The organism is Antarcticirhabdus aurantiaca (assembly GCF_009765365.1).
GTDB classification, from domain to species: Bacteria; Pseudomonadota; Alphaproteobacteria; order Rhizobiales; family Rhizobiaceae; genus Antarcticirhabdus; species Antarcticirhabdus aurantiaca.
The window spans coordinates 1-111366 of sequence record NZ_VTOM01000005.1; the positions used below are offsets into that span (position 1 = coordinate 1).

The 111366-nt window shown below is 69.7% G+C and carries 108 protein-coding genes, 2 tRNA genes and 1 pseudogene (1 of these 111 only partly in view); 52 read left to right on the forward strand and 59 right to left on the reverse strand.

Annotated features, from left to right (window positions below; genetic code table 11):
* Positions 1-98: 98 nt before the first annotated feature.
* Together FZN60_RS07065 and FZN60_RS07070 are read right to left on the reverse strand one after the other, a co-directional pair.
* Complete coding sequence (locus tag FZN60_RS07065; protein WP_158872565.1) at positions 99-473, reverse strand: hypothetical protein; 375 nt, start codon at positions 471-473, stop codon at positions 99-101.
* Positions 474-760: 287 nt separating this feature from the next.
* Positions 761-1771, reverse strand: a complete 1011-nt coding sequence (locus FZN60_RS07070; RefSeq protein WP_158872567.1) for a hypothetical protein — start codon at positions 1769-1771, stop codon at positions 761-763.
* A gap of 575 nt (positions 1772-2346) precedes the next feature.
* Between FZN60_RS07070 and FZN60_RS07075 the strand changes: the two genes are divergently transcribed.
* Together FZN60_RS07075 and FZN60_RS07080 are read left to right on the forward strand one after the other, a co-directional pair.
* Positions 2347-2727: a DUF3768 domain-containing protein gene (locus FZN60_RS07075; RefSeq protein WP_199266509.1), complete on the forward strand. Its 381-nt coding sequence runs from the start codon at positions 2347-2349 to the stop codon at positions 2725-2727.
* 114 nt (positions 2728-2841) lie between these two features.
* Positions 2842-3414, forward strand: a complete 573-nt coding sequence (locus FZN60_RS07080) for a hypothetical protein (protein ID WP_158872569.1) — start codon at positions 2842-2844, stop codon at positions 3412-3414.
* A gap of 408 nt (positions 3415-3822) precedes the next feature.
* Here FZN60_RS07080 and FZN60_RS07085 read toward each other — a convergent pair whose 3' ends face one another.
* From FZN60_RS07085 to FZN60_RS07160, 16 genes and pseudogenes are all read right to left on the reverse strand, one after another.
* Entirely contained in the window at positions 3823-4977 is a 1155-nt protein-coding gene (locus FZN60_RS07085; protein WP_158872571.1) for a phosphorylase family protein, read from the reverse strand.
* Positions 4955-5434, reverse strand: coding sequence for a response regulator (locus tag FZN60_RS07090; RefSeq protein WP_158872573.1), 480 nt, complete (start codon positions 5432-5434; stop codon positions 4955-4957). The genes FZN60_RS07085 and FZN60_RS07090 overlap by 23 nt, the downstream gene beginning before the upstream one ends.
* Complete coding sequence (locus FZN60_RS07095) at positions 5431-8346, reverse strand: hypothetical protein (protein WP_158872575.1); 2916 nt, start codon at positions 8344-8346, stop codon at positions 5431-5433. The genes FZN60_RS07090 and FZN60_RS07095 overlap by 4 nt, the downstream gene beginning before the upstream one ends.
* A gap of 358 nt (positions 8347-8704) precedes the next feature.
* Complete coding sequence (locus tag FZN60_RS07100) at positions 8705-10489, reverse strand: site-specific integrase (RefSeq protein WP_158872577.1); 1785 nt, start codon at positions 10487-10489, stop codon at positions 8705-8707.
* 97 nt (positions 10490-10586) lie between these two features.
* Positions 10587-10663 (reverse strand) — tRNA-Arg (locus FZN60_RS07105).
* A 313-nt stretch (positions 10664-10976) separates the two neighbouring features.
* Positions 10977-11831, reverse strand: a complete 855-nt coding sequence (locus tag FZN60_RS07110; RefSeq protein WP_158872579.1) for an ABC transporter permease subunit — start codon at positions 11829-11831, stop codon at positions 10977-10979.
* Entirely contained in the window at positions 11828-12622 is a 795-nt protein-coding gene (locus FZN60_RS07115) for a taurine ABC transporter ATP-binding protein (protein ID WP_158872581.1), read from the reverse strand. Before FZN60_RS07115 ends, FZN60_RS07110 begins: the two co-directional genes overlap by 4 nt.
* A 111-nt stretch (positions 12623-12733) precedes the next feature.
* Positions 12734-13743, reverse strand: a pseudogene (gene tauA / locus FZN60_RS07120) (taurine ABC transporter substrate-binding protein).
* A 143-nt stretch (positions 13744-13886) separates the two neighbouring features.
* Positions 13887-15134, reverse strand: a complete 1248-nt coding sequence (locus FZN60_RS07125; protein ID WP_158872583.1) for a YeeE/YedE family protein — start codon at positions 15132-15134, stop codon at positions 13887-13889.
* Positions 15135-15232: 98 nt separating this feature from the next.
* Entirely contained in the window at positions 15233-16159 is a 927-nt protein-coding gene (locus FZN60_RS07130; RefSeq protein WP_199266510.1) for a sulfurtransferase, read from the reverse strand.
* A 526-nt stretch (positions 16160-16685) separates the two neighbouring features.
* Complete coding sequence (locus FZN60_RS07135; protein ID WP_158872587.1) at positions 16686-19457, reverse strand: RICIN domain-containing protein; 2772 nt, start codon at positions 19455-19457, stop codon at positions 16686-16688.
* Between the two features lie 45 nt (positions 19458-19502).
* Complete coding sequence (locus tag FZN60_RS07140) at positions 19503-20111, reverse strand: SCO family protein (RefSeq protein ID WP_158872589.1); 609 nt, start codon at positions 20109-20111, stop codon at positions 19503-19505.
* Positions 20112-20316: 205 nt separating this feature from the next.
* Complete coding sequence (locus FZN60_RS07145) at positions 20317-21141, reverse strand: hypothetical protein (RefSeq protein ID WP_158872591.1); 825 nt, start codon at positions 21139-21141, stop codon at positions 20317-20319.
* A gap of 105 nt (positions 21142-21246) precedes the next feature.
* Positions 21247-21756 carry a hypothetical protein gene (locus FZN60_RS07150; protein WP_158872593.1) on the reverse strand — a complete coding sequence of 170 codons (510 nt, stop codon included), beginning with the start codon at positions 21754-21756 and terminating at the stop codon, positions 21247-21249.
* The gene (gene gspM, locus FZN60_RS07155; protein ID WP_158872595.1) at positions 21753-22316 is read right to left on the reverse strand and encodes a type II secretion system protein GspM; all 564 of its coding nucleotides are present in this window, start codon (positions 22314-22316) and stop codon (positions 21753-21755) included. The genes FZN60_RS07150 and gspM overlap by 4 nt, the downstream gene beginning before the upstream one ends.
* Positions 22316-23410 (reverse strand): hypothetical protein, encoded by a 1095-nt coding sequence (locus FZN60_RS07160; protein WP_158872597.1) that lies wholly within the window; start codon positions 23408-23410, stop codon positions 22316-22318. Before FZN60_RS07160 ends, gspM begins: the two co-directional genes overlap by 1 nt.
* A 110-nt stretch (positions 23411-23520) precedes the next feature.
* Between FZN60_RS07160 and FZN60_RS07165 the strand changes: the two genes are divergently transcribed.
* The 7 genes from FZN60_RS07165 (at position 23521) to FZN60_RS07195 (ending at position 31383) form a co-directional block, all read left to right on the forward strand.
* A complete protein-coding gene (locus FZN60_RS07165) occupies positions 23521-25329 on the forward strand; it encodes a GspE/PulE family protein (RefSeq protein WP_158872599.1) in 1809 nt (602 codons plus the stop codon).
* Positions 25326-26573 carry a type II secretion system F family protein gene (locus tag FZN60_RS07170; protein ID WP_158872601.1) on the forward strand — a complete coding sequence of 416 codons (1248 nt, stop codon included), beginning with the start codon at positions 25326-25328 and terminating at the stop codon, positions 26571-26573. Before FZN60_RS07165 ends, FZN60_RS07170 begins: the two co-directional genes overlap by 4 nt.
* Positions 26570-27019, forward strand: a complete 450-nt coding sequence (locus FZN60_RS07175) for a prepilin-type N-terminal cleavage/methylation domain-containing protein (RefSeq protein ID WP_158872603.1) — start codon at positions 26570-26572, stop codon at positions 27017-27019. The genes FZN60_RS07170 and FZN60_RS07175 overlap by 4 nt, the downstream gene beginning before the upstream one ends.
* A complete protein-coding gene (locus tag FZN60_RS07180; protein WP_158872605.1) occupies positions 27016-27450 on the forward strand; it encodes a type IV pilus modification PilV family protein in 435 nt (144 codons plus the stop codon). The genes FZN60_RS07175 and FZN60_RS07180 overlap by 4 nt, the downstream gene beginning before the upstream one ends.
* Positions 27447-28079, forward strand: coding sequence for a hypothetical protein (locus tag FZN60_RS07185; RefSeq protein ID WP_158872607.1), 633 nt, complete (start codon positions 27447-27449; stop codon positions 28077-28079). The genes FZN60_RS07180 and FZN60_RS07185 overlap by 4 nt, the downstream gene beginning before the upstream one ends.
* Positions 28080-28192: 113 nt before the next feature.
* Positions 28193-30310 (forward strand): type II secretion system secretin GspD, encoded by a 2118-nt coding sequence (gspD, locus tag FZN60_RS07190; RefSeq protein WP_158872609.1) that lies wholly within the window; start codon positions 28193-28195, stop codon positions 30308-30310.
* Positions 30311-30372: 62 nt separating this feature from the next.
* On the forward strand, positions 30373-31383 hold the full coding sequence (locus FZN60_RS07195; protein ID WP_158872611.1) for a type II secretion system protein GspK: 1011 nt from the start codon (positions 30373-30375) through the stop codon (positions 31381-31383).
* Here FZN60_RS07195 and FZN60_RS07200 read toward each other — a convergent pair.
* Complete coding sequence (locus FZN60_RS07200) at positions 31371-31874, reverse strand: prepilin peptidase (protein ID WP_158872613.1); 504 nt, start codon at positions 31872-31874, stop codon at positions 31371-31373. The genes FZN60_RS07195 and FZN60_RS07200 overlap by 13 nt on opposite strands.
* A gap of 144 nt (positions 31875-32018) precedes the next feature.
* On the opposite strand from FZN60_RS07200, the gene gspG reads away from it, so the two are divergent.
* Together gspG and FZN60_RS07210 are read left to right on the forward strand one after the other, a co-directional pair.
* Positions 32019-32489, forward strand: a complete 471-nt coding sequence (gene gspG, locus FZN60_RS07205; protein ID WP_158872615.1) for a type II secretion system major pseudopilin GspG — start codon at positions 32019-32021, stop codon at positions 32487-32489.
* 134 nt (positions 32490-32623) lie between these two features.
* On the forward strand, positions 32624-33199 hold the full coding sequence (locus FZN60_RS07210; RefSeq protein ID WP_199266511.1) for an exopolysaccharide biosynthesis protein: 576 nt from the start codon (positions 32624-32626) through the stop codon (positions 33197-33199).
* A gap of 31 nt (positions 33200-33230) precedes the next feature.
* Here the strand turns inward: FZN60_RS07210 and FZN60_RS07215 are convergent, their stop codons facing one another.
* Both FZN60_RS07215 and FZN60_RS07220 read right to left on the reverse strand, forming a co-directional pair.
* The gene (locus tag FZN60_RS07215; protein ID WP_158872619.1) at positions 33231-33494 is read right to left on the reverse strand and encodes a hypothetical protein; all 264 of its coding nucleotides are present in this window, start codon (positions 33492-33494) and stop codon (positions 33231-33233) included.
* A 167-nt stretch (positions 33495-33661) separates the two neighbouring features.
* Positions 33662-33877 carry a hypothetical protein gene (locus tag FZN60_RS07220; RefSeq protein WP_158872621.1) on the reverse strand — a complete coding sequence of 72 codons (216 nt, stop codon included), beginning with the start codon at positions 33875-33877 and terminating at the stop codon, positions 33662-33664.
* A gap of 219 nt (positions 33878-34096) precedes the next feature.
* On the opposite strand from FZN60_RS07220, the gene FZN60_RS07225 reads away from it, so the two are divergent.
* The 12 genes from FZN60_RS07225 (at position 34097) to FZN60_RS07280 (ending at position 49247) form a co-directional block, all read left to right on the forward strand.
* Positions 34097-34588, forward strand: a complete 492-nt coding sequence (locus tag FZN60_RS07225; RefSeq protein ID WP_246726630.1) for a hypothetical protein — start codon at positions 34097-34099, stop codon at positions 34586-34588.
* A 60-nt stretch (positions 34589-34648) separates the two neighbouring features.
* A complete protein-coding gene (locus FZN60_RS07230) occupies positions 34649-35026 on the forward strand; it encodes a hypothetical protein (RefSeq protein WP_158872623.1) in 378 nt (125 codons plus the stop codon).
* Between the two features lie 102 nt (positions 35027-35128).
* Positions 35129-35797, forward strand: a complete 669-nt coding sequence (locus FZN60_RS07235; RefSeq protein ID WP_158872625.1) for a response regulator — start codon at positions 35129-35131, stop codon at positions 35795-35797.
* Positions 35794-37149 carry a sensor histidine kinase gene (locus tag FZN60_RS07240; protein WP_158872627.1) on the forward strand — a complete coding sequence of 452 codons (1356 nt, stop codon included), beginning with the start codon at positions 35794-35796 and terminating at the stop codon, positions 37147-37149. Before FZN60_RS07235 ends, FZN60_RS07240 begins: the two co-directional genes overlap by 4 nt.
* Before the next feature lie 298 nt (positions 37150-37447).
* Complete coding sequence (locus FZN60_RS07245) at positions 37448-38473, forward strand: HlyD family secretion protein (RefSeq protein WP_158872629.1); 1026 nt, start codon at positions 37448-37450, stop codon at positions 38471-38473.
* A complete protein-coding gene (gene rbbA, locus FZN60_RS07250; protein WP_158872631.1) occupies positions 38470-41247 on the forward strand; it encodes a ribosome-associated ATPase/putative transporter RbbA in 2778 nt (925 codons plus the stop codon). Before FZN60_RS07245 ends, rbbA begins: the two co-directional genes overlap by 4 nt.
* Position 41248: 1 nt before the next feature.
* Entirely contained in the window at positions 41249-42424 is a 1176-nt protein-coding gene (locus tag FZN60_RS07255) for an ABC transporter permease (protein WP_158872633.1), read from the forward strand.
* Between the two features lie 203 nt (positions 42425-42627).
* A complete protein-coding gene (locus FZN60_RS07260; RefSeq protein WP_158872635.1) occupies positions 42628-43617 on the forward strand; it encodes an ABC transporter substrate-binding protein in 990 nt (329 codons plus the stop codon).
* 41 nt (positions 43618-43658) lie between these two features.
* On the forward strand, positions 43659-44519 hold the full coding sequence (locus tag FZN60_RS07265) for an ABC transporter permease (protein WP_158872637.1): 861 nt from the start codon (positions 43659-43661) through the stop codon (positions 44517-44519).
* The gene (locus FZN60_RS07270; RefSeq protein ID WP_158872639.1) at positions 44516-45244 is read left to right on the forward strand and encodes an ABC transporter ATP-binding protein; all 729 of its coding nucleotides are present in this window, start codon (positions 44516-44518) and stop codon (positions 45242-45244) included. Before FZN60_RS07265 ends, FZN60_RS07270 begins: the two co-directional genes overlap by 4 nt.
* Positions 45245-45258: 14 nt before the next feature.
* Positions 45259-46596 (forward strand): LLM class flavin-dependent oxidoreductase, encoded by a 1338-nt coding sequence (locus FZN60_RS07275; protein ID WP_158872641.1) that lies wholly within the window; start codon positions 45259-45261, stop codon positions 46594-46596.
* Positions 46597-46781: 185 nt separating this feature from the next.
* Positions 46782-49247 carry a PAS domain-containing hybrid sensor histidine kinase/response regulator family protein gene (locus tag FZN60_RS07280; protein ID WP_158872643.1) on the forward strand — a complete coding sequence of 822 codons (2466 nt, stop codon included), beginning with the start codon at positions 46782-46784 and terminating at the stop codon, positions 49245-49247.
* Positions 49248-49301: 54 nt separating this feature from the next.
* Here the strand turns inward: FZN60_RS07280 and FZN60_RS07285 are convergent, their stop codons facing one another.
* The 3 genes from FZN60_RS07285 to FZN60_RS07295 all read right to left on the reverse strand — a co-directional run bounded on the left by FZN60_RS07285 (position 49302) and on the right by FZN60_RS07295 (position 52283).
* On the reverse strand, positions 49302-51287 hold the full coding sequence (locus FZN60_RS07285; RefSeq protein WP_158872645.1) for a hybrid sensor histidine kinase/response regulator: 1986 nt from the start codon (positions 51285-51287) through the stop codon (positions 49302-49304).
* 190 nt (positions 51288-51477) lie between these two features.
* Positions 51478-52008: an AAA family ATPase gene (locus FZN60_RS07290; protein WP_158872647.1), complete on the reverse strand. Its 531-nt coding sequence runs from the start codon at positions 52006-52008 to the stop codon at positions 51478-51480.
* A complete protein-coding gene (locus FZN60_RS07295; protein ID WP_158872649.1) occupies positions 52005-52283 on the reverse strand; it encodes a hypothetical protein in 279 nt (92 codons plus the stop codon). The genes FZN60_RS07290 and FZN60_RS07295 overlap by 4 nt, the downstream gene beginning before the upstream one ends.
* A gap of 174 nt (positions 52284-52457) precedes the next feature.
* On the opposite strand from FZN60_RS07295, the gene FZN60_RS07300 reads away from it, so the two are divergent.
* The gene (locus tag FZN60_RS07300) at positions 52458-52760 is read left to right on the forward strand and encodes a hypothetical protein (RefSeq protein ID WP_158872651.1); all 303 of its coding nucleotides are present in this window, start codon (positions 52458-52460) and stop codon (positions 52758-52760) included.
* A 671-nt stretch (positions 52761-53431) separates the two neighbouring features.
* Here FZN60_RS07300 and FZN60_RS07305 read toward each other — a convergent pair.
* Positions 53432-54334, reverse strand: a complete 903-nt coding sequence (locus FZN60_RS07305) for an ADP-ribosylglycohydrolase family protein (RefSeq protein WP_158872653.1) — start codon at positions 54332-54334, stop codon at positions 53432-53434.
* A gap of 148 nt (positions 54335-54482) precedes the next feature.
* On the opposite strand from FZN60_RS07305, the gene FZN60_RS07310 reads away from it, so the two are divergent.
* The 4 genes from FZN60_RS07310 (at position 54483) to fabF (ending at position 58004) form a co-directional block, all read left to right on the forward strand.
* Positions 54483-55010, forward strand: a complete 528-nt coding sequence (locus tag FZN60_RS07310) for a hypothetical protein (RefSeq protein ID WP_158872655.1) — start codon at positions 54483-54485, stop codon at positions 55008-55010.
* A 31-nt stretch (positions 55011-55041) separates the two neighbouring features.
* Positions 55042-55419, forward strand: coding sequence for a hypothetical protein (locus FZN60_RS07315; RefSeq protein ID WP_158872657.1), 378 nt, complete (start codon positions 55042-55044; stop codon positions 55417-55419).
* 254 nt (positions 55420-55673) lie between these two features.
* The gene (locus FZN60_RS07320; protein WP_246726631.1) at positions 55674-56660 is read left to right on the forward strand and encodes a fatty acid desaturase; all 987 of its coding nucleotides are present in this window, start codon (positions 55674-55676) and stop codon (positions 56658-56660) included.
* A gap of 63 nt (positions 56661-56723) precedes the next feature.
* Positions 56724-58004 carry a beta-ketoacyl-ACP synthase II gene (fabF, locus tag FZN60_RS07325; RefSeq protein ID WP_158872661.1) on the forward strand — a complete coding sequence of 427 codons (1281 nt, stop codon included), beginning with the start codon at positions 56724-56726 and terminating at the stop codon, positions 58002-58004.
* 52 nt (positions 58005-58056) lie between these two features.
* On the opposite strand, the gene FZN60_RS07330 is transcribed toward fabF, so the two are convergent.
* On the reverse strand, positions 58057-59286 hold the full coding sequence (locus FZN60_RS07330; RefSeq protein WP_158872663.1) for an MFS transporter: 1230 nt from the start codon (positions 59284-59286) through the stop codon (positions 58057-58059).
* Between the two features lie 351 nt (positions 59287-59637).
* On the opposite strand from FZN60_RS07330, the gene FZN60_RS07335 reads away from it, so the two are divergent.
* Entirely contained in the window at positions 59638-60846 is a 1209-nt protein-coding gene (locus FZN60_RS07335; protein WP_158872665.1) for an MFS transporter, read from the forward strand.
* 143 nt (positions 60847-60989) lie between these two features.
* Here FZN60_RS07335 and FZN60_RS07340 read toward each other — a convergent pair whose 3' ends face one another.
* The 7 genes from FZN60_RS07340 to FZN60_RS07370 form a co-directional block, all read right to left on the reverse strand.
* Positions 60990-61139, reverse strand: coding sequence for a hypothetical protein (locus FZN60_RS07340; protein WP_158872667.1), 150 nt, complete (start codon positions 61137-61139; stop codon positions 60990-60992).
* Between the two features lie 183 nt (positions 61140-61322).
* Positions 61323-62576 carry a PAN domain-containing protein gene (locus FZN60_RS07345; protein WP_158872669.1) on the reverse strand — a complete coding sequence of 418 codons (1254 nt, stop codon included), beginning with the start codon at positions 62574-62576 and terminating at the stop codon, positions 61323-61325.
* A gap of 18 nt (positions 62577-62594) precedes the next feature.
* The gene (locus tag FZN60_RS28605; protein WP_199266512.1) at positions 62595-62915 is read right to left on the reverse strand and encodes a hypothetical protein; all 321 of its coding nucleotides are present in this window, start codon (positions 62913-62915) and stop codon (positions 62595-62597) included.
* Between the two features lie 172 nt (positions 62916-63087).
* A complete protein-coding gene (locus FZN60_RS07355; protein WP_246726633.1) occupies positions 63088-63510 on the reverse strand; it encodes a hypothetical protein in 423 nt (140 codons plus the stop codon).
* A gap of 227 nt (positions 63511-63737) precedes the next feature.
* A complete protein-coding gene (locus tag FZN60_RS07360; RefSeq protein ID WP_158872671.1) occupies positions 63738-64544 on the reverse strand; it encodes an LssY C-terminal domain-containing protein in 807 nt (268 codons plus the stop codon).
* Positions 64545-64771: 227 nt separating this feature from the next.
* Positions 64772-67168, reverse strand: coding sequence for a GAF domain-containing protein (locus FZN60_RS07365; RefSeq protein WP_246726656.1), 2397 nt, complete (start codon positions 67166-67168; stop codon positions 64772-64774).
* 783 nt (positions 67169-67951) lie between these two features.
* Positions 67952-68027, reverse strand: a tRNA-Ala gene (locus FZN60_RS07370).
* Between the two features lie 180 nt (positions 68028-68207).
* Between FZN60_RS07370 and FZN60_RS07375 the strand changes: the two genes are divergently transcribed.
* Both FZN60_RS07375 and FZN60_RS07380 read left to right on the forward strand, forming a co-directional pair.
* Positions 68208-68510 (forward strand): YggT family protein, encoded by a 303-nt coding sequence (locus tag FZN60_RS07375; RefSeq protein ID WP_158872675.1) that lies wholly within the window; start codon positions 68208-68210, stop codon positions 68508-68510.
* On the forward strand, positions 68507-68857 hold the full coding sequence (locus FZN60_RS07380) for a DUF167 domain-containing protein (protein ID WP_246726635.1): 351 nt from the start codon (positions 68507-68509) through the stop codon (positions 68855-68857). The genes FZN60_RS07375 and FZN60_RS07380 overlap by 4 nt, the downstream gene beginning before the upstream one ends.
* A 93-nt stretch (positions 68858-68950) precedes the next feature.
* Here the strand turns inward: FZN60_RS07380 and FZN60_RS07385 are convergent, their stop codons facing one another.
* The 4 genes from FZN60_RS07385 to FZN60_RS07400 form a co-directional block, all read right to left on the reverse strand.
* On the reverse strand, positions 68951-69100 hold the full coding sequence (locus FZN60_RS07385) for a DUF1127 domain-containing protein (RefSeq protein WP_158872677.1): 150 nt from the start codon (positions 69098-69100) through the stop codon (positions 68951-68953).
* A 265-nt stretch (positions 69101-69365) separates the two neighbouring features.
* Positions 69366-69947 (reverse strand): inorganic diphosphatase, encoded by a 582-nt coding sequence (ppa, locus tag FZN60_RS07390; RefSeq protein WP_158872679.1) that lies wholly within the window; start codon positions 69945-69947, stop codon positions 69366-69368.
* Positions 69948-70033: 86 nt separating this feature from the next.
* Positions 70034-70540 carry a GNAT family N-acetyltransferase gene (locus FZN60_RS07395; protein WP_158872681.1) on the reverse strand — a complete coding sequence of 169 codons (507 nt, stop codon included), beginning with the start codon at positions 70538-70540 and terminating at the stop codon, positions 70034-70036.
* 84 nt (positions 70541-70624) lie between these two features.
* A complete protein-coding gene (locus FZN60_RS07400) occupies positions 70625-71008 on the reverse strand; it encodes a PH domain-containing protein (RefSeq protein ID WP_158872683.1) in 384 nt (127 codons plus the stop codon).
* Between the two features lie 117 nt (positions 71009-71125).
* Here FZN60_RS07400 and FZN60_RS07405 point away from each other — a divergent pair, with 117 nt between their 5' ends.
* The 3 genes from FZN60_RS07405 to FZN60_RS07415 all read left to right on the forward strand — a co-directional run bounded on the left by FZN60_RS07405 (position 71126) and on the right by FZN60_RS07415 (position 73471).
* Positions 71126-71677, forward strand: a complete 552-nt coding sequence (locus FZN60_RS07405; protein WP_422570312.1) for a GbsR/MarR family transcriptional regulator — start codon at positions 71126-71128, stop codon at positions 71675-71677.
* Positions 71678-71738: 61 nt separating this feature from the next.
* Positions 71739-72992 carry an SDR family oxidoreductase gene (locus tag FZN60_RS07410; protein WP_158872685.1) on the forward strand — a complete coding sequence of 418 codons (1254 nt, stop codon included), beginning with the start codon at positions 71739-71741 and terminating at the stop codon, positions 72990-72992.
* Positions 72993-72997: 5 nt separating this feature from the next.
* Entirely contained in the window at positions 72998-73471 is a 474-nt protein-coding gene (locus FZN60_RS07415) for a DUF2269 family protein (protein ID WP_158872687.1), read from the forward strand.
* On the opposite strand, the gene FZN60_RS07420 is transcribed toward FZN60_RS07415, so the two are convergent.
* Positions 73468-74571 carry a helix-turn-helix domain-containing protein gene (locus tag FZN60_RS07420; protein ID WP_158872689.1) on the reverse strand — a complete coding sequence of 368 codons (1104 nt, stop codon included), beginning with the start codon at positions 74569-74571 and terminating at the stop codon, positions 73468-73470. The genes FZN60_RS07415 and FZN60_RS07420 overlap by 4 nt on opposite strands.
* A gap of 132 nt (positions 74572-74703) precedes the next feature.
* On the opposite strand from FZN60_RS07420, the gene FZN60_RS07425 reads away from it, so the two are divergent.
* Entirely contained in the window at positions 74704-75426 is a 723-nt protein-coding gene (locus FZN60_RS07425) for a hypothetical protein (protein WP_158872691.1), read from the forward strand.
* Between the two features lie 86 nt (positions 75427-75512).
* Here the strand turns inward: FZN60_RS07425 and typA are convergent, their stop codons facing one another.
* Both typA and FZN60_RS07435 read right to left on the reverse strand, forming a co-directional pair.
* On the reverse strand, positions 75513-77342 hold the full coding sequence (gene typA, locus FZN60_RS07430; RefSeq protein WP_158872693.1) for a translational GTPase TypA: 1830 nt from the start codon (positions 77340-77342) through the stop codon (positions 75513-75515).
* A 215-nt stretch (positions 77343-77557) separates the two neighbouring features.
* Positions 77558-79579, reverse strand: coding sequence for a M3 family metallopeptidase (locus tag FZN60_RS07435; protein WP_158872695.1), 2022 nt, complete (start codon positions 79577-79579; stop codon positions 77558-77560).
* A gap of 238 nt (positions 79580-79817) precedes the next feature.
* On the opposite strand from FZN60_RS07435, the gene FZN60_RS07440 reads away from it, so the two are divergent.
* Positions 79818-80279 carry a MarR family winged helix-turn-helix transcriptional regulator gene (locus tag FZN60_RS07440; RefSeq protein ID WP_158872697.1) on the forward strand — a complete coding sequence of 154 codons (462 nt, stop codon included), beginning with the start codon at positions 79818-79820 and terminating at the stop codon, positions 80277-80279.
* 16 nt (positions 80280-80295) lie between these two features.
* On the opposite strand, the gene FZN60_RS07445 is transcribed toward FZN60_RS07440, so the two are convergent.
* Positions 80296-81327 carry an LLM class flavin-dependent oxidoreductase gene (locus tag FZN60_RS07445; protein WP_158872699.1) on the reverse strand — a complete coding sequence of 344 codons (1032 nt, stop codon included), beginning with the start codon at positions 81325-81327 and terminating at the stop codon, positions 80296-80298.
* A gap of 275 nt (positions 81328-81602) precedes the next feature.
* Between FZN60_RS07445 and FZN60_RS07450 the strand changes: the two genes are divergently transcribed.
* The 3 genes from FZN60_RS07450 to FZN60_RS07460 all read left to right on the forward strand — a co-directional run bounded on the left by FZN60_RS07450 (position 81603) and on the right by FZN60_RS07460 (position 84841).
* Entirely contained in the window at positions 81603-82244 is a 642-nt protein-coding gene (locus tag FZN60_RS07450; RefSeq protein ID WP_158872701.1) for a LysE family transporter, read from the forward strand.
* A gap of 111 nt (positions 82245-82355) precedes the next feature.
* Positions 82356-83525, forward strand: a complete 1170-nt coding sequence (locus FZN60_RS07455; protein ID WP_158872703.1) for a helix-turn-helix transcriptional regulator — start codon at positions 82356-82358, stop codon at positions 83523-83525.
* A 68-nt stretch (positions 83526-83593) separates the two neighbouring features.
* The gene (locus FZN60_RS07460) at positions 83594-84841 is read left to right on the forward strand and encodes a metallochaperone AztD (RefSeq protein ID WP_158872705.1); all 1248 of its coding nucleotides are present in this window, start codon (positions 83594-83596) and stop codon (positions 84839-84841) included.
* A 51-nt stretch (positions 84842-84892) separates the two neighbouring features.
* Here the strand turns inward: FZN60_RS07460 and FZN60_RS07465 are convergent, their stop codons facing one another.
* The gene (locus FZN60_RS07465) at positions 84893-86116 is read right to left on the reverse strand and encodes an argininosuccinate synthase (protein WP_158872707.1); all 1224 of its coding nucleotides are present in this window, start codon (positions 86114-86116) and stop codon (positions 84893-84895) included.
* Positions 86117-86357: 241 nt separating this feature from the next.
* Between FZN60_RS07465 and FZN60_RS29400 the strand changes: the two genes are divergently transcribed.
* Complete coding sequence (locus FZN60_RS29400) at positions 86358-87452, forward strand: BON domain-containing protein (protein ID WP_158872709.1); 1095 nt, start codon at positions 86358-86360, stop codon at positions 87450-87452.
* Positions 87453-87591: 139 nt separating this feature from the next.
* Positions 87592-88209 carry a cysteine hydrolase family protein gene (locus FZN60_RS07475; RefSeq protein WP_158872711.1) on the forward strand — a complete coding sequence of 206 codons (618 nt, stop codon included), beginning with the start codon at positions 87592-87594 and terminating at the stop codon, positions 88207-88209.
* 808 nt (positions 88210-89017) lie between these two features.
* On the opposite strand, the gene FZN60_RS07480 is transcribed toward FZN60_RS07475, so the two are convergent.
* From FZN60_RS07480 to FZN60_RS07525, 10 genes are all read right to left on the reverse strand, one after another.
* Positions 89018-91075, reverse strand: a complete 2058-nt coding sequence (locus FZN60_RS07480; protein WP_158872713.1) for an NAD(+) synthase — start codon at positions 91073-91075, stop codon at positions 89018-89020.
* A gap of 32 nt (positions 91076-91107) precedes the next feature.
* Positions 91108-91590: a DUF421 domain-containing protein gene (locus tag FZN60_RS07485; RefSeq protein WP_158872715.1), complete on the reverse strand. Its 483-nt coding sequence runs from the start codon at positions 91588-91590 to the stop codon at positions 91108-91110.
* Positions 91591-91611: 21 nt separating this feature from the next.
* Positions 91612-92166 carry a hypothetical protein gene (locus tag FZN60_RS07490; RefSeq protein WP_158872717.1) on the reverse strand — a complete coding sequence of 185 codons (555 nt, stop codon included), beginning with the start codon at positions 92164-92166 and terminating at the stop codon, positions 91612-91614.
* A 179-nt stretch (positions 92167-92345) separates the two neighbouring features.
* Positions 92346-92729 carry a DUF305 domain-containing protein gene (locus tag FZN60_RS07495; RefSeq protein ID WP_158872719.1) on the reverse strand — a complete coding sequence of 128 codons (384 nt, stop codon included), beginning with the start codon at positions 92727-92729 and terminating at the stop codon, positions 92346-92348.
* Between the two features lie 14 nt (positions 92730-92743).
* Complete coding sequence (locus tag FZN60_RS07500) at positions 92744-93076, reverse strand: four-helix bundle copper-binding protein (RefSeq protein WP_158872721.1); 333 nt, start codon at positions 93074-93076, stop codon at positions 92744-92746.
* Positions 93077-93168: 92 nt separating this feature from the next.
* Positions 93169-93531: a hypothetical protein gene (locus FZN60_RS07505; protein ID WP_158872723.1), complete on the reverse strand. Its 363-nt coding sequence runs from the start codon at positions 93529-93531 to the stop codon at positions 93169-93171.
* 37 nt (positions 93532-93568) lie between these two features.
* A complete protein-coding gene (locus FZN60_RS07510) occupies positions 93569-94309 on the reverse strand; it encodes a DUF4336 domain-containing protein (protein WP_158872725.1) in 741 nt (246 codons plus the stop codon).
* A 15-nt stretch (positions 94310-94324) separates the two neighbouring features.
* Positions 94325-95197, reverse strand: coding sequence for an SDR family oxidoreductase (locus FZN60_RS07515; RefSeq protein ID WP_158872727.1), 873 nt, complete (start codon positions 95195-95197; stop codon positions 94325-94327).
* A 273-nt stretch (positions 95198-95470) separates the two neighbouring features.
* A complete protein-coding gene (gene rpsT / locus FZN60_RS07520; RefSeq protein WP_158872729.1) occupies positions 95471-95755 on the reverse strand; it encodes a 30S ribosomal protein S20 in 285 nt (94 codons plus the stop codon).
* Positions 95756-95914: 159 nt separating this feature from the next.
* Positions 95915-96781 (reverse strand): LysR family transcriptional regulator, encoded by an 867-nt coding sequence (locus FZN60_RS07525; RefSeq protein WP_158872731.1) that lies wholly within the window; start codon positions 96779-96781, stop codon positions 95915-95917.
* Positions 96782-96900: 119 nt separating this feature from the next.
* Here FZN60_RS07525 and FZN60_RS07530 point away from each other — a divergent pair, with 119 nt between their 5' ends.
* Positions 96901-97143 carry a hypothetical protein gene (locus FZN60_RS07530; RefSeq protein WP_158872733.1) on the forward strand — a complete coding sequence of 81 codons (243 nt, stop codon included), beginning with the start codon at positions 96901-96903 and terminating at the stop codon, positions 97141-97143.
* On the opposite strand, the gene FZN60_RS07535 is transcribed toward FZN60_RS07530, so the two are convergent.
* Complete coding sequence (locus FZN60_RS07535; protein ID WP_158872735.1) at positions 97115-97456, reverse strand: hypothetical protein; 342 nt, start codon at positions 97454-97456, stop codon at positions 97115-97117. The two genes, FZN60_RS07530 and FZN60_RS07535, sit on opposite strands and share 29 nt — an antisense overlap.
* A complete protein-coding gene (mutM, locus tag FZN60_RS07540; RefSeq protein ID WP_158872737.1) occupies positions 97453-98355 on the reverse strand; it encodes a bifunctional DNA-formamidopyrimidine glycosylase/DNA-(apurinic or apyrimidinic site) lyase in 903 nt (300 codons plus the stop codon). The genes FZN60_RS07535 and mutM overlap by 4 nt, the downstream gene beginning before the upstream one ends.
* Before the next feature lie 120 nt (positions 98356-98475).
* On the opposite strand from mutM, the gene ubiE reads away from it, so the two are divergent.
* From ubiE to FZN60_RS07580, 8 genes are all read left to right on the forward strand, one after another.
* Positions 98476-99255: a bifunctional demethylmenaquinone methyltransferase/2-methoxy-6-polyprenyl-1,4-benzoquinol methylase UbiE gene (gene ubiE / locus FZN60_RS07545; protein ID WP_158872739.1), complete on the forward strand. Its 780-nt coding sequence runs from the start codon at positions 98476-98478 to the stop codon at positions 99253-99255.
* A gap of 18 nt (positions 99256-99273) precedes the next feature.
* Complete coding sequence (gene ubiB / locus FZN60_RS07550) at positions 99274-100875, forward strand: 2-polyprenylphenol 6-hydroxylase (RefSeq protein WP_158872741.1); 1602 nt, start codon at positions 99274-99276, stop codon at positions 100873-100875.
* Between the two features lie 63 nt (positions 100876-100938).
* Complete coding sequence (locus FZN60_RS07555; RefSeq protein ID WP_158872743.1) at positions 100939-101202, forward strand: FitA-like ribbon-helix-helix domain-containing protein; 264 nt, start codon at positions 100939-100941, stop codon at positions 101200-101202.
* Positions 101199-101600 carry a type II toxin-antitoxin system VapC family toxin gene (locus FZN60_RS07560; RefSeq protein WP_199266513.1) on the forward strand — a complete coding sequence of 134 codons (402 nt, stop codon included), beginning with the start codon at positions 101199-101201 and terminating at the stop codon, positions 101598-101600. The genes FZN60_RS07555 and FZN60_RS07560 overlap by 4 nt, the downstream gene beginning before the upstream one ends.
* Positions 101597-102823, forward strand: coding sequence for a bifunctional phosphopantothenoylcysteine decarboxylase/phosphopantothenate--cysteine ligase CoaBC (coaBC, locus tag FZN60_RS07565; RefSeq protein ID WP_158872745.1), 1227 nt, complete (start codon positions 101597-101599; stop codon positions 102821-102823). Before FZN60_RS07560 ends, coaBC begins: the two co-directional genes overlap by 4 nt.
* Complete coding sequence (gene dut, locus FZN60_RS07570) at positions 102820-103293, forward strand: dUTP diphosphatase (protein ID WP_158872747.1); 474 nt, start codon at positions 102820-102822, stop codon at positions 103291-103293. The genes coaBC and dut overlap by 4 nt, the downstream gene beginning before the upstream one ends.
* A 47-nt stretch (positions 103294-103340) precedes the next feature.
* Positions 103341-103529: a hypothetical protein gene (locus FZN60_RS07575; protein WP_158872749.1), complete on the forward strand. Its 189-nt coding sequence runs from the start codon at positions 103341-103343 to the stop codon at positions 103527-103529.
* A gap of 63 nt (positions 103530-103592) precedes the next feature.
* Entirely contained in the window at positions 103593-104252 is a 660-nt protein-coding gene (locus FZN60_RS07580; protein ID WP_158872751.1) for a glutathione S-transferase family protein, read from the forward strand.
* A gap of 6 nt (positions 104253-104258) precedes the next feature.
* On the opposite strand, the gene FZN60_RS07585 is transcribed toward FZN60_RS07580, so the two are convergent.
* Positions 104259-104906, reverse strand: coding sequence for a LysE family translocator (locus FZN60_RS07585; protein WP_158872753.1), 648 nt, complete (start codon positions 104904-104906; stop codon positions 104259-104261).
* Between the two features lie 671 nt (positions 104907-105577).
* Between FZN60_RS07585 and FZN60_RS07590 the strand changes: the two genes are divergently transcribed.
* On the forward strand, positions 105578-106012 hold the full coding sequence (locus FZN60_RS07590) for a rhodanese-like domain-containing protein (protein ID WP_158872755.1): 435 nt from the start codon (positions 105578-105580) through the stop codon (positions 106010-106012).
* Positions 106013-106104: 92 nt separating this feature from the next.
* Positions 106105-107631: a chromosomal replication initiator protein DnaA gene (gene dnaA / locus FZN60_RS07595; RefSeq protein WP_158872758.1), complete on the forward strand. Its 1527-nt coding sequence runs from the start codon at positions 106105-106107 to the stop codon at positions 107629-107631.
* Between the two features lie 81 nt (positions 107632-107712).
* Here dnaA and FZN60_RS07600 read toward each other — a convergent pair whose 3' ends face one another.
* The 4 genes in view from FZN60_RS07600 to cysD are tightly spaced (at most 59 nt apart) and all read right to left on the reverse strand, a layout consistent with a single transcriptional unit that may run on beyond the window.
* Positions 107713-108630, reverse strand: a complete 918-nt coding sequence (locus FZN60_RS07600; protein WP_158872760.1) for an SHOCT domain-containing protein — start codon at positions 108628-108630, stop codon at positions 107713-107715.
* A 59-nt stretch (positions 108631-108689) separates the two neighbouring features.
* The gene (locus tag FZN60_RS07605; RefSeq protein WP_158872762.1) at positions 108690-108869 is read right to left on the reverse strand and encodes a hypothetical protein; all 180 of its coding nucleotides are present in this window, start codon (positions 108867-108869) and stop codon (positions 108690-108692) included.
* Positions 108870-108873: 4 nt separating this feature from the next.
* Entirely contained in the window at positions 108874-110685 is a 1812-nt protein-coding gene (gene cysN, locus FZN60_RS07610; protein WP_158872764.1) for a sulfate adenylyltransferase subunit CysN, read from the reverse strand.
* Between the two features lie 2 nt (positions 110686-110687).
* Positions 110688-111366: the 3' portion of a sulfate adenylyltransferase subunit CysD gene (gene cysD / locus FZN60_RS07615; protein ID WP_158872766.1), read on the reverse strand. 224 nt of this gene lie beyond the right edge of the window; 679 of the gene's 903 nt are visible here — the last part of the coding sequence; its start codon lies beyond the right edge, outside the window; it ends in the stop codon at positions 110688-110690.

The window sequence follows — 111366 nt, forward strand, 5'->3', positions numbered from 1 at the left end:
CCCCGCAGGGCCATCATCGGGTCGGTCATCGGTGGTCTCTCGGTTCGGGGTTGGCTGTCGCAACCCGATCCTAACCGGCAACCGCCGATGACCGCCTCTCAGCTACACCACCACCTGGGACACGACCGATCCCGAGGATCGACCAGCGTCACGAACTGCAGCTCCTCGACCGAATAGGACTCTAGAAACTCCAGGATCGCAGCACCGGTCTCCAGCCGGCGACGACGGGCACAGACCGGACAGGCCAGCGAGCGACAGGGTTGGCGGTGCTGGCAATTTTCAAGCGCCAGCGCGACCATTTGAGCCGCGTGCTCGCCCTGCCATCGTAGGGTTTTGATGCGCGTCGCACGTTCGGCGAGCGCCGCGCCGTAAGTTTCAAAGCGCTTGACCGCGCGCCCTCGCGCATCGACGCCGTCTCGTACGTAGCGCCGCAAATTGTAGGCGGGCGGGATCGGGGTGGGCCGGCCGCTCATGCCCGCCTCCCAACGCTTTTGTATTCCACGCGAGAGGGGGCATCGGTCACCCCTCCGCTCAGGAATGCGGTGTTGGAGGGCGGCGTGCAGCGTCGGAGTACGGCTGACGGTCGGGCACCCTTATATCGCCGCTGGCCATTGCCGGCGCAGTTGTCATGCTTCCGGTGTGACCACCGGCCGTTGATCGTGTGTGTCATTGTCGCGCCATTCCTTGTTGACGCGGCCAATTTTACCGATGGGAAAACCCCCTAATAGGGGATGGGATTATATCTCCCGGTGGATTTAGATTACTCCGATTTCACTGCGGTCGACGCGTCCGGTGAGGGCCGGCTGTCCGGCTCCTGCGGCTTGAGACGCTTCGCAAGCGGGTACCGGCGACAATATTCTTGGGCTAATTTTTCGATTATTTCGGGCTTAGCTGCCGTGAATTTGTTCTCATTTTCCGTGGAGGGGCACCCGGGTTTTTGTTTGATCCCTTGTAACTCCTCGCGACCCCAGAGCCGATTGATGCCTGCCTTTGTTAGCTTGCCTTCAATGGCTACGCGACGGCCGACGTCCCGAAGAAGTTCTTTGAGCGCCTCCGACTTAACTCTGAATCCTCCTTGGGTAGCCGCCGCCGCAATGATCGGTAGCAATCGGATGAATCGTTGCTCGGGCGTTGAGCTTTGACTTCGGGCTTGGCGGTCACCTGAGGGAGGAGGGCGTCCATCCGTATTTATCCAGGCCTGGAACCCGTCCTTGTCGATAAGGACGCGACAGTTCACCCGGGCTCCCTTGAGGCGAAGGCGGTATGTCCCGGTGTAGAACACCCGCCTCATCTGCACGGCGAGGGCACCCCTCTCTGGCAAACCGAGGAGCTGTCCGTCAGGAGTGAGAAGACGCACCTCGACCTGGTCGGCTTCAATGGCATGCTTCAGGCGAGCACGAACACGTCGATACATGCGGTCCGCCCGCCGGAGTACGCGCCGGCGCGATAGGGTGCGCGGGATAACTGGTGTGCTGATCAGCCTGTGAGGATGCTTTCGAGCAAAATCATAGTGGCAAAACCGCCGATTGCGCGTCTCGCGCTGCAGTGGAAAATGCGGGATCAGCAAGGCCTGCTCCCACGCTTCCCCGGACAGCTTCCAACCGAGTTGATCAAGCGCTGTGTCGAGGTTCAGGTAGCCGCGCGGTGCACTCCGGTACCCGACTCGAAACCGGAGACGGCGACTTCGTTTGCTAGTTGGTGGCGTATGTGCCGTCGCCGAGGTTGCGGTGTGCAGTTCAGGTTCAGCATGGCCGTCTGAGGCTTCTGACATCGTATCCTCCGCGCGCCCTGATCGGTTCAGCGCTGACTTTGCATCATAAGCGCTGTCCAAGGATACGCACCCGGCCATACGTGGTGTGGCGACGATATCGGCGCGCGGGTGCGGAAGGGGCATTGGTTGGGCGACCGCACACCTACGGAGTTGGTCGGCGTCGCTCCTTCTTTCGCTTTGAATAGCAACTGCACACCTGCGCACCGCACCAAGATGCCGCCGTTAGACCCTAAATTATATCAGGAGGGTGGCCGCGGCCGCCTTCGGGCACCGGTCAGGATCACCTTGATCCATGCCAGATGACCCTCCTGAACTTGCATCACGCCGCAACCTTTGGTATGGTATCAACACTCAACTAAGTTACACTCGTCGAGCGTGGACGCGGTAGGGCGGCCGGCTCGCTCAAGCGACTGCTGCTTGCGAGCCGGATCGGAGCATGACGCCGCTCCGAGCATCTACTTTCCACCTCCACTCTCTCAAACAACACGGTCTGCCTGAGCGGCTGGCGTTATCGGCCGGCGCGAGTAGGCGCGCGCGGCAGGCAGGTGCGGTCATCCACCTCAAGGAAGCTCACAATGACTCAGCGTCGACACCCCGACACGTCCCTTGCGGACGTGCTGCTCATGCTCGACGGCATCATCAAGCGCATTCGCCGCCTCAACGACGACCTTCGCGTTCATCGCCGCGGCTGCTCGATCATCATCACGGCCGGCATCGCGGCCCTTGGCCCGGACGGAGTCGAGGACGTCCTCGACGCCATCGCGCGCTTCGACGACTTCGCCGCCGAGGACGAGCACAATGGTTTGCACGACTTCGGCACCCTCGTGGTTCACGGCGTGCGGGTTCTCTGGAGGATCGACTGCTACGATCAGCGCCGCTTCAGCTGCTCGCCCGACGCGGCCGACCCGGGCGTGACCTGGCGCGTGTTGACCATCATGCGCGCGGACGAGTGCTGAGCCATGGGCGACACGGCCCATTCCGATCAGCAGGCCCCCCTGCGGGACCGTCCCCGTCCTTCTATCCAGATCCCACCACCTTCCCCAAAGCCTCAGCGACGTGAAGCCGTGCCAGTGACCCTGCGGCGGCTACGTCCATTTCGACAAGGCGAGCTCGACGCCCTGTGCGGGATCTATGCGGCCATCAACGCCATACGGCTGGCGCTCGGCCGCCGGGGCGAGGAGCTCAGCATCGAAGATTGGGCTCATCTCTTCGGCGTCATGGTGGCGTCGGCCGATGTTGAGATCGGTGCGGTCACCGCCACCACCGTCGGCATCCACACCAAGCCGCTCCTCGCCATCCTCGGGGTCGCAGCCCAACACATGAGCGACGAGCACGGCATCGGCATCACGGTCGCGCGGTTCGCCAAGCGCCGTGAGAGGCCGCCGCTCGAAGAGGCGCTGGCTCGTCTGTCCACGTTGATCGACCAGCCGGGCTCAGCGGTCATCCTTCCCCTTGAAGGCTACCTTGATCACTGGAGCGTTCTCCGGTGGGTCGGGACCGCCACGCTCGAGCTGTTCGACAGCTACGGCTTCTCGCGCGTGAGCATCGCCAACTGCCGGATGACCCATGAGCCGGCGCGTCTTGGGCGCCGGGAGCATATCATCCGGGCTCGAGCCATCCTGCTCGTCGACGTCAGGTCATGAGGTCGCCCATCCGATTTGGTGTGGCGTTCAAGATGGCCGTAACCCTCGTCAAAGTGTGCAACGGCACCAGCCAGGGCCTGCCCCGCTTAAGGTGAGTAGTTGGTACCTACGATACCTGTTGACGTCGGAACGATTCCACGCCTAAACGTTCACGAGCTTTGCCTGGTGCTGACAGCTTGCGTTTCTCAGGGTAGAAATCCGAGGATTAGCTCTGCGCCAATCTCCTCCTGGAATCAAATTTCGGTATGAGCGCCATGGGCTGGCCCCAAAGGGGGTGACGCCGCCATGGTGATACATCAAGGCCTCAATGCGCCGAGCCTGCCGTCACCCCGCTCGGCTTCGCATTGGAGGTGACGTCAAACACCAGCTGGCGCGTGAGGCCAGTCCAAAGTGCACTCGAATTCTGCCTCAGTCAAAAACCCGCGCTAGCGCTCGAACAACGAACCTGGCCGACAGAACCGATCCATATACGTGGTATTTATCACCTTTGGCTTCATCGGCTAGATCCACAACCGTCTTCGCCCCGAAGAACTCCGGTGCCGGGCTGCTGATCTCGCATGCGCGATAAACACCGTACATTTCCATGTCCAGCCCCGCTAACTTCCTATGCTGACGTTTGATTTCCTCAATCTTTTCGGACGAAGCGATGACCGCTGATCCAGTTACAAACGGAACAAGCTTAACCGGCTGGTTAATCACGTTATCTTCAGATATGAGGTTGCGCTTTTCATCGAGAAACGATCCGCCCTGCTCAACGAACTGGCTCAGCATTGTTCGAATTCGATTTCCGAGATTAGACTGATAATGCTCCATCTTGAACTCGTCGCCCTTCCATTTACCAGATTGATGTTCCCAACACGTATCGGCGATCAAGAGCGACCCGACCGAAGTTTCGTCCTTGAACCCGGCGCAGATACCCGAAACAGCAACCACCTCTGGTGAGAATCTGGCGATTGCACTAGCCGCGACTGCGGCTGAGTCGACAATCCCCATACGCGGCAACTTGATGCAAAGTCCGTTATAGTCATTTATTGATATGTGTAAGCAATCAAAACCTTCGATCTGCTCAAGTTCGCCAATACGGCATTGGGATGCTCTGAATGCCTCACGCTCCTTCTCTAAGGCACAGAATACAAGAAAGTCGAATTGGTAGCCAACTTTGAGCCTTTGAAAGATGACGTTGAGCGCGATTTTCCAGTTATCACGATCAATCTCGTAATGAACCACTACGATCCCCGCTGCGGCGAACGCCTTTTGGTCATTCTCAGCTAGAGACTTGTACTGGGTAACCGCAACGGCAGAAGTCGATTTGTTATAAGCGCTATCTAGCAGTACTTCTAACAGATCCGCGCTTACATCTTGCGGCTCACCCTCGTCATCACGCCTAGGCAGAAGTATATCGACTATGATGAGGTCGTATCTTCGCTCAAAAATGGCCTTACGCGCGGAAGCGAAATTGGTCCGTTCATCTATCGTTGCACCCCTTGGGAATGACTGATCTATGAACTCACGGATCCGCTCCCTTTTCACAGCTGAGTCTTCAACGAGCAGGATTGCTACCACGAACTTTCTCCAGAGCTTTCTTGAATGCGGCTCGCCACATCGAATCATTTTTACGAAACTGTATGGCCGCAATCGCTGAGCACCCAAGCTCCTCAGCAACAACAGATGCTACCTTCCTGAGGGCAACTAAACGACCCTCAATCTCGACTTCTGGGTACTGCGTCACAATGATAATCGCGTCGCTTCGGCCCAGGTAACTAAGCTCCAGGAGAACTTCTACACCACCAGCCGGCATAGAGGTGGGAGCACCGCCGCCACGAACAAGGTCATGACTCGGAAGGGCAATATCTAACACAATCAGTTGAAATATTTGACTATTGATCGCAAGTACCGCCTGCTGCACCGAACGAGCATGCATGACGGCCGCTTCGCTCCAAATGGAACGAACCACCGACAGAATTTCCTGCTCTTTGAAGTCGTCGTCCTCAACGATGAGGATCTGCAGCGAAGCACTCATGTCTTGATATTGAGTGCGACTTCAAATCTAACGCATCGCCCCGCGAAAGCGACAGTCAGCTCCTGTATCTCATCAACGGACGCAACCAGCGTGCGCACCTTTCGGATACCTGTGAAGCCCACCTGCACGAGAGCTCCTTCGATGTCAGCAGTCATAGCTTCTGAGATGCGAGTTCTCGCATGGTCCAGGGAGCTATCGCCGTCGCATTCTGACTGCACGGAGAGAACAAGGCTTGCCGTTGAGCCTCCCTTGGACTCGTTCGTCACCTCGAAGCTAACTCGTCCATCATCGCGTCCATACTTAACTGCATTGTGCACAAGAACATACAGGATGTCATATATGTAGTGATATCGATGTCCAAACAGATTTATGCCTGTCTCACCGAGCTCGACACTTATAGCTCGCTTGTGCGCGAAGGACTCCGAAACTTCCTTGAATACCGCTTGGAACAATAGACTCAATGTCGCAGATGGAGACACATTCGGCGGGCGACTGAACCAGTTTATAAGTGATTGGAATTTTCGGTTTACAAGATCATTGATGTCTCTAATCGCATCGACGACAATTTTCTGCCGGCCCTCGATGCTGCTACTGCCTTCAGCAGAAATATCTAAAATGAGATTCTGGCGGAGAGTACGTAAATCGTTGCGGATACGTTCTAAGTCGGTTTCCAGTATTATCCAGCAAAACTCCAGAATCGCTCCTTGCGCCACTCGAAGTCCGCCCTCTTGCTGCAATGATGTCTGGATCGTCTTCAGCGCTAGGTTGGTTGATGCGGTCTTATCCGGAGAGACTATGGTTGGGTCAATTGCGCCCCTTGGCTTCTCGTCCGATCTGATGCGGAAAATGTTTTCGCCAAGATCCTCTACATTGTTTTCGTAGGTTTTGAGCCATTGCGCGACATATTGCGAGAACGAGTGATCGTTCAGTTGACAGAAACCTATCAGCTCTTCAGCCATCCGCCGCACGTCGGTGACCATCACCCCATGAAGCGTACCGTGCCTTATGCGACGTCCAATATAGGAGTCGACACCATAAAATTTGTTGGCGCAGAACTCCCTGTAGGCTCGATCTATAATGAACACCAGGCGGGCGTGCGGGTCCTGAAGACGAGCTATCTCGCTTCTAAATTCGGTTGTCGCCGTGATCTCTTGGTGCCATCCAGCCAGGATTGGAACCAAATCCCTCAATTCACTAAGAACTTGTTCGGATAACCATTGCAAATAGCGCGCACTGTCAACGTATATCCGATTCTCATCCAGGTCACCGCGCACTTGGCGGAGCTTGCTCTCTAGCCGCAGAACGTTTGCATGATCATGCATCGGCGGATCATCTGTCACCTGCGAGTACCACTCAAGCATAGAGACTCGAGCGTTCGTAACATCCGCTGCTGTCGGGTATAGGTCGTACAAGCGAACGAGGAACTGCTCATTAGCAGTATGGAAAAAATGAGCCCCGACATGACTCCCACTGCTCTGCAGAAAATCTAGAAACTGGGTTATATCTCCATTGAAGCGAGAGAGCACGACTCTCTGCGTCGCCTTTCTAAGCGCATGCGCATGCCTTTCTGTTTCAGTGGAGTCGAAAAGCAGTGCAGCTCGCAGGTACTCGAACAAATCATCATAAGATTTTGAGCCTAAAAATGTTGAAAGCTCATTTGCAGTAGTGAGGAGTGCCACATCAACAGTCTTATCCAGCAACTGAAGCAGCCCGATGCCATCTAGGGCGCAGCTCTGACTTTCACGCTCTATCATCAGCATTAGAGCGATGGTTCGGTGAAGGCACCCACCCAACGATGCGTCGATGTTTTCGATATTTAAGGGCGTCTGCACTGGGTTGTTGGCCAAAGCAGCTATGTCACGTGCCGCAGCAAAAGGATTATCGTAGGCAGCAAGATGTGATTGCCGCTTACGTGCGCTGAAACGGTGTCCCACTGCTGACTCAATCCATTTCCTATAGCGGCGGACTGAGGGATAATCAATCCAGGAGGAGGTATGCCTTAAGAAGGTAAGTTCAGCAAATTTGTCTTCGTCTTCTGAAGAATGAAGGAAACGATGGGATTCGAAATCGCTGTGAGCGTCCTTCCAGGCATCGAGCACTTGGCCGGGCATACGTACCGATGAGGGAAGTTCGGCTAAACATCCATCTTCTTGCACTATGTTGCTCGAAAGAAGATAATATACAGCGTCTGGCAACGAGAATACGCTGAATGCCTGAAGCCGTCTGGCAAAAATGTCTGGCGAATCGGCGTCTGGTTCGAAAAAGTCGGCTATCACTTCAGAGGCAGGAAAACGAAGGCGGCCTCCCGCGATAAATTTTATGAAAGCTCGACGAACGTTGCTGTAACCGCGGTGAGGATCAATCGCATCTTCAATCGCGACTGCAACAATGTCGCGTTTATTGAAATTGTAGTTTTGGAGATAGACCTGTATTTGACTCTGTATGGCGTCATCATGCTGGAATAAGTATTTCGCGCTGATGAGTCGCTTAAGCAGAACTAGTGAGAAGCCGTAGGTTGGCATTGCCTTCCTGATCGCATCGTAGACGTCAGATGCAGATCCATTGAAAATCGCCCGATCCAGTGCGCCTACGCTATTTATAAATCGGGTCAAGGCTTCCTGTTGCTCAAGCACTGCCGGCATAATTACAGCCAGCTCCTTGGATGTTCCTTCGGAGGGAACATCCATGATGTCCAGGTAAGCGCGCGCAGATTTTGGAAAATCGTCTACTAGTAAGGTTCGTCTAAGTTTTGCATCGGAACGGATGTACGCAAACACTTCGTATAGCTCGGCTGGTCTTGCTGACTTCCTTAAGTTCGCCAGTGTTTGGCGAGCAGCGTTTGTGTTGTCCGCGACAACTAAGCCCCGCAGAAGGTTGCGAACTCTGCCATTCGAAATGCTGTGGATCGTCACGTCAGGCTGCCATATGCGACGTTTAAGAGCGAGGAGGAGGCCAAAAATGGAGCCTGCTTAGGAATCGATGTCATCGGTGTTGCAATATGCGTGGGATCTGGGGACCGGTTCAAGCTCGACGGCGGAGGACCGCCGAGGATGTTCTAGCGCAGTCGATACCGCCGGCATCGATGATGCACTGCCGTGCAGCTTCGTGCCACTGCATCTTTCCAGAACGCGGGGTATCATGTGGGGCACGCCATACGCCAGCGGCCGTGGCGCGGTCAAATCAATTGCTTTTTGGGAGATATGGCGAAGGGGAGGAAGCCCGGCACGTCGTTCGGTGGAGCTGTGTGCAACGCCAGCGGTGGCGGCTGCGTCAGCTAGCCACTGAGCGCCGTGGCAGCTGCAAGCCAGGATAGCTCATGCGGTCAAGCTCGAGCTTCAGCCGCGTCAGCGACACGCCCCGGTCCATCGACCCGTCGCTTCGCCGCACGCGGCCGTAGCTGCGTCCGACACCGCCGCCACTGTGTCCCGTGAAGGCGTGGTGGATCTCCTCGCTGATGCCGGCTTCTCGGCAGGCGCGCTTGAAAGTGTGGCGGAACGAGTGAAACGTCTTGGAGGGGTGCTCGACCACGTGGCTGCCCAGGTAGCGGCCGAACCACTTCGTCCAGGCCTTGGCTTTGTCGTCAATCGGCGGCTCGAAGCCGACCCACAATGCGTCAGCCGGTCCAGCTCGCTGCGAGCGCTCAGCGACGAAGTCGAGAAAGCCGAGGCGAACGAGTTCGTCATGGATCGGCATCGAGCGCGCGGAGGACAGGTTCTTCAGGTTCTGGTCCTCGCCCTCGTCGTTGAAGTCGAGAAAGGCAATGCCGTCGCCCTCCCGCACATCGCTGACCTTCAGCTGCGCGATCTCTGTTCGCCGGGCACCGCAGAACAGCGCGATCAGCGGAAACCAATAGGCGGCTTCACCCTTGCCGCCGAGGGGCCGCTTGCCTGCGGCATAGACGGGCGAGGCCAGCAGCCTGTTCAGCTCGTCGACGCTGAACGGCTCGTAGTGGTCGCGCTCCATGTGCGAGATGTCGAAGGCGACGTGGAAGGGGTTCGACCAGGAGGGGAGATCCTCGAAATGCCCGTCTTTCTCCGCCTTGGTGACGATGCCGGCCACGAGGTTCAGGTTCTTGTTGATGGTCTGCGCGTTGCGCGGCTCGAAGCCGCTCAGGTCCTTCTTCAGGAGGTCGGGCAGCCGCAGCTTGGCGAGCTTCTGGGGCAGGGACTTGGGAACGCGTGCGAGTGCGTCGCGAAACTGCCGGCCGTGCGCCTTCGTGATCGAGCGAAGCGGCAGGTCGCCGTTCAGCTCGATGAAGCGCTGCACCGCGCGCCGAGCTTCGGCGACCGAGTTGTCGCGCGGCTTGCGCGCGGCTCGTCCGCCGCCGCGCGCCCAGCTCTCCAGCGCGCTCGACAATGTTTCGCCAACGTGGCCGCTCGCTGGCACGGCTGGCGGTTCGACGACTTCGCCCTGAAGGCGTGACTGGATGCCTTGGACGGCGCGCAGCTGGGCCTTCATGAAGGCGATCTCGAGCTCGCGCCAGGCAGGATCGTCGGGATGAAGAGCAATCCCCATGCGCTGGACGGAGTGGTTGATGCACTGCTGCAGGAACTCGCTTCCGCGCATCTTGGCCAAGTCGCGCCGCGTGCGCTTGTCGAGAGAGGCTGTGATCGCCTCGTAGGCCGCGAGATCGTCGTCGGTCATACCGAGCCCGTCCGGGGCGATCCTGTCGGCCGCGATGTTCCAGCCGACGCCTCGCTTGCGCAGGTGTTCGTCGTTCGACAGCAGGTTGACCTCGAACTCGCGAGCCAGCGTCTCGACCATGCCGGGCGCGAGCTCGGAGGGTGGTTCGCCGACCAAGGCCTGGCGGGCGACGTCGACGAGCCGCAGCGCGTCGGCGATCAGCGGCAGGGCTGCCCGCTCGGCCAGCCGGTGATCGTTGGTGCCGAGCGAGCGAATCAGCTCGGTCTTGAAGCGTCCCGTGCGCGGATTGGCGAGCCAGGCGAGCGCGTCGGGCCAGGGATGTGGATGCGGGTGGCCGGCGAGATCGTCGGGAAGGGGAAAGCGAAACTCGAAGCGGTTCGCGCGCCGCTGCACGTACTTCATGCGAGCCATCTCTGAGCGCCTTCGTAGCATACGAATGTAGCACGAGATGAGGCGTAAGCGACTGCGGCGACAGTGCTTTAGCGCTTCCAACGATTTACGAGGAAGGTGGCGCGCCCGAAAGGATTCGAACCTCTGACCCCCAGATTCGTAGTCTGGTGCTCTATCCAGCTGAGCTACGGGCGCCTACTGCCTTGCTGCGAAGCGTCGTTCGAAGCCGGCTGGCGAGCATGTAGACGCTTGCTTGGCTGATTGCAAGCGAGAATCTGAAGGCGCCGGGTGCGGGGAGGCGAGGCGCTCCAGACGGGCCCAGGGAGGCTCCGAGCAGGGGCGAAGGCACGCGGTAGCCGGCGCTTCGTCCGGTCATGATGGTGGGCTCTGTGGGGCATGCCCTCGATGCGCAGGGGGTGCGAACCGTCTCGGCCGCTCGATGAGATGTTGCGGTTTGCCTGGGCCGCGGGCGAGGCGTGCCTTCGGGGCGAGGGAGCCCGAACGTGGCTTACAGGCGCGTCGCCCAGGGAACGAAGCGGCGCTCGAGGCGGCGGAGCGCGGCCTCGAAGAGGATCGCGATGGCCGCGATGACGACGATGCCGGCTATGACGATGTCGGTCGCCAGGAAGCCGGCGGCTGCCTGGATCATGGTGCCGAGGCCCCGCGGCGCGGCGATGAGCTCGGCGGCGATCAGCGTCGACCAGCCGGCACCGAGCGCGATGCGCACGCCCGTCAGGATCGAAGGCACGGCGCTCGGCATGACGACGAAGCGCAGAACGTCCCGAGGCGAGGCGCCGAGCGAACGCGCGGCCCGGATGCGGTCCGTCGAGGCCGAGCGCACCCCGGCCGCCGTCGCGATGATGATGGGAGGGCCCATGGCGAGCCCGATCACCAGGATCTTCGAGGCCTCGCCGATGCCGAACCAGATGATGACGAGCGGCAGGTAGGCGAGCGGGGGCAGCGGCCGCAGGACCTCGACGATCGGATCGAAGATGCCGCGCCCGATCCGGGAGGTGGCGATCGCGATCCCGATGGGAACGCCGACGAGGAGGGCGGCGAGAAGCGCCCCGAAGACCCGGCTGAGGCTGGCGAGGGTGTGCTGGAGCAGCGACGCGTCGGCGAAGCCGCTGCGCGCGGCGAGATCGAGGGCTTCGAGAACGGCGAGCGGCGACGGCAGGAAGACGCTCGAGACCCAGCCCGCCCAGGCGGCCAGCGACCAGAGCCCGACAAGGATGGACAGCGTCGCCGCCGAGATGGCCGCGACCGGCAATGGCGGACGGCGGCGCGCGGGGGCCGCGGTCACCGGCGGGACCTCGGCGGCTTCGGTCGGGGAAACGAGCACGGTGGCGGTCGTTCGGCTCATGCGGCGCGCTCGGCCTCGTCGTGGATCATGTCGGCGAGCGCGTTGCGGTCGGCGACGAAGGCGGGATCGGCGCGGATGGCGCGGGCCGGCTCGCCGCGCAGGAAGCGCCGCCCGTAGGACGCGGGCATGTCGGCGATGATGCGCCCGGGCCGGCCGGCGAGAACCACGACGCGGGTGCCCAGAAACAGCGCTTCCTCGATGCCGTGGGTGATGAGGAGGATGCCGGCGCCGCTTCGCTGCCAGATGCCGAGAAGGAATTCGTGCATGCGCTCGCGCGTCATGGCGTCGAGGGCGCCGAGCGGCTCGTCCATCAGGAGGTAGCGCGGCTCCGCGGCGAGCGCGCGGGCGATGCCGACGCGCTGGCGCATGCCGCCCGACAGTTCCCAGATCGCCTTATCGCCCGCGCCGGCGAGGCCGACGGATGCGAGAAGCGCCTCGGCGCGCGTCCGGCGCTCGGCGCCCGGCAGTCCACGCAGGCGAAGCGCGAAGGCGACGTTGTCGCGGGCCGAGGCCCAGGGAAACAGCGCGTCGTCCTGGAACACGACGGCGCGCTCGGCGCCCGGGCCCTCGACCCGTTCGCCGTCGACCCGCACGCTCCCGCCGCTCGGCGCGACGAAGCCGGCCGCGAGGTTGAGAAGGCTCGTCTTGCCCGAGCCGGAGCGGCCGATCACCGAGACGAAGGCGCCGGGCTCGATCGCCAGCGACAGGTCGCGCAGAACCGGAGGCTCGTCGCGGCGCCCACTGCGTGCGGGGGGATAGGCGAGCGTCACGCCGTCGAGATGAAGCGACATGGAAAGCATCCGTCGGAAAAGGGACCGGCCGGCGCGCTTGGGAGGGACGCCGGCCGGATGACGGCGGGGGCGCGGTGGGAGGAAGGTCCGCGCTCGTCCCGCCGAGGTGGCTCAGTTCGCCGCGTGCGCTTCCTCGACGAAGCGCGTCGTGACGTAGGGGGCGTAGCTGTCGAGGACGGCGGGGATCTTGCCCTGTTCCTTCAGGAAGGCCGCCGTCGCCGCCACGGCCTTTGCCGTGCCGCCGCCCAGGAGGTCGGGGCCGGCCTGCTCGTCGAGGGTGGGGAAGGTGTAGCCGGTGAGGAGGGCCGGAACGTCGGCCTGCGCCGCGCCGGTGAGGCGCGCGATCGCGGCGGCCTCGGGCGAGTCGGCCCCCATTTCGCGGGGTCGGCGCGATAGGCGGCCTAGGCCTGCCCCGTCACCTCGACGAATTTGCGCACGACGTCGGGATGAGCGTCGGCGAACTCCTTGCGCACGATCCAGGCATCGAAGGTCGGGCGGCCCCAGTTCGCGACGTCCGAAGAGGTCGCGAGCACGCTGCCGGTCTTCTTGAGTTCGGCGAGCACCGGGTCCCAGACATAGGCGCCGTCGATGTCGCCGCGCTCCCAGGCCGCGGCGATCTCCGGCGGGCGCAGGTTCAGGATCCGAAGCGAGGCGGGATCGACGTTCCAGTGCTTCAGGGCGGTCAGAAGGCTGTAATGGGCGGTCGAGACGAAGGGCGTCGCGATCGTCTTGTTCGCCAAATCCTCCGGCTTCTCGATGCCGCGCACGGCCAGCGCCTCGGACGGGCCGATGAGGCCGACCACGAAGATCGTCTCGATCGGAAGCTCGCGGCTCGCGGCGGCCGCCAGCGGCGAGGAGCCGACATAGCCGATGTCCACCGCGCCGGACGCGATCGCCGCCACGACGTCGGCCCCGCTCTCGAAGCGGGTCCATTCGATGCTCGCGCCCGTCGCCTTTTCGTAGGCGCCCTCGGCCTGGGGCACGCGGGAGGGCTCGACGATCGGCTGCCAGGCGATCACCGCCGTCACGCTTTCCGCGCGCGCCGGCAGGAGGCCGAGGCCGAAGCCCATGGCCAGGAAGGTGGCGCTGGCCATCAGCGCGCGTCTCGTCAGCGTCGTCATGCTTGGGTCCCCTCGATCCCGATCGGTTCGCAACGGGATCATCATCTATTTGTCGATGGTTTTTGTAGAGAAACAGACGAGCGTTTTCGGGTCGCGCCGCGGAAGGGTTTTCCGCGTTGGCAATGCCCGGCGCACCTCCGCGTTCAGGATCCGCGGCGGACAAGCCGCTCCAAGGCCCGCCAAACGACGATGCCGGCGATCATCGCGGCGCCGAAGGCCCAGCCGGACAGGGCGCCGGCATGAATGCCGGACAGGAGCGTGCCGACCGAGCAGCCGAGCGCCACCATGGCGCCCCAGCCGAGAAGGACGCCGCCGAGGACGCCGCGCAGCGCCTCGCTGCGGCGCGGCGTCCTCGGGCGGAATTCGCCGGCGGCGAGCGCCGAGGCGAGGCTGGCGGCAACGAGCGACAGGACGAAGACGCCGTTGTTCGACAGGAGCATGTCGGCGGCGATCGAGACGCAGCCGCGCAGGGCGTCGAGCCCGTTCAGCGTGGCCGGCACGAGGCCCGCCGCGGTGCCGAGGTCGCGGGCCCGGGCGGAGAGTTCGGCGGTGACGCCGAGGGGCGCGACGCGCAGGTAGGCGAAGGCGCCGATCGCGCCGACGAAGAGGCCGCCGAGCCAGCCCGGCCAGCGCGCGGCGAAGACGGCGCGCAGCGGCTTCAGGGCCGGCGTGCCGGCATCGGCCGCGAGCGCCGCGAGCCGGTCGCGCGCCGCTGCCCGCCGCGGCGAAGCGCGCAGCAGCGCCGGCCAGGCGAGTGCGGCGATGACGATCAGCGTCGCGGCGAGCCAGCCGGGATAGCCGAGCCACGCCGGCAGCCAGACGGTCGGCGCTTCCGACACGAAGGCGAGAAAGAGCGGGTTCCAGCTGGCGAAGCCGAGCGCGAAGCCGATCAGCGCGCCGAACAGCGCGAAGGGAGCGGTCGGCGATCCTTCGCCGAGCCGGTAGAGGTGGGCCGACAGGCAGGAGCCGGAGATCGCCATGCCCGCGCCGAAGGCGAGGCCGCCGAGACCCAGCGTCCAGGCGAGGGAACCGATAAAGGCGTCCGGCGGCAGGCGACCCGTCGCGGGATCGGGCAGCCAGGCGCCGAAGACGAGGGCGTAGCCCACCGCGCCGCTCGCGAGCGCGGCGAGAAGGCCGAGGATCCCGTCCGGCTCGCGCTCGTCCAGCCATTCGCGCAGGGCGCAGTAGAAGCAGAAGCGCGAGCGCTGGAGCACGAGGCCGAAGGCGGTGCCGAAGGCGAGCGCCAGGGCCAGCCCGTCCTCGAAGCCGCCGTGCGCCAGCGCGAGACCTCCCGCGAGCAGTCCGAGAAGGATGGCGAGCGCCAGGGCGGAGCCGAGCCGCGCCGGGCCCGGCAGCGAGGGACGCGACCGCGCTTCGATGGCTGCGCTCATGGTGGACGGCCCTTGGATCGACGCGGCAGACGAGCGCGAGGTCCGGGACGGCCGCGCGGGGCCCCGGACCTTGCGCCGGCGGGAGGTCGGACGCGCGACTACTTGCCGGTCCAGACCGTGTTGGACACGTTCACGATCGGAGCGCCGACGGAGTTGCCGTATTCGGTCCAGGAGCCGTCGTAGTTCTTCACGTCGTAGCCGAGGATCTTCGAGAGCAGGAACCAGGTGTGGCTGGAGCGCTCGCCGATGCGGCAGTAGACGATGGTCGGCTTCGACCCGTCGATGCCCTTTTCGGCGTAGATCCGCTTCAGCTCCTCGGCCGGCTTGAAGGTGCCGTCCTCGGCGACCGCGGTCGACCAGGGCACGTTGATCGCGCCGGGGACGTGGCCCGCGCGGATCGACAGCTCCTGCGAGCCCTCCGGCGCGAAGACCTTGCCCGAATATTCGTCCGGGGAGCGGATGTCGACGATCGTTCCCTCGCGCCCTCCCTTGGCGACGGCGAGAACGTCGGCGAGCCGCGCCCTGAGCGCCTCGTCGCGCTCGGGAAGGGCGATCTCGCTCGGCGCGACGCTCGCCACGCGCGTCGTCAGCGGCAGGTTCTCGGCCTCCCACTTCTTGCGGCCGCCGTCCAGGAGCTTCACGTCGATCCCGTAGGTGTCGAACACCCAGGCGCCCCAGGCGGCGAACCAGTTGTTGTTGTCGCCGTAAAGAACGACGGTGGAATCCTCATCGATCCCGAGCTTCTGGACGAGCGCCTCGAAGGACTCGCGGTCGGCGATGTCGCGCTGGACGGGATCGACGAGGTCGGTGTGCCAGACGACGTTCTGGGCGCCCTCGATGTGGCCGCGCTCGAAGGTCCCGGGGTCGACGGAGACTTCGATGAGGCGCAGATCAGGATCGCCGAGATTGGTCTCGAGCCAATCGGTGGTGACCAGCGGTCCGGCCGGCGCGTCGAGCGCGAAGGCCGAGGAGGTGGCGGCCAGGAGCGCGGCGGCCGAGACGAGGATGCGGGCGGAGGGGGGCATGATCGTCCTTCGAATCATCGATTGTCGGGGCTGACAGCGGCGGTTCCGCTGGCAGCCGGGGCATGACGGTGCCGCCGAGGCGGGTCGTCGTCAGTCGCCGCGTCCTGCCCGCCGGGCGGGAGGCGCTCGACTCATCGGCAACCGTCGATTGGAACGCTAGAGAAGCCGAACGCTATCCGCGAGGAACAAACCACTCAATCGACAATCATTGTAGACAAAAAATCCCGCCGTTCGGCGCCCTGATCACCGCGAGCCTTGCCAGGCGACCGCCATACGACCGCTGCGCATCCTGTCGTTCTTCGCAGACTTGGCGGCTCGACACTCGTTCGGGCGGAGCGGATCGATCGCCTTCAACACCGTTCGATGCGCGGTCTCGTCGAGCCGATGTCGCCGCCATCCCGGTGCGCCTCGATGAAACGGCGGACCAGCGTGGTTGAGGGGTTGGGGAGCCGAAGGCCGGCCATGACATGGATGCGGGGCCGCAAGGCCCCGCATCCATGATACCGATTTCGCTCGACGATGCCGCTCAGTTGGTCGGGATCGCCGCGCCGTTGCCGAGGCTCCAGGCTTGGTTGGCCGAGTTCAGGCAGCTCCACTGCCAGACCTGCGCGCCCGACGCCGCCGAGATGCCCGCGACGTCCATGCACTTTCCGCTGAAGGCCGAGGCGAGCGCCGTTCCCGCCCCGGTCCTTCTGGGCGTCCAGACCTGCACGGCGTTGCCGTTGCAGGTCCACAGCCCGAGCTTGGCGCCGTCTGTCCGGCGCCCGTCGAGAAGGTCGACGCACTTGTTCGACTGGTTGTTGACCAGAAGGTAGCCGCCGTTCGCCTTCCGCCACGTCCAGCCCTGGATCGCCGCGCCGGGGCGGCAGGTCTCCTGGATCAGCTCCGCGCCGTCGGCGCTCGATCCGTTCTTCACCGACAAGCAGAGCTTGGAATGCACCGCGACGATCGGCGGCTGAGGCTCCGGCGCCGGCGGCTGGTCGCTTCCCGCCCCGCCCGCGCTCCAGGCCTGGTTGGCGGCGTTCAGGCAGTTCCACTGCCAGACCTGCGCGCCCGAGGCGGCCGAAAGGCCGGAGACGTCCATGCACTTGTTGGTCATCTTGGAGACGATCGCCGCCCCTGCGGGAGTGGCGCGGGCCGTCCAGACCTGGTTGTCGCCGCCATGGCAGCCCCACTGGACGAGGCGCGTGCCGTCGGCCGGGTTGAAGTCGAAGACGTCGACGCACTTCTTCGACTGGTTGTTGACCAGCATGTAGCCGCCATTGGCCGGCTGCCAGGCCCACGTCTGCACCGCCGCGCCGGCGCGGCAGGTTTCCTGCACGAGGTTGGCGCCGTCGGCGAGCGAGCCGTCCTTGACCGACAGGCAGAGCTTGGAATGGGCGGCAACGAGCGGCGCGGGCGCGGCCGGCGGCAACCCGGCGACCGCCGGATCGGTGGGCGTCGTCGGGGTGGTCGGTGTCGTCGGGGTCGTGGGCGTCGTGCTCCCGGCGCGGGCGACCTGGCAGGTCTTGATCGTGCCCGGCACTGGATCGCCGAAGACCGCGTTGGTACAGGCGATCTGCCCCGTCACGCTCCGGGGTGCGGTCCAGGCGCCCTCGACGCCGTAGCGCACCAAGGCGGGTCCCGCGGCAGGGGCGGGAACGGCGCAGGTGCCGTCCTCGTCGGCGCACTTCGCCCAGGCCAGGAGATCGGCCTGTTCGGTCTGCGCGGCGCCTGCCGGGGGCGCCTCGCCGTTGTCGCCGACGGGCGAGGGCACGCGCAGCATCTTGGCGACGGACGGCACGCCGCGGTCGTCCAGCGCGAACAGCATGTAGTAGCCGGGCGTCGCGTCGATCGGGTCCGCCGTCATCGAGACGCGGAAGACGCCGTTGCCACCGCTGAAGGGAAGCTCCAGGAAACGCTGGTCCATGTTGAGGCCGTGGGTCACGGCGCCGGTCTTCACAACCGTGAAGCGCGAGATCGGCCGCCCGCTCGTCGCCCGGACCTCGAAGGACTGGCCGAGGCGCACGATGCCGGGCTCGCTGGCGATCACCGGGCGCGCGGCCGGCCGGCCGTCGGGGCCGAAGAGGTAGGGCGGCGAGAAGACCTCGGCGCTCTTGCCGTAGACCGGCCCCGGCACGCCGCCGCCGCCGGCGAAGACGCGCCCGTCCGGCAGGAGCAGCGAGGCGGAATGATAGAGCCGCGGCGTCGCCGAACGGGCGAGCGTGCGCCACTGGCCCGTCGCCGGATTCCAGACCTCGGCATTGTAGGCGGCGGTCTCGGCGCGGTAGTTCCAGCCGTTGTTGCCCTCCGAGCCGCCGATCACCAGCACCTCACCGTTCGGCAGGACGCTGGCTGTCGGCCAGTGCCGGCCGAAGCGCATCGGCGCCGTGTCGGCGACGGCGTAGGGGCGGCGCGACAGGTCGATGGTCGAGGCGAGCTTCGAGCCAGCGGGCGCCTCGACGTCGGCGACGGGACCGCCGCCGCCGACCTGCAGCACCTTCTTGGGCGCGTACATCACGGCCGTCGAGGTCGCGCCCCAGTTCGGCCGGTTGAAGGTCTGGAAGTTGCCGATCGAGCCGTTGCCCTCGTAGCCCAGCTCGTAGATCACCTTGCCGGCGATCACGACGGCCTTGTTGCCGGCCACCGGCCACATGCGCGGGTAATACCAGCGCTCCTCGCCGCCGCCATTGTTGGCGCGCTGGACGAGCGTCGCCTGGAGCGTCCGCCAGCCCTGGCCGGGCGTGTAGATCTCGGCGACGTCGCTCGAATCGGTGTGGTTGGCATAGGCCGGGCCGCCGCCCTGCATGAGGATCCGCCCGTCGGGCAGCGTCGTCGTGGTGGCGTACCAGCGCGGATAGCGCGCGCGCTCGGCCGTCTCCAAGGTCTGGCTCTTCCAGGAGAAGCGGCCGGTCTTGAAGGTGTCGTCCTGGTTCACCGTCCCGCCGCCGACGATCATCAGCTGGCCGTTCCAGGCCTGGAGGACGGTCGCGGCGCAGAAGGAGTCCATGTTGACGACGTTGGGCTTCGTCACGTGTGCGTCGGAGCCGAGGCCCCGCCTCGGGTCCCAGACGTCGAAGTCGAAGCCGCCCTGCGCGCCTCCGGGCGTCGCGCCCATGGTCATCACCTTGCCGTCCGGCAGGACGGCGGCGTGGATCGCCACCATCGGCCAATCGACGGTGGGCGTCCATTGGCCCTCGACATTGGCCTGGGCGAGCGCGGGCGCCGCGCCGGCGCCGAGAAGCGCCGCCGCGAGCGCGGCTGCCAGTCCCGGCCGCCGGCGCAGCAGGCGCGGCGCGGAGGGTGCGGTATCGATCATGGGTATCCGTGTCCTCTTGCTGGTGGGAATTGGGGGCTGGGACCGTCAGGCCGGCGGCCCGGCCGGGTCGCTCGACGCTTCGGCCGCGGCGGCGAGGTGGCCGGCGATGCGGCGGGACACCTCGCGATAGTCCATCTCGTAGGGGAACCGCTCGACGACGCGCCCGCCGGGCCCGAGCAGCAGAACCGAGGTCGTATGGTCGACCGTGTAGTCGCGGCTCGCCTCGATGTTGCGCACCACGACGACCTGATAGGCCCAGGCGAGGCGGTCGATGACCTCCAGCGTGCCGGACACGGTGACGAAGTTCCCGCCGAGCGGCGCGATATAGGCCGACATCACGGCCGGCGTGTCGCGGACGGGATCGAGGGTGACGAAGACCGGCGTGATCCGGGCGCGCGCGGCCGGGTCGAGACGATCGATCGCCGCCTTCATCTCGAAGAGCGAGGTCGGGCAGATCTCCGGGCAGTGCGTGTAGCCGAAGTAGACGAGGCTGAAATCGCTGCCGGTCGCCGCGAGGTCGAAGGGCCGGCCGGCACCGTCGACGGTTCCGAGGGGAGCGACGGGGGCCGAGGCGGGCACGGCCACGGGATCCGCCGCGGCAGGGGCGGCGGCCGACAGGACGGCGGCGAACAGGGCCGCGAGCAGGGTTGGCAATCGTGTCATCGGGCACCCGGTCGATTGGCGGTCGCCACCTGGATACCGAGCCGGCTATGAAGCAACCCTTGCTGCGCCACCTACCTTTGCGTGTAATGGTTGCCGATCGGATAAGCTGATCCCGGTCGGCATCGGCTCGGACGCGCGGCGTGACGGCGGAGGAGAGCCGAGCCCGCCCGCCCCGATCCTCGACGGATCGATCCGGTCAGGCGACGGCCGGCGCCGCGGGAACCCGCGCCCAGTGCCGTGCAGCCCCGCCCATCAGGAGGCTCGCCAGCGCGAAGGCGCAGAGCACCAGGGCGCACCAAAGGGCCATGACCTCCCAGAACGCGATGCGCCCGTTCAGTTCGCGCAGGATGCCGAGCAGAAAGGCTGCGACCCAGGACGCACCGGACAGCGAGCCGCAGACGAGGGCGGCACGTCTCGCGCGCGGGGCGAGATCGGAAAACATCGGGCGCGACAGGTCGGTCAAGGTCATCGGCAGGATCGCCCTGTGCAGCGCGACGCCGTTGAGGGTGAGGACGCAGACGATGCCGATCTTGCCGTAGAGCTTGGCGTTGGCGAGCTTGGCCGGATCGGTCGCGGCGTAGAGGATCAGGAAGCCGAGCCCCGAGATCCAGAGCAGGGCGAGCCCCGCCACCACGGCGCCGCCCAGAACGTGGAACAACGAGCCGATCTCCGGCGGCACCCGGCCCTGCACCATCCAGCGCAGGATCCAGGCGTCGAGCACGAGGGCGCTGCCGAAGCCGACGGACAGGCCGATCAGATGGATCACGAGAAGCGCGTTGCGGGCCGTCAGCGGCGCGACGTACCAGGAGTTGTCCGCCGGCACCACGGATATCGGCGCAAGGCTCGCCACGGCGCTGGCGAAATCCGGCATGACCGAGAGGCGCAGGCCGTCCGTCGCCATCTCCCCCATCGCGGCCGGCGGCGACAGGAGGCAGAGGCACAGGCAGGCGAGAAGCGTGGATGCGATCCCCGGAACGCCCGCGAAGGCCCGCGAGGGCACGGCTGATGCTGGGAGGGTCATGACCTTCCGTCGAGGCTGGGCGAGGCCGGGTTGCGGGGCCTACATCCTTTACGCGAAACGCTTCGTCCGGGTTAATCGCGCCTCGCGAGCACCACCGGAGGCTGTCTAGCGCAAGGCGTCGACCGAGCGCAGGCGCCGCTCCTCCCCGAGCCGGCGCAGAACCACGGCACCGGGCTCGATCGCCGCGACCGTCCAGTCCCCGACAAGGCTTCCCTCCTCCTGCCAGACGCCCCCTGCGCCCTCGAACATGGCCTTGCGACGTCCGTCGCCGACGAGGACACCGGCGAGAACCGGCGCGCTCGCCGGGACCGCCGCCGCGGCCTGCCCGGCCGGCTCGAGCGCCGGCGGGACCGGCAGCAGCTCGCTCCCCGCCGCGGGGCGGCGGGCGGGGTCGAAGGGCACGGCGGCGAGAAAGCGGCTCGGCTCGCCCGTCGTCGCCGGGCGGGGGGCGAGCGGCGCATCGGGCGCCGGGCTCGGCCCCGCGTCTAGCGGCGCGAGGGCGGCCGAGGCGGCGAGGGCCGAAGCGAGAAGGAAGACGAGCGCGGCGAGGCGCTCGGCCGGCGCCATCGCCCGCCGACCAGGGCGCGCATCCTCCTGCGGCTCGGCCACGCTCACGGCGCCACCGCGCGGATCGGCGGCACGAGGGACAGTTCCGCGCTGCCGGCGAGAAGCGCGGGCTCGGCGCTCTTCGGATCGCTGACGAGGGCGGTGCTGAAGCTGTCGACGCGCACGAAGGGCGGCTTCGTTTCCAGTTCGCGCACGAAGGCGTAGAAGCCGGCCGGCGTCGAAGTGAACTGAACCATCACGCGGACGGGCAGGCCCGGCACGGTCTCCCCCTCATCCAGCGGCTGGTTGGCGGCGAGCGTCAGGCCGCCCGGCGGCACGGCGCGGGCGACGCGCGCCGAGAGCGCGGCGAGCGCGCCGTGCCTGTCGGCGGCGAGGAGGACAGGCGGATCCGGCCGGGCGGCGAGCGCGGCAACCGCCGCCCGTCGCGCGTCGAGGCGGGCGATCCGGTCGAGCACTCGGCGCTCCTCGGCCACCGCCTCGCGTTTCGCCTGCCAGTCCGAAACGGGGCCGGTAACGAGCGGAGCGAACAGGACGAGCGCCAGCCCGAGAAGCAGGAGCGCGGCGAGGCGGCGCGCCAGCGGGCGCTCCAGCAAGGGCAAGGCCGCCATCACCGCGCATCCTCCGCGCCGTTCGTGGCCGGAGCGCCGGGCGGCGCGAGCGTCACGGACAGCGCGAGAACCGCCCCGTCGCCGCTCCCGACCGGTTCCACCGCGGCAAAGAGCGGCTCGGCCCTCAGGGCCGCCGCGGCGTTCCCGCGGCCGGGGCCGGCCACGGACACGGACAGAATGCCGTCCGACAGCGAGACGGCGCTGACGAAGGCGCCGGCCGGAAGGCGCGTCGCCACCACGTCGAGGAGGCGGGTGGCGCCCGGGGCCCGCGCGGTCTCGTCCAGGAAGTCCGCCGCCGCCGAAGCGGACAGGGCGGCGGGCGAGGGGCGCGGATAGCTCGCCCGCGTTTCGGCCATGGCCTCCAGCGTTTCGGCCTGCCGGCCGGAAGCGATGAAAAGCGCGGCGACGAGCAGGAGAACGCCGAGCCCGTGCATCAGCTTGGCCGCGAGCGGCAGGCCGGCGAGACAGGCGGCGACGCCGAAGGGGCGCCCGGCCAGAAGGTCCACTGGCACCGGCCGCCGCTCCGCCTCGCCGACCGTGATGCGGGACAGAACGAGCCCGGCTCGAGCCAGCGCCGTCTCGACCGCCGCGATGCGCGGGCGCAGGAGCACGACCTGCCGCAGGATGAGCTGCCGCTTCGCCCGGTCCTCCGTTTCGACGTACCAGTCGCAGAGGATGTCCTCCGGCGGATCGGGCAGGAGCGCCTCGATCTCGTGGCGCAGGAGGGCGCCGGCATGGGGCAACGCGCGGGCCGGGATCGCGACGTGGCGCAGGAGGCATAGGCTCGCCGGCACCGAGAGCCGCACCGAGCGGTCGCGGCCGGCTTGCTCCGCGAGCGCCGCGAGGCTCGCCGCGAACGCCTCGCCCGCCGGATCGGCGAGGTCGCGGCCCCGCTCGGCTCGGTGCGCGAGGGCGCGCCCGTCGGGCAGGAGCACGCAGTCGAACGCGGCGGGCCGCGCGAAGCCCGCCCGCGCCTTCAATCGCGCTGGCACCATGTCGGCGAGTTCCCCGAGCCACCAGGCGAAGCCCGCCTGCGCGAGCTCGGCGAGGCTCCGCCGCTCCGTGTCCGCCGCTTCCGCTCCGCCCGCCGCCACGCTCGTGCCCTTCCCGTTCCGGTGGTGCCATTGTCGCGGAGGAGTGCTTGACCCTTTGTTAAGCACGATCGCCGAACCTCGCGCCGAGCGGGAGAACCGAGCGGCGGCACATGCGGGTCTGGGCTTCGAAACGGCGACCGAAGGCTGTGGTCGAGGACCGGCGCGGGGGTGCGCTACGCGCCGACGCGCGCCTCGACGCCGCAACCTTTCTCGACCATCTGCGCGCGAGCGGGGCGATCGAGCCCCACGCCGCCGAGCGCGCCCGCGCCGGGCTGGAGGCGGCGGGCTCGCTGCCGGTGGTTCTGACCGAGCTCGGCCTCCTGTCCGAGGCCGATCTCGTCGTCGCCCTGTCCGACTGGACCGGCCTTCCCCCAGCCGAGCCCGGCGAGCGGCTGGCGGAGCCGGTGCTCGCTCGGGCGCTGCCGCGCGATTACTGCCGGCGCTGCCGCGTGCTGCCGCTGGAAGCGGGCGATGCGCCCCGCGTGGCGCTGGCCGATCCGTTCCGCGAGAGCCTGCGCGAAAGCCTGCTCTACAGTCTCGGCCCCGCCGCCCGCCTGTGCGTGATCGGCCCGAACGCCTTCGACGCGGCCTTCCGCGCCCTCTACGGCGACGAGGACGGCGGCGAGGCCGAAGGTGAGGCGGAGGAGTTCGGCGGCGGCGACACCGAGCGGCTGGAGGACGCGGCGCGCCAGGCGCCGATCATCCGCCTCGCCGGCGCGCTCCTGCGCACGGCCTTCGAGCTCGGCGCCTCGGACATCCACGTCGAGCCGGGCGAGACCGAACTCGCCGTGCGGTACCGCGTCGACGGGGTGCTCGTGCGACCCGAGACCTATCCGAAGGCGGTGCATACCGGCCTCGTCACCCGCATCAAGATCCTCGCCGGGCTCAACATCGCCGAGCGCCGCCTGCCGCAGGACGGGCGCATGACGAGCGTCGACCGCGGGCGCGAGGTGGACGTGCGCGTGTCCGTGCTGCCCACCGCCAACGGCGAGGCGCTGGTGCTCCGCCTCCTCGGCCAGGGGCAGGGCGGGCGCGAGGCCGGCTCGATCACGGCGCTGGGCTTTCCCGCCGTCCTGGGGCCCCGGGTGGAGCGCATGGCCGAGCGGCCGAACGGCATCGTCCTCGTCACCGGCCCGACCGGCTCGGGCAAGACGACGACGCTCTACACCCTGATCGCGCGCCTCGACGACGGGCGGCGCAAGATCGTCACCGTGGAGGACCCGGTCGAATACCGCATGCCCGGCATCGCCCAGGTCCAGACCCATGCGGGCATCGGCCTCGACTTCACGGCGGCCTTGCGCTCGATCCTGCGCCAGGACCCGGACGTCGTGATGATCGGCGAGATCCGCGACGGCGAGACCGCGCGCATCGCCGTCCAGGCGGCCCTGACCGGCCATCTCGTGCTCTCGACGCTCCACACCAACTCGGCCGCCGCCGCCGTCACGCGCCTCTCGGACATGGGCGTCGAGCCCTATCTCCTCGCCGCGACCCTCAACGGCATCCTCGCCGAGCGCCTCGTGCGCCTGCTCTGCCCGGACTGCCGGCGCATGTCCCCCGCGACCCCGGCCGAGCGGCGTCTCCTGGAGCGGCGGCGGCCGGCGCTGAAGGGCGCCCCGACGCTGACCCTCGCCCATCCCGCCGGCTGCCCCGCCTGCAGCGGCACCGGCTATCGCGGCCGGGCGGTGATCGCGGAAGGCATCGACGTCGACGAGGCCTTCCGGACACGCATCTCGGCGCGCGACGGCGAGGCCGCGCTGGAAGCGCAGGCGCGCGCGAGCGGCCTCGGCACCCTCGCCGATCACGGGATCGACCGCGTGCTGGCGCTGCAGACCAGCCTGTCCGAGGTCCTGCGCCACGTCGATCTGCGCGCCCCGCCGGACGAGACGCGGCTGGACGCGGCGAGCGGGGCGGCGGCGTGAGCCGGCCCGCGCCCGCCCCCGCCGCCACGCGCTTCCGCTTCGAGGCGATCGACGCGAGCGGGCGCCGCCGCTCGGGGCACGTCGAGGCGGCGAGCCGCACTGAAGCCGCGGCGCGGGCGGGCGCGAACGGCGCCCGGCTCCTGACGCTCGAAGCCGTGCCTGCCGCGGAGCCCTTCTGGCGGCGCGACCTCTTCGGCACGGGGGGCACGCGCATCAGGGGCGCCGACCGGCTGGCCCTGGTCAAGGACCTGTCGACGCTGCTCGGCGCCGAGCTTACCGTCGACCGGGCGCTGCGCCTCGCCCATCGCCAGGCACCGAAGAGCCTCAAGGCGCCGCTCGCCGCCGTGCTCGCCGACGTCCTCGCCGGCCGCCCGTTCTCGCGAGCGCTCGCCGCCCATCCCGCCGCCTTTCCCGCGGAGATGGTCGAGATGGCGGCGGCGGGCGAGGCGACGGGTTCGCTCGGCCGGGTCCTCGCCGACTACGCCGTTTCGCTGGAGCGGCGCGAGGCGGTGCGGCGCACCGTTGTTTCGGCGCTGATCTATCCGGCCCTCCTGTTCGTCATGGCGGGCGGCATCGTCGGGCTCGTGGTCGGCGTCCTGGTCCCCTCGCTCTCGCCGCTCTTCGACCAGCCGGGCGTCGAGAAGCCGGCCGTGATCCGGCTCGTCGAGGGCGTGCAAGGCGTCCTTGCGACCCACTGGCCGCTCGTCCTCGGAACGCTCGGCGCCGGCGTCGCGATCCTCGCCGCGCTCTGGCGTCGGCCGGGCTTTTTGGCCTTTCGCGAGCGGCTGCTCCTGACGAGCCCGCTCCTCGGCCCCGTTCTCGTCGGCGTCGAGGCGGCGCGGCTCGCGCGCGTCCTCGGCACGCTTCTCGCCGCCGAGGTGCCGGTGCCCGCCGCCCTCGCGGTGGCGCGCCGCATCCCCAAGACCCGCGCCTTCCGCGATGCCCTGGCCGAGGCCGCCCGGCGCGTGCCGGAAGGCGCGCGGCTCGCCGCCGCCCTGTCGCGCCTCGGTCCCTTGTCGCCGCTGACGCTCCAGATGATCGCGACCGGCGAGGAGGTGAACCGCCTGCCGCAGATGCTGCTCCACGCCGCGCACCTCCACGAGGAGGCCGTCGAGACGCGCATCGGCCGGCTCTTCGCGGTGATGACGCCGGCGATCACCGGCATCCTCGGCCTCGTGATCGGCGCGCTGATCCTGTCGATCATGAGCGCGATCCTGTCCGTCAACGACCTCGCGGTTCGATGAGCGCGCCAAGCGAAGCGGGTGAGGCGGGCTTCACGCTGGCGGAGATGCTGGTGGTGCTCGCGCTCGTGTCCCTGGCGGCGACGGCGGGCGCCTTGTCGATGGCCGAGGGGCGGCCCGGCCGCCTCGTCGCCGCGACGACGGACGCGGTCGCGGCCGAGCTCGCCCGCACCCGGATCGACGCCATCCGCACGGGCCGCCTCGCCCGCCTCGTCTTCGAGCCGGGCGCCGTCCGGCGCGAGGGGGCGGCGCCCGTCGCGCTTCCCGAAGGCGTGACGCTCGACCTCGTCACGGCCCGCGAGGCCGCGGGCATGCCGGGCGGCGCGGCCGTCGCCTTTCTGCCGGACGGGCGCTCGACCGGCGGGCGGATCGAGATCGCCGCGGGCGCGGTGCGCCGCACCGTGATGGTCGACTGGCTGACCGGCGCGGTGCGGGAGGCCCGTCCGTGACGCGCGCCGCCGAAGCGCGGGAGGGACCCGAGGCGGACGACGGCGAGGCGGGCTTCGCCCTCGTCGAGGTCCTCGTCGCCTTCGCCATCCTCGCCCTCGTCAGCCTCGCCATGCTGCGCGCCTTCGCCGACACCACGGGGATGATCGCGCAGGGCGCGGGGCGGGAAGCGCGGCTCGACCTCGCCCGCTCGCTCCTGGAGGAGTTCCGCGCGCGCGGGGCCCTCGACGCGGGGCTGACGCGCGGCGAGGCCGAGGGGATCGCCTGGGCGGTCGAGGTCGGAGCCGTGGCCGGCGCCGGCGTGCCTACGCCGGAGGGCGCCGCGCGGCTCCTGCGCCTCGCCGTCGCCGTCGCCCCCGCGCCGGACAGGCCGGCCGATCCCGCCGCCCCGCTCCTCGTCACCCTCGTTCTGGCCCGGGAGGGGGCGCCGTGAGCGCGCCCGTCAAGGCCGCGGCGGAAGACGGGGAGGCCGGCACCACGCTCGTTGAACTCCTCGTGGCGATGGCGCTCCTGTCGCTCGTCGCGCTGTTCATCGGGGAGGGCATCCATGCGATCCGGCGCATGGCGCCCGTCGCTGCCCGCCTTGCCGGCGCGGACGAGGTGGCGGCAGTGCGCCAGCATCTCAACGCCGTGATCGGCGAGGCGGTGGCGAGCCTGCCCCTCGGCGCCGTCGCGCGCCTCGACGGCACCGGAGCGGCGGTCCGCTTCGTGGCGCCGGCCGATCCGCTGCTGGAGGCCGGCGGCCTGTCGCAGATCACGCTCTCGGCCGAGCCCGGTCCCGGCGGCCGGCTCGCCCTCGTCGAGCGTCGCGCCGTCGCGCGCGCGGGCGCGAGCCCGGTCGGCGAGCCGGTGGTGCTCCTCGACGGCATCGCGGGGCTGCGCCTTGCCTATCGCGGGGCAGCGCATGCCGGCTGGTCCGACACGTGGGACGGAACGGGCGGAACCCTGCCGGCGCTCCTGCAGATCCAAATGGATCTGCCGCCCGGCGACCCGCGCCGCTTCGCGCCGCTTCTCGTCCATCCGCTCGCCGCGCCGGCGCCGTCCGACGGGTCGGCGGGCTGATCGTTGGCCGGCGTAAGGTCCATTCCAAGCTAGAGGCCTAAGCCGAAGGACAACCTCGGCGGGGGCAGGGCGGCTCGGCGCGCCGATCTCTCCTCCAAGCGGAAGGCATCGGCATGGCGGACAGGCAGGCAAGAAGGACGCAGAGCGCCAGGAGACGGGAGCGCGGCTTCTCCCTGTCCCTGGCGCTCTGCGTCCTTCTGTCCGGCTGCGCCAGCGAGGGCGGCGGGCGCTCCGGGCTGGAGGCGACGCGCTCGCTCGGCCATCCCCGGGGGCCCTTCGCGGGCGCGCCGGCCATGCCGTCGGCATACGGCGCGCCCTCGCGCTCGCTGCCGGGCGAGGTGCGTCTTGCCACCGGCGCGCCGGTGATGCGCGGGCCGCTGTATCGCGACAACGGCCAGACGGTGACGCTCGACCTCGTCGACGTGCCGCTGGCGGTCGCCGCCAGCACCATCTTCACGGAAATCCTGCGCGCCAACTACGTCATCGCCGACGAGGCGCAGGGCACTGTGACCCTTCAGACCGCCCGTCCCGTGTCCAAGCAGGCGCTCGTCGACAGCTTCCAGTCGGTTCTCGCCACGAAGGGCCTCGCCATCGTCAAGGTCGGCGAGGTCTACCGCATCGCGGCCTCGCAGGATCCCATGACGACGGGCAGCCTGTCCTTCGCCTCGCGCGGCAGCGTCCAGGTCGGCAAGGGCGCGCGCATCGTGCCGCTCGTGTCCATCTCGGCCGCCGAGATGGAGCGCATCCTCGCGCCGATCGCGCCAGCCGGCGTCATCCGCGCCGACCGCACCCGGAACATCCTGGTCCTGTCGGGCACGGCCGAGGAGATCCGCTCCATGGAGGAAGCGGTGCAGCTCTTCGACACCGATTGGATGCGCGGCATGTCGGCGGCGATCTACCCGCTTTCGGGCGGCGGCGACCCCGGCGCCATCGCCAAGCAGCTGGAGGAGCTGTTCGGCGGCGCCAACGGCCCGATGGAAGGGGCGATGCGCTTCCTGCCGAGCCGCGAACTCGGCGCGATCCTCGTGATCTCCGCCAACCCGCGCTACATCGAGCGGGCCCGATCCTACATCCTCAAGCTCGACCAGGTGGCGGCGGCGAACGCGCCTCAGACCTTCGTCTACCGCGTGGAGAACCGGCCGGCCAAGGAGCTGGCGGCGATCGTCCAGGGCATGGTCTCGGGGGTTCAAGGGGCGGACGGCGTCGCCGGTGGCCTGACGCCGCTTCGCAGCGCGATCGGCCTTGGCGACGGAAACGCGAACGGCGAGGACGCCGATCCGGCGGCCGGCTCGGCCGGCGTCTCGACGCTGTCGGGCGGGCCGGTCAGCGTCGTCGCCGACGAACCCAACAACGCCCTCATCATCGTGGCCACGAAGGCGCAGTACGACCGCATCCTGCCGGTGCTGACGTCCTCCGACCGCATGGCCAACCAGGTGCTGGTCGAGGCGGTGATCGCGGAGGTGACGCTGAACGACCAGCTGCGCTTCGGTCTGCGCTGGTTCTTCGAGAGCTCGAACGGCAAGGCCAGGCTGACGGACGCCGCCTCCGGAACCATCGCAACCGTCGCGCCCGGCTTCTCCTACTTCTTCTCCAACGTGAACTTCCAGGTGGCGCTGAACGCCCTGTCCTCGATCACCAAGGTCAAGGTCATCTCCTCGCCGACGCTGACCGTGCTCGACAACCGCACGGCCCGCCTCCAGATCGGCGACCAGGTGCCGGTGGTGACGCAGACCGCCACCTCGACGCAGGGCTCGGCCGACGCGCCCATCGTCAACCGGATCGAGATGAAGGACACGGGCGTCATCCTGTCGGTGACGCCGCGGGTGAACTCGAACGGCAACGTCCTCCTCAACATCGAGCAGGAGGTGAGCGACGTGGTGCGCACCACGAGCTCGGGCATCGACTCGCCGACCATCCGCCAGCGCAAGATCGCGACCACCGTCGTGGTCGAGGACGGGCAGTCGATCGCGCTCGGCGGCCTCGTCCAGGAAAAGCGCGAGCGCGGCACCGAAGCGGTTCCCGTGCTCGGCCAGCTCCCGGTGCTCGGCCCGGCCTTCCGCAACCGCACCGACGCCGTGGTGCGCACCGAGCTCGTGATCTTCATCCGCCCGCGCGTCATGCGCAACGGCTCGGAGGCGCAGGCCGTGACCCGCGAGTTCCGCCAGGGCCTGTCGCGCCTCGGCCTCGACATGAGCCGCGGCGAGACTCCCGTCCAGCGCATCGCGCGCTGAGCGGCGGCCGGCAGCGCGCGAGGGGCGCCGTGGAGGGGAGCGGGCCGCGGCAGGGATCCGAAATGCCGGATGAGGCGGGCGGCGAGGCCGGCTTTGTTCTCGTCGCGGTGCTCGCCGTCGTCGTCCTCTTCGTCGCGGTCTCCGCGAGCTTCGCCGTGAAGGCACGGCTGCATCTCCTGCAGGCGGCGAACCGCCAGGATGCCGCCCGCCTCCAGGCCGTCGTCGACGGCGCCGCCCTGTTCGCCGCCGACGCCCTGCGCCCGGCGGCGACGACCGGCGCCACGGGCGGACAGGTGCTCGACGGCGCCGGTCCCGCCATGGCCGTCACCACCGCCGAGGCTCCGCCGCGCCCACCGCCGCCCGCGCTGCCGCTGCCCGTCGACGGTACGCCGGTCGACTGCCCGGTCGGTGCCGGCGCGCGCCTCGTGGTGTCGGTGTCCGACCAGGGCGGGCTCGTCGACCTCAACGGCGCGCCCGCCGCCATGCTCGCCGCCATCTTTGCCGCCGCCGGGCTCGACGGCCTCGCCGCCGGCCGGCTCGCCGAGGAGATCGTCGACTTCCGCGATCCCGACGACGCGCCGACGGGAACGGGTATCGGCGAGGCTGCGGCCTATGCGGCCCGTGGGCTCGCCTGGGGACCGCGAAACGCGCCCTTCGCCGATGTCGAGGAGATCGGCCAGCTTCCCTCGGCCGCCGAGGCTTGGCGGGTGCGCGCGCTCCTCACCGTCAACAATCCGCGCGCGGCGGTCGACCTGACCGCGATGAACAGGCGTGCGCGCGCGCTCCTGCCGGCCGAGGCGGACGGGGAGCCCTCGCTCTCGCGCTGGCTGGCGCAGAGCCCGCGCCTCGACTTCGCCGTCGAGACGCAACTGTTCCGCGCCGACGGGAGCCTCGGCGCCGGGCGGCGGGCGCTCGTCAGCTTCCGCGACGGCGCCGGCGGTGCGGTTCGCGTGCTGCGCTGGTCGCGACTGCCCCCGCTCGGTGACGAGGTCACGACCGGCGCGACAGGAGACGCGGGCGAGGGCTTCTGCGCCGCCTTGTCGGCCGCGCTCGGCGAGGTTCAGGCGAAGTAGGCGGCGTCGAGAACGAGGACGACGGCGAGGCCGAGGGCGAGGTGCGGCCCGAAGCGCAGCCGCGTCGCCCGGCCGACCGGCCGCCCGGCGACGCGCAGAACCGCGACCTGCAGGAGAGCCGCGACGCAGGCAAGGAGAAGCGCCAGGAACAGGCCCGACAGGCCGAGCCAGAGCGTTCCGGCGGCCAGCAGCTTCACGTCGCCGAGCCCGAGCCCGACCGTGCCGCGCCGTCGCCGGTGCAGCGCGCGCAGGGCGAGGAGCAGCCCGCCGACGAGCCCCGCGTCGAGGAGCCGGGAGGCCAGAAGCGGTACGCCCCCCGGCAGGACCGCGGCGAGAAGGCCGAGCGCGGCGATCGCCGCGTTGCAGGCGTTCGGGATGATCCCGCGCTGCGCGTCCGAAAGCGCCGCCCACAGGAGGAGGCACAGGAAAAGCGCGAGAAGCAGCGGCGGGGTCGCGGGGCCGTCCGGACCGAGCGAGGCGCCGTACTCCATGATCCCTCCTCAACCGCAACCCGGGCGTGGGGCGCTTTACCAGATCGCAAGCGCGCAGCGGTAGCGTCGTGGCCACAGACGTTCACGCGCCGCCGCGCCTCGTGCCCGCAGGCGGCTGGGTGCGCGGGCACCGGAGGTTCAACCATGACGGGATACGCGACGAACGGGGCCGCGACGGGGGCGAGCAAGGCGCCCGGCCGCGCTTCGGAAGGCGAGACCGAGGCTGGATTCACGCTCGTCGAACTTCTCGTGGTTCTCGCGATCATCGCCCTGGTCGCGACCCTCGTCGGCCCGCGCGTCCTCGGCTATGTCGGCGCGGCCAAGGCGGACACCGCCTCGGTCCAGGTCCGCAACATTTCCAGCGCCCTCGAGCTCTACTTCCTCGATACGGGCAGCTATCCCGACCCGGTGGCGGGCCTCTCCGCCCTCGTGGAGAACCGCGGCGCGCCGAACTGGAACGGGCCCTATCTCAAGAACGCCTCGGGCCTCGCCGATCCCTGGGGCCGCGCCTATGCCTACGAGAGCACGGGCGTGACCTATCGCGTGACCTCGCTCGGCCGCGACGGCCAGCCGGGCGGCGAGGGCGAAGACGCGGACATCGCCTCCGCCAACTGACGGCGCCGGGCATCATCGAGAGGATTATCGGCGGCGGCGCTCGGCCTTGTGCGGCGCATCGCCGAAGGTCTCCAAGCGGGAACGAGATCCTTCGGGGCGTCGTTCGCGGCCACATGGCGAATGAACCAAGCTCCGTGGGCGACATCTTCGACGCGATCGACGAGGCGGCGAACGAGACGTCCGAAGTCTCCCTTGAGGACCTGACGGAAAGCTTCGGAAACCGAAGCTACGGCCCGTTTCTCCTCGTGCCGGCTCTCATCGAGATGTCGCCCATCGGCGGCGTGCCCGGCGTGCCCACCGTCCTGGCGCTGATCATCGGCCTCTTCGCGGTGCAGATCGTCGCCGGGCGCGGGACGCTCTGGCTCCCCGGCTTCCTCCGGCGGGCGTCCGTCTCCTCCGACAGGATGCGCGGCGCGACCTCGAAGATGCGGCCCGTGGCGAGGTGGATGGACCGCTGGTTCCACGGCCGCTTGAAGGCGCTGGTCACGCCCGTCTCGATGAAGGTCGCGGCGCTCGCCTGCATCGTGCTCGCCGCGACGGTTCCGTTCCTGGAGCTCATCCCCTTCGCCAGCACCGCGCCGATGGTCGCGGTCGCGGCGTTCGGCCTGGCGATCCTGGTGCGCGACGGCCTCCTGATGGGAGCCGCCTATCTGCTCACGATCGGCGCCTTCGCGGTCGGGATCGGCATCCTCGCGGGCGGCGGGGGCTGACGATTGCTCGCGGACGCGCGCCCCGGCCCGTCTACCAGCCGCGGCCGATGCCGACGCCGAGCCCGATGCCGACGCCGCGGCCGTAGAACCCGTCGCCGTAGAGGCTGGCCCGCCGGTCGGCCTGGCGGTTGAGGTCGATCCGCTGCAGGCATTCCGCGAAGGCCGAGGTGCCCGGGCGGAAGCCGTAGCCGCGGCAGGTGCGCTCGTCCATGGCGCGCAGCTCCTGCGGAGACAGGGTCGCGCAGCCCGACGCCAGGAGAGCGAGGATCGAGACGAGGACGAGTTTGCCGGACATGGTGGATCTCGGTCGTGCGGGACGGGAGGTGACGACCACCAACGCTTCGGCGGCCGGCTCGGGTTCCGCGACGGCGCGAGGCCGGGGCCGGCTCGCCCGGTCGAAGCGCCGGCTCCCGGCCGCGCGGATCACGAACCGCCCGACGCTCTCCGTCGAGCCTCCCACGGTCAAGACGTCGTTGCCGGGTGGCGGCGGACATAGCCGCACGACACGGCGCCGGCCAGGCGGTCGACCTCGCGTTCGAGCCAGGCGTTTCGCAGGAGCAGTTCCCAGACGGCCTCGCGCATGTCGCCCCCGCAGGCCGCCGCGGCGGCCTCGACGCTGGCCTCGAAGTCGGCGTTGGTGGACGCGCGCGGGCTCGGGCAGGTGGGGGCGGATGACATGATCGAGGCTCCTGATTCGGGTGTCCGGATCATGCCACGCGAAGCTTACGCGTTCATGTCTTGTTCTTGTCATTTCGACGACGGCGGGTCGCAGGGCCGCGAATGCGCGGCCACGCCGGCGAGCCCGAAAAGCTGAACGGAACCTGAACCGGCCGGTTCAGGAGGGCGACGGGGGCCGCCCGCTAGAACGACGTCATCACCGACCAACAGGAGACGGAGATGACCATCAGCAACGACCCGTCCGGCACGCCCGCGACGGAGCCGGACGCGGCCCGGCGCGGCCTCCTCCACCCGGCGCGCCGCCGCCGCACCGCCACCGCCGCCCTTACCGGCGCGGCGCTTCTCGCGATCGGGGCGGGAGCCGGCGCGGCCGGCTGGAGCGCCCTCCAACCCGAGCCCGCCACCTTCGATCCGGCTCTGGGCGCCACCCCGGTCGCTCAGCTGAACGAGGGCGAGCGGGTCGAACTCCAGGGACGGGTCGCCGAAATCTTCGGCAACAAGTTCGTCCTGGAAGACGCCACCGGCCGCGCCCTGGTCGAGACCGGGCGCCGCGGCGAAGGCGGACAGCTGGTCGCGGCCGGCGAGACCGTCACCGTGCAGGGACGCTTCGAGAAGGGGTCCCTGCGCGCCGGCTCGCTCCAGCGCGCCGACGGCGCCGTCGAGGAGCTGCGACCGGCCCCGCCGCCGCGTCCCCCGCACGAGCGGCCCTGATCCCTTTTCTTCCCATTGATCGACCCCCGCGCGCCCGGCGCGCTTTCAAGGAGACCGACCATGAAGACCCTCGTTATCGCCGCCTCGATGTTCTCGCTGCTCGCGGGCGCCGCCTTCGCGCAGGATTCGGCCGCCGCTCCGCCGCCCCCGCCCGCTGCGGCCGGCGCCGCCGATCCCGGCATGGCCCCGCCGCCGCCCGAAGGCCCGCGCGGCGGCCCGAAGGGTGGCGAGCGCGGTGATCGCGGCGAGCGCGGCGGACCGGGCCCGCGGGCGGACCGCGACGGCCCGCCGCCCCCGCCGCCCTCCAAGGCAGGGCATATCCGGGTCGATCTCGGCGAAGGCCGCGGCATCGACGTGAAGTGCCCGGACGACGAGCCGATGAAGGCCTGTGCCGACCTCGCGAGCGCGCTTCTCGACCGCGTCGCGCCGCGCGGTTGAGCCTCCCGCCTCCCGCCGTCGGGACGCAAGCCTAGATAGATGATCCCGGCCGGCCGCGTGCTTCGCGGCCGGCCATCCCGTTCGTTTCGGATCGTGTCGCCCATGCGCGTGCTTCTTGTCGAAGACGATCGTGTCCTGTCGGAGGGCATCGCCCGTCACCTCCGCCAGGAGAACTTCGCCGTCGACGTGGCGCGCGACGGCGAGGACGCCGCCCATCTCGGCGAAACCGAGCTCTACGACGCCGCCGTTCTCGACCTCGGCCTGCCCAAGCGCGACGGCGTTTCGGTGCTGAAGGGCTGGCGTGCCGCCGGGCGCCGGCTGCCCGTCCTCATCCTCACCGCGCGCGACGGCTGGTCGGACAAGGTCGAGGGCTTCAAGGCCGGCGCCGACGACTACCTGACCAAGCCCTTCCGCATCGAGGAGGTGGTGATGCGCCTGCGCGCGCTGGTGCGGCGCGCCTCCGGCCATGCCGAGGCGCGGATCCGCTGCGGGCCGCTCGCCTTCGACGCGCAGCTCGGCACCTTCGAGCTCGACGGCTTGCCCTTGAAGCTGACGGCCTTCGAGTGGCGCGTCCTGTCCGCCCTTGCCCTCCGGCACGGCGCCGTCGTGGAACGCGCCGAACTGATCGAGCGGGTCTACGAGATGAACGCCGACGTCGATTCCAATTCGATCGAGGTGATCGTCGGCCGGCTCCGGCGCAAGATCGGCGCCGCCATGATCGAGACGGTGCGCGGGCGGGGCTATCGCTTGGCGGCGGACGGCGCGGAATGAGGCTTCTGCCGCGCTCCTTGTTCGGGCGCATGCTGGGGCTCGCGGCGCTGACGACGCTCGCCGCCCTCGTCTTCGCGGCCCTCGCGATCGGGCAGGTGCTGGAGCGCTTCGTGGTCGACGGCCTCGACCGCCGGCTCGACGCGCAGATCACCGTTCTCGCCCGCGCCCTGCGCCCGGACGGCTCGCTCGACCCGGCGCGCGCCTTCGACCTTCCCGACTTCGCCGATCCGGACGCCGGCTGGCGCTGGCTGGTCGACGCGCCGGACGGCCGGCGCTGGGAGAGCGGCGAGGGGCTCGACCTCCCGCCGCCCGATGCCCGCCGCCGGCCGCCCGGACGCCGCCGCGAGGGCGCGCCCGAGCCGCGCCCCGGCGAGGGAACCGACGCCTCCGGGCAGCCGCTCCATTATCGCGAGCTCGTCCTGCCCCGGCCCGGCGGCGCGACGCGGATCGTCGCGGCGGCGCCGCGCGAGGTCGTGGAAGGCCCGTTGCGCGAGGCGGCGATGCCGCTTCTCCTGTCGCTGGCGCTTCTGGGCGCCGCTTTGGCGGGGGCGGCCTATCTCCAGCTTCGCCTCGGCCTCAGGCCCCTCGGCGCGCTGCGCGAGGCCGTGGCGGGCGTGCGGGCCGGCGGATTGCGCCACGTTCCCGCCGATCAGCCCTCCGAGATTCGGCCCCTGGCGGAGGAGCTGAACGCCCTGATCGATCAGAACGAGGCGGGCCTCGCCAATGCGCGCCGCCACGTCGCCAACCTCGCCCACGGCCTGAAGACGCCGCTCGCCGCGCTGCAGCTCCGGCTCGCCGAGCCCGGCCGCGACGCCGACGGGAGCCTGGCCGCGGGCTTGTCCGACATCGACCGGCGGATCCGCCACCACCTCGCCCGCGCCCGCGCGGCGCATCTGGGCGAGGCGACGGGTCGGCGGACCGCCCTGCGCCCGGCGCTGAGCGATCTCGTCGCCGTCATGACCAAGATCCATGCCGAACGCGCCGTCCAGGCCGACCTCGGAATTCCCGAGGACATCGAGGTCGCCGTCGAGGCGCAGGACCTCGACGAGCTCTTCGGCAACATCCTCGACAACGCCTTCCGACACGCCCGCTCGCGCGTCGCGGTGACGGCGTCGCGCATCGACCGGCTCGTCCGGGTGACGGTGGAGGACGATGGTCCGGGCCTCACCGGCGCGCAGCAGGCCCTCACGCTCCTGCCCGGCCAGCGGCTCGACGAGGCCGGCGACGGCCACGGCTTCGGCCTGCCGATCGCGCAGGAGATCGCCGAGATGAACGGCGGCGGGCTCGCGCTTTCCACCGCCGCGTCCGGCGGCCTCGCGGTGTCGATCCACCTGCCGCTCGCCAGGGGCTGATCCGAGGGGCGCGAGCGATGCCGATCGCGCCGATCGAAGATCTGATTAGATACGACACCAAAATCACGAGATATTTGCTGTCGGATCTTCGTTCTCGCCAAATATTCCCTGGCCGGAGACCTCGTCTCTTCGCCATCGATTACGATCAAGCGCGACCAGAAGAAGTGGAGGAGGCGATGATGCATCGTCCGCCGCCGCCTGCGGCTTTGCTCTTTTTTCCTCTCACCGTTCCCCGTCGCGCGCCATCGACGCGGCGACGCGCGGGTTCTCGGCAGGCGGAAGCGCCGGGGGCCGGGGCATGAGCCGCACCGGGCGCTTCTGCGCGGGTCTCGCGCTCCTCGTCCTCGCCCTCGTCGCATCCGCGGCCGCTCCGCCGTCGGAAGCGGTGGCGCAGTCGCGCCTGATGGACCTGATCAACCGGCTGCGCGGCCAGACGATGCCGGAGGGGATCGCCAAGTCCAACGGCCGCATCGAGGCGACCCAGATCGACGTCGCTTCCAAGTATGCGGGCCGGATCTCGGAGCTCCTCGTCGACGAGGGCGACGAGGTCGCCGCGGGGCAGATCGTCGCCACGATCGCCTCGCCCGAAACGGAAGCGCAGCTGCGCGGCGCGCAGGCCCAGGTCCTGGCGAGCAAGCAGAGCCTCGCGGAGGCCGAGGCCCTGATCGCCCAGCGCACCAGCGACCTCGCCTTCGCACAGGCCGATTACGAGCGCGGCAAGGAGCTGGTCGACAAGGGCTACATGACCCGGCAGGTCTTCGATCAGCGCCGGACCAAGGCCGACGCGGCGCAGGCGGCGCTCGACGCGGCGCGGGCGCAGCTGGAGCAGGCGTCGTTCACGGCGGAGAGCGCCGAGGCCGAGGTCCAGCGGCTGCAGGCCGTGCTGGTCGATCTCGTGCTGCGGGCGCCGCGCGAGGGCCGCGTCCAGTACAGGCTGGCGCGGGAGGGCGAGGTGGTGGGCGCCGGCACCCGCGTCCTGACGCTGCTCGACCTCGGCGACGTCTACATGACCATCTACCTGCCGGCGGCCGAGGTCGGCCCGCTCGCGCTGAATGACGAGGCCCGCATCATCCTCGATCCGGTTCCGGAATACGTCGTGCCGGCGACGATCAGCTTCATCGCCGCCGACGCGCAGTTCACGCCCAAGAGCGTCGAGACCGAGGACGAGCGCGAGAAGCTGAGCTTCCGGGTCAAGCTGCAGATCGACCCGGACGTTCTGAAGACCTATCGCGACCGGGTGAAGACCGGCGTGCGCGGCCTCGGCTTCGTGCGCACCCGGCCCGGCGTCGCCTGGCCGGCGGACCTTGCCGTGAAGCTGCCATGAGATGGCGCGCCGCGGTGGAGGCGGTCGGGGCGAGCGACGCGGCCGAGGTCGCCGCCCTCGACCACGTTTCGCACCGCTACGGCACGACGCTGGCGCTCGACGACGTGTCGCTGGTCCTGCCGGCGGGGCGGATGATCGGCGTCATCGGGCCGGACGGCGTCGGCAAGTCGACCATGCTGGCGCTTCTCGCGGGCGTGCGGCGGATCCAGGACGGGCAGGTCCGGGCGCTCGGCGGCGACATGGGACAGCGCCGCCACAGGACCGCCGAGGCCGCGCGCATCGCCTACATGCCCCAGGGCCTCGGCCGCAATCTCTACCCGACCCTCAGCGTGTTCCAGAACGTCGACTTCCACGGCCGGCTGTTCGGCCAGGGCGCGGCCGAGCGCCGCCGCCGCATCGCCGAGCTCCTGACGGCGACCGGCCTCGATCCCTTCGAGGACCGCCCTGCCGGCAAGCTGTCGGGGGGCATGAAGCAGAAGCTCAGCCTGTGCTGCGCGCTGATCCACGAGCCCGACCTCCTGATCCTCGACGAGCCGACGACGGGCGTGGATCCGCTGTCGCGCGGCCAGTTCTGGGACCTCATCGCCTCGATCCGGGCGCGGCGGCCCGGCCTCAGCGTCGTGGTGGCGACGGCCTACATGGACGAGGCCTCGCGCTTCGAATGGCTCGTGGCGATGGACGAGGGCAAGGTCATCGCGACCGGCAGCCCCGCCGAGCTGCTCGCCCGCACGGGGCGGCCCGACATGGAGGCCGCCTTCATCGCGCTTCTGCCCCCTGAGAAGCAGGCGCAGCACCGCCCCGTCCTGATGCGCCCGCGGCCAGCCGGCCTCGACGCCGCTCCGGCGATCGAGGCCGAGCACCTGACGCGCCGCTTCGGCGGCTTCACCGCCGTCGACGACGTCAGCTTCCGCATCGGCCGCGGCGAGATCTTCGGCTTCCTGGGCTCGAACGGCTGCGGCAAGTCCACCACGATGAAGATGCTGACCGGGCTCCTGCCCCCGTCCGAGGGGAGCGCGAAGCTGTTCGGCCGGCCCGTCGGGGGAAACGACCTCGAGACGCGCCGCAACGTCGGCTACATGTCGCAGGGCTTCTCGCTCTACGGCGAGCTGACGGTCCTGCAGAACCTCGAGCTGCACGCCCGGCTCTATCATCTCGCCCCCCGCGATCGCCCCGTCCGGATCGCCGAGCTTCTCGAGCGCTACGAGCTCGAACCGGTTCGGGACGCGCGGCCCGACAGCCTGCCGCTGGGCATCAAGCAGCGCCTGCAGCTGGCGGTGGCCGTCCTGCACCGGCCGGCCATGCTGATCCTCGACGAGCCGACCTCGGGCGTCGATCCGATCGCCCGCGACGCCTTCTGGCGGACGCTGATCGACCTGTCGCGCGACGAGGGCGTCACCATCTTCCTGTCCACCCACTTCATGAACGAGGCGGAGCGCTGCGACCGCATCTCGCTCATGCATGCGGGCAAGGTGCTCGCGGTCGGAACGCCCGCGGATCTCGTGCGCGAGCGCGGCAGCGCCTCGCTCGAAGACTGCTTCATCGATTATCTCGCACAGGCCGCCGGCATCGACCGGCCGGCGCGGACGGCCCCGGAGCCGGAGCCTGCGGCCCCTGCGCCCATGGCCGCTGCCGCTCCGCCCCGCCGCCGCTTCGATCCGCGCCGGCTCTGGGCCTATGCCCGGCGCGAAACGATGGAGCTCCTGCGCGATCCCATCCGCATCGCCTTCGCCTTCTTCGGCCCGATCCTCCTGATGATCGCCTTCGGCTACGGCATCTCGTTCGACGTCGAGAACCTGCGCTTCTCGGCCTTCGACCAGGACAACAGCCCGGAAAGCCGGCAGCTCGTCGAGGCCTTCACGAGCTCGCGCTACTTCAGCGAGGAAGCGCCGATCCGCTCCGCGGCGGAGCTCGACGAGCGCTTCCGCGCCGGCAGCGTTCAGGTCGCCCTGGAGATCCCGCCCGACTTCGGCCGCGACCTGCAGTCCGGCCGGGTGCCGGAAGTCGCCGTCTGGCTCGACGGGGCGATGCCGTTCCGGGCCGAAACCAGCCGGGGCTACGTCACCGGTCTCGCCAGCCAGTATGCCCAGCAGCTGACGCTGGAGCGCACCGGCGCGGCCTCGACCGGCCAGGTCGTGAGCGTCGAAACGCGCTTCCGCTACAACCAGGCCTTCCGAAGCGTCAACGCCATGGTGCCGAGCGTCATGATGCTGCTGCTCATCCTGATCCCGGCCATCATGTCGGCCATCGCGGTGGTGCGCGAGAAGGAAACCGGATCGATCGCCAACTTCCGCTCGACGCCGGTCACCAAGTTCGAGTTCCTGGTCGGCAAGCAGCTTCCCTACATCCTGATCGCGATGATCGGCTTCGTGCTCCTGACCGTGATCGCGCTGGTGGTCTTCGACGTTCCGGTGAGGGGCTCGCCCGGGGCGCTCCTTCTCGGCACCCTGTTCTACGTCGCGGCCACCACCGGCTTCGGCCAGCTGATCTCGACCTTCATGAAGACCCAGGTCGCCGCGATCTTCGCGACGGCCCTCCTGTCGGTCATCCCGGCGGTCAACTTCTCCGGCCTCCTCGTGCCGGTCTCCTCGCTGTCGGGCGGCGCGCGCCTGACGGGGCTCGCGCTGCCGCCGGCCTGGTACCAGCCGGTCTCGGTGGGCGCCTTCACCAAGGGGCTGCCCTTCGCGGAGCTCTGGCCCAACATCCTGGTGCTGGCGGGCTTCGCGCTCCTGTTCCTGGTGCTGTCGCAGCTCTTCCTGCGTAAGCAGGAGGCGTGAGGTGGCCGAAGCCGCAAACGCCCGTCCGACCCCTCGCGCGCGGCTCGGCCCGCTCACCCACGCGGCCAACGTCGTGCGCCTCGTCGCCAAGGAGCTGCGCAGCATCCGGGCCGACCCGATCATGCTGTTCCTCGTCGTCTACGCCTTCTCGCTGGCCGTCTACACCGTCGCCTCCGGAGTCTCGACCGAAGCGCGGGACCTGACGATCGGCGTCGTCGACGAGGACCGGTCCGAACTCTCGCGGCAGATCGTGAGCGCCTTCAACCCGCCGCTGTTCAAGGAGGTCGTGCCCGTCACGCCGGCCGAGGTCGACCCGGCGATGGACGAGGGGCGGCTCGTCTTCGTGGTCGACATGCCGCCGCGCCTGCAGGAGGACGTCCTGTCCGGGCGTCCGGCGGCCATCGCGCTCGATGTCGACGCCACGGCCATGACCCAGGCCGGCAACGGGTCGGTCTACATCCAGACCATCATCGCCCGGGAGGTCGCCGACTTCGCCGCGCGCCGGGACCTCGCGGTCTCCGAGCCGGTGCGGCTGGTGATGCGCGCCAAGTTCAACCCGAACCTCCAGACGAGCTGGTTCACCTCCGTGATGCAGGTGATCAACAACATCACGCTTCTCACGGTGATCCTGTCCGGCGCCGCGCTGATCCGCGAGCGCGAGCAGGGCACGGTGGAGCACCTCCTCGTGATGCCGCTGGTGCCGGTGGAGATCATGCTCGCCAAGGTGATCGCCAGCGGCCTCGTGATCCTCGTCGCGGCCGGGCTCTCGCTGGTCTTCGTCGTGGAAGGCTGGCTCGGGGTTCCGATCGCCGGCTCCATCACCCTGTTCCTGGCCGGTGCGGGCCTCTACGCCCTCGCGGTCGCCGCGCTCGGCATCCTTCTCGGCACCATCGCGACCTCCATGGGCCAGTTCGGCCTTCTGGTGATCCCGGTTCTGGTGCTCATGCAGCTGCTCTCGGGCAGCAGCACGCCGATGGAGAGCATGCCCGTCTGGCTGCAATATGTCGTGCAGACGGTCAGCCCGACGCCGCACTTCGTCGCCTTCGCCCAGGCCGTGCTGTACCGCGGCGCGGGCCTTCCCATCGTGTGGCCGCAACTGCTCGCCCTGATGGGCCTCGGCGGCATCTACTTCGTCGTCGCTCTCGCCCGCTTCCGCCGCGTGATCTTCGGCGCCTGAGCTTCTGCCTCGCACGGCAGGGCTCGCCGGCTGCTGGACGGCCTGCGGCGGTCCAGGCGTGTCGTTCAGCCCCGATCGGCGCAGGCGGCGAAAAATTGACCAGTCAGCCTTCGTATTTTGAAACGGCATTCCTTCCCGGCACGCTCGATCCATAATTTCTATAGAGAGAATGACAATCGATCGCTGAAGGGGCGTCCGCCACCATGGCCAGAAACATCGACAGGCGCGCCGTCCTGGTCTCGGCCATGGCGCTCGGACTCGCCGCGACCGCGCCCGGCATCGCCGCCCGGCGCGCCTTCGCGGCCTCGCCGCTCATCGTCGCCGATCAGAGCGAGCTCCTGCGCAACCTCTTCGAGGCGAGCGGAGAAGGCGAGCGCGCCGGCCTCGAGGTCGAGTTCCCGAACTTCGCGGGCGGTCCCGCCATCCTGGAGGCCATGCGCGCGGGCGCGCTGGACATCGCCTATGTCGGCGACACCCCGCCGATCCAGGCGCGCGCCTCGGGCACGCTGCTCCCCATCGTCGCGACCTTCACGCGCGAGCGCGCCGAATACCGCCTGACCAGCCGCCCCGGCTTGAAGATCGAGCGTCTCGCCGACCTCAGGAACAAGCGCGTCAGCTATGTCGAGGGCTCCGGCCGGCAGGTCTTCCTGATCGAGGCGCTGAACCGCGCCGGCCTCATCCTCGACGACGTCGAGAGGGTGAACCTTCGCGTCGCCGACCTGCCCGACGCGATCCGCACCGGCGCCGTCGACGTCGCGGTCCTCCAGGAGCCGCACGTCACGCGCCTCGTGCGCCAGGTCGGCGCGAGCCCGGTGCTCGACCCCGAGGAGCGCCGTCTCCTGCCGAGCACCAGCTACATCTATGCCCGCCCCGCCGTGCTCGCCGATCCGGCCAAGGTGGAGGCGATCAAGGCCTTCCTCGCCGCCTTCGTCCATGCCGGGGCGTGGTACAACGCCAATCGCGAAGCCTGGGGCGAGCACTACTACACCGGCTTCCAGCGCATCGCGCCGGAGGACACCGCCGCCATCCTGGCTGCGCAGGCGCCGCTCGTCTTCCAGACCTCGGCCGAGGCCGTGCCCCACCACCAGCGGCTGATCGACATCCTCTACCAGGCCGGCTCGCTGCCGGAGCGCTTCGACGCAGCCGGTTCCTTCGTCGACACCTTCGATCCCGTCATCGCGGCCGAGCGCTGATCGCGCGCGGCCCTGCGCCCTTTCCCGCAGCAGGAGGTCCCATGACCGATCTCGCGGTTCGAACCCTCGATCGCCGCGCCGCGGCCGAGGCGCTCCGGCCGGCCTCGGCGCGCTCGCGCAAGGCCGCCCGCCGGCTGACCCCGGCTAGGCTCCCGCCGGGCCTGCGCCTTCTCGGCCCCGTGCTCCTCCTCGTCGCCTGGGAAGGAGCCTCCCGCCTCGGCATCCTGTCGCCCTATACGCTGGCGGCGCCCTCCACGGCGCTCGCGACGGGTGCGGAGATGATCGCCGACGGCAGCCTCCTGCCGCATCTCCTCGCCTCCGCCGGCCGCGCCTATTCGGGCCTCGTCCTCGGGGTCGTGGTGGGCGTCCTCCTCGCTCTCGCCTCCGGCCTCACGCGCAGCGGCGAGGCGCTGATCGACGGCCTCGTCCAGATCAAGCGGGCGGTCCCGACGCTCGCCCTGATCCCGCTCGCCATCATCTGGCTCGGCATCGGCGAGGCGATGAAGGTCTTTCTCATCTTCACCGCCGTTCTCGTGCCGATCTACGTCAACACGCACGCGGCGCTGCGCGGCATCGACATCCGCCACGTGGAGCTCGCGCGCACCCTCGGGCTGACGCGCGGCGAGTTCATCGCCAAGGTGGCGCTGCCCGGCGCCCTGCCGGGCTTCTTCGTCGCCCTGCGCCTCGCGGTCGCCCTCTGCTGGACGGCGCTCGTCGTGCTCGAGCTCGTCAACACGCAGACCGGCATCGGCTACCTGATGAACCGCGCCCGCGACTGGGGCCAGACCGACATCATCGTCGTCGGCATCCTGATCTACGCCGTGCTAGGCCTCGCCTCGGACGCGGCCGTGCGCGCCGTCGAGCGGCGCGTCCTGTCCTATCGCCGGGGGCTCGGCGCATGACCTACCACGCGCCGCCCCCGCCCGCCGTCGTTTTGACCGATCTGTCGCGCGGCTTTGCCGGCAAGGCCGTCCTCGACCGCGTCTCGCTCCAGATCCCGAGCGGGCAGTTCGTCGCCCTTCTCGGCGAATCCGGCTCCGGCAAGACGACGCTCCTGCGCGCGCTCGCCGACCTCGACGACGAGGCCGAGTCCTCCGGCACCTATGAGACGCCGGAGAGCGTGTCCGTCCTCTTCCAGGACGCGCGCCTGCTGCCCTGGCTCAGCGTCCTCGACAACCTCGTCCTCGGCCTCCGGCGGCCGGACGGGCGGGCTGCCGCTCTGGCGCTCCTGGAGGCGGTCGGCCTCGGCGACAAGGCCGAGGTCTGGCCGGACACCCTGTCGGGCGGGCAGAAGCAGCGGGCCGCGCTCGCCCGCTCGCTCCTGCGCGAGCCGGCGCTTCTGCTGGCCGACGAGCCCTTCGGCGCGCTCGACGCCCTGACGCGCCTCAAGATGCAGGCGCTGCTCCACGACCTCGTGCGGCGACGGCGGCCGACGGTCGTTCTCGTCACCCACGACGTCGACGAGGCGCTCCTCCTCGCCGACCGCATCCTCGTCCTGAAGGACGGGCGGATCGCCGAGGACCACGCGGTGCGCATCGCCCATCCGCGACAGGCCCACCATCCCGACTTCATCGCCCTCCGGGGCCGCCTGCTCGCCAGCCTCGGCGTCGTCGCCGGCACGGTTTGAAGGACAGACCCATCATGGCCCGCAACCTCCACCTCAATCTCTTCCTCATGCCCCGCGGCCACCACGAGGCCGCCTGGCGCCACCCGGAAGCCGCGCGGCGCCGGCTGACCGACCTCGAACTCTACGTCGAGGCCGCTGAGATCGCGGAAGCCGCGAAGTTCGACGCCGTGTTCCTCGCCGACGCGCTGGTCGCCCCGAACAATGGCGGGCTCGTCGCGAACGTTGCCCTGGAGCCGCTGACGCTCCTGTCGGCGCTCGCCGCCCGCACCCGTCGGATCGGCCTCATCGGCACGGCCTCGACGACCTACTCGCTTCCCTACACGCTGGCCCGCCAGTTCGCCTCGCTCGACCACCTGTCGGGCGGGCGCGCGGGATGGAACATCGTCACCTCCTGGCTGCCCCAGGCCGGCGCGAACTATGGGCTGGCGGAGGACGTCGCCCATGCCGACCGCTACGCGATCGCCGAGGAGTTCGTCGAGGCGGTGGACGCGCTCTGGCGCAGCTTCCCGGCCGATGCCGTGATCGACGACCCGGAGAGCGGGCGCTACCTTGATCCCGCGCGCGTCGTGCCGGCGAACTACGCGGGCGAGCGCATCCGCACCCGCGGACCCCTGAACGTTTCGGGGAGCCCGCAGGGGCGCCCCGTCTACGTGCAGGCGGGACAGTCCGATACGGGCCGCGCCTTCGCCGCGCGCTGGGCGGAGGCGATCTTCACGGCGCACATGACGAAGGAGTCGGCGCGCTCGTTCTACGGCGACGTGAAGGGGCGGGCGGCGGCCTTCGGGCGCCGGCGGGAAGACATCGTCGTGTTGCCCGGCATCAGCGCCGCGATCGGCTCGACGACGGCCGAGGCCGAGCGCGTCTGGGAGGAGCTCGACGCCCTGACCAGCACCGAGATCGGCCTGTCGCGCCTGTCCGCGCGCTTCGGCGGCCACGACTTTTCCGGCGTGCCGCTCGACCGCCCGCTGACGGCGGGCGACTTTCCCGACCCGGAAAAGGTGGAAGCGTCCAAGAGCCGCGCGATGGGCTATGCCGAGGTCGCGCTCCGCGACGGGTTGTCGCTGCGCCAGCTCCTGCGCAAGCTCGCCGGGGCGAGGGGGCATTTCACGATCGCCGGCACGCCGGAAGCGGTCGCCGACGTCGTCGAGGACTGGTTCCGGAACGGCGCGGCCGACGGCTTCAACGTCATGCCGCCGGTCATGCACGGCCAGTTCCGGCTCTTCGCCGAGGAGGTCGTGCCGATCCTGCGCCGACGCGGCCTGTTCCGCCACGACTACGAGGGCACGACCCTTCGCTCGCATTTCGGCCTCGGCGAGGTTTCGCAGCAGCCCACCCTGGCCCGCTCCGCCTGATCGGCGAGCAAGCCAGTAAGGATGCCGCCTCGTCGTCGAAAGCCGGACGAGCGGCGGGCGCGTTCATCGGGCCGCGACGATTGCCGCCGCCTCCCGAGCGCTTGCCATCGTGACGCGGCGGCGCAATCAACCTAAACCAGCGGGGACGACACGCGGGCGACTCTCGCCGAGCGAGAGGATCGACCGTGCCCCTGAGCCAAGCCGAAGCCTTCCGAAACAGCCTTGCGGGCGGCGGCGCGTGCGGGGCGCTGATCGCGTCCCGCGACTGGGGTCTCACCAGCCTCGGCGCTCTCGATGCGTGGCCGACGAGCCTGCGCACGGCCGTCTCGCTCCTGCTTCGCTCGCCCGTGCCGATGGTGATGCTGTGGGGCGAGGACGGCGTCATGCTCTACAACGACCCCTATTCCCGCTTCGCCGGCGGGCGCCATCCCGAGCTTCTGGGCTCCAAGGTCCGGGAGGGCTGGCCGGAGGTCGCCGACTTCAACGACAACGTCATGCGGGTCGGGCTCGCCGGGGGCACCCTGCATTACCAGGACCAGGAGCTGACGCTTTATCGCCACGGCAGGCCGGAACAGGTCTGGATGAACCTCGACTATTCGCCGGTCCTCGACGAGAGCGGCCAGCCCGCGGGCGTGCTGTGCGTCCTGGCGGAAACGACCGACCGGATCGCGGCCGAGCGGCGGCGCGAGGCGGCCGAAGCCGCGCTCATCGAGAGCGAGGCCGAGTTCCGCCTGATGGTCGACACCGTCCCGCAGATCATCTGGATCGCCGACCCGAGCGGACACATGGAGTTTCTCAGCCGGCAGTTCTCCCACTACACCGGTGCGACCTTCCGTCCGATGTCCCCCGGCGAGATCGCCGCCGCCTTCATCCATCCCGACGACGCGCCGCATGTCGTCGCGTCCTTTCAGGCCGCGCGCGACGGGGCCGGACCGCACGTCTTCGAGCATCGCATCCGCTCGGCCACGGGCGAATACCGCTGGTTTCTCGATCGCGCGGAGCCTTATCGCGACCGGCGGACGGGCGAGATCCTGCGCTGGTTCGGGGCCTCGGTCGACATTCACGACCGCAAGGTGGCCGAGGACAGCCTGCGCGAGCTCAACGCGACCCTCGAACAGCGCGTGGCCGAGCGCACGGCCGAGCGCAACATGCTCGCGACCCTGGTCGAGAACACCGACGTCATGGTGATGGCGATCGATCTCGACTACAACATCCTCGCCCTCAACCTCGCCAACACGGACGAGTTCGAGCGCATCTTCGGCGTTCGCCCCAAGGCGGGCGACAACATGCTGGAGCTTCTCGCCGACCAGCCGGAGCGGCAGGCGGAGGTCCGGGCCGGCTGGGCACGGGGTCTTGCCGGCGAACAGGTGACCTTTATCGAGGATTTCGGCGATCCGAACCGGGCCCGGCCCTTCTACGAGCTCACCTTCCGCCCGCTCCACGACGATGCCGGCAGGCTGATCGGCACCTATCAGTTCGTCACCGACGTGACCGACCGGCTGCGCCGCGAGGCGCAGCTCGTCGAGGCGCAGGTGGCGCTTCGCCAGAGCCAGAAGATGGAGGCGATCGGGCAGCTGACGGGCGGGGTCGCGCACGACTTCAACAACCTCCTGATGGCCGTCCTCGGCAACCTCGACCTCCTGCGCAAGCATCTGGGCGACGACCCGCGCGCGGCGCGCCTCATCGACGGCGCCCTGAAGGGTGCGCAGCGCGGCGCGGCGCTGACCCAGCGCCTCCTCGCCTTCGCGCGGCGCCAGGAGCTCGTAGTCGAGCCGCGGAACCTGTCCGAGCTTCTCGGCGGCATGCGGGAGCTTCTCGAACAATCGCTCGGCGGGAGCATCGAGCTGCGGCTCGACCTGCCCCCCGCGGCGCCGATCGCGATGGTGGACGCGAACCAGCTGGAGCTCGCGGTCCTCAACCTCGCCGTCAACGCCCGCGACGCCATGCCGAACGGCGGCGAGCTGGTGATCGAGGTCGAGCCCGCTCCCGCCGACGGCGATCTGGTGCCCGGCGACTACGTGCGGCTCACCGTGTCCGACACGGGCCAGGGCATGGATGCGGACACGCTGAAGAAGGCGACGGAGCCCTTTTTCTCCACCAAGGGCGTCGGCAAGGGCACCGGGCTCGGCCTGTCCATGGTCCACGGCCTCGCCGTGCAGCTCCAGGGGGCGCTGCGGCTGACGAGCGAGCCGGGCCGGGGCACGCGCGCCGAGCTCTGGCTTCCCTCGGCCGGCAACGGCGTCGCGGCCAGCGAGACCGCGGCTTGCGCGCCGAAAGCGGAGGGGCCGCAGGCGCCGATCCGGGCGCGCATCCTGGCGGTCGACGACGACATGCTGATCGCGATGAGCACGCTCGACATGCTGGAGGATCTCGGCCACGAGGTCGTCGAGGCCAATTCCGGCCCGCAGGCTCTCGAGATCCTGCGCAGCGACGGCCCCTTCGACCTGATGATCACCGACTTCGCCATGCCCCGCATGAACGGTGCGGAATTGGCCGAGGCGGCGCTCGCCCTGTATCCCGGCATGCCGATCCTCATCGCCACCGGCTATGCCGAGCTTCCCTCCGGCGGGCGGCTCGGCCTGCCCCGCCTCGCCAAGCCCTACACGCAGGACCAGCTGGACGCCGAGATCCGGAAGCTTCTCGCCGGCTGAGCCGGGACGGGCCGCGAGCGATGCCCAGTCCCGTTTCGCACCCGGACGGCGTTCTCAGGTCAGCGCCCGCACGCCCGCGGCGACGTCCTTGAGGCTGACCTCGCCCTTCGTCATGACCTGGGCCGCGGAACGCAGGCTGCGGCGCTCCTCGGCCGACAGATCCCGGGCCGAAAGGACGATCACGGGGATCTCGGCGCCGTTCGGCCGGGCGCGCAGCGCGTTGAGAAAGGCGAAGCCGTCCATGACCGGCATGGTGAGGTCGAGGAGGATGACGCGCGGCGTCGAGGCGTCGACGCGCTCCAGCGCCTCGCGGCCGTTGCCGGCCTCCGCCACGGTCCAGCCGTCGCGCTCGAGCGCCTGGCGGATGCGGGCGCGGGCGTCGACGTCGTCGTCCACCACGAGGACGTCGCCGCTTTCCTCGCGGAAGCGGTCCATGACCTCGCGGAACGCTTCCCATTTCACCGGCTTGGTGACGTAGCCCGCCGCCCCGAGCGAGGAGGCGAGCCCCCGCTCGCTGACGAAGGTCACCATGACCACCGGGATGTTCGCGAGCTCCGGATCGGCCTTGAGGCGTCCGAGCACCGTCCAGCCGTCCATGCCCGGCATCACGACGTCGAGGAGGATCGCGCGCGGACGCATCTCCTTGGCGATGGCGAGGCCCGTCGGGCCGTCGGCCGCGGTGAGGGCCGAGAAGCCCTCGCGCGCCAGGAAGCGCGTCATCAGCTCGCGCTGCGCGGTGTCGTCGTCGATCACGAGGACGCTCGCGCCGGGCTCGCCGTCGGCCACCATCGGCGTCTGCGCCTCGACCGGCTCGGCGGCGGCGTCGACGGTCGGGTCGGGCAGGGCGGCGGGAAGGGTGAGGGTGAAGGTGCTGCCGACCCCCGGCCGGCTTTCCACCGCGATCGTTCCGCCGAGCATGGCGCTGAAGACCTTGGCGAGCGAGAGGCCGAGCCCGGTGCCGCCGAACTTGCGCGTCGTCGAGGCGTCGGCCTGGCTGAAGCGCTGGAACAGGCGCTCCAGCTGCTCGGGCGTCATGCCGATGCCGGTGTCGGTGACGACGAAGACGAGGCTCTCGCCCTCGCGGCGCACGGCGAGCGTGATGGTGCCGTCCTGCGTGAACTTCGCCGCGTTGCTGAGGAGGTTGAGGAGGATCTGGCGCAGCCGCGTGACGTCGGTGTGCATCGCGCCCGCGTCGCCGGCGACGTCGGCCGTCAGCCGGTTGTTCTTCTTCTCGGCGAGGCGCCGGGCCGTCGCCGCGACGTCGGCGACCACCTCGGCGACGTCGAAGGTCTCGGCATAGACGTCCATCTTGCCGCTCTCGACCTTGGACAGGTCGAGGACGTCGTTGATGAGCCCGAGGAGATGGCGCGCATTGCTCTCGATCTTGCGGATGTCGGCGCCGAGGTCGCTCGCCGCGGCGCCCTCCTCGGCCTCCTCGATCAGCATCTCGGCATAGCCGATGATCGCCGACAAGGGTGTCCTCAGCTCGTGGCTCATATTGGCCAGGAACTGGCTCTTGGCGATGTTCGCCTCCTCCGCCGCCTGCAGCGCGGCGCTGGCTGCGCGCTCGGCCATGATCTGGGCGGTGGTCTCGTTGCAGGCGGCGAAGAGCCCGGCGACCGCGCCGTCGTCGTCCCGCACGGGGGTGTAGGAAAAGGCGAAATGCGCCTCCGTCCGCTGGCCGTTGCGCTCGACGAAGAGGGTGATGTCGTCGAAGTGGACGGACCCGCCGGCATGCACGCGCTCGACGAGCGGCTCGATCTCGTCCCAGATCTCGCTCCACACGGCGCGGAACGGCCGGCCGAAGGCGGCGGGGTGCTTGCTCTGGAGGAGCTGGATATAGGCGTCGTTGTAGAGCATCGTGCCGTCGCCGCCCCAGGCCATGAACATCGGCTGGCGCGAGGCGAGCATCAGCTCGACCAGGGTCTGGAGGGAGCGGGGCCAGGCGGCCGGCGGCCCGATCGCCGCCTCCGACCAGTCGAAGCCGCGCAGGCGCTCGGCCATCTCGCCCGTGCCGGCAAGGAAGCGGGGAACTGTCATGGCCGATCACCTTCGAGATTCGATCCCGCCTCGAGGGAGGCGCGGGCACGACCGGAGATAGGGCGGCGCGGCACCGGCCGAAGAGCGGAGATTGTCCCGCGACGTCGTGCCCGGGCATCTCGGCGCAGACGCGGACCGGCCGGCGCTTCCGGGCGGCCTTCATGGCGCGGCGGGTGCTCGGACCGGGGCGTCAGCCGAGCTGGCGGAGGATGAAGTCCGCTCGGTCGGCGACCCCGACCTTCGGCAGGATGATCGCGTCGTAGCCGAGCGCGCGATAGGCGATCAGGAGACGCTCGTACTCGGCTGCCGCCTCGGCCATGTCGTGCCGCCGCTCATCGTCGGTCACGTAGATGTCGGGCCAAGGGGGCGTCAGGAAGGCGCTCCGATGGTAGGGCTCCCAAGGCGCCAGCACCTCCCGGGCCGGTTGCCCCGTCGCGTGCTGGAGCGCCACCGCGGCGTCCACCAGGCCGCGATCGAAGAAGACCCAGCCGGCCTGGTCGGCCATGCGCCGCCGGTCGTCGGCCGCGACCTCGATCGCTCGGGCGGCGAAGGCGGTAAGGTCGATCCAGGGGAGCGCGGCACCGTCGCCGCGCAGTTCCTCTTCCACGATCCGGCGACCGGGTTCGCAAACGGTGGCGAACCCCCTGCGGTCCAGCTCGGCGAGCAGGGTCGACTTTCCGCCGCCCGAGCAACCGGACAGAACGACGTGTCGGACGTTCATGGCACCTCTCGGCACGGCGGGTATGGTCCGCGTTCACGGCTGTTCTCGCAAGTTTGCCCGTCGCCCCGCCCCATGACGTAGCCGGTGAAGCCCTGAAGGTGCGCGAGCAGCTCGGGGTCGGACAGGTCGCGGCCGCCGTTGAAGGCGTGCGGGAAGTCGAGGGACGGCAGCTCGCGCACCGTCGCGTAGGCGTTGACGAGGATGGGGTCGTTCGCGGCGTCCTCCACGGAGGTCGCCGGCGCCTGCTTGCCGAAGAGCCGACTCAGAATGCCCATCCCATCGTCCCCATGCTTTTCGTCCCGTGCTCCGCGGCGGAGCGCGGGCGGCATCAGGCAGGCTCATCTGGAGAGGACGGCGTGCACCTCAAGGCTGTCGTCGGCCGATGCGAGCGCGCCGACGATCAGGCCGCGGCGCCGGGCCGGTGGTCGCGGATCGGAAGCGTCGCTCCGATGGTGGAGGCGGACGGACGGGCCCGGATCTGGCCGTGCGGAACCAGTGCGGCCGAGCGGCCTTCCTCTCGCATCGACACGGAGAAAGACGGAATGTCCGAGATCAGCAAGACCACGAAGGACGGTACCGAGTATCGCGACGACGGATCAAAGGTTGCGACCGAGCACGATCCGTCCGGCGAAACCGAGACCGAGAAGGTCAATCGCGAGCAGAGCAAGCTTCCGAACGGCGGCGCTTCGCCGGAATACGACGAAGCCGACGAGAGCCGGGTCGCCGCTCCGGCTCCGCGCACGGGCTCGTAGCCGGCATCGGGATCTGGCCTTCCGTGGCGGCGGGCATCCATGGAGTATCGGAGCGGGGGCGGCTCGCGTCACGCGGTCGCTCCGGCTCCAGGCTTTCGCGATCGACATCGGCGTGATGCGGCGTTCGCGAACCTCAGGCGGGCGGCGGATCGGATGGGCGTCGGTCGCGGCTCTTCTGGTCGGCATCGCTCTTTCCGCCTGCACGTCCTCCAAGCCGCCGGAGATGCCGAGCGATGCTCCCGGCGTGGCGGACTACGAAAGGGAGCCCTTCGGCGACACGATCTCCATCGTCAACACGCGGGCCTGGATCGATGTCCTCGATCAGCTGAAGGCGCAACAGGGCGGGCGCAAGATCCGGCCGCTGTGGCGCATGCTGGACGCGACGACCAGCCCCGACGCCGTGCGACGCCATTATGCGAGCGTGCTCGAGCCCGACGGCTGGACGCCGATCCCGCTGCGTTCGGATTTTCGCCAGGAGAGCTGGTCCTATGGATGGCGCTCGCAGGCCAGCGGAGACGTGTTTGCCGTCGTCGCCCTGATGCCGAGGCGCGCCGTGGCCGGTTTTGTCCCCTTCACCGTCCTGACGACGCTGCCGGACAAAAGGCGCTCGCGCCTGGATTCGCGCACGAACGAAGCCGGCTTCGACGCCGGCCGAGCAGGCGACGCGGTCGTCACGAGGGCGGGCGCGGACCGAGCAGGGCCCCGGCCGCAGCCTCGATCTCGTCGCGCCATGCGAGGATCTGCAGCCAGCGCTCCGGGATCGCCGAGGCGCCGTAGACGGCGCCGGCGATCTGGCCGGTGACGGCGCCGACCGTGTCGGCGTCCTCGCCGAGGTTGACGGCGAGGATCACCGCCTCCGCGAAGCTTCGCGTGCGCGCCGTTGCCCATAGGGCGGCCTCCAGCGTGTGGACGACGTAGCCGGAGGAGCGGATCGCCTCGCGCTCCTTGGGTCTCCATCCACCCGCGGCGATCGCGGCGATGGCGGGATCGCCCGCCCAGGCGCGGGCACGCAGCGGATCGGGCTCGCCGAGGATGGCGCTTCGCAGGATCCGGGCGAAGAGCACGCAGGCCTCCACCGCCTGGGGCGCGCCGTGCGTCGTGCGGCTCTGCTCGGCCGCGAGGCGATCGAGACGGTCCGGGTCGTCGAGCGCGACGAGCACGATCGGGGCGAGCCGCATCAGGCTGCCGTTGCCGGCTTCCTGCGGGTCCGTCGAGCCGGCGAAGGGCTCGCCCGTCGCCTCGAAGCGCGCGAGCGCTCCTGCCGTCGCCGCGCCGATGTCGAAGCAGGTGCCGGTGCAGGAATAGCGTCCCTCCCGCCACCAGGACACGAAGCGGGTCATGAGGTCGCGCGGGTCGAGGCCGCTACAGGCCAGAAGGCTATCGGCGAGCGCCAGCGCCATGGCGGTGTCGTCGGTCCACTGGCCGGGCCGGAGGTGGAAGGGGCCGCCGCCGGTGATGTCCGTCTGGCGGGACAGGCTGTCCCTCGCCGAGAACTCCAGCGTCGTGCCGAGCGCGTCGCCGACTGCCAGCCCCAGCAGGGCCCCCCGTGCCCGATCGGCAACATCCTCGTTCATCACCGCTCGTCCGCCGCTCCGCTCTTGCCCAGGTGCCTTATCGACATATCAATGTGGCGACGACGCGAGCGCTTCGCGCGGCGATCGCGACATGCTTCGAACCGGGCCGAACCGATCTCGGCGCCGTTTCGCGACGAGGACGAGAACCATGAGTATTCCCGGCCGCGCGCTTTCCGTCCTCGCCCTGGTCCTGGCCTTCGCGTCCCCGAGCCCCGCCCAAGACGCGGAGGACGCGTATCGGATCCGCGCCTCGATCTATGCCGGCAAGGCACTCGTGACGGCCGCGAGCTGGGTCGGCGTGAAGAACCGGCGAACAACCGTCAAGCAGACCTTCACCACGCCCTACCGAAGCGCCGTCGCCCTGAGCGAGGCCGGCCGATCGGCCGACGGCACGCTGGACGGAGAGGTCACGATGATGGTCCGCCCGTTCGAGCACGCTGGCGGGCTCTGCCTCGACGTCGAGATCAGCAGCCATACGGTCAGCCAGCTCCATCACTACCGAAGCGAATCCCTGCTCGAAATCCTGCCGGGCGGCGGCGGATATGGGGCCGGCGGCGACTACTGCGACTACGAGGAGACCGCCGAGGGCCTGCTCTTCAACCTCTCCCACGGCGACGAGGAGGACTATGGAGAGATTCTCGTGAGGCCGGAGACGCCGGTGCGGGAGGACGGATGACGCCGCGATCAGCCGCGAGACGGTTCGGCGGATGAGAGCGTTCTGGGACGATTGCGGCCGCGGGCTGGATTCCACGGCTGCCCGGCCGGTCGACCTCGGCGAGGCGCAGCGGATCTGGTCCGATCTGTCCGGGGTGCAGGGCAACTACCTCGGCCTGATCGACGACGAGGACCGGACGATCCAGTTCTGCTTCTTGTCGGGCATCCCCGACGACGTGGACGATGCACGGCATCTGAGGATCGTCCTGGTCGACATTCCACGGCCGGAGGGCGGCGGTTCCTACGCCGGCGAGATCGCGATCGGCGACGTCCACCGCCTGATCGAGCAGGCCTTCGCCGTCGGGGCGGACCACCGCCGATTCGGCGGCCTCACCTTCGCCGCGTGGAACAGCGACCCTGCGGCCGGATGATCGGCTGGCGTCCACGCAGGCTCCGCCGTGTTCCCCGGCGCGGCGCACCCCGTCTCGGCCGGACGGGAGAATGACCGAATGGATGCCCGAGCGAGCCGACGCCCGCAGCAATCCGGCCGTCATCGATTGAGCACATTCGATTTGCATGCCAGTGATGGCGGCTCCAGGAGTGCGCATCCCTGCGGCTCCAAATCCGGATAGCTCATTTGTCAGTACATAAGGCCGCGGCGAGCCGCAGCTTCGAACGTCCCGCCGTGGATCTCGACGAGGTCACGATCCGCCGCTTGTCACGCCATTGCCTGCGCTTTCGCGATCCGGACGACCGGGCCGCCTGGTTCCAGTTCGGCACGACCCTGGCCCTCTTCCTCGCCGCGGCGGGGCTCATGCTCTTCGGGGCGGCGACCGGCAACTACGCCCTCCTGGCGCTGTTTCTTCCCGCGGGCGGGCTTCTCGTCCGCTTGTTCGGGGTGCAGCACGACTGCGGCCACAATTCCTTCTTCACGTCCCGGCGCCTCAACCGGTCCGTCGGACGCTTCCTCAGCCTCTTCACACTCACGCCCTTCGGCTACTGGAGCCGATCGCACGCGGTTCACCACACGACCGCCGGCGACCTCGGGCGGCGCGGGATCGGCGACGTCGACACGGTGACCATCGACGAGTACCGCCGGATGACGCCGGCCGCTCGGCGCCGCTATCGCCTCTACCGCAATCCGCTGCTGCTCCACGTGGTCGGGCCGCCGGTGTACTTCATCCTGTTCCAGCGCTCGCCCTTCGGGCAGTCGCTCCCGTTCAGGGACGCCTGGCGGAGCATCATGGGGCTGAACCTTGCCCTTCTTCTCGTCTATGGCGGGCTGATCGCCGCCTTCGGCGCCTCGGTCGTCGCCCTCGCGATCCTGCCGACCGCCTTTGTCGCATCCTGGGTCGGAGGCTGGCTCTTCTTCGTGCAGCATCAGTTCGAAGACACGCACTGGGAGGAGTCGGAGGACTGGAGCATGCAGCGCGCCGCGCTCATCGGCAGCTCCTACTACGTCATGCCGAAGGTCCTGCAGTGGTTCACCGGCAATATCGGGCTCCATCACATCCACCACCTGAACTGCCGGATCCCGAACTATCGCCTGCAGGCCTGTCTCGACGGCGAGCCGATGCTGGGCAACCTGTCCCGGCTCTCCCTTCGCGACAGCTTCCGATGCATCGGGTTGGCCCTGTGGGATCCCGCGGCGCGCAAGCTCGTGGCGTTCTGACCGATTTTGACCCACAGGCTTGGCAGGCGGAAACCGCCGACGATCCGCACGCTGGTGTACTGAATGGCCGCGCAAGACCCAGAGCGTATCGTCGTGACCGGCATGGGGGTCGTCTCGCCCCTGGGCGTCGGCGTCGAGCCCGTTTGGAGCCGTCTCGTCGCCGGCGGGTCGGGCATCCGCCGCCTCGACGATGACGCCGTCGTCGGCATCGGGTCCCGGATCGCGGGCGTCGTTCCCGGCCGGGACGAGGACGCGCACGGCTTCGACCTCGACGGCCTCGTGCCGTTCAAGGACCGCAAGAAGATGGATCGCTTCATCCACTTCGCGCTCGACGCCGCCGGCCAGGCCATCGCGCAGGCCGGCTGGACGCCGGACGACGGCGGGCGGGAGCGCACCGCGACGATCGTCGCCTCCGGCATCGGCGGCTTCCATTCCATGCTGGACGCCGTGACCACGGTCCAGACGCGCGGGCCCGGGCGCTTGTCGCCCTTCACCGTGTCCTCCTTCCTCGTCAATCTCGCCGCCGGCCAGATCTCGATCCGCCACGGCTTCAAGGGGCCGCTGGGCGCGCCGGTCACGGCCTGCGCGGCCAGCGTCCAGGCCATCGGGGACGGGATGCGGCTGATCCGCAGCGGCGAAGCCGACGTCGTTCTGTGCGGCGGGGCGGAGGCCTGCATCAGCCGCGTGACGCTGGCGAGCTTCGGCGCCGCCCGGGCCCTCTCGACCGGCTTCAACGACAGTCCCCGATCGGCCTCGCGCCCGTTCGACCGGAGCCGGGATGGCTTCGTCATGAGCGAGGGGGCGGGCATGCTGGTGCTCGAGAGCCTGCGGCACGCGCTCGATCGGGGCGCGACGCCGCTGGGCGAGATCTGCGGCTACGGCACCACGGCCGATGCGCACCATCCTACCGCCGCGCGGGCGGACGGGAACGGCGCCCAGCGAGCGATGCGCCTCGCCCTGTCCATGGCGCGCCTGCCGCCGGATGCGGTCGACTACATCAACGCCCACGCGACCTCGACGCCGATCGGGGATGCCAGCGAGCTCGCCGCCATCAAGGCCGTCTTCGCCGGCGCACCCGGCCCGGCCATCTCCTCGACCAAGTCGTCGAGCGGCCATCTTCTCGGCGCGGCCGGCGTGTTCGAGGTGATCGTGACGCTTCTGGCGCTGCGGGACGGGACGCTTCCCCCGAACCTGAACCTCGAGGACCCCGACGAGGTGGCCGAAGGGCTCGACCTGATCGGCCCGACGGCGCGCCGCTCCGGCGCCGACGTGGCCCTGTCCAACGCCTTCGGCTTCGGCGGCGTCAATGCCTCCGTCGTCCTGAAGCGCTGGTCCGGCGCCTGACGCGATCGGGCCGCTGGGCCGAGCCCTTGGGACGGCCGCAGGAGCGCGCCGTTTACCCGGCCGGCGCCGCGTCGGCGCGCCGCTGCGAGGCGTGGGACACGGCGAAGATGGCGAGACCGAGGAGGCCGAGACCGGCTCCGACCCATCCCGTCGAGGCGTAGCCGTAGCCGGCCGAGATGGCGAGGCCGCCGAGCCAGGCGCCCGCGGCATTGGCGATGTTGAAGGCCGAGTGCATCGAGGCCGCCGCCAGGGTCTGGGCCTCGCCGGCGACGTCCATCAGCCGGGTCTGGACGGCCGGCGCCAGGGCGACGCCGAAGCCGATCAGGAACACGCCGAGGCACAGGAGGGCCGGGTGCTGCGCGGTCAGCGCGAAGGCGGCGAGCACGGCGATGTTGAAGCTCATCATGCCGCCCAGCGTCTTCATCAGCGCCCGGTCGGCGGCCCAGGCGCCGAGGATGTTGCCCGCGATCATGCCCGTGCCGAAGATCGCGAGGATCACGGGAACGAAGGTCTCGGGCAGGCCGGCGACCTGCGTCGTCGTGGCGGCGATGTAGCTGAACACCGCGAACATGCCGCCGAAGCCGACCGCGGCGAAGGCGAAGGTCAGCCAGATCTGCGGGCGCATCAGCGCGCCGAGCTCCTTGCGCGCGCTGGCGCCTTCCCGGACTCGGTCGCGCGGCAGCGTCAGCCAGAGGAGGAGCACCGCGAGGAGGCCGATGCCGCCGACGAGGACGAACAGGGAGCGCCAGCCGAACTGCTGGCCGAGCCAGGTCGCCATCGGCGTGCCGACGAGTGTCGCGACCGTCAGGCCGAGCATGACCCGGCCGATCGATTGGGCACGCTGGCCGGGCGCGGCCACCGAGGCGGCGACGAGGGCGGCGACGCCGAAATACGCGCCGTGCGGCAGGCCGGAGACGAAGCGCAGAAAACCGAGCGTGACGGGATCCGGCGCGACGGCGCTCGCGAGGTTGCCGGCGCCGAAACCCAGCATCAGAAGAAGAAGGAGCGCGCGGCGGGGAAGCTTCGCGCCGAGAAGCGCGATGAGCGGCGCCCCGACGACGACTCCGAGCGCGTAGGCGCTGATCAGATGCCCCGCATCGGGCAGGGAGATCCGCAGGCCGAGGGCGATGTCGGGCAGAAGTCCCATGATCGCGAACTCGCCCGTGCCGATGCCGAAACTGCCGAGAGCCAGGGCGAGGATGATCAGGGCGGCCGGGCGCGAAGCCTCGGTCGGCGCGTCGAGACCGTCGGCCGGCGCGTGGTCGAGGGCGGCTTCGGTCATGGACGGATCATCTCGTCGGCTCTTCGCAGGTGCGAAGAAGCTAAACCACGTGTCGACGCCCGCCTCCAGCCTCGGAATCGAGAACAATGGGTCGCGGAAAGCGGAGCCGGTCCGGCTCGAACCGCGCCGGTCCTCCGGAACTGCCTGGGTCCGCGCCCTTCCAATCTCGGCAGGACGGTCGGCGCGGGATGCTCGGACCGGTCGCGGGGACGTCGGCGTGTCTACCGATTTGGCGCAGCGGATCGACGCCCATCCGCACGCCGACCCCATGGGAAGCTCCGGCCCGTTGACCTATGACGTGATGTCCGTTCGCCGCCCGAGGCGTTGGACGGTGAGGGAGATGGTTTATCGATGACGGCCCGCAGGAGCGTGAACCGCAATATCGTCGTCCTGACCCTGGCGCAGGCTCTCGGCGCGGCGGGTCCCCCGATCGTCTTCTCGCTTGGCGGGCTCGTCGGACAACGCTTGTCCGAGGACCCGGCCCTGATCACCTTGCCCGTCAGCCTCTTCAATCTCGGGCTGGCGCTCGGCACGCTTCCGGCCGGCGCGCTCGTTCGCCGGGGCGGCCGGCGAAACGCCTACCTCCTCGGCGCGCTGCTCGGCGTGGCTGGAGGCTGCCTTGCGGCCGCCGGCATCATCCTGGAATCCTTCGCCGCCTTCTGCCTCGGCACGTTCGCGTCCGGCGCCTATGCGGCTTTCGTTCAAAGCTACCGCTTCGCGGCGGCCGACGGGCTCGAGGAACCGCAGCGAGCCAAGGCGATCTCGTTCGTCATGGTCGGCGGCCTTCTCGCCGCCGTGATCGGGCCGCAGATCGTCATCTGGACGAAGGGCGCGGTGGAAGGCGCCCCGTTCGCCGGGAGCTTCCTCGGCCAGGCGGCGCTCGGCCTTCTCGCTCTTCCGGTCCTGCTTCTGCTGCGCCAGCCCGCGGCGGAACGATCGGGGCCGCGCGGGGAGGGGCGCTCCCTGGGCGCGTTCCTCCGAATGCCGCGCTACATCCTCGCGGTCGGGGCCGGGGTCGTGTCCTACGGCCTGATGACCTTTGTCATGACGGCGGCGCCCATCGCCATGGTCGGCCATGGGCACTCGGTGGATCACGCGGCCCTGGGCATCCAGTGGCACGTGCTCGCCATGTTCGGGCCCAGCTTCTTCACCGGTCAGTTGATCGCCCGCTTCGGGAAGGAGACGATCACCGCCGCCGGGCTGCTTCTGATCGCCGGCTCGGCGGTGCTCGCCCTAACGGGCCTCGGCTTGCACACCTTCTGGGGCTCGCTCATCCTTCTCGGCCTCGGCTGGAACTTCGGCTTCATCGGCGCCACGGCGATGATCACCGATTGCCACTCGCCGGCCGAACGCGGGGTCGCTCAGGGCGCCAACGACTTCATCGTTTTCGGCCTCGTCGCCGCGGCATCCTTCTTCTCGGGCTCTCTTCTGCACAGCTCGGGCTGGAGCATGGTCAACTGGGTGGTCTTCCCGGCCGTGGCCCTGGTCGTGGTCCCGCTGCTCTGGCGCATCGGCTCGGCCGGATCGGCCCCGACGCTGGTCAGCCGAACGAAACCCTGATCGGCCTTCGAAACCCGAGCCACGACAGGACGCCCGCACGTCGTCGAAGCCTCACCGAACTCGGCCTGTGCCCGTTCGAAAGCGCTCCCCTGCCAAGGGAGCGTCCGGGAGCTTTCGGCAAGGACTTGAACGGAGCGCCCGTCCTACTGCGAGGTGGCGGCAGGCCCTGCCGTCGTGTTGGCGCTGCTTCCGGGGGCCCCGCCCTGGCCGGCCGTTCCGGCGACCTGCGTCAGGGAGAAGACGACCAAGCCAACCATGGCGATGATCAGCGCTGCCACGCAGATCAGAAACACGATGCGCCTCGAGGGCGCAAATCGGCCGGCGGTGTCGCGTGGGTCGTGGCTCGGCGCCGGCATCGCATGTTTCTCCCTGTCCGCAGAGCCACTTGGGGCGCGCGGCGGGCAGCGCAACCCGCGGATCGGGACAGTCCGGAAACCATGACGACGAGCCCCCGGCCGTCCGATGCAGGTTTCCTCCTATTCAAGATCGACATGCGTTGGCGCGAAAACGGCCTCTTCCTTCGCCCCCGTGACGGCCCCCACCATCGTCCGGCTCCGGCCGACAGCCGCCTTGAGCCAGCATTGCTTCGTTTGCGGCACGAAGGTGAAGGCCGCGCAGGCCGCTTCGTTCACGCAGGCCAGGCGGCAGTCGAACTCGGTGAAGGCATCAGGCTGCGGCCGACGCGACAGGTCGTGGCCGGGAATGTCCACGTTCCGGTAGATGCCGGTGTTCGGGTCGATCGCGCCGAAGGAGTAGGTGATGGCATCCGGCTCCATGCGGCTGAGAAGCCGGCTGGAGATCGCCGCCGAGTTCCCGTCCAACTGCCCCTGGCTGCTCTTCAGGAAGCAGTTCGGCCCGCGGTGCATGGGCGTCATCGTGTTGAACGTGAAGGCCCTGCAGCTCGCATCGGTGACGCAGGCGATGGCGCAGGCGGGCGCGTCTGCGACCGAGGTCATTCCGATGTCCCGCCCGACGAAGTCCAGCCCTCGATAGAGCGCCATGCGATCGGGCCGCGCAGGATCGCTGTCGATAGTCGAAGACGGGGGCGACGAGAGCGATGCCGAAGCGCTGGGTGGTTCCGCCGGCCCGCTGTCCGGAGCGGCCGGCGCGAGGGGCGCGGCTCTCGAGGGTGCCCAGGCGCTTGCTCCGGCCTCGTCGTCTTCCCCGGTCGTCACCTGGTATCGCCGCATCTCGGCAGCGGTGAGGTAGCGCATATCGCCGCTGTCGATGGTCAGGCTGAGCTGCAGGAGGCCGGGATCGACGCCCATCTCCGTCATGTAACCCATGAGGTCGGCGGTGCCGGCCTGAATGGCGGAGACCGCCTCGGCCGTGCTCATGCCGGTCGTCGGCGCGAGGGAGGACTGATGAACGCCGATAGCGCCCGTCTGCGCGAAGCGGTTCACGCCGCCGAGAAAAGCCAGAGCGCAGGCGGAGGCGCAATCAGCTTGCCTGATCTGTAGCGTGGACAGGCCGAGGGCGCGGATCATGCGTCCGAAGCGTTTTGCCGCATCGACGTTGCTGCCCGGCGAATGGAAGGTGACGAGCGTGGCGCCCGTTTCCCGGGCTTTCTCCACCAGGCGCGTCGCGTCATCCTCGAAGACGAACTCGCCCTGCACCACGAGAACAGGTGGGCCGTCGCTCATGGGCATCGCATCCACCGTCACGGCCCGCGCCGGCAGGCTCGCGAGCATCATGGCGGCTGCGATGAGGAGACGTGACCACGAAGGCATGAAGGAGACTCCCGACGGCTACGATGCCGCCTGGCGGTCATAGTTGCCGGAACCGCTGGTCCTGCCAACAGGCTTGCGTGCCGTAGGGTGAATCTCCGCGCAGCCGCCGAGGCCGCTCGCCCTTTCGAGAGATGCGCGTATGGCTCTAACTGCTGCCGACGCAGCCGCGAAAATCGTCGAGCGCCTGTTTGCTGCTCCGGTACGCCGATCATGGAAGCGAGAACCGGCAATATCGGGTGTGCTCTCATGCTCGTTTTTCTGAAGATGTTTCGGCAACAGGGTGGCCACGGCTGGACTGTCAGTCGCCGCCACCGCCGCCGTCACCACCATCACCACCATCCGCCCCGTTGTCGCAACTGGCAGAGTTGTCGCCGCTCTCGCCGCTTCCATAGCTGTCGCCGTTTCGGCGAGGCCTTCTCCGTTCGGGCCGCCTTCGAAGCAGCATCCACAGGACCGCGGCCGAAGCGGCGATGACGAGGGCCAGGGGGAGCGGATCGATCCCGATCACGGCTCAGTAGACCTCGACGTGGATGTAGTCGCCGACGCTTCCGCGGCCCCAGACTTCGACCCGGACCACCGCGCCCCCATCCACGATCGCACGCGCGGCAGCCGGCGCCATCCGGCCGGCCGAGAGCATGCCCTCCAGCGCGGCCCGGTTGCCTTGGGATGCGAAGAAGGCATCGCCCTGGTCGCCGCGCTGGCGCAGGCCGTAGGCGTGGACGTTCGCCCGGTCCTGGCGCAGGATCGCCGCCGGCCGCGTCAGGCGCACGCCGCTCGAATTGAACAGGTCGTCGTGCCCGATATACGCCGTATAGGCTTCCAGAAGAGCTGGCTGGCGGCTGCGGGGCGCCATGACGACGTCGGCCTGGGCGAGGGCCTCAGATCCGGTCGCGAGGGTCAGCAGCGCGACGAGGGCGGGGCGGGTGAAGCGCATGGTTCCTCCTGTTTGGAGGAGCCTGCCATTGGTCGGGAAAGGAGGGAAGCAGGGGCCCAACCGACGGCGGCGATAGAACACACGGTGGAGGCCGTGGAGGTCGCCGACGAAACAGGCCGGCAGGTCGATGCCGCTCACGGCCGAGACGTTTCAGTCGCTCCGGTCCCTTCAACCGATCGATCGGGCGCCTTGTCATCCTGGCCTGGGTTCGTCCCTGCAAGAACGGGTCACAAGGCGTTCTTGAGGTCCACGATCGGCGGATTTGTGAGCGTCGGCGGCGGGTTCCGTCCGGCTTGGCCGGCGGGCGCGATCACCGAGACGCGAACCTCGCCGTCGGTGACATAGCGGTCGCCTTCGCCGTTGCGCCCGTCGAGCGTCGGACCGACGCCGCTGATCTCGTAGGTCTGGATGATCCGCCCGGTCCGCGCGAGATCGGCCGAGAGAGCGTCGCGCATCGCGTCGACGTTCGGGTCGATCGCGTGGGTGACGGCGCCGGTGTAGTGGCTGAAGCCGACGCCGACGTCGAAGGAGGCCGATCCGAGCCAAACGGAGCGCCCTTCCGCGCCCGAAGGCAGGACATTCCAGAAGCGCACGTGCTGGCGCCGGTCGGCGCTGGTGCCGACCGCCTTCTCGAAGGCGAGATCCTGCTGCCGGCCCTGATAAAACAGCGGGCTGACGGGCGCTTGCGGATAAGGACGGTCGAGGACGACGCTGCCGACGATGTCGACGCTCGTGCGAAGCGTCACGGGATCGGCCGGAAACCAGCCGGCCCGCGTCATCGCGGCGACGAGCTCCTCCCGAGAGCCGACGATCCCGACGTTCAAGGGGTCGCCCGCCAATCCTTGCGCCGTCCGCGTGACCATCTCGAAGCCCGCGAGCGCTTGCTGGTGTTCGTAGTGCCGCAGGGCGAAGGGCAGGACGAGATAGGCAGCGAGAGCCCAGGCGGACGAGACGGCCAGGGCGGCAAGAACGACGCGGCGCAACCATCGCGGCCGCGGAGCGTCGCTCGTCCTCGTGTGCGTCTCGGCCGACATCCGCCTCGCTCCTGAGACGAGCATGAGAGCGCCGGCGAGCAGCGCCTAGCCACTGCTCGTAGCCTATCCACCGGTTTCGGCATCGTCAAAGGCGGATCGGTTGACGTCGACGCGTGGGGATAGACGAAGCGATGCCGACGGCGGATCGGCATCGACGGGAGTCTCGCAAGGGAAAGGCCCCGGTCTCCTGGCACGACGGCTCCAAGGAACGCTGCCCGTCGTGTTGCTTATATGTCCAAGGGGATTTCCTGGAGATCCTCGAGCGGCGCCACGATGCGACAGCAGACGCCGTCCAGAGCGTAGTCGATCGTCGAGGACGCACCGTTCCCGCTCGACAGGCCCATCCCGATCAAGCGCGTTCCGAAGCTGCTCTGCTTGGGCGGCGAAACGGGCGGGCCGCCGACCTCCCGCCATTCGAACACGAGCAAGGCGTGGCCGTCCTCCAAGCGCCGCTCGGTTGTCCAGGCGATGTGGACCTGGCCCGCGGCGGCCGAGAGGGCGCCGTACTTCACCGCGTTGGTGGAGAGCTCATGGCAGATCAGCGACAGCGTCAGCGCCGCCCGCGGGCCGATCGTCACCTCGGGGCCGCGCATGTCGATGCGGCCGTCCTGATCGTGGGGCCTCGTCGCGGAGCGGATGATGTCGCCGACCGACGTCGCCTCGCTGCGCCCGGTCAGAAGAAGGTCGTGGGCGCTCGAGAGGGCCTGGATGCGGTCGGTGAGGATCTGCCGGGCCGATGCCACGTCCGGCGCGGTGCGCAGGGTCTGCGTCACGATCGCCGAAACGAGCGCCAGCGTGTTCTTCAGCCGGTGGCTGATCTCGTGGTTGAGGACCCCCTGCTGCTGCTCGGCGCGCTTGCGCTCGCTGACGTCGTTGAAGAAGATGGCGATCTTCCGCTCCGCCGGATCGCCGATGCGAATGGCGCGCACGTCGAACCAGCGGTCGAACGTGTTGGCGTAGTTCTCGAAGCTGGCGGGCTCCCCCGTCGCGGCCACGCGCCCGTAGGTCTCGAACCAGAAGCGCTCGAGGTTCGGCGCGTATTCGGTGACCCACTTGCCGCGAAGGTCGACGCCGGACTGCTTGACGAAGGCGGGGTTGGCCTCGACGAAGCGGTAGTCGACCGGCTGGTCGTCGGCGTCGAAGCGCACCTCGAGGATGGCGAAGGCCGTGTCGACCGCATCCAGGATGGTCCGGAAGCGCTCCTCGCTCGCTCGCAGACGCTCGCCGGCCTGATGCTCGGCCGTGCGGTCGCGCAGGATCTTCACGAAGCCCCGGTGCTCTCCGTCGTCGCCGAAGAGCGGCATCATGTTTCCGCTGGCGTAGAAGCGCTCGCCATCCTTCCTGATGTGCCAGCGCTCGTCGACGGCGTGCCCGTCGCGCAGCGCCAGCGCCATCTCGATCCGCGGCCGGTCGATCGTCGAGTCCTCGGGCGTGAAGAAGCGGGATGCGTCGCTGCCGCGCATCTCCTCGGCGCTCCAGCCGAAGATGCGCTCGGCGCCGGTGTTCCACTCGGCGACGGTGCCGCCGCGGTCCATGACGATCACGGCGAACTCGGTGATGCTCTCGAACGTCTCGCGATAGCGGCGGTCGGCTTCGCGTAGGGCTCGTTGCGACCGCACCTCGGCGACGTCGCCGAAGGCCGAGGCGACGAGCCCGGCCAGCATCTGCGTCATGACGACGTCGCGCGGCGAGAAGGCGTCGGGCCGGCCCGACTGCACCTTCAACACGCCGATCGGCTCGCCCCGGCGCGTGACCGGCACGGTGATCATCGAACGGATGCCGAGGGTGCGCACGAGGTGCTGGTCAAGGTCCGGATCGGCCCAGGTGTCGGTGCACAGAAACGGCCGCTCCTCGCGCAGCGCGCGTCCCGACAGGCTGGTCGCCACCGGCAGGCGCCTCCCCTTGTGCGGGACGAGGCTGCCGGCCACCGTCTCGTAGACGAGTTCCTCGCCGTGACGCAGCTCGATCACCGCGCCGTCGGCGACGTCGATGACGCGCAGTGCACCCTCGGCGATCGCCTGGAAGACGATGCCGAGATCGGCCTCCGCGACGGCCACGGCCTGCTGGGTCGCGATCATCGCTTCGAGGCGGGAGGCTTCCGTCAGCGCCGTGCTCTCGGCTGCCTGATGCTCCGCAAGGGCGCGCCGCAGGTTCAGCTGCGCCATGACCTGGCGCGCCAGGGCCGCGAGGGTGGCCTCCTGCTCCGGCGTCAGTCCGTCCGGCCGCGGCTCCACGTCCAGCACGCAGATCGTGCCGAGGGTGACCCCGTCGGGCGTGGCGAGCGGGGCGCCGGCATAGAACCGCATATGGGGCGGCTCGGTCACGAGCGGGTTGGCGGCCGTTCGCGGATCCGCGGCCAGGTCCGGGATGACGAGCACCTCGCTGCCTCCGATCGCGTGACGGCAGATGGCCGAGCCGATCGGCGTCTCGCAGATGTCGGTGCCCGCGCGGGCCTTGAACCATTGGCGGTCGCGATCAAGCAGCGTGACGAGGGCGATGGGCGTCCCGCAGATCTGGCTGGCGAGCATGACGATGTCGTCGAAGCCTTGCTCGGGCGGCGTGTCGAGGATGTCGTAGCTGCGCAGCGCGGCTAGGCGAAGGCTCTCTCCCGCCGCATCGTTCATCTCGCGCAATGCCTGTGATCCTGATCCGTGCGTCGCTCACGACATACCTCAAACGCAACGGCCGCGCGGGCGCAACAGCTTTCAGCGCCCGGGATCGGCCGGGTCAGGCCGGACGACGGCGCGACGGAGGATTTTCACCGAAACGGTGGCGAAGGCCGTTCCCCAGGTCAAGGAAACGACGACGATCAGCGGGCACGCACTCGAGGAGTCCTCGGAAGCATCGATCCGGGGAGCAGGCCTCCTCTCAAGCGTCCGCCCAGTTGATGGGATCGCGCGCCTTGTGGCCGCACACCAAGCACGTGGCGTAGAGCTCATCCTGCGACCGCATCCGCGGTTTCGCCCAATCGCCGACGGAAGCCTCGGCGTAGCGGCTGACGCTGCACGCTCCCCGGCACATGATCTTCACGAGCCGCTCGGGTCGTGCCCGATGAGCATAAGCAGGTATGGGCACGGGCACTCTCCGCCAAGCGCGATTGCTGCATTGCAGCATGTCACGTTTGGAGCGGGCATTTGGTTCCGTCACAGTGCCGGGAGAGCGCCTCACGGAGCGCGTGCCGAGTGCTCGCAGAGGCCTCCGAAGTGGCCTGTAATGGCTGATGAGCCATGCCGGACTCGCTGTCGGTCATCGACGCGCGGAAAGCCTGGCTGGCCGCTTCGTCCTCACCGCAGCGAGCGCCAGCAGAGGATGGCGCGTAGCGTCGAAGCAAAGTGAGGATCGAAGCGAGGACCAGGAATGCGGCCAAGCAAAAGCCGCAATGATCTAAATTGCTTGGAAGGTGCAAATGGTGGAGCTGAGGGGGATCGAACCCCTGACCTCGTCATTGCGAACGACGCGCTCTCCCAGCTGAGCTACAGCCCCGTCCACCGCTTGCGAGCGGCATTTAGTGCGGGGGCGGGATGCCTGTCAACACGCCATTTCGCGCGAGCCTTCATTCACTCTGATCGGACGAGGATCCCCGGCCTTTCTTGTTCTCGCGCCCGGTCATGGCTACATGCGAACGAGCCCCGCCATGCGCTTCAGGAAGGAACGCCCCGCTCCATGCTCGCCGTCATCCAGGTCATCCTTCTCGCGCTCGACATCCTCTGGTGGATCGTCATCGCCTCGGCGATCCTGTCCTGGCTCTACGCCTTCAACATCGTCAATTCGGGCAACGCCTTCGTCGATTCGATCGGCACCTTCCTGTACCGCGTGACGGAGCCGCTCTACCGGCCGATCCGGCGCATCCTGCCGGACCTCGGCGGCATCGACCTGTCGCCGATCGTGCTGCTGCTCGGCATCTTCTTCCTCCAGCAGCTCCTGATCCTCTACGTCGCCCCGGCGGTGATCCGCGCGGGCATGTGACGGCAAAGGCGCCGCTCGACCCGCCCTTCCTGCGCCACACAAGCGAGGGCGTCGCGCTCCGGGTGCGCTTGACGCCGAAGGCCGCCCGCGACGGCGTCGACGGGGCGGTGGCGCTGCCGCCGCCCGACGCGGCCGCCCTCGCCATCCGCCTGCGGGCCCGGCCCGTCGAGGGGCAGGCGAACGCCGCGCTCGTCGCCTTTCTCGCCGAGCTCCTCGGCCTGCCGCGCTCGGCCGTTTCCCTGCAGAAGGGGACGGCCTCCCGGATCAAGACCGTGCTGCTGCGCGGCGACCCTGAAGCCCTGGCGCAAGCGCTCGCGGAGCTCGCCCGCTCGCCGCCCCGGACATGACGAAGCCGCCGGTGCGTCGGGCACCGGCGGCTTCGTCAGTTTCAAAGGTCTTGGCTTATCCGCCCGTGCCGTTACGGCCGGGCGAGGTCGCGCTCAGCCGCGGCCGTAGCGAACGACGCGGGAGATCTCGGCGCGGTTCACGCCGATGTCGGCGAGGGCGCGGTCGTCCATCGACTGCAGCTCGCGGATCGAGCGGTGCTGGGAGCGGAGGGTCTGAAGGCCGGAAGTGAAGAAGCGGAACATGGCAGGGGGCGTCCAAAGCGGTCTGATCTGATGCGCCCTATTTATGTGCAGAGCCTGCCTCGAAGTAGTGCAGTCGGCTGCACCCCTGTCGTGCATCCTGCGCATAGCATCATCATTCAAGACTTCAGACTTCGTTCATCCTTCCGCGCTCCATCGCCCGCGAAGCCCGGCTTATAACGGAAAAGAGCGCGGCGACCCGTCGGTCGCCGCGCTCTTTTGCATGCTTCGTTCCGTGCCTAATTTCTAGGCGGTCGGGCTCGTCCGCTCAGTAGGAGCCGGACGGACCGTCGCTTCCCGCCGGGCGGCGGTCCGGCTTCTTCGAGGCCTCGAAGCGCTCGACGGCTTCGCGGATCAGCTGGCGGGCCGTGGACGAGCCGCCCCAGCCGCCGATCTTCACCCACTTGCCAGGCTCCAGGTCCTTGTAGTGCTCGAAGAAGTGCTCGATCTGGCGCAGCGTGATCTCCGGCAGGTCGCCGTACTCGGCCACGCGCTCGTAGCGGCGGGTCAGCTCGGGCGAGGGGACCGCGATGATCTTCTCGTCCTGGCCCTTGTTGTCCTCCATCACGAGGACGCCGATCGGGCGGCAGTTGATCACGCAGCCGGGGAAGAGCGGGCGCGTGTTGCAGATCAGGACGTCGATCGGGTCGCCGTCGTCGGACAGCGTGTGGGGAACGAAGCCGTAGTTCCCGGGATAGGTCATCGGCGTGTAGAGGAAGCGGTCGACGACGAGGCAGCCGGCCTCCTTGTCCATCTCGTACTTGATCGGGTGGCCGCCGACGGGAACCTCGACGATGACGTTGATGTCGTCGGGCGGATTCTTGCCGCGGGCGATGGCGTCGATGCGCATTCCTGAACCTCTCGGGGACTTCCGTTCTCCCGGCAGGCATTAAACCTTGGGCTTGCGCGGTGCAACACGCGCGGCCGGGCAGAAGCTCACGGCCAGAGAAAGGCGATCTTGCGCAGCGTGCGCCCCTCGAAGGTCTCGCAGCCTTCCGCAACGTCGACGCCGCCGGCGTTCTCGTAGAAGCGCAGTGCCGGGGCGTTGTCGGCGAGCGCCCAGACGACGCGCCCCTTGAGGCCGCGCTCGGCCAGGAGCCGCGCCGCCCCGGAATGCAGGCGCCTCCCGAAGCCGATGCCCTGGAATTCCGGCCGGACATAGAGCTCGAAGATCTCGCCCTCGGCCGGCAGGGCGGGCGTCCGGTTGCGCCCGACGGTGGCGTATCCCACCGCCTCGCCGGCATAGTCGAGAATGAGGATCGCGGCGCGGCGCGCGATCGCCCGCCGCCACCAGGCCTCGTCCCGGCGTCCCACCATGGTGCGAAGCGCCCGGTGCGGGATTAGGCCCGCATAGGCGTTGACCCAGGCCGCCTCGTGCGTCTCGGCCAGGGCCGCGGCGTCGGAGGTTTCGGCGGTGCGCAGTTCGGCGGCGATCGTCTTCATGGCCCGTTAACCATGAGCCGGAATTTCCGATCCGTCGAGCCCTCGTGATTTTTCGACGACAGGGAACCGATCGGGCGCAGCCTTTCATCTGCGGCCGAGCACGCCCGTCGCCAGCGACTTCTGGATGCCGACGACGTTGGCGCCCCGCGACAGCTCGCGCTTGAAGGGCTGCGGCTGGCCGGACACGAAGATCGTCAGCTCGCAATCGGCGTCGAAGGTGCCCGCGTTCTCCACGGTGAACATGGTGATCGAGCGGTAGGGGATGGAATGGAACGAGCGCTTGCGCCCGGTCATGCCCTGCTTGTCGACGAAGATCAGCCGGCGGTCGGTGAAGACCACGAGGTCGCGGACGATCGCGAAGGCGACCTCCACCGTCTCGTCGGGGATCAGGACCGGGTCGAGGTCGCGCCGGACCGCCGCGACGTCGACGTCGCTGGCAAGGCCGAGAAGGCCGGACAAGAGTCCCATGATGCGTCCTTCCTGAGACGAGAAGCGATGAGCGCTCAGATGGAGGCGCGGGGGCATCCGCCAAGCGCTTGGCGCCGACCGGACCTTGACCTTCGGGGTGCTTCCTGTATTTCTGTAATTACAGAATTTTCAGGAGAGACCGTGATGCTCGTCACGCCGGTCATGGAGCGCTTCATCCTGCATTGGGGCGAGATGGGCACGCGCTGGGGCGTCAACCGCTCGGTCGCGCAGATCCACGCGCTCCTCTACCTGTCGCCGCGCCCGCTGCCGGCGGACGAGATCGTCGAGGCGCTCTCGATCGCGCGCTCCAACGTGTCGAACAGCCTGAAGGAGCTCCTCGCCTATCAGCTCGTCGAGGTGACCCACGTCCTCGGCGACCGGCGCGACTTCTTCAAGGCCGAGACCGACCCCTGGGAGATCATGCTGCGCATCGCCGAGGAGCGGAAGCGGCGCGAGATCGACCCGGCGCTGACCATGCTGCGGGACTGCGTCGCGCAAGCGGGGGAGGGGCGCGGCGACGAGGCCTTCGTGCGCGAGCGCCTCGAAGCCATGCTCGCCTTCCTGGACGAGCTCGACGGCTGGTACGCGCAGGTGCGGCGTCTGCCGCGCTCGACGCTCGCGGCGATCGTCAAGCTCGGCGGGCGGATCGCCGGCCTGGTCCGCCGCTGACGGCCGTCGCCGTCGGCACCAGCGCGACCGAAAGTTTCTGTTTGTTCAGAAAGGATGAAAGATGAGGGTCGCGGTCTTCGGAGCGAACGGCTTCATCGGCGGGGCGATCGTCCGACGCCTCCTCAACGACGGCCACGAGGTCGTCGCCTTCGGCCGCGACGCGGACGCCCTCGCGCGCCTGCCGGACGTTCCCGGCCTGTCGCGCGTGGCCGGCGATCCGGCCGGCTGGGCCGAGCGGCTCGCCGGCGTCGCGGCCATGGTGATCGCGGTGGGCGCCATGGCGGGCGCCGACATGGAAGCGGCCAACGCGCCGCTGCTCGCCCGCCTCGTGCCCGCGGCGCGGCGCGCCGGCATCGGGCGGGCGGTGCTGGTCTCCGCGATCGGCGCGAGCGCCGAGGCTTCGACCCGCTTCCTGCGCGCCAAGGCGGAGGGAGAGGCCGTGTTTCTCGACGCGCGGCCTCCCGGCTGGACGGTGCTGCGGCCCTCGCTCGTCTACGGACCGGGCGGCACGAGCATGGCTCTTCTCGCGGCGCTCGCGGCCCTGCCGCTGCGCCCGGCCCTGCCGGACGGGCCGGTGCGCCCGATCGCGGTGGACGACCTCGCCGCCGCCGTCGTCCGCTTGGCTGAACGCGGCGGCCCCTTGCCGCCCACGCTCGACGCGGTCGGGCCCGAGCGCATGACGCTCGGCGCCTATGCCGACGGGATCGGGGCTTGGCTCGGCAGCCGGTCACGCCGCCTGCCGGCGCCGCCGAGGGCCGTTCTCGACGCCGCCGCTCGGGTCGCCGGTCCCTTGCGCCTGCCGCTCCTGTCCCGCGACGCGCTCGCCATGGCGCGGATGGGCGCGGACGGCGATCCCGCCCCGCTGGCGGACCTCACGGGCCTCGCGCCGGCGCCGCTCGCGCTCGGCCTCGCGCGCTATCCTGCCACCTCGGCCGATCGGCTGGCGGCCCGGCTCGGACCCTGGCCGACCCTGCTGCGCCTGTCGCTGGTGATCGTCTGGCTGGGCTCGGGCCTCGCCCCGCTCGCCGATGTCGAGGCGGGCCTCGCGCTTCTCGGCCCGGCCGGCGTTCCGCCGCCGCTCGCGATGCTCTCGATCGTCGGGGGCGGCGTGCTCGACCTGGTTCTCGGCGCCGCACTTCTCGCCGGCCGGCACGTCGCGGCGGTCTGCCTCGCGCAGGCCGCGACGATCCTCGCCTACACGCTGATCGGCACGCTTCTCGTGCCGGCGCTCTGGCTCGATCCGCTCGGCCCCCTCCTGAAGAACGCGCCGATCCTCGCCGCGACGCTCCTCCTCGCCGCCCTCGCCAGAAGGTGAACCCCATGGAAACCTATTATCTCTGGATCAAGCTCGCCCACATCCTCGGCGCCGTGGTGATCCTGGGCACCGGCATCGGCACCGCCTTCCAGATGCTGGCGGCCTATCGCAGCCGCAACGTGCCGGGCATCGCCCTCGTCGCCCGCAACGTCGTCAAGGCCGACTGGCTCTTCACGACGCCGGCCGTGATCCTCCAGCCCCTCACCGGCACGCTTCTCGCCGTGATCCTCGGCTACTCGCTGGCCGACCGCTGGCTTCTCGGCTCGGTGCTGCTCTACGCTCTGGCCGGCGCGGCCTGGCTGCCCGTCGTGGTGCTGCAGCTTCGCATGCGCGACCTCGCCGTTCGCGCGGCCGCCGCGAACGAGCCGCTGCCGCCCGCCTATTTCAGCCTCTTCCGCTGGTGGTTCGCCCTCGGCTGGCCCGGCTTCGGCGCCGTCCTCGCGATCTTCCACCTGATGGTGGCCAAGCCCGACCTCTAGTCCGCGCAGGCCGAGGCGGAGGCCCGCCGCCAGGCGCTCGGCGTCGTGCCGGTGACGCGCTGGAACTCGCGGTTGAAGTTCGACTTCGTCTGGAAGCCCGCCTCGAACAGGATGCGGGTGACGGGCTCTTGCGTGTGCGCCAGCAGCCGGCAGGCCTCCGCGACGCGCTGGTTGTTGACGTATTGCGAGACCGACAGGCCCGTCGTCCGGTTGATCGCCCGCGACACGGCCCGGGCCGGCCGGCCGAGGCGGCGCGCGAGGCGGTCGAGGTTGAGGTCGACGTCGCGGTAGAGGTGCCGCTCGGCCATCAGCGCCTCGACCGCCTTCGCGATCGCCGCGAGGTCGGCATCGTCCTCGATCCCCTCCGCCGGTACCCGCGCCGGCGGCGGATCGGCCGGGGAGGCGGCGCCCGGCGCCTGCGCGGCCGGCGCGACGACGGACTCGCCGGCCGTCCAGGCCGCCCAGCCGAGCGCCAGGATCGCCAGCATGTTGCCCCCGGAGACCAGCGCGGCGGCGTGGCGGCCGCCGCTCCAGGCCGTGTCCAGCCCGATCGCGAGGTCGACCGCCCCGGAGGAAACGAGCGCAACGCCCGTCGCCACGAGCGAGCGGTGTGAGCCGAGCGCCGCCTCGATGCGCGAGGCGCCGAGCCCGTCGGTGCCCTGCCGCGCCTGCCACAGGAGGGCCGCCCCGTAGCCGATGAAGAGGGCGATGATCAGGGCGTCGAGCGGATCCGGCCAGACAACGAGGAGGAGGACGGCGAGGAGCGGTCCCGCGGCGTGCGCGACGGGCGGCACGCCCCGCCCCGCCGCCGCGCTGCCCGCCAGCCCCTGGAAGGCGAGCCAGGACAGCGGCGGCAGCGCGACCGCCAGCATCGCCTGGATCGGCACGAGACCCCGCATGTCGTAGCCCCAGCGCAGGCCGACGAGCACGGACTGGATCGCATAGGCGGCGACGAGCAGGAGAAACAGGCCTTCCTCGCGCCAGGCCTCCTCGCGCGAGCGGATGGTGCGCAGGAGAAGAAGGCCGAGAAGGCCGGACACGATGAAGGGAAGGGGAACGAACAGCATCGCCTGGCGGACTGGTGGACGGATCGGCGACATGGGTTCTGACCGGGATCGCGGTCGCGGTCGACCTTCATCGCGATCGAGGACGCCTCGGGGCCACAAGACGGCGAGGGTTCGAGGGCCAAGGGCGCTTCCATGCCGCGCCCGCCCAATCGAAAGGCCCCTCCGATGCTCGCCGCCAGCCCGTTCCGTATCCTGCTCCTCGCCTCGGCCGCCGTCGCGGTTCTGGCGACGCTGCCCGCCGCTTCCGGCGGCGAGGCGCCGATCGATCTCGCCGGCGTCACCGCCGTGCGGATCACCGGCGAGTCCAGCGAGGTCCGCTTGTCCGCGGGAGCGGCGGCGCCGCCGCGCGCCACGTTTGGTTCGCGCCGCACCGGCTGGTTCGCCCGCTGGTCCTCGTCCTGGGTGGGCAGCGCGTGCCCCGACCGCGCCTCGGCCCGCATCGAGGGTGAAACGCTGATCGTCGACGTCGGGGCGGCCGGCTGGCTCGACCTGTCGGACTGCGTCGCCGAGATCGATGCGAGCCTGCCGGCCGGCGCGAGCGTCGTTCTCGACCAGCCGGCCGCGTCCCTCAACCTCGACGGCGACTTCGGCGACGTGACGGTGCGCGCCCGCGCCGCCGACCTGTCGCTCGACGGCCATGCCGCCACCATCGCGGTGGAGAGCGATGCGGCCCGCACGCGGATCGCCTTCGCGCGGGTGGAGGGCACCGAGGACGTCCGGTTGACGGGCAAGGCCATGGACGCGCAGCTGAGCTTTCCCGCCGGCGTGCCCGTCAGCTGGCGCGTGACCGCCGCGGCGTCCTTCGTCGACGGCCGCATCCCGAACACGCCGGGCGCCAGGCCGCAGGTCGCCATCGACGGCGAATTCGTCCGCGCGACGATCCGCTAAGGGCATCAGGGCGAGGCCCGAACGAAAAAGGGGCGGAGCACCCTTCGGCGCTCCGCCCCTTTCCGATCAGGCGATCGATCGCGTCCTCAGGCCGCCTTGCGGCTCTTCTCGAAGCGCTTGCGCTCGTGCGGGTCGAGGTAGAGCTTGCGCAGGCGGATCGACTTCGGCGTGACCTCGACGAGCTCGTCGTCCTGGATCCAGGAGAGGGCGCGGTCGAGCGTCATGCGGATCGGCGGGGTGAGCTTCACCGCCTCGTCCTTGCCGGCGGCACGGATGTTGGTGAGCTGCTTGCCCTTGAGGACGTTGACCTCGAGGTCGTTGTCCCGCTGGTGGATGCCGATGATCATGCCCTCGTAGACCTTGACGCCCGGGTCGATGACCATGGGGCCGCGGTCCTCGAGGTTGAACAGCGCATAGGCCACGGCCTCGCCCGCCGCGTTGGCGATGAGGACGCCGTTCACGCGGCCCGTCAGCTCGCCCTTGAAGGGGGCGTAGGCGTGGAACAGGCGGTTCATGATCGCCGTGCCGCGCGTGTCGGTCAGCAGTTCGGACTGATAACCGATGAGGCCGCGGGTCGGCGCGTGGAAGACGAGGCGCTGGCGACCGCCGCCCGAGGGGCGGAGCTCCTTCATCTCGGCTTTGCGCTCGCTCATCTTCTGGACGACGATGCCGGAATGCTCCTCGTCGACGTCGATCACGACCTCTTCGATCGGCTCCAGCGTGTCGCCGGTCGCCTCGTCCTTCTTCATGACGACGCGCGGGCGCGACACGCCGATCTCGAAGCCTTCGCGGCGCATGGTCTCGATGAGGACGGCGAGCTGCAGTTCGCCGCGGCCGGAGACGAAGAAGGAGTCCTTGTCCTCGGCTTCCTCGATCTTCAGCGCGACGTTGCCCTCGGCCTCCTTCAGGAGGCGATCGCGGATGACGCGGCTCGTCACCTTGTCGCCCTCGGTGCCGGCGAGCGGGCTGTCGTTGACGATGAAGCTCATCGTCACCGTCGGCGGGTCGATCGGCTGGGCAGCGAGCGGCTGCGTCACGGAGGGGTCGCAGAAGGTGTCGGCGACGGTGCCCTTGGACAGGCCGGCGATCGCGACGATGTCACCGGCTTCCGCGTAGTCGATCGGCGTGCGCTCCAGACCCCGGAAGGCGAGGATCTTGGAGATGCGGCCGGTCTCGATCTGGGTGCCGTCGCCCGACAGCACCTTGACCGCCTGGTTCGGCTTGATCGAGCCGGACTGGACGCGGCCGGTGATGATGCGGCCGAGGAAGGGGTTGGCCTCGAGGATCGTGCCGATCATGCGGAACGGCTCGTCGGCGCTGCCGGTCGCCGGCTCCGGCACGTGGTCGAGAATGAGGTCGAAGAGCGGCGTGAGACCGTCGGTCTGCGGGCCCTCAGGCGCCTTGGCCATCCAGCCGCCGCGGCCCGAGCCGTAGAGAACCGGGAAGTCGAGCTGCTCCTCGGTCGCGTCGAGATTGACGAAGAGGTCGAAGATCTCGTTCAGCACTTCCTGGTGCCGCTCGTCCGGACGGTCGATCTTGTTGATCGCGACGATCGGCTTCAGGCCGACCTTCAGGGCCTTGGACAGCACGAACTTCGTCTGCGGCATCGGCCCTTCGGAGGCGTCGACGAGGATCACCGCGCCGTCCACCATGTTGAGGATGCGCTCCACCTCGCCGCCGAAATCGGCGTGTCCGGGGGTGTCGACGATGTTGATGCGGGTGTCCTTCCAATCGACCGAGGTCGCCTTGGCCAGGATCGTGATGCCGCGCTCTTTTTCCAGGTCGTTGGAGTCCATGGCGCGCTCCTCGACGCGCTGGTTCTCGCGAACCGAGCCCGACTGCGCGAGCAGCTTGTCGACGAGGGTCGTCTTGCCATGGTCGACATGCGCGATGATCGCGATGTTGCGAAGCTTCATGAATCACCGATCTTGGAGCACGAAAACGCCGGCCAGGACATGAACTGTCATCTGCCGGCGGAAGTGGCCGCGTCTTAACACGATCTTCGCATATGCGAAAGGGGCGCGATGTCAACGGCATCGCGTCTACCCGGCGGCTGGTCCTTATTTGATGTCGCGGGTGCGCCGCGTCAAGCGGCCGGGCGGGCGATTTCGCGCCGCGCCCGGCCGGTTTCTCAGGTCGCGAAGCCCCGCTTGCGCAGCAGCGCCGCCGTCGAGGGCATGCGGCCGCGGAAGGCGGTGTAGAGCTCGGCGGCGTCGCGGCTGTTGCCGGCGGCGTAGATGTTGGCGAGGAGCTTGTCCGCGGTCGCCCGGTCGAACGGGTCGCCGGCCTCGCGGAAGGCCTCGAAGGCGTCGGCGTCGAGCACCTCCGACCAGAGGTAGGAGTAGTAGCCGGCCGAATAGCCTTCCCCGGAGAAGACGTGCGCGAAGTGCGGCGAGCGGTGGCGCATGACGATCTCGCGCGGCATGCCGATGCGCGCGAGCTCCTCCGCCTCGGCGCGGCCCACGTCCGCGGCCGGCTCGGCACCCTCGTGAAGCGCGAGGTCGACGAGGGCGGAGGCCGTGTACTCCACCGTGTCGAAGCCGGCGTCGAAGGTGCGGGTGAGGTTGAGCTTCTCCGTCAGCTCGGCCGGCAGCGGCTCGCCCGTCCGCGCGTGCAGCGCGTGGCGCGACAGCACCTCGGGCACCGTCAGCCAGTGCTCGTAGAGCTGCGAGGGCAGTTCCACGAAGTCGCGCGACACCGCCGTGCCCGACAGCGAAGGCCAGGTGACGTCCGACAGGAGCCCGTGCAGCGCGTGGCCGAACTCGTGGAACAGCGTGCGCGCGTCGTCGATCGACAGGAGCGCGGGCGAGCCGGCCGCGGGCTTGGCGAAGTTGCAGACGTTGTAGATGATCGGCGTCTCGCCGCGCATCCGGTTCTGCGGGCGCAGGCTGCTCATCCAGGCGCCGGAGCGCTTGGAGGGGCGGGCGAAGTAGTCGCCGAGGAAGAGGCCGCGGGTCTCGCCGTCGGCGCCCCGCACGCGCCAGGCGCGCACGTCCTCGTGCCAGAGCGGCGCGTCGAAGACCTCCTCGAAGGTGAGGCCGAAGAGCCGGCCGGCGACGTCGAAGGCCGCCTCGATCATCCGGTCGAGGACGAGGTAGCTCTTGAGCTCCGACTCGTCCATGTCGAACTCGGCCCGGCGCCGCTTCTCGGCGAGGAAGCGCCAGTCGTGCGGCTCGACGGCGCCGTTGTGCCCCTCCGCCCGCGCCAAGGCTCCGAGCGCTTCCGCGTCGCGCGCGGCGCGCGCCTTGGCTTCCGCCCAGACCTCTTCGAGAAGGCCGCGCACGCTCGACGGCGTCTTGGCCATGGTGTCGTCGAGCTTGAAGGCGGCGTAGCTGTCGAAGCCGAGGAGCCGCGCCTTCTCGGCCCTGAGCTTCAGGATCTCGGCCATGATCGGCCGGTTGTCGGTCTCGCCCTCGTTCTCGCCGCGCTTGGTCCAGGCGGCGAAGGCCGTCTCGCGAAGGTCGCGCCGGGTGGAATAGGTCAGGAAGGGCACGACGTGCGAACGGGCGAGGGTGAGGACGTGGCCGGTTCGGCCGCGGGCCTCGGCGGCCGCCGCGAGCGTCGAGACGAGATCGTCCGGCAGCCCGGCGAGATCGTCGCTCGACAGCGGCAGCTCCCAGGCGCTCTCGTCGGCGAGAAGGTTCTGCGAGAAGCGCGTGCCGAGAACGGACAGCTCGGCGTTGATCGCCGCGAGCCGGTCCCTGGCCTCGCCTTCGAGCCGGGCTCCCGAGCGAACGAAGCCGGAATGGGTGCGCTCCAGGAGCCGCAGGTCCTCCGGCGAGAGGCCGAGCGCCTCGCGGCGCGCGAAGAGGTCGTCGATCCGCGCGAACAGGGCCGGGTTCATCGAGATGGCCGAGCCATGGCGCGAGAGCTTGGGCGCGACCTCGCGCTCCACCGCCTGAAGTGCGGGATTGGTGTGGGCTCCGGCGAGGACGCCGAAAGTACGCGCCACCTGCCCAAGCCGCTCGCCCGAGCGCTCCAGCGCCGCCAGCGTGTTGTCGAAGCTCGGCGGCTCCGCCGCGCCGGCGATGGCGTCGATCTCGGCGCGATGCGCGGCCATGGCCGAATCGAAGGCGGGCTCGAAATCGCCGGCCGTCAGGCGCGGGAAATCGGGAAGGTGATGCGGTGGGACGGAAGAGAAGGAATCGATCATCACTTTACCAGAAGTTTTGCGAAAATTTCTGACAGAATCCCGCAGAGAAAAGGTTTTCGACAGCGCCTTCGCTAGCGGATTTCGCGTGCAGTGCGGTAGATAGCCAACTATGCGGAGCTTACAAATCTGCACCTTTCGGTTGTGGTGAGTTGCTCCTTGTGATAGGGTGGAAACCTGTTCAGCGACAGGTTTCGGCCAAGCAGCGATATGTGATTCGACCGCAGGCGGGATGCAGACGATGCCCATGACGTCGGGAAATTCATTCGGCTTCCTTTTGGCCGACAATGCTCGACTGTTTCGTCAGGCGCTCGAGAAGTCCATCACCGAAGCGGGGCTCGGCCTGACGGCCGGCGAGATCCGCGCCTTGTCCCACGTGGCCCGCCACGACGGCTCGCGCCAGGCCGTTCTGGCCGACCGCATGGGCGTGGAGCCGATGACGCTGTCCGCCTATCTCGACCGCCTCGAGGCCCGCAAGCTCATCACCCGCACGGTCGATCCCACGGATCGCCGCGCCAAAGTCATCCACGTCACCGAGAAGGCGGCCGCGGTGTTCGCCGAGCTCCGCCCCGTCGTGGAGAAGACGATGGCCCGCGCGACCCAAGGGGTGCCGGCCGCCGATCTCAAGCGGCTCGACGAGATCATGATGCTCATCCGCGCGAACCTGACGTCGGATCCGGCTCTCCTCTACGACAAGGTCTGATCGCGGGGGCGACGCGTCACTCGGCGGCCGCCGCGGCCGCGGTCCCGCTCGCCCCCAGGTCGCGCATGGCCTGCGCGGCGATCGAGAAGGAGTGCATCCGAGCCGCGTGGTCGTGGATCTGCCCGGTCAGGATCACCTCCTGCGGCCGGTAGGTTTCGATGAAGCCGGACAGGCCCGCCGCCACCGCAGGCGGGGCGCCCACCACCGAGCAGCGCAGCGCCTGGCGCGCCATGGCGAGGCTGGCGGGATCGAGCACCGCTTCGACGTCGTCCACCGGGCGGGGCAGGGGGCCGGGTCGCCCGGTCCGCAGGTTGGCGAAGGCCTGGATCATCGAGGTCTGGAGGCGCGCGGCCTCCGCATCCGTGTCGGCCGCGAAGACGTTCAGCGCCAGGATGAAATAGGGCTCGGGCCAGCGCTCGCTCGGCCGGAAGCTGTCGCGGTAGACCGCCACCGCATCGTCGAGCGCCGCCGGCGCGAAGTGGGAGGCGAAGGCGTAGGGCAGGCCCAGATAAGCCGCGAGCTGCGCGCCGTAGAGCGAGGAGCCGAGGATGAAGACCGGCACCTGCGTGCCCACGCCCGGCACCGCACGCACCCGCGCCGGCGGCTCGCCCGGTTCTTCGCGGGCGAAGTATCCGATCAGTTCGACGACGTCCTGGGGAAAGCGGTCGCCGCCTTCGAGGTTGCGGCGCAATGCGCGCGCCGTTTCCATGTCGGTGCCCGGGGCACGCCCGAGGCCGAGGTCGATGCGGTCGGGATAAAGCGTCGCCAGGGTGCCGAACTGCTCGGCGACGACGAGGGGCGCGTGGTTCGGCAGCATGATGCCGCCCGCCCCGACGCGGATCGTCCTGGTGCGGCCCGCGACGAAGCCGATGGCCACGGCCGTCGCGGCGCTGGCGATGCCGGTCATGTTGTGGTGCTCGGCGAGCCAGAAGCGCTTGTAGCCGAGCGCTTCGGCGTGTGCCGCGAGGTCGGCCGAGTTCTGCAGGGCCTGCGCTGCCGTCGAGCCTTCGGGGATCGGTGACAGGTCGAGGATCGAGTAAGGGGTCATGTGCGCGAAAGCCTTCTTCTCCCCGAGAGATGGGGAGGACGGGCCGCCATGTGAAGCGCGAGGACGCGAAGCGCGAGCATGTGAAGCGCGAGACCCGTGTCGGCGCGGCGTGGCCGGGAGCAAGCCCTGCGCGCACGGGCTCGCGCTTCCACCATCTGCTCGCATCCCCGGATGCGCCGCGCCACCGGCATCTGCCGGTGACGTCGAACCTTCCCCAGCGTCATGATGAAGATCCCCGCGGCTTCGCGCCGCCTTCCGGACATGCCGCGATTCCGATGCCCGATCCCGTTCCCACCGCGCCGCTTCTCGCCTTCGCCACCACCTACATGATGCTCGCGGCCCTGCCGGGGCCCAACTTCCTCGTCGTGGCGCAGGCGAGCCTGTCGCCCCGGCCGCGAGCCGGGATCCTGGCGGCGGCCGGCATCGCCACGGGGGCCGGGCTCCTGGCGCTCCTGACGCTGTCCCTCGCCAGCCGCCTCGGGCCCGATCCCGCCATGGCACTGGCCGCGCAGGCGGGCTTTGCCGGCCTCCTGCTCCTCGTCGGCGGCCGGGCGCTGATGCGCCTCGCGCGCCCCGCATCGTCCGCAGCCTCGCCGCGGGCGCCAACCGCGGCAAGGCGGGGCGTCTTTGTTCTCGCCTTCGCCACCGCGGCGGCCAATCCCGTGAGCGCCGCCTTCTTCGGCTCCTATCTCGTCGCCAGCCGCTCGGGCAGCGATGCGGGGCTGAGCGCGCCGGCCGCGGCCGGCACGGTGTTTCTCGTGGCGGCGCTCTGGTTCGGCGCGCTCGCATGGGCCTTGTCGGCGGGACCGTTCCGCTCGTTTCTCGGCCGCTACCGCGATGTCCTCGACGCGGCGATCGCCCTCGGTCTGCTGATGGCCGGAACGGCGATGCTTGTTCGGCTGCTAACGGCAACCTGAGGGCGGAGCGGCAGGGCCGGCTCAATCTTTGTTTGACATCGTTCTTCCCTTGGGGAAGGTTGATGGCGAGGGAAACGGGCGCCCGGCGCCCCGACAGCGGCGAGCGGCGGCATGGTGGCGAACCTCGACGCGGACGCGATGTCCGACACCATCGGCACGATCTATGCCGCGGCGCGCGAGCCCACGCTCTGGCCGCAGGCGATCGAGCGCCTGCGCGTCCAGTTCGACGGCTCGCGGGCCTGCATCCTGCGCACCGGCTTCGATCCCCACACCCTCCACAGCTTCGTGTCGCCCGGCGAATTCGACCGGATCGCGATGGCGCTCGAGGATCTCTTCGACTCCTACCGCGTCCTGGAAAGCCGCATGACGGTGGTCCCGCTCGGCCTCGTCTACAGCGACATGGCGCTGCACGGCCCGGAAACGCTGCGCGCCTCGCGCTTCTGGAAGGAGTGGATGGCGCCGCGGGACATGTATGGCGGACTCTGCTGCCGGCTGGTGGCGCGCGGAAACTGCAGCTGGATCTTCGACGTCCAGCGCGGGCTCCGCCAGGATCCGTTCGACCGGACCGAGACGAGGCTCGTCGGCCTCCTCGCACCCCATCTCGTCCGCGCGATGGAGATGTCCGACGCCCTCGCCGCCGGCCGGGCGGCGGGGCAGACGCTGGACGCGCTGGACGTCGGTCTCCTCACCGTGGAGGCCGACCTGTCGATCCGCAGCGCGAACCGCGCTGCCGAGGCGCTGCTCGCAGAGCCCGGCTCGCCGCTGCTTCGCCGCGCCAACCGCCTCGCCGCCGGGGCCGGCCGTACCGACGGGCGTGCCGCCGAAGCGCTGCGCCGGGCCGTCGCCGAGGCCTGTCCGGGACGCGGCGGTCCCCTGCCGGGGCCGGGGCACGACATCGTCTTCGAGGGCGCCGGGGGCGCGGAGGGCGCGCTGGTCGTGTCCGTCGCGCCGCTCGGCAGCCTCGACGGGGAGGGGCGGTCCTTCGAGCGCCTCGCGCTCCTCGCCCTTCGGCGCGCGTCCCAGGCGCCGGCCGCCGGCTTCGAGGCCCAGATGCGGCTCGCCTTCGACCTGTCGCCGAAGGAAGCCTGGCTGATGACGCGGCTCGCCGCCGGCCTGTCCCTCAAGGACATCGCCGAGGAGGGCGGCATCGCGCTGTCCACCGTGCGCTCCTATCTCGAGGCCGTCTTCGTCAAGACGAACACCCGCCGCCAGGGCCAGCTCGTGTCGCTCGCCAAGAGCCTCGAGCCCGCATGGGGGCGCTTCACCGGCGGACAGAGCTGAGCCGGCGAGCTGGCCAAGCCGAATGTAATGATATAACAGAACATCTCCGAACAAGCCGGAGATGACGAATGACGATCCTGCAACTTATGACGGCCGCGCTCTGCGCCGCCGCCGGGCTCGCGCCGGGCGCGGCGCTCGCGCAGGCGGCCCCACACGCCCAGGCCGACGGCCAGGCCCGGGCGGAACTCGGCACGCATTACCGCCTCTTCGTCGGCGATCACGGGGCGGGGGTCGTGCGCGCCCTCGATCTCGCGAACGGCGCGAGCGCCGGCACCTTCGCGCTCGACCAGAGCCCGGCGCTGACGCGTAGCGCGAGCGGGCGCACGGTCTTCGCAGTGCAGGGCGAGGCCGGCAAGGTCGCGGTGATCGCGACGGGCGTGTCCTTCGAGGACCACGGCGACCACGGCGACCTCCACGTGGCGGCGCCCGAGCTCCTGCCCGTCACGATCGAGGGCGCCAAGCCGGCGCACGTCGTCGAAGACTCGGGCCGGATCGCGCTCTTCGACGACGGCACGGGCGCGGTGTCGCTGTTTGCGGAAAGCGCCGTCCTGGACAAGGGCGCGTCCTTCGAGCCGCGCGTCCTCCAGCCGGGCGCCGCCCATCACGGTCTCGCCGCGCCGATGGGGGACTTCCTCGTCGTGTCCGTGCCGGGCGCGACGCCCGACGACCCGCGCCTCGGCCTGAAGGTGCTGGACAAGGAGGGTGAGACGGTCGGCGCGGTGGTGGACTGCCCCGGCGTCCACGGCCAGGCCCAGTCGGCCCGCACCTTCGCCTTCGGCTGCAAGGACGGCATCGTCGTGGCGACGCCCGGCGGTGCCGGCGAGCCGCCCAGGCTCGAGCACGTCTCGACGGCGGCGCTGGGCGAGGGCAACGTGTCGACGCTCAAGGGCGGCACGACCATGCAGTTCTTTCTGGGCAATTACGGGCCGCAGGCCGTCGTGATCATCGAGCCCGGCGCCGCGGAGCCTTTCCGCAAGGTCGAGCTGCCGACGCGCCGCGTCGACTTCGCGCTCGATCCCGCCGAGGCGCGTAACGCCTACATCCTCACCGAGGACGGTCGGCTCCACCGCCTGGACGTGGTGACCGGCCGGATCGAGCAGAGCGTCGCGCTGACCGAGCCCTATTCCATGGACGGGCATTGGCGCGACCCGCGCCCGCGCCTCGCGGTGGCGGGCGACCACCTCGCCGTCACCGATCCGTCGAAGGGCCTCGTGCGGATCGTCTCCACCGACAGGCTGGCCCAGGAGCGCACCATCCCCGTGGAGGGCGTGCCCTACACGATCGTCGCGGTGGGCGGCTCGGGCGCCGTCCACTGACGCAAGCACCGAAGGGGGCGGGCCGCGAAGGCCGCCCCCTTCTTCGCGTCCTCAGATGCCGCCGTCGCGCTTGGCGAGCGTGCGCAGCCGCAGGGCGTTGAGGCGGATGAAGCCCGCCGCGTCCTTCTGGTCGTAGGCGCCGTGGTCGTCCTCGAAGGTGACGAGCGCGTCCGAATAGAGCGACTTCGGCGAGGAGCGGCCGATCACCGTGACGTTGCCCTTGTAGAGCTTGAGGCGCACCTCGCCCTCGACGTGCTCCTGGCTCTTGTCGATGAGGGCCTGCAGCATCAGGCGCTCGGGCGAGAACCAGAAGCCGTTGTAGATCAGCGCCGCGTAGCGCGGCATCAGGTCGTCCTTGAGGTGCATCGCGCCGCGGTCGAGCGTGATCGATTCGATCGCGCGGTGCGCCGCGATCAGGATCGTGCCGCCCGGCGTCTCGTAGATGCCGCGCGACTTCATGCCGACGAAGCGGTTCTCGACGAGATCGAGGCGGCCGATGCCGTTGTCGCGGCCGAGATCGTTCAGCGCCGCCAGGAGCTCGTGGGGCGCGAGGCGCTTGCCGTCGACCGAGACGGGATCGCCCTTGGCGAAGCCGATCGTGATCTCGGTCGCGCGGTCGGGTGCCTCCTCGGGCGCGATCGTGCGCTGGAAGACGTAAGGGGGCGGCGCCTCGGCCGGGTCCTCCAGCACCTTGCCTTCGGAGGAGGAGTGCAGGAGGTTCGCGTCGACGGAGAAGGGCGCCTCGCCGCGCTTGTCCTTGGCGACCGGGATCTGGTTCTTCTCGGCGAAGTCGAGGAGGTCGGTGCGGCTCTTGAAGGTCCATTCGCGCCAGGGCGCGATGATCTTGATGTCCGGGTTCAGCGCGTAGGCCGAGAGCTCGAAGCGGACCTGGTCGTTGCCCTTGCCCGTCGCGCCGTGGGCGATGGCGTCGGCGCCGGTCTCGGCGGCGATCTCGACGAGGCGCTTGGAGATCAGCGGCCGGGCGATGGAGGTGCCGAGGAGATAGGTGCCCTCGTAGAGCGCGTTCGCCCGGAACATCGGGAACACGAAGTCGCGGCAGAACTCCTCGCGCACGTCCTCGATGAAGATTTCCTTGATGCCGAGCATCTCGGCCTTCTTCCGGGCCGGCTCCAGCTCCTCGCCCTGGCCGAGGTCGGCGGTGAAGGTCACGACCTCCGCGCCGAGCTCCGTCTGGAGCCATTTCAGGATGATCGAGGTGTCGAGCCCGCCGGAATAGGCGAGAACGACCTTCTTCACGTCGCGGCGGCTGACCATGGCTGTCGGATCCCGGATCGTCATGTCGAAAAATTAAGGTGCCGCGGATGTGGCCGAGAATGCCGCGCGACGCAAGGGTTGCCGGCTGCCGGCCACCCGCCGAGGGGCGCGCGGGTCTCCGCCGCACAACCGGGAAGGGCGTCGTTGGCTGGAACATCACGTTTGCCGCCTCGTTAACCCTGCCGAAGCCCGCCGACACCACGCGGCATGAACGTGGGGCGGGCGCCAACGGGAGAGTTCCATGAGCGATTACAGGAATCAGGGCGGCTACGGCCGCGACCGCTTCCGCGACGAGAACGAGCGCGACGACCGCTTCGGCCGGACCGACGAGCGCACCGCGCGCCGCGGCGGCTTCAACGACGAGGACCGCTTCCGCAGCGAATCCTTCTCCTCCGGTCGCGAGTCCGACTGGCGCTATGGCGGCCGCGACGACGAGCGTCGCGACAGCGGCTACGGGCGCGGCGACTACGGCTATGGCCGCGGCGAATCCGGCTACGGGCGCGGCTCCTCGGGCGATTACCTGTCCAACGCCGCCCACGGCTACGGCCGCTCGTCCTATGGCGGTGTCGACTTCGACCGCTCCGAGCGCAGCTCCGGCTTCGGCAGCTCGCGCGGCGATTACGGCTCCGGCCGTGAATACGGTTCCGACCGCGACTACGGCCGCAGCGACTACGGCCGCAGCGACGCCGGTTCCGGCTACGGCGCAGACCGGTATCGGGAAGCCTTCGGGCGCGGCAGCGACTACCGTGATCGCGACCGCGATGGGCGCGGCGGCTTCGGCTACGGCTCCGACACCAACCGGCCGGGCGAGCGCTCCTTCTTCGAGCGGGCCGGCGACGAGATCTCGTCCTGGTTCGGCGACCACGACGCCGAGCGCCGCCGCGAAGCGGATCGCCAGTACGGCGGTCGCGGCCCGAAGAACTACACGCGCTCCGACGAGCGCATCCGCGACGACATCAACGACCGGCTGACCGACGACCACTACCTCGACGCCTCCGACATCGACGTGAGCGTGAAGGACCGCGAGGTCACGCTGACCGGCCACGTGCCGAGCCGCGACCAGAAGCGCCGCGCCGAGGACGTCGCCGAGCGCGTGTCGGGCGTCACCCACGTCCAGAACAACCTGCGCGTCCAGGGCCAAAGCCAGAGCCAGGGCCAGTGGTCCTCGGGCGGCTCGACCGCGGGTTCGACGGGCTTCAACACCTCCACCGCCGGCACGACGTCGTCCACCGGCAGCTACGGCGGCTCGACGAGCGGAACCTCCGGATCGACGCTCTCCGGCGACACGGCCGGCACGTCGAGCACCCTGTCCGGCCGCGGCTCGACCACGACCTGAGACCGGCGACGCCGCATCTTTCGACGGACCCCGGCGCGGCGACGCGCCGGGGATCTTCGCGTCACGACCTGGCCTTGCACCCGTAGCCGGATCGAAACTTCGCCGTGAACCCGCAGGGCGCGAGGACGGTTCGGGAAGCATGGCCGAATCCGATCCTTCCCAAGCCCTCGCCTTTCTCCGCCGCCCCGCCGTTCACCTCTGCATCGACATGCAGCGTATGTTCGGCGAGGACACGGAGTGGAAGACGCCCTGGATGACGCGCGTCCTACCCGTGGTCGAGCGCCTTTGCGCGCATCGTCCGGCGGACACCGTCTTCACCCGCTTCATGCCGCCGGAGCGCCCGGACGCCGCGGAAGGGGCGTGGAGTGCGTATTTCGGGCGATGGCGCGACTTCTGCCGCGACCGCATCGATCCCGGCCTCCTCGACCTGATGCCGCCGCTCCAGCGATTCACCCCGCCGGCCGAAGTGGTCAATAAGCCGGCTTATTCTCCTTTCGAGTCCTCGCCTCTCGACGAGATCCTCAAGCGTCGCGGCGCCGAGACGCTGATCGTCTCGGGGGCGGAGACCGACGTCTGCGTTCTCTCCGCGATCATGTCGGCGATCGATCGGGGCTACTACGTCGTCGTCGCCCGCGACGCGCTCTGCTCGTCGGCCGACGAGACTCACGACGCCCTGATGAAGCTCTACGAAGACCGCTTCGGCCAGCAGCTCGCGCTGACCAACAGCGAGGCGATCCTGGCGATGTGGCGCGACTGACGGGCCGCCCGCCTCCGGCGCGCCGGGCCATCCACCCCCACTTATACACGCCCTCGCCCCCATCACCTACCTTGCCCTCACCGCCGGCCCATTCGGATGGGCGCGAATGATCACCGGGATCGTTCGAGGGGGCCGGCGGGCGAGGTTCGGTGCGGTTCGCTTCTTCCGGAGGAGCGCTCACCCGGGCGGCGCGACGCGCGAGGATCGGTGCAGGCTGTAACGGCCCGTGCCGTGGAGTATCCCCGAAGGCAGACCCGGGCCCCGGTTGGGACAGACCCGAACTCGGGAGGACGCCGCCAGGGATGGGTGAAGCCGCCCGTTTCTGGCTCCGACGCGCGCGGTGCGGGATGGCCCCGCACTGGAAAAGCGACGCAGTCCCTCGCGGCGGGCGCCGCAGGCGGACCCTTTCTGACGAACAGCATACGTCGCAGGTTCGGCCTGCGGCGCCCCCAGCCCTCCCCGCAAGGGAGGCACCCGACTGCTTCAACGCTCCGGCCGCTCCCCACGCGGCGCGGGATCGCGCCCGCGCGCCCAGACGCTGCTCCCTTCTCCCGCTGGCGGGAGAAGGTCGCGGCAGCGGGATGAGGGGCCCGAAGGGCGGGCGAGACGCGTGGCTCGCCCAGGGGTGCCGAAGGCGAAGGACGCTTCGCGGCACAAGCCGTTTGCTTGGCCGCTGGCGCGGCCGGCACCCTCACCCGGCCGGCTGCGCCGTCCCCTGGTCGAGCCGCTCGTCTCGCCCGTCCTTGCGGACCCCTCTCCCGCAAGCGGGTGAGGGGAGGGCGCCTCGTCCGATCGGCGTTCGCGCGCCTTACGCCGTCGGCACCCGCTCCAGGTCCCGCAGCCAGGCGTTGGCGCTGGCGTCGGAGGGTGCGCGCCAGTCGGCGCGCGGCGACAGGCTGCCGCCCGCCGAGATCTTCGGGCCGTTGGGCATGGCGGTCCGCTTGAACTGCGCGGTCTGGTAGAAGCGCACCAGGAACTTCTCCAGCCAGCGGCGGATGGTGGCCAGGTCGAAGGCGTGGCGCGCGTCCTCGGGGAAGTTCGCCGGCCAGGACCCACGACCCGCGTCGCTCCAGGCGTGATGCGCCAGGAAGGCGATCTTGGCGGGGTTGGCGCCGTAGCGCATGGCGTGGAACAGGAAGAAGTCGTTCAGCGCGTAGGGGCCGACCTTCGACTCCGTGCTCTGGATCAGCCCGTCCTCGCCGACCGGCACCAGCTCGGGCGAAATCTCCGTGTCGAGGATGGCGGTGAGGATGCGCCCCGTCTCCGCCTCGAACTGGTCCGTCGCCACGCACCAGCGGATGAGATACTGGATCAGCGTCTTCGGAACCCCTGAGTTCACGCCGTAATGGCTCATCTGGTCGCCGACGCCGTAGGTGCACCAGCCGAGCGCCAGCTCCGACAGGTCCCCGGTGCCGATCACGAAGCCCGAGCGCTGGTTGGCGAGGCGGAAGAGGTAGTCGGTGCGAAGGCCCGCCTGCACGTTCTCGAAGGTGATGTCGTAGACCGGCTCGCCTTCCGCGAAGGGGTGGCCCATGTCGGCGAGGAGCTGGCGCGCCGCCGGGCGGATGTCGATCTCCTCGGCCGTGACGCCGAGCGCCCGCATCAGCGCCCAGGCGTTGCCCTTCGTCTCCTCCCCCGTCGCGAAGCCCGGCATGGTGAAGCCGAGGATCGCCGAGCGCGGCAGGCCCATGCGGTCGCAGGCCTTGGCCGCGACGATAAGGGCGTGCGTCGAGTCGAGGCCGCCCGAAACGCCGATCACCATGGTCTTGCCCGGCGTCGAGCGAAAGCGCCGGATGAGGGCGTGGACCTGGATGTTGAAGGCCTCGTAGCAGTCGGCATCGAGCCGGTGCGGCGCGTCGGGCACGTAGGGGAAGCGGCGCATCGGGCGGATCAGCCCGAGGTCGGCCGTCGCCGGCCGATGCTCGAAGGCGATGCGGCGGAAATCGGTCTCCGGGTGGCCCTCGACGGCCGCGGCGTCGGCGAAGGTGGGCGTCCGCATCCGCTCCTGGCGGATGCGGCCGAGATCGACGTCGGCGACGATGCGCTGGCTCTCCAGCGCGAAGCGCTCGGATTCGGCGAGAACGTCGCCGAGCTCGTAGATGCCGCCCTGGCCGTCCCAGCCCGCATCGTTGGTGGACTCGCCCGTGCCGGCCGCCGAGTAGAGATAGGCCGAGAAGGTGCGCATCGCCTGGGATGCGCAGAGGAGGTGCCGGTCCGCCGCCTTGCCCACCGTGATGTTGGAGGCCGAAAGGTTGGCGAGCACCAGCGCGCCGGCGAGCGCCCCGCGGATCGAGGGCGGGGCCGGCGACCAGAAGTCCTCGCAGATCTCCACGTGGAGGACGAAGTCGGCATAATCGCTGGCAGCGAAGAGGAGGTCCGTGCCGAAGGGCACGGCCTCGCCGCACAAGGTCATGGAGAGGTTTTTCAGCCCCGCGCCCGACACGAACCAGCGCTTCTCGTAATATTCGCGGTAGTTCGGCAGGTACGTCTTCGGCACGACGCCGAGCACGCGCCCGCGATGGATCGCGACCGCGCAGTTGTAGAGACGGCCATTGCGCCGGATCGGCGCGCCGAGAAGGAGGAGGGGGGTCAGTTCCGCGCTCTCGTCGCGGATCCGCGCTATCGCCCGCTCGACGTCGTCCAGCAGCGCGTCCTGGAGGTGGAGGTCGTCGATCGCGTAAGCCGACAGGCCGAGCTCGGGAAAGACCAGGAGATCGACGCCGTCCGCGCTCGCGCCCCGCGCCTCGCTGAGCGAGGCTTCCGCGTTGCGCGCCGGGTCGGCGGTGAAGACCTCCGGCGTCGCGACCCCGACGCGCAGGAAGCCGTGGTCGTGGAGCGAGAAGAAGCGGTTCGGCTGGATCGTCATGGATGCCTCGATGCTCCTGTTCGGTCGTCCCGTCAAACGAGGCGGCCGGCGTCGGGCGGCGGGCCGTCGCCTCCGCCCTCGCGCTTGATGAAGGAAATGCGCCCCTGCGGTTCGAGGATCGCCCAGGCGACGTCGCTCATCCGGGCAATGCCGGCGAGGCGCATCTCGGACTCGACCTCGGCGCGGGTCATGCGGTCGCGCCGCAGGTTCTCGGTGAGAAGCTCGCCGCCCCGGATGATGACGCGCGGCTCGCCGTCGAGAAGCTTCTCGGCGCGGGGGAACAGGTAGGTCACCCAGGACAAAACGAGGCCCCAGAAGGCGAAGGTGACGATCGCCAGCATGGCCCCGGTCAACGAGAAGTCGTTGTGCGTGACGCCCTGCTGGATGAGGTCGCCGAGAACGATCAGCACCACCAGCTCGAAGGGCGTCATCTGCCCGAGCTCGCGCTTCCCGAGCAGCCGCAGGAGGAGATAGAGCACCGCGAACATGATGCTCGCGCGGATCACGATGTCCATGCGGCTAGCCCTTCCCGTCCGTCACGGCAGCACCTTCACCTCGACCGGCACCGAGGCCAGCTCCGCCTCGCCGTCGAAGATCGCGACGCGCCCGCGCGTGCCGCCGAGACGGTCCGGATTGATCTGGAGGTCGAGCTTGACCTCGAAGCGCTGCCCGGCCGGCACGGGGCCGTAGTCGAACCGGAAGTCGCTGCCCTCGAAGGTCTCCTCGGAAGCTGCCGGCACCATGGTGTTCTGGGTCTGGTGGCGCCAGAGCTCCGGCGAGATGGCGAGGACCAGCCGGCCGATGTCGCGCTTCGGCTCGACGACGATCCGCGTCTCGAAGAACATGCCGTTGCGCAGGGTTCGCGGCGTGTCGACGAGAAGGTCGGCCGCCTCGCTCGTGGCGAGCAGGGGGTCCTCGGGCGTCCCGCCGAGCGGTCCGAGAAGGGCGAGGGCGAGCAGCGCGCCCAGGAGCACGAGGGAGAGGGGACTCGCATGGCGGTGGACGACGCTGCGCGGCAGCAGGTGCGGGTCGCCGAGCCCTTCCGGGAAGTCCGGTGCGGCGGCGGTGTTGCCGCGCGGCGGCTCGCTCATGATCCGCTGCCCCCGCATGCGGTCTCGGCTTCACGCATCGCTGTGGTCGCTCTCGCCCGTGTCCAACCCATGCCCTTCACCGGGAACAGCTATGGCGGCGGCGACCGCGATCCACGGCATGCGGAGACTTTCGCGCCGGCAAGGACCGGCGCGAAAGCTTGATCGGGCCCGGCCGGCGTTTAAGGCACCGGGTGCTTCGCCAGCCAAGCCTCCAGCGTCGCGATCTCGGCCTTCTGCGCGGCGACGACGTCGTTCGCCATCTTCGTCAGTTCGGGATCGGCATCGCCGGAAGCGAGATAGGCCTCCGCCATCTCGATCGCCGCGCGGTGATGCGGGATCATCATGGCGGCGAAGTCGTGGCCTGGCTTGCCGGTCATCGGCATGGTGCGCATGGCGTCATCCATGCGGGTCATCGCCTCCATGTAGGCCGAGGAGGCCGGCGACATGGGCATGGCCCCCGCCGCCGCGCCGTGGCCGGCATGGCCCCCCTCCTGCGCCGCGAGCGGCGCGGCAAGCCCCGAGGCGAGGACGAGGGCGGCAACCAAGGTCTTGGTCGGGATCATGGCGCGCTCCCTCCTCAAGCCGCCATGGCCGCGCAGGACTCCGCGCAGGCGCGGCAGGCCGCGGCGCAGTCGTCCATGCCGCCGATCCGCTCGCAATCGGCGGCGCAGGCCCGGCAGATCTCCGCGCAGGCGCGGCAGGTGTGCTTGTGCTGGTCGGTGCCGATCAGCATGACATGCGCGGAGGTCCGGCACATCTCGGCGCAGGCCATCATGAGCGAGACGTGGGATTTCTCGACGTGCTCGCCGCCCATCTTCAGGCAGTGGTTCATCGCCGTCGACAGGCAGGTCCGGTAGCAGGCGAGGCAGGCGTCGATGCAGGCCTGCATGGCGGGATCGTTCGGGTTCATCGGGTCACATCCTTTGAAAGGGTTGCGGCGCGCCCCCGCGGGCGGCGCGATGCGCGGCGCCGAGGCAGGCCGGTTCTGAAAGCTCAATGCCGTCAGAGGGATGTGGTTCGGGGCGGGGGCTTCGCGGTTGCGGGCACGACGCCCGGCGGAAAGGCGTCGAGCGCCGGGCGAAGACGCATGGCGAGCGGAACAGCCGCGTCCGGGGCGCCGCCGGGCTGGGGCGCGACCACCGGCCCGCAGGCCGCCGCGCAGCAGGCGGTGGCGTCATGACCGGCGCGCGCTTGTCCGTGATGCTCGCCGCCGCCGTCGTGGTGGTGACCGGCGGGCGCCGCGTGCGGCGTCTCCACCGCCATGCCCCGGCTCATCGCCGCGGCTGGGCCCACCCAACCGGCCAACGCCAGAACGGCAAGGATCAGTCTCAATCCCGCAAGAAGGTCGCGAAGCGGTCGCATCATGCGCGATATCGCGTGGGACGCGGCATGCGGCAAGGTCTCAGCCGAGAAGCCAGGACAAGGAGCGCCTGAGCCGGGCCGCGCCGTCCGCTTCGAAGACCCGGCCGTGGGCGAAGAGGACCCGCTCGGGCGCGAGCGCCACCAGCCGCTCCGCCGCGGCCCGGGCAGCCAGGCGGTTGAGCGAGACGAGCGTGCGCAGCTGCAGCATGGCCCGACCGTTCGGCGCCGTGCCGCCCGCGAGGCGCACCAGCGGTCGCTGAAGCGGGGGCAGCTTCTCCGGCTCGAAATTGTGGACGAGGTCGCAGAGCGCCAGCGTGCGGCTCGGGCGGTGGAACAGCCCGACCTCGCGGAAGCCGAGGCCGCCCGGCACGGTCACCGCCTCGAACAGGCCGCCCCATTCGAGCGGCAGCGACTCGCCGAGGCGCCCGTCGATCCTGAGCCCCGAGCGCTGCACCTGACCGCGTTTGTCCAGACCGGGGGCGGCGAGCACGGCGGCGTTCGGGTATCGGTCCTGCCAGCTCTTCACGAAGGTCCAGTGGACGCTGCTCGGCGCGAGAAGCCAGGACACGCGGCCGAGCTTGTCCAGCTCGGCCGCAAGGTCCGGCGTCCAGCGCGTCGGCGAGTAGAGCACGAGCTCGCCCGCCGCGTCCCGGAAGAGCATCATGCGGACCGGGATGGAGACGAGGCCGCCGGCCTTCATCGGCCCGGAATCGACGATCCAGACGCCGTCCGCGACGGGCTTGGGCGTGTCGAGCGGGGGATAGGTCGGGTCGACGGCCATCGGTCTCCTCGCGGCTCAGAGCATGGGCCGTCCGCCGGTGACGGGAATGATCGCGCCGGTGATGTAGCTGCCCTCGTCGGAGGCGAGAAGCACGTAGGCGCCGGCGAGTTCCGCCGGCTGGCCGGCGCGGCCGAGCGGCGTGTTTTCGCCGAAGCTCTTCACCTTCTCCGTTTCCATCGTGGAAGGGATCAGCGGCGTCCAGATCGGGCCGGGCGCGACCGCGTTGACGCGGATGCCCTGCTCGGCGACGAGACCGGCAAGGCCCGCCGTGAAGTTCGCGATGGCGCCCTTGGTGGTTGCGTAGGCGAGGAGGCCCGGCGTCGGCTGGTCGGCGTTGATCGACGTCGTGTTGATGATCGCGCCGCCCGGCTTCATCACCTTCACCGCCGCCTTGGACAGGAAGAACATCGAATAGATATTGGTGCGGAAGGTCGTGTCCCACTCCTTCGCGTCCAAGTCGTCCAGCGACTGGATGGTCTTCTGGTGGGCGGCGTTGTTGACGAGGACGTCGAGCCGGCCGAACTCGGACATGGCCTTGTCGACGATGGCGCGGCAGTGCGCCTCTTCCTGGATGTCGCCCGGCATCAGGATCGCGCGGCGCCCGGCCTCTTCGACCCACTTGGCCGTTTCCTTCGCGTCCTCGTCCTCGCTGAGATAGGAGATCAGGACGTCGGCGCCCTCGCGTGCGAAGGCGATGGCGACTGCCCGGCCGATGCCGGAATCGCCGCCGGTGACGATAGCGGCGCGGCCCTGGAGCTTGCCCGCGCCCTTGTAGCTGCTCTCGCCGTGGTCGGGCTGCGGGGTCATGTCGGCCGTGCGGCCGGGCATGGGCTGCGACTGCTCGGGGAAGGGGGGCTTGGGATAGCGGCTGGTCGGATCGACGGTCATGGCGCGTTTCGGCTCCGGATCGGGAGCAGGCGGGCGCGCGGGAGCGGGAGGCATCTCGCGGCGACCTGCGAAAAGGGTTCGCAGGCCAAAGCCCTGGGGTCGACACCTGTTCCGGACGAGGCCGATCACGCTTTCATAGCCGGCTCTCGGCTTCGGGACGTCGCGGAGCCGAGGCTCGAACGCGAAGAGGCCGCCTCGGGAACGGATCCCGGGCGGCCTCTTCGAAGCAAAGAAGCAAAGCTCGAATCCCGCGCGGCGCGCGGGCTCGATGGATCAGGCGGTGGCGGTGGCGGCGGTGCCGACGGCCTTCACGCGCGCCGACAGGCGCGAGATCTTGCGGCTGGCGGTGTTCTTGTGGAACACGCCCTTGGAGGCGGCGCGCATCATCTCCGGCTCCGCGGCCTTGAAGGCGGCCTGCGCGGCGCCGTGGTCGCCGGAGGCGATCGCCTCCTCGACCTTGCGCAGGAAGGTGCGCACGCGCGAGCGGCGCGCGGTGTTGACGGCGGTCCGGCGGGCGATCTTGCGCGTGGCCTTCTTGGCCGAGGAGGTGTTGGCCATGATCTCTTCTTTGTTCTCGTTCGGTCCGGGGCTCGTCCGCGGCAAGGCCAAGTGGCCGAACGCGCAACGAAAAAGGCCGCGCGGCGGCGCGCGGCCGAAAACATGGGGGTCTCTATAGTCGCCCCGCCCGCCGTCGTCAATCGGATCGTCGTTGAATCGTCACGCGCCGAAGCGCTGCGCGAAGGCGTCCCGCACGGCCTGGCACATGCCGAGGACCGCCGGGCTCGCGCCCTGCGGCGCCTGGACGAGACCGACCTGCGCCGAATCGATGGGGCCGAAGCCGTCGGTTGCTCCGAGCTCGCGGCAGAGCGGCGGCAGGCTGCTGCGCGACAGCGGCGCGATCGCGAGGCCCGAGGTCACCGCCGCGTGGAGCTGGGCCGCCGTGTCCGCCGAGAAGGCGACGCGAAAGCGGATGCTGTCCCGCACCAGCGCGCTCAGCATCGCCTCCCGGCACCAGCCGGGCGTGTCGTCGAGGGCGACCGGCACGGGGTCCTGCTCGTGGACGGCGTGGATCGTCGACGTCGTCCAGACCGTCGGATCGGTGGCGAGCCATTCGGCCGTGGCCTTGCCCTCCGGCTCGAACACGACGGCGAGATCCAGCCGGCCCGCCTCGACGGCGGCGCGATTGTCGAGGGACGAGCCGTAGCGCACGGTCACCTCCACCAGCGGATGGCGCTTGGCGAAGGACCCGAGGGCATGGGGCAGGATCGTCTGGACGTATTCCTCCGGCACGCCGATCCGCACGGGTCCCTGCAAGGGGCGGCTCGCGACGACGGCAACCGTTTCCTCCATCAGCGCCAGGATGCGCCTGGCATTGGGCAGGAGGAGCGCCGCCTTGTCGGTCGGCTCGACGCCGCGGGGCCCGCGCTGGAACAGCGGCGCGCCGACGACGTCTTCCAGCCGCTTGATTTGAAGGCTGATCGCCGACTGCGTGCGCCCGACGATCTCGCCGGCGCGCGTGAAGTTGCCGGAGTCGACCACCGCCACGAAGGTTTTCAGGAGATCGCTGTCGAGGCCGAGTGACATCCGCGACCGTCCCGTTCGCCGCAAGCTCCGCCATGAGTCTAGCTCATTGCTGAGCGCGTGGAAACTCGTTGGCCAAATGCCGGCCGGGCGCGGGAGACTGGTTCGAAGGAGCCGCTCCCATGGCCATCATCCGCCCGACCGTCCTGCTTCCCGCCCTCGCCCGTGCCGCCAGGGAACTGTCCGCGCGCCTGCCGGCCGTTCTCGCCGAATGGCGGACGCGCCGAGCCGAGCAGCCGGCGCTTCTCGATCTCCTCGCCAAGCGCGGCGACCGCCTTCTCGACGATGCCGGCGTCTCGCGCGAGGATGCGGAGCGCCGCCTCGACGTGTCGCGGATCAGCGATTGGGATCGCTGGCAATCGTGAGCCCCTCGGCCCAGGCCGCGTAGGGCGTGCTCGCCGGGGCGTGCCGGGTGTAGTCGGGAGCGCCGTCCTCCCACCAGACGGGGCCGCGCTCGCCGAGCGCGCACTTGGCGGCGTCGACCGCGCTGCGGGCGCGCTTCAGCGCGTCCTCGTCCCCCGCCGCCTTGGCGGCCTTCACGGCGCGGCGGGCGTTCATCAGGATCTTCACGTGGGCCGCGCGCGCCTTGTCGGACAGGCGCGGGTCGCTCCTGCGCCAGAGCCGTCCCTTGGCGAGGAAGTAGCGGCCGTCCGGCGTGTCGGGATAGGCGGCGCTCATCTCTGGCAGCGCGGGCAGTAGAAGGTAGAGCGGCCGCTCTGGACGATGCGCTCCACCGTGCCGGAGCAGTCGAGGCGCGGGCAGGGCTCGCCTTCCCGGTCGTAGACGGAGAAGCTGTGCTGGAAGTAGCCGAGGCTCCCATCCGCCTGCCGGTAGTCCTTCAGCGTGGAGCCGCCGGCGTGGATCGCGTCGGCGATGGTTTCGCGGATGTGGCGGGTGAGTTCGGCGAGCTTGGCGCTCGGGCGGCCGCTCTTCGTCACCAGCGTGCCGGCGGCGCGGGCCGGGTGGAGCTTGGCCCGCCAGAGCGCCTCGCAGACATAGATGTTGCCGAGGCCCGCGATCACCCGCTGGTCGAGGAGCACGGCCTTCAAGGGCGCGAGGCGGCCGGCAAAGAGCGGCGCGAGGTGCTCGGCGCTCAAGGCGTCGCCGACCGGCTCGACGCCGAGGCCCTTGAAGTGCGGGTGGGCGTCCATCTCGGCGGCCCGGATCAGCGTCATGTAGCCGAAGCGGCGGGGATCGTTGAAGACGATGCGGGCCGGCGGGGCGGCGTCGCTTGCCAGATGGAAGAGCACGTGGTCGTGCAGCCGGTCCTCCGAGCGCGGATGGTGGAAGGCGCCGGGCGTCTCGACCGCACCCGCGCCCGAAGGCGATTCGATGCGGAAGGATCCCGACATGCCCAGATGCATGGCGAGGAGGAGGTCGCCTTCGAGCCGCGCCACGAGATACTTCGCCCGCCGGCCGAGCGCCTCGATCCGGCGGCCGGCGATACGCTCGGCGAAGCCCTCCTCGAAGGGGAAGCGCAGACCCGTCCGGCGCAGCTCCACCGATGCGACGCGCGCGCCCTCCATCACGGGGGCGAGGCCGCGGCGCACCGTCTCGACCTCTGGTAATTCGGGCATTTTCGATTAAGTCCGCGGTTCGGGTCGGCGGCGCGGGAAGCTTTCGCGCCGACCGATTGTCACGAGGGGGCGTTGGCCGCCCCCTCTCGCAATAAGTGTTGGGCCGCGGGGAAAGCGTCAATGTCGCGAGAGCGTGTCACCGCCGCCGAGGCGATGGAAACCGCCTACGGCTTCGAAACGGTCGGCGGGGGCGCGGAGAAGCAGGCCCGCGTCAACGACGTGTTCCACCGCGTCGCCGAGCGCTACGACCTGATGAACGACCTGATGTCGGGCGGGCTCCACCGCGCCTGGAAGAGCGCGATGGTGTCCTGGCTCGCGCCTCCCCGCCGGGCCGGATGGCGCTTCATCGACGTCGCGGGCGGCACGGGGGACGTCGCCGAGCGCATCGTCAACGCCTCGGGCGGCAAGGCGCACGGGACCGTTCTCGACATCAACGCCTCGATGCTCGCCGTCGGCGCGGAGCGCGCCAAGAAGCGCGGGCTCGACGCCAACCTCGTCTTCGTCGAGGGCAATGCCGAGGCGCTCGACCTTCCCGACTCCACCTTCGACGCCTACACCATCGCCTTCGGCATCCGGAACGTGCCGCGCATCGACAAGGCGCTGTCCGAGGCCTTCCGGGTCCTGAAGCCGGGCGGGCGCTTCCTCTGCCTGGAGTTCTCGGAAGTGGACGTTCCCGGCCTCGACCGCGTCTACGAGGAATGGTCGTTCCGGGCGATCCCGCGCATCGGCGAGCTCGTCGCCAAGGACCGTCAGTCCTACGAATATCTCGTCGAATCGATCCGCCGCTTCCCCAACCAGGCGAACTTCGAATCGATGATCCGCGAGGCGGGCTTCGAGCGCGTGTCCCACCGCAACTTCACCGGCGGCATCGCTGCGCTCCATTCGGGCTGGAAGCTCTAGAGGCGAAGTCAGAACCCCTTGTCCAATCCGATCACCGGCACCTTCGCGCTCCTGCGCGCGACCTGGGTCCTGACGCGGGAAGGCGTCTTCGCCTCCTTTCCGGGCGACGGGCTGCCGCCCGGGCCGGCGCTTCTCCACCGCATGGCCAAGCTCCTCGCCCGCAAGCCCCCGAGCGGTCGCAAGCCGGGCGTCGTGCCGGGGGAAGGGCTGCCACGCGCGCTCCAGCGCCTCGGCCCCTCCTACGTCAAGCTCGGCCAGTTCCTGGCGACCCGGCCCGATATCGTCGGGCTCGACATCGCCCGCCGGCTCGGCCAGCTCCAGGACAAGGTGCCGCCCTTTCCCGATGCCGCGGCGGTCGCCGAGATCGAGCTGACGCTCGGGCGCCGCGTCGACGAGCTGTTCATCGAGCTCGGCGAGGTCGTCGGCGCGGCGTCCGTCGCGCAGGTCTACAAGGCCCGCATCCGCAATCCCGACGGCAGCGAGCGCTTCGCCGCGGTGAAGGTGATCCGGCCCGGGGTCCGCCAGCGCTTCCGGCGCGAGCTCGACACCTTCGCCTTCATCGCCCGGTTCCTGGAGCGCTTCGTGCCCTCCTCGCGGCGCCTGCGGCCCAAGGCCGTGGTCCAGACGCTCGCCCAGTCGACGCGCATCGAGATGGATCTGCGCCTCGAGGCGGCTGCGGCCTCCGAGATGGGCGACAACACGGCCGAGGATTCTGGCTTCCGCGTGCCGCGCATCGATTGGGAGCGCACGGGCCGCGACGTTCTCACCATGGAGTGGATCGACGGCATCAAGATGAGCGACGTCGAGGCCATCCGGCAGGCCGGCCACGACATGCAGGCGCTCGCCGTCACCGTCGTCCAGTCCTTCCTGCGCCACGCGATGCGCGACGGCTTCTTCCATGCCGACATGCACCAGGGGAACCTCTTCGTCGCGCCCGACGGCGCGGTGGTGGCGGTCGACCTCGGCATCGTCGGGCGCCTGAACGACCAGTCCAAGCGCTTCCTCGCCGAGATCCTCTACGGCTTCATCCGCCGCGACTACCGGCGCGTCGCCGAGCTGCACTTCGAAGCGGGCTACGTGCCGCGCGGGCAGGACGTCGCGAGCTTCGCGCAGGCGCTGCGCGCCATCGGCGAGCCGATCTACGGCCAGCCCGCCGAGACGATCTCGATGGGCCACCTCCTGTCGCTGCTCTTCGAGGTGACCGAGCTCTTCGACATGCGGGCGCGCCCCGAACTGGTGCTCCTCCAGAAGACCATGGTGGTGGTGGAGGGCGTCGCGCGCTCCTTCGACCCGAAGTTCAACATGTGGGTCGCGGCCGAGCCGGTCGTGTCCGACTACATCCTCCACGAGCTGGGACCCGCCGCGCGCCTGCGCGAGTTCCAGGAATCCGTCGTGGCGGTCGGGCGGCTCCTGCGCCATACGCCGGAGCTGACGCAAGGATTGGAGATCCTCGCCCGCGAGCTTCCCGACCTCATCGAGAACGGCATCCGCCTCAACGACGACACGCTGGTCGAGCTCGTCCAGGATACCAAGCCCGGCATCATCGTGACCAAGATCGCGGTGGTGACGATCGCCGTCTCGCTGGCGGCCATCGCCTGGAGCATGGCGGTGGGCGGGTAAGGCTGCCGCGTTGCGCGTGAGCGCGGCGCTTCCTATGCTCCCGGCGTTTCCAAGGAGGATGGCATGGGCGACCTGACGATCCGCAACCTCGACGACGACCTCGTGCGCCGCCTGGAAACCCGCGCCGCCGCCAACGGCCGCTCGCTGGACGAAGAGATCCGCGCCGCGCTGGAGCGGGTGGCGCGGGAGGAGAAAGCCGCCATTCCGACCGAGACCGAGGAGCAGCGCCAAGCGCGCATCGCGCGTATCCGGGCGCTCGGACGACCACCCAAGGAGCCGTTCGACCTGAAGGCCTTCTCCGACGCCCTTTCGGACGGAACCGAGTGATCGTCCTCGACACCTCTGCAGTCGTCGCGATCCTCGGAGACGAGCCGGATGCGGCCGAACTGACGGACCGTGCGACTTTGGCGCTAGCAACGGTGATGTCGGCCGGCACTGCGCTGGAATTGTCCATCGTGGTTCTCAGCAAGTGGGGACCGGACGGTCTCGTCCATCTCGACGCGCTTCTGCGGGAGCTGAGAACCACGGTCCGACCGGTCGACGAGGCGCAGGTCCGGGCGGGAACCGAAGCCTATCGATGCTACGGCCGCGGCTCCGGCCATCCTGCCCGCCTCAACTTCGGCGACTGCTTCGCCTACGCTCTCGCCCGCAGCCTTGGCGCGCCGCTGTTCTTCAAGGGCGACGACTTCGTGCACACCGACATCGCTCCGGCCCATCCCGCATGACCACGCTCCAGTCCAAACGAGTCCTTCTCGTCGTCGGCGGGGGCATCGCGGCCTACAAGGCGCTCGACCTCGTCCGGCGCCTGCGCGAGCGCGGCGCGATCGTCGTGCCGGTGATGACGCGGGGGGCGGCGGAGTTCGTCACGCCCCTGAGCCTCGGCGCGCTCGCCGCGGCGAAAGTCTATTCGGACCTGTTCAGCCGGGACGACGAGCACGACGTCGGACATATCCGCCTCGCCCGCAATTGCGACGCGGTGATCGTCGCGCCGGCGACCGCTGATCGCATGGCGAAGATGGCGGCGGGCATCGCCGACGACCTCGCCGGCGCGATTCTTCTCGCCACCCGCGCGCCGGTGCTCCTCGCGCCCGCCATGAACCCGGCCATGTGGAGCCATCCCGCCACGCGCCGCAGTCTGGATCGGCTGACGTCCGACGGCATCCGCTTCGTCGGGCCGGACGCGGGCGAGATGGCCGAGAGCGGCGAAGCCGGGCTCGGGCGCATGGCGGAGCCCTTGGCGATCGTTGCCGCGCTCGAAGCCCTTCTCGCCGGCCCGGCCGACGGGCCGCTCGCCGGGCGCACGGCGCTCGTCACCTCCGGGCCGACGCACGAGCCGATCGATCCGGTGCGCTACATCGCCAACCGCTCCTCCGGCCGGCAGGGCCACGCCATCGCCGCCGCGCTCGCGCGGCTCGGGGCGGCCGTGCGGCTCGTCTCGGGCCCCGTCGCGATCCCCGATCCGCCGGGCGTCGAGACCGTCCACGTCGAGACGGCGCGCGAGATGCTGGCCGCCGTCGAGGCGCGCCTGCCGGTCGACCTCGCGGTGTTCGTCGCGGCCGTCGCCGACTGGCGGACGGAAAGCCAGGCACCGACCAAGCTGAAGAAGCGGCCCGGCGCCGAGCCGGAGCCGCTGCGCCTGACGCTGAATCCGGACATCCTCAAGACCGTCGGGACCGGTTCCCGCCGCCCGCGTCTCGTGGTCGGCTTCGCCGCCGAGACGGCCGACCTCCTCGCCAATGCCGGCGTCAAGCTGGCCGCCAAGGGAGCCGATATGATCGTCGCCAACGACGTGTCCGCGGAAGGCGGCGTGATGGGCGGCAACGCCAACACCGTCCATCTCGTGACGGCGCAAGGCGTCGAGACCTGGGAGACGATGGCCAAGGATGCCGTCGCCGAGAAGCTCGCCCAGCGCCTCGCCGCGATGCTGGCGGACAAGGACCGGCCATGAGCGCGCCCGCAACGATCCGCGTCCTCGTGCGTCGCCTGCGCGGCGAGGCGGCGTCCGCGGACGCGCTGCCGCACTACGCGACGGAAGGGGCGGCCGGCGCCGACCTTCGCGCCTGCCTGCCGGAGGGCGAGGCGATGATCCTGCCGCCGGGCGGGCGGGCCGCCGTCCCGACCGGGCTCGCCGTCGCCGTGCCGGAGGGCTTCGAGATGCAGGTGCGGCCGCGCTCGGGGCTCGCCGCGCGCCACGGCGTCACCGTTCTCAACGCGCCGGGCACGGTCGACAGCGATTATCGCGGCGAGGTCATGGTGCTCCTCGTCAATCTCGGCGACGAGCCCTTCGAGATCCGGAACGGCGACCGAATCGCGCAGGCGCTGTTCGCGCCGGTCACGCGCGCCATCTTCGATCTGGCGGACACGCTCGACGAGACATCGCGCGGCGCCGGCGGCTTCGGCTCCACGGGCCGCCGCTAGGCGCTGCCGGCGAGCGGGCGCCGCGCCTTGCGGGAAAGGAGAGGCCGATGTTCGTCGACTTCCGCGCAGAACCCATGCCGCCGCCGCCGCCACGACCCGAACCGAAGCGCCCGCGGCTCACGCCCGGGCAGCAGCGCGGGCTCGCCGCGATCGTCGGGTTCAACGTCCTCCTGCTCCTGCTCGCGCCCGTCGGCGGAGCGACGATCGTCGGCGCGCTGATCGCCCTCATCGGCTGACGGTCTGGCACCGCGCAGGGTGGACGGCGTGAACCAAGTCGGCGACCGCTCGTTCGCCGGTTCATGATCACGGTCCACCATCTCCAGGACTCCCGCTCGCAGCGCGTCCTCTGGCTTCTCGAAGAACTCGGCCTCGCCTACGAGGTCAGACGCTACGAGCGAACGCGGGACTATCGTGCGCCGCCCGAACTGAAGGCGGTGCATCCGCTCGGCCGCTCGCCGGTGATCGAGGACGGTTCGCTGCGCCTCGCCGAGACCGGCGCCATCGTCAATTACGTCATCGAACGCCACGCGAACGGCCGGCTGATGCCGCAGCCGGGCTCGACCGATTTCTGGACCGCCCGGCACTTCCTCCACCATGCCGAGGGAACGGCCATGCCGCCGCTCGTCATGCGGCTCGTCTTCAACCGCATCGCGGCCCAGGGTCCCCGCCTCGTGCGCCCGATCATCGGCAAGGCGATGGCGACGGCCGACGCGCGCTTCCTGGCGCCCCAGATCGAGGCTCTCCTCGACTACTGGGAGGGCGCACTGGCGGGCACCGGCTGGTTCGCCGGACCGGAGCTTTCCGCCGCCGACATCATGATGAGCTTTCCCGTCGAGGCCGGGGCCAAGCGGCTCGACTATTCCGGGCGGCCCCGCCTTCGCGACTTCGTCGCCCGCATCCAGGCGCGCCCCGCCTACCGGCGCGCCCTGGAGCGCGGCGGCCCCTACGCCTATGCCTGAGCGTCGTCAGGCGCGGGCGAGGAGGATCTTCGCCGCGAACACCGAGAAGACGCCCGCGAAGAGCCAGTCGATCGCCCGGACGATCGCCGGGCGCCGCCGCAGCGCGAGCGACAGCCGGTCGGCGAGAAGAATGAAGGCGACGTTGAGGGGAGCGGCGAAGACCACGAAATAGAGCCCGAGGAAGAAGAGCTTGCCCGCGGCATGCGGGTCGTTCACCGACACGAAGGACGGCAGGAAGGCGACGAAGAACAGGACGATCTTCGGGTTCAAGAGGTTGATCGACAGGCCCTTGGCCCATTCGCGCAGGAGCGGGGGACGCTCGCGCCGGATCCCGGCCGCGTCTCCGGCGGGGAGGGCCGAGCCGTGGCGGATCGCCTGGATCGCCAGCCAGAGGAGATAGGCCGCGCCCGCGACCTTCAGCATCAGGAAGGCGGTCGGCGAGGCCGCGAGAAGCGCCGACAGCCCGAGCGCGGCCAGCGCCGTGTGGACGAGCGAGCCCGTCGACGCGCCGGCATAGGCGGCGAGCCCGGCGCGCGGGCCGGCGGCGAAGGTCCGCCCGAGATAAAGCGTCATGTCCGGCCCGGGCGTCACCGTGAGGACGAGGGCGGCGAGGGTGAAGGCGGCGAGGGTCGCCGCGTCGGGCAGAAAGGACATGGGCGTCGGCCTTGTCGAAGAAGCGTCGCTTCTTAGCCGAAGGGGCGGGACGGCGGAAAGCGCGCCGGGCGTCACGCTCCCGTCATGTGTCGATTCGCAGACCAGGCGAGGGCTTGGAGCGAGGCTCGCCGAGCGCAAAAAAAATCACGCCGAATCAGAGGTTTGCGCCAGGTCGACGAATCAACTGAAGGTCGTGGTTCGGGCGTCCTGGGAACCTCGGCGAGTCAAGTCGCACCCGCCGAAAAAGAATCATCGTGTCGTCGGCGAACGCGCACGAGGCGCGCCTTCCCTTGGATTCGCTATCCGATTCATATGCTTGGAGAACTTGTCCGCGGGCCTCGATCCGGAAATTGCGCGGGGCTTGCGGCAGATCCGTGACGGCGGTGCCGGACTCTGCCTTGCCGGCCGGCGGCCACGCCCGTACTTTCCCGACTGCGGCAAGATGACGGTCCTGCAAAGGATGGGGACAAGCCTTGTTATCCAAATCTTTTCCATACCGTGTGAGTCTGGGATTCGAGGCCGGAACGGCTCACTGAGTCTTCGTTTCGATCGATTGGATGTTCGTACCCGGTCCGGGCCCCTGCGTGGGTTCGGGGCGCCGGTTTGCTGCTGCCCGGAGGCGGCGCGGAGCGATCCGCGCGGGGTCGAGGGGCAAGGGAGAGTTTCTCGTCATGGCCGAAGGCTACAAGGGCGACGTCGATGTCAGGACCTGCTGGCAGGCGCTCGCCGGTGAACCCGACAGCTTCCTCGTCGACGTGCGCACCCACGCCGAGTGGAGCTATGTCGGCCTTCCCGACCTGCAGGCGATCGGCCGCGCGCCCGTGCTCATCGAGTGGCAGAGCTACCCGTCCATGGCCGTCGCACCGGACTTCGCCGAGCGCCTCGCCGAGGCGGTGACGCAGGCGGGCGGCTCGACGCAATCCAGCCTTTATTTCCTGTGCCGCTCGGGCGTTCGCTCCATCGCCGGGGCGGTGGCTGCGACGCGGGCGGGCTTCGCCAACAGCTACAACGTCCTCGACGGCTTCGAGGGGCCCCCGGACGAGGAGGCCCATCGCGGCCGGCTCGCGGGCTGGAAGGCCGCCGGCCTGCCCTGGTCGCAGCGATGAGCGTCGGCACCTTCGACGCCTTCGGACCGGCTCAGCCCCCGCGTCCCGACCGCCCCTCACATCCCACAACGACAAGAAGAACAGGCCCATCCATGACGGCAAGCGTGACAGACGGCCCGGCTCGCGGCGAATCGGACATCCTGGAGCGGGTGTCGGCGCGGCTGAAGGCGCAGCTCGGTCACGACATCTATGCCTCCTGGTTCCAGCGCATGAAGCTCGACGCGCTGGGCAAGGGCGTCGTCCAGGTTTCAGTGCCGACCGCCTTCCTGCGCAACTGGATCCAGACCCACTATCGCGACCTCCTGACGGAGACCTTCCGGGCGGAAGTGCCGGGCACGCTGCGCGTCGACGTCGCCGTGCGCAGCGCCGTGCGCTCCAGCCCGCCGCGCCTCGCGCCCCAGGCCCAGGGCGAGGCCTCCTCCGGCGCCCAGCAGACCGCCGGCGCCGTTCACCCGGCCGCCGCGCTCACGCCCGTCCGCTCGAACGCGGCGACCTCCGCCGGCACGGCCCGCTCGGCCCGTGGCGGGACCGAGGGCCAGGAGGCGGCATCCGCCAGGGCCGGGGCCGGCGCCCCCGACTGGAGCTCGCCGCTCGACCCGCGCTACGTCTTCGAGACCTTCGTGGAGGGGCCCTCGAACCGCGTGGCGCTCGCCGCGGCGCGCGCCGTCGCCGAGAACGGCCCGCAGTCGGTGCGCTTCAACCCGCTCTTCATCCATGCGAGCGTGGGCCTGGGCAAGACGCATCTCCTTCAGGCCATCGCCAACGCCGCGGCGACGCGCCCCGACCGGCCGCGCGTCGTCTACCTCACGGCCGAAAGCTTCATGTGGCGCTTCGCCACCGCGATCCGCGACAACCAGGCGCTCGACTTCAAGGAAACCCTGCGCGGCATCGACATCCTCGTCATCGACGACATGCAGTTCCTGCAGGGCAAGTCGATCCAGCAGGAGTTCTGCCACCTCCTCAACGCCCTGATCGACTCCGCGCGCCAGGTGATCTGCGCCGCCGACCGCCCGGCCTTCGAGTTGGAAAGCCTCGACCCGCGGGTGAAGTCGCGGCTCGCCGGCGGCGTGTCGCTCGAGATCGTCTCGCCCGACTTCGACATGCGCCGCGACATCATCGGCACGCGCACCGAGGCCATGCGCCGCGACGATCCGAGCTTCAACCTCGACCGCGGGGCCATCGAGACCATCGCGCGCCGCGTCGCGGGCTCGGGGCGCGACCTCGAAGGCATCTTCAACCAGATCGCCTTCCGCCACGCCGTCGGCCAGCCGCTCTCGCCCGAGCACCTCGACGATCTCCTTACGCAGGTCACGCGTCAGGGCGGCGAGAAGCGGGTGCGCATCGAGGACATCCTGAAGTTCGTCTCGCGCCACTACAACGTGGCGCGGACCGACATCCTCTCGGCCCGGCGCACGCGCACCATCGTGCGCCCGCGCCAGATCGCCATGTATCTCGCCAAGACCATGACGCCGCGCTCGCTGCCCGAGATCGGCCGCCGCTTCGGCGGGCGCGATCACACGACGGTGCTCCATGCGGTGCGCAAGATCGAGAACGAGCGGGCCAAGGACGAGAAGCTCGCCGAGGAGCTCGACCTCATCCGCCGCATGATCGAGGAATAAGGACCCATCGTCCTTTCGCTGCCTCCTGTCCCCTCGGGAACAGGGACGGTTCGGCGGCTCCGCCGCCGTGCCAGCCGCGGATCAGAGGCGGGCCAGCAGATCCCGCTTCTTCTCGGCGAATTCGGCTTCGCTGAGGATGCCCTTCTCCTTCAGGGCGCCCAGGCGCTCCAGGGCGTCGAGGATTTCGCCGTGGCTCCCGCCCGAGGACTTGCCCGGGGAGGGCGCTTCGGGCGCGGGAACGGAGCCAGCGGAGGAGGTGTCCTGCGAGGCCGTACCGCGAGCGGGATGCGAGCTCGAACCCGCCGCCGGCTTGTTGTCGCTCGCGCCGCCGACGCGCGGCAGGCGGTCGAGGGGCACGGGTCCCTGCGCGCTGGAGAAGGTCGCCGAGCCGAAGCCGCCTTGCTGCTGGCTGACGCCCGAGATGTCGTAGCCGGTGGTGTCGTAGAGCTCGACGGCACCGCCGCCGCGCTGGATCGCGAGCCGACGCGACTGCGGAAAGTAGGCGTAGCGCGAATCGTTCTGGGCGCCCGCCGTCGAGGGGTGTCCGAGATCGCCCGGCCACCAGTTGCCGCCGCCTCCGAACCCCGTCCCACCGAAACCGCCCTGGCTCTGGCTCTGCATGCCGCCCGTCCCCTGTCCGTCCTGCCATGGCGATCGGCTGCCGCCCTGCGGCGCGCCGGTGTCGGTGCCGGTGCGGCCGGACGCGCCCGCCAGCTCGCGCTGGAGCGTGAAGGGCGGGTCGAAATAGAGGGTGGCGAGTTCGGTGGCGAGGCGGTCGACGCGGGCGCGCAGCTCGTTGTCGAACATGTTGCCGACCATGGTCATGCCGCCGCGCATCCACTGGCCGGGGCCGCCGAGCTCGACGATGTTGAACTGCGCCATGCTTCCGCCGCCTGCGACCACCGCCCGCAGCATGGTCTCGACGCTGTCGCGGCCGATCCCGAACCGCGCCGCGATCTCGTCCAGCGCGCCGTCGCCCGATCCGCTCTCCCTGCTCATGGCCGCCGCCGTCCTTTCAGCGCAATGCACCGCCGGCGGTTCCCGCCAGGGTTGATGGTTCAGTGGAACGCGGAGGCGACGTGAAACGATCCGGCCTCGCCGAAGCCGCCGAAAAGAAACACGGCGCAGAAAGCCAGGGCCGCGGCGAAGAGCGCGGCCTCCAGGCGGACGGGCCCGAGCGCGAAGCGTCGTCGCCCGGGCGGATGAGCGGGCGCGGCCCGCCGCTTGTCGATGGTCATGGCCTTAAATCCCTTCTCCGTCCCGGACGTCGCTTTGACCCGGAACGCCGCCGATCCGTGCGGATCGTCGCTCCCATGCCTTGACAACGACGGCGTGGAGGAAGGGTCGCAACACGAAGTCGAGAGCCCCGAGAAGGAGGGCGGCAAGGAACGGCAGGCCGAGAACGATGCCGAAGAGCGCGACGAGAACCAGCGATGAGGCTGCGCGCGAGGCGACGAGCGCCGAGTGCCCCGCCGCGGCCATGGCGGGCCGGGCGAGCCAGAGCGAGCGAAGCTGCCGCGCCCGGCGCTCGAAGGGGCTCGCGGGGGGCGCTTCGCCGGGCGCCGCGATCTCGACGGGCTCGATGCCTTGCGCGTCCACGTCGACGAGGCGGCGAACGAGCCCGAGCGCGACGGTCTCGTTGGTCAGCGGGTCGATCAGGATGAAGGCGCCGAGCTCGCGCGCCTCGACGTAAGGCGCGACGACGGTCGGGCGGTCGAGCGTGATCGTGACACGCCCGATGCCGTTGGCGAGCAGCGCGTTGGCCGGGCGGTCCTCGTAGGTGTGGATGTCGATCGACGCGTTCAGCGCGCGCACCGTGGCGGGCGTCTGGGCGCTGGCGATGCGGGCGACGAAGCGCCCGCCGGCCACCAGCGGCCGCTCGACCATCCAGAGGATGTCGGCGTCGATCCGGCGCTGCGGCACCAGGCTATCCGCCTCCAGCGCGATGACATCGCCGCGCGAGGCGTCGATCTCGTCCGACAGGCTGATCGTCACGGACTCGCCGGCCTCGGCCGACGACTGGTCGCCGTCCGGACCGAGGATCGCCTTCACCGTCGAGACCTGGCCGCTCGCGAGCACCTTGACGCGCGCGCCGACCGAAACGGCGCCGGAGGCGACCGTGCCGGAGAAGCCGCGGAAGTCGAGGTTCGGCCGGTTCACCCACTGCACGGGAAAGCGGAAGGGGCCGCCGCTCTCGTCGAAGGTCGCGGGACGCACCTGCGCGAGGTGGTCGAGCAGCGTCGGCCCGGAATACCAGGGCGTATTCGGCGAGCGATCCGCAAGGTTGTCGCCGAGCTTGGCCGAGAGCGGGATAAAGACGATGTCGGTGAAGCCGAGCGCCGGGAGCAGCGTCTGGTACTCGCGCCGGATGGCCTCGAAGGTCTCTTCAGACCACCCGACGAGGTCCATCTTGTTCACCGCCACCACGACCGACTTGATGCCGACCATGGAGGTGATGAAGGAGTGGCGGCGGGTCTGGGGCAGGATCCCCTTCCGCGCGTCGACGAGGATCACCGCGAGCTCGGCCTGGGAGGCGCCCGTCGCCATGTTGCGGGTGTACTGCTCGTGCCCCGGCGTGTCGGCGATGATGAAGGCGCGGCCGCGCGCCGAGAAGTAGCGATAGGCGACGTCGATGGTGATGCCCTGCTCGCGCTCGGCCGAGAGGCCGTCGACGAGAAGGGCGAAGTCGAGATCGCCGCCCGTCGTGCCGAACTTCTTCGAGTCGCGCTCCAGCGCTTCCATCTGGTCGTCGAAGACGGCGTCCGTCTCGAACAGGAGGCGCCCGATCAGCGTCGACTTGCCGTCGTCCACCGAGCCGCAGGTGATGAAGCGCAGCAGCGTCTCGGACGGCGAGGCAACGGGCTCCATGCCCGCCTGCGGGTCGATGACGCGCAAGGGCGCGCCCGCGTCGCCGAGGTCGGGCGCAGGACCGGCGAAGGTCTCGTCGGCGGCCAGGGCCTTCTCGTTGATGGGGGCCTCGTCGACGGAGCCGACGACGTCGCCGGGCACGGTCTCGCCGTCGGCGAGCCGCTTTTGAAGGGCGCTCGTGCTCATCGTCAGAAGTAGCCTTCCTGCTTCTTGTCTTCCATCGAGGCGCCGGAGTCGCGGTCGATGACGCGGCCCTGGCGCTCGGAGGTGCGGCTGCCGCGCATCTCGGCCATGATGGAGTCGAGGTCGCCGGCCTCGGACTCCACGGCGCCGGTCAGCGGGTAGCAGCCGAGCGTGCGGAAGCGGACGGTCATCGTCTCGACGCTCTCGCCGGGCTGCAGCTTCATGCGCTCGTCGTCGCGCATGATGAGCGCGCCGTCACGCCTGACGATCGGCCGGGGCGCGGCGAAGTAGAGCGGCACCACGGGGATCTTCTCCAGCGCGATGTAGTCCCACACGTCCGCTTCCGTCCAGTTGGACAAGGGGAAGACGCGGAAGCTCTCGCCCGGCTTCTTGCGGGTGTTGAACAGGCGCCAGGGCTCGGGGCGCTGCGACTTCGGCTCCCAGCGGTGCTCGGCCGAGCGCAGCGAGAAGATGCGCTCCTTGGCGCGGCTCTTTTCCTCGTCGCGCCGCGCGCCGCCGAAGGCCGCGTCGAACTTGTACTTGTTCAGCGCCTGCTTCAGCCCTTCGGTCTTCATCACGTCGGTGTGGACGCGCGAGCCCGAATCGAAGGGGTTGACCCCGGCCTTCACGCCCTCCTCGTTGATGTGGACGATGAGGTCGAGGCCGAGCTCCTTGGCCCGCCGG

What these genes read in the sequence shown, in the direction of transcription:
- FZN60_RS07065 (WP_158872565.1), bottom strand. Translation starts at nt 473, where the DNA reads ATGAGCGGCCGGCCCACCCCGATCCCGCCCGCCTACAATTTGCGGCGC.
- FZN60_RS07070 (WP_158872567.1), bottom strand. Translation starts at nt 1,771, where the DNA reads ATGTCAGAAGCCTCAGACGGCCATGCTGAACCTGAACTGCACACCGCA.
- FZN60_RS07075 (WP_199266509.1), top strand. Translation starts at nt 2,347, where the DNA reads ATGACTCAGCGTCGACACCCCGACACGTCCCTTGCGGACGTGCTGCTC.
- FZN60_RS07090 (WP_158872573.1), bottom strand. Translation starts at nt 5,434, where the DNA reads ATGAGTGCTTCGCTGCAGATCCTCATCGTTGAGGACGACGACTTCAAA.
- FZN60_RS07100 (WP_158872577.1), bottom strand. Translation starts at nt 10,489, where the DNA reads ATGGCTCGCATGAAGTACGTGCAGCGGCGCGCGAACCGCTTCGAGTTT.
- FZN60_RS07110 (WP_158872579.1), bottom strand. Translation starts at nt 11,831, where the DNA reads ATGAGCCGAACGACCGCCACCGTGCTCGTTTCCCCGACCGAAGCCGCC.
- FZN60_RS07115 (WP_158872581.1), bottom strand. Translation starts at nt 12,622, where the DNA reads ATGTCGCTTCATCTCGACGGCGTGACGCTCGCCTATCCCCCCGCACGC.
- FZN60_RS07125 (WP_158872583.1), bottom strand. Translation starts at nt 15,134, where the DNA reads ATGAGCGCAGCCATCGAAGCGCGGTCGCGTCCCTCGCTGCCGGGCCCG.
- FZN60_RS07130 (WP_199266510.1), bottom strand. Translation starts at nt 16,159, where the DNA reads ATGCCCCCCTCCGCCCGCATCCTCGTCTCGGCCGCCGCGCTCCTGGCC.
- FZN60_RS07135 (WP_158872587.1), bottom strand. Translation starts at nt 19,457, where the DNA reads ATGATCGATACCGCACCCTCCGCGCCGCGCCTGCTGCGCCGGCGGCCG.
- FZN60_RS07145 (WP_158872591.1), bottom strand. Translation starts at nt 21,141, where the DNA reads ATGACCCTCCCAGCATCAGCCGTGCCCTCGCGGGCCTTCGCGGGCGTT.
- gspM (WP_158872595.1), bottom strand. Translation starts at nt 22,316, where the DNA reads ATGGCGGCCTTGCCCTTGCTGGAGCGCCCGCTGGCGCGCCGCCTCGCC.
- FZN60_RS07165 (WP_158872599.1), top strand. Translation starts at nt 23,521, where the DNA reads ATGCGGGTCTGGGCTTCGAAACGGCGACCGAAGGCTGTGGTCGAGGAC.
- FZN60_RS07175 (WP_158872603.1), top strand. Translation starts at nt 26,570, where the DNA reads ATGAGCGCGCCAAGCGAAGCGGGTGAGGCGGGCTTCACGCTGGCGGAG.
- gspD (WP_158872609.1), top strand. Translation starts at nt 28,193, where the DNA reads ATGGCGGACAGGCAGGCAAGAAGGACGCAGAGCGCCAGGAGACGGGAG.
- FZN60_RS07195 (WP_158872611.1), top strand. Translation starts at nt 30,373, where the DNA reads ATGCCGGATGAGGCGGGCGGCGAGGCCGGCTTTGTTCTCGTCGCGGTG.
- FZN60_RS07200 (WP_158872613.1), bottom strand. Translation starts at nt 31,874, where the DNA reads ATGGAGTACGGCGCCTCGCTCGGTCCGGACGGCCCCGCGACCCCGCCG.
- gspG (WP_158872615.1), top strand. Translation starts at nt 32,019, where the DNA reads ATGACGGGATACGCGACGAACGGGGCCGCGACGGGGGCGAGCAAGGCG.
- FZN60_RS07215 (WP_158872619.1), bottom strand. Translation starts at nt 33,494, where the DNA reads ATGTCCGGCAAACTCGTCCTCGTCTCGATCCTCGCTCTCCTGGCGTCG.
- FZN60_RS07220 (WP_158872621.1), bottom strand. Translation starts at nt 33,877, where the DNA reads ATGTCATCCGCCCCCACCTGCCCGAGCCCGCGCGCGTCCACCAACGCC.
- FZN60_RS07225 (WP_246726630.1), top strand. Translation starts at nt 34,097, where the DNA reads ATGACCATCAGCAACGACCCGTCCGGCACGCCCGCGACGGAGCCGGAC.
- FZN60_RS07230 (WP_158872623.1), top strand. Translation starts at nt 34,649, where the DNA reads ATGAAGACCCTCGTTATCGCCGCCTCGATGTTCTCGCTGCTCGCGGGC.
- FZN60_RS07235 (WP_158872625.1), top strand. Translation starts at nt 35,129, where the DNA reads ATGCGCGTGCTTCTTGTCGAAGACGATCGTGTCCTGTCGGAGGGCATC.
- FZN60_RS07240 (WP_158872627.1), top strand. Translation starts at nt 35,794, where the DNA reads ATGAGGCTTCTGCCGCGCTCCTTGTTCGGGCGCATGCTGGGGCTCGCG.
- FZN60_RS07245 (WP_158872629.1), top strand. Translation starts at nt 37,448, where the DNA reads ATGAGCCGCACCGGGCGCTTCTGCGCGGGTCTCGCGCTCCTCGTCCTC.
- rbbA (WP_158872631.1), top strand. Translation starts at nt 38,470, where the DNA reads ATGAGATGGCGCGCCGCGGTGGAGGCGGTCGGGGCGAGCGACGCGGCC.
- FZN60_RS07260 (WP_158872635.1), top strand. Translation starts at nt 42,628, where the DNA reads ATGGCCAGAAACATCGACAGGCGCGCCGTCCTGGTCTCGGCCATGGCG.
- FZN60_RS07265 (WP_158872637.1), top strand. Translation starts at nt 43,659, where the DNA reads ATGACCGATCTCGCGGTTCGAACCCTCGATCGCCGCGCCGCGGCCGAG.
- FZN60_RS07270 (WP_158872639.1), top strand. Translation starts at nt 44,516, where the DNA reads ATGACCTACCACGCGCCGCCCCCGCCCGCCGTCGTTTTGACCGATCTG.
- FZN60_RS07275 (WP_158872641.1), top strand. Translation starts at nt 45,259, where the DNA reads ATGGCCCGCAACCTCCACCTCAATCTCTTCCTCATGCCCCGCGGCCAC.
- FZN60_RS07285 (WP_158872645.1), bottom strand. Translation starts at nt 51,287, where the DNA reads ATGACAGTTCCCCGCTTCCTTGCCGGCACGGGCGAGATGGCCGAGCGC.
- FZN60_RS07290 (WP_158872647.1), bottom strand. Translation starts at nt 52,008, where the DNA reads ATGAACGTCCGACACGTCGTTCTGTCCGGTTGCTCGGGCGGCGGAAAG.
- FZN60_RS07295 (WP_158872649.1), bottom strand. Translation starts at nt 52,283, where the DNA reads ATGGGCATTCTGAGTCGGCTCTTCGGCAAGCAGGCGCCGGCGACCTCC.
- FZN60_RS07300 (WP_158872651.1), top strand. Translation starts at nt 52,458, where the DNA reads ATGGTGGAGGCGGACGGACGGGCCCGGATCTGGCCGTGCGGAACCAGT.
- FZN60_RS07305 (WP_158872653.1), bottom strand. Translation starts at nt 54,334, where the DNA reads ATGAACGAGGATGTTGCCGATCGGGCACGGGGGGCCCTGCTGGGGCTG.
- FZN60_RS07310 (WP_158872655.1), top strand. Translation starts at nt 54,483, where the DNA reads ATGAGTATTCCCGGCCGCGCGCTTTCCGTCCTCGCCCTGGTCCTGGCC.
- FZN60_RS07315 (WP_158872657.1), top strand. Translation starts at nt 55,042, where the DNA reads ATGAGAGCGTTCTGGGACGATTGCGGCCGCGGGCTGGATTCCACGGCT.
- fabF (WP_158872661.1), top strand. Translation starts at nt 56,724, where the DNA reads ATGGCCGCGCAAGACCCAGAGCGTATCGTCGTGACCGGCATGGGGGTC.
- FZN60_RS07330 (WP_158872663.1), bottom strand. Translation starts at nt 59,286, where the DNA reads ATGACCGAAGCCGCCCTCGACCACGCGCCGGCCGACGGTCTCGACGCG.
- FZN60_RS07335 (WP_158872665.1), top strand. Translation starts at nt 59,638, where the DNA reads ATGACGGCCCGCAGGAGCGTGAACCGCAATATCGTCGTCCTGACCCTG.
- FZN60_RS07345 (WP_158872669.1), bottom strand. Translation starts at nt 62,576, where the DNA reads ATGCCTTCGTGGTCACGTCTCCTCATCGCAGCCGCCATGATGCTCGCG.
- FZN60_RS28605 (WP_199266512.1), bottom strand. Translation starts at nt 62,915, where the DNA reads ATGGTGGTGATGGTGGTGACGGCGGCGGTGGCGGCGACTGACAGTCCA.
- FZN60_RS07355 (WP_246726633.1), bottom strand. Translation starts at nt 63,510, where the DNA reads ATGCGCTTCACCCGCCCCGCCCTCGTCGCGCTGCTGACCCTCGCGACC.
- FZN60_RS07360 (WP_158872671.1), bottom strand. Translation starts at nt 64,544, where the DNA reads ATGTCGGCCGAGACGCACACGAGGACGAGCGACGCTCCGCGGCCGCGA.
- FZN60_RS07365 (WP_246726656.1), bottom strand. Translation starts at nt 67,168, where the DNA reads ATGAACGATGCGGCGGGAGAGAGCCTTCGCCTAGCCGCGCTGCGCAGC.
- FZN60_RS07375 (WP_158872675.1), top strand. Translation starts at nt 68,208, where the DNA reads ATGCTCGCCGTCATCCAGGTCATCCTTCTCGCGCTCGACATCCTCTGG.
- FZN60_RS07385 (WP_158872677.1), bottom strand. Translation starts at nt 69,100, where the DNA reads ATGTTCCGCTTCTTCACTTCCGGCCTTCAGACCCTCCGCTCCCAGCAC.
- ppa (WP_158872679.1), bottom strand. Translation starts at nt 69,947, where the DNA reads ATGCGCATCGACGCCATCGCCCGCGGCAAGAATCCGCCCGACGACATC.
- FZN60_RS07395 (WP_158872681.1), bottom strand. Translation starts at nt 70,540, where the DNA reads ATGAAGACGATCGCCGCCGAACTGCGCACCGCCGAAACCTCCGACGCC.
- FZN60_RS07400 (WP_158872683.1), bottom strand. Translation starts at nt 71,008, where the DNA reads ATGGGACTCTTGTCCGGCCTTCTCGGCCTTGCCAGCGACGTCGACGTC.
- FZN60_RS07410 (WP_158872685.1), top strand. Translation starts at nt 71,739, where the DNA reads ATGAGGGTCGCGGTCTTCGGAGCGAACGGCTTCATCGGCGGGGCGATC.
- FZN60_RS07415 (WP_158872687.1), top strand. Translation starts at nt 72,998, where the DNA reads ATGGAAACCTATTATCTCTGGATCAAGCTCGCCCACATCCTCGGCGCC.
- FZN60_RS07420 (WP_158872689.1), bottom strand. Translation starts at nt 74,571, where the DNA reads ATGTCGCCGATCCGTCCACCAGTCCGCCAGGCGATGCTGTTCGTTCCC.
- FZN60_RS07425 (WP_158872691.1), top strand. Translation starts at nt 74,704, where the DNA reads ATGCTCGCCGCCAGCCCGTTCCGTATCCTGCTCCTCGCCTCGGCCGCC.
- typA (WP_158872693.1), bottom strand. Translation starts at nt 77,342, where the DNA reads ATGAAGCTTCGCAACATCGCGATCATCGCGCATGTCGACCATGGCAAG.
- FZN60_RS07435 (WP_158872695.1), bottom strand. Translation starts at nt 79,579, where the DNA reads ATGATCGATTCCTTCTCTTCCGTCCCACCGCATCACCTTCCCGATTTC.
- FZN60_RS07440 (WP_158872697.1), top strand. Translation starts at nt 79,818, where the DNA reads ATGCCCATGACGTCGGGAAATTCATTCGGCTTCCTTTTGGCCGACAAT.
- FZN60_RS07445 (WP_158872699.1), bottom strand. Translation starts at nt 81,327, where the DNA reads ATGACCCCTTACTCGATCCTCGACCTGTCACCGATCCCCGAAGGCTCG.
- FZN60_RS07450 (WP_158872701.1), top strand. Translation starts at nt 81,603, where the DNA reads ATGCCCGATCCCGTTCCCACCGCGCCGCTTCTCGCCTTCGCCACCACC.
- FZN60_RS07455 (WP_158872703.1), top strand. Translation starts at nt 82,356, where the DNA reads ATGGTGGCGAACCTCGACGCGGACGCGATGTCCGACACCATCGGCACG.
- FZN60_RS07460 (WP_158872705.1), top strand. Translation starts at nt 83,594, where the DNA reads ATGACGATCCTGCAACTTATGACGGCCGCGCTCTGCGCCGCCGCCGGG.
- FZN60_RS07465 (WP_158872707.1), bottom strand. Translation starts at nt 86,116, where the DNA reads ATGGTCAGCCGCCGCGACGTGAAGAAGGTCGTTCTCGCCTATTCCGGC.
- FZN60_RS29400 (WP_158872709.1), top strand. Translation starts at nt 86,358, where the DNA reads ATGAGCGATTACAGGAATCAGGGCGGCTACGGCCGCGACCGCTTCCGC.
- FZN60_RS07475 (WP_158872711.1), top strand. Translation starts at nt 87,592, where the DNA reads ATGGCCGAATCCGATCCTTCCCAAGCCCTCGCCTTTCTCCGCCGCCCC.
- FZN60_RS07480 (WP_158872713.1), bottom strand. Translation starts at nt 91,075, where the DNA reads ATGACGATCCAGCCGAACCGCTTCTTCTCGCTCCACGACCACGGCTTC.
- FZN60_RS07485 (WP_158872715.1), bottom strand. Translation starts at nt 91,590, where the DNA reads ATGGACATCGTGATCCGCGCGAGCATCATGTTCGCGGTGCTCTATCTC.
- FZN60_RS07490 (WP_158872717.1), bottom strand. Translation starts at nt 92,166, where the DNA reads ATGAGCGAGCCGCCGCGCGGCAACACCGCCGCCGCACCGGACTTCCCG.
- FZN60_RS07495 (WP_158872719.1), bottom strand. Translation starts at nt 92,729, where the DNA reads ATGATCCCGACCAAGACCTTGGTTGCCGCCCTCGTCCTCGCCTCGGGG.
- FZN60_RS07500 (WP_158872721.1), bottom strand. Translation starts at nt 93,076, where the DNA reads ATGAACCCGAACGATCCCGCCATGCAGGCCTGCATCGACGCCTGCCTC.
- FZN60_RS07505 (WP_158872723.1), bottom strand. Translation starts at nt 93,531, where the DNA reads ATGATGCGACCGCTTCGCGACCTTCTTGCGGGATTGAGACTGATCCTT.
- FZN60_RS07510 (WP_158872725.1), bottom strand. Translation starts at nt 94,309, where the DNA reads ATGGCCGTCGACCCGACCTATCCCCCGCTCGACACGCCCAAGCCCGTC.
- FZN60_RS07515 (WP_158872727.1), bottom strand. Translation starts at nt 95,197, where the DNA reads ATGACCGTCGATCCGACCAGCCGCTATCCCAAGCCCCCCTTCCCCGAG.
- rpsT (WP_158872729.1), bottom strand. Translation starts at nt 95,755, where the DNA reads ATGGCCAACACCTCCTCGGCCAAGAAGGCCACGCGCAAGATCGCCCGC.
- FZN60_RS07525 (WP_158872731.1), bottom strand. Translation starts at nt 96,781, where the DNA reads ATGTCACTCGGCCTCGACAGCGATCTCCTGAAAACCTTCGTGGCGGTG.
- FZN60_RS07530 (WP_158872733.1), top strand. Translation starts at nt 96,901, where the DNA reads ATGGCCATCATCCGCCCGACCGTCCTGCTTCCCGCCCTCGCCCGTGCC.
- FZN60_RS07535 (WP_158872735.1), bottom strand. Translation starts at nt 97,456, where the DNA reads ATGAGCGCCGCCTATCCCGACACGCCGGACGGCCGCTACTTCCTCGCC.
- mutM (WP_158872737.1), bottom strand. Translation starts at nt 98,355, where the DNA reads ATGCCCGAATTACCAGAGGTCGAGACGGTGCGCCGCGGCCTCGCCCCC.
- ubiE (WP_158872739.1), top strand. Translation starts at nt 98,476, where the DNA reads ATGTCGCGAGAGCGTGTCACCGCCGCCGAGGCGATGGAAACCGCCTAC.
- FZN60_RS07555 (WP_158872743.1), top strand. Translation starts at nt 100,939, where the DNA reads ATGGGCGACCTGACGATCCGCAACCTCGACGACGACCTCGTGCGCCGC.
- coaBC (WP_158872745.1), top strand. Translation starts at nt 101,597, where the DNA reads ATGACCACGCTCCAGTCCAAACGAGTCCTTCTCGTCGTCGGCGGGGGC.
- dut (WP_158872747.1), top strand. Translation starts at nt 102,820, where the DNA reads ATGAGCGCGCCCGCAACGATCCGCGTCCTCGTGCGTCGCCTGCGCGGC.
- FZN60_RS07575 (WP_158872749.1), top strand. Translation starts at nt 103,341, where the DNA reads ATGTTCGTCGACTTCCGCGCAGAACCCATGCCGCCGCCGCCGCCACGA.
- FZN60_RS07580 (WP_158872751.1), top strand. Translation starts at nt 103,593, where the DNA reads ATGATCACGGTCCACCATCTCCAGGACTCCCGCTCGCAGCGCGTCCTC.
- FZN60_RS07585 (WP_158872753.1), bottom strand. Translation starts at nt 104,906, where the DNA reads ATGTCCTTTCTGCCCGACGCGGCGACCCTCGCCGCCTTCACCCTCGCC.
- FZN60_RS07590 (WP_158872755.1), top strand. Translation starts at nt 105,578, where the DNA reads ATGGCCGAAGGCTACAAGGGCGACGTCGATGTCAGGACCTGCTGGCAG.
- dnaA (WP_158872758.1), top strand. Translation starts at nt 106,105, where the DNA reads ATGACGGCAAGCGTGACAGACGGCCCGGCTCGCGGCGAATCGGACATC.
- FZN60_RS07600 (WP_158872760.1), bottom strand. Translation starts at nt 108,630, where the DNA reads ATGAGCAGGGAGAGCGGATCGGGCGACGGCGCGCTGGACGAGATCGCG.
- FZN60_RS07605 (WP_158872762.1), bottom strand. Translation starts at nt 108,869, where the DNA reads ATGACCATCGACAAGCGGCGGGCCGCGCCCGCTCATCCGCCCGGGCGA.
- cysN (WP_158872764.1), bottom strand. Translation starts at nt 110,685, where the DNA reads ATGAGCACGAGCGCCCTTCAAAAGCGGCTCGCCGACGGCGAGACCGTG.